Here is a 113,309-nt window from a genome sequence, read left to right on the forward strand (position 1 = left end):
GGGATTCGCTGCCCGGCGCGCTGACCATCATCGGCCTGCTGGCGCTGGTCAGCGTGTTCGTGCTGGTCCGCGAGCGGGGTGCGCACCGGATGGTCGCCTCGGTGGAGGCATGCGGGTTCGAGGGTGCGGTGGTGAAGGTCGCGCTGCGGGTGCGCAACGTCGGCCGCGAGGCGGGTCCGGCCCAGATCGAGTGGGCCTACCAGGACCTGGCGGGCAACCGGGTCGAGGCCGACCCGACGACTGTGGCCCACCTCTCGCCCGGCGAGTCCGTCCGCCATGAGGCGACCGCGCCGCTCGACATCCCGTCGGCGACGGTCACCTGCGAGGTCACCGCCGTCCGCTGACAAAGGTGAACGGGAGATGTCCTGGCGCCGAATTTCCGGTTCTTTGGTGGGCAAACGCAGGACGCCCCGGTTGCCCGGGGCGTCCTTGCGATTGTGGTGCTGTGATCAGGCGGAGTGAGCGCGCAGGACCCGCAGGCCGCCGCGGCGCTTGACCGCGCGCCGCTCTTCCTCGCTCATCCCACCCCATACGCCGGCGTCCTGACCGGACTCCAGTGCCCACTGCAGGCACTGGTCGGTCGCGGAGCACCGCCGGCAGACGGCCTTGGCCTGCTCGACCTGCAACAGAGCCGGACCAGACGTCCCGATCGGGAAGAACAGCTCCGGGTCTTCGTCGCGGCAGGCAGCTACGTGGCGCCAGTCCATGGCGGCAACACTCCTCGTTCTGCGATGGCAAACAATGCGGGTTTTCCTATATGCGCGCGCGTTGCACTCCGTGACGGTGAGCATCCGACACGTCGGCAGCACGTGGGCAGGCGATTAGCCTCTAGGAACGTCGCCGAAGGGTGCTCGCAATGTGCTCGCAGGCAACGTTCCCGTAACTCGTTTTCGCTTGTGAATACTTTCACGAACTGTCGCGATGTCAAGGGGGACGCCGCGAAAAAGTCTGAGCGGGTGAGCAAGCTCACGACCCCTTTGTCCGGTTTTCGAGCATGTGCCCTGCACCCGGATTTCGCCAGCCGCAATCAATGTAGTACGGTCCGCGCCACATTACTGGCATTTCCGGCACGTGTCACCCCTGCGGCTGCGAAAATCCGCGCCTGGACACCCCGTACCCACTCCTCAACAGATTACTCTCAGCGCTTGCGCCACGGAGGTAAATCTGACTTTTTCCCGCTCGCCGAGATAGTCACCGTCCAGTTGGAACGGTTCCGGACGGCGTGCGAGCAGGGTGAATTCGTGAACGTCATGGAGTTGAACGACTTGGCGGCCATGTGGATTCGTTCGCGGCGACAGGATTTGGGTGACTGTGCGTGTCGTGCTGGCCACCGCTAGCTGACGGACGCCCAGTACGTCAAGTCCGAGGTCGAACGACGCGTCCGGATTGGGGCTTACGGCCCGATCGCCGAGATAGGTCCACGGGGTCGTGTTCTGGATGATCACTGTTGCGAGTTCATCGACCGCCGTCTCCGCCGGACGTTCCAGTGAGATTGCCGGATGGCGTCGGTCAGTCGCGAGATATTCACCGAACGTCGACCGGAGATAAAGCGCCGTCGTCGATACGCGTCCGCGAGATCGGGCCCGTTCGACCCGCCGGATCACACCCGCGTCGAGACCGAACCCTGCACAGAAAGTGAAGTAGCGGTCGTCCGCCCGGCCGAGCCCGATGGTGCGGAAGCGGCCGGCGCGCAGACCCTCCAGGATCACGCCCGTGCCCTCTATCCAGTCCTTCGGAAGGCCGACGGCGCGCGCGAACACGTTCGTCGACCCGCCGGGCACCACCGCGAGCGCCGGCAGCCGCTCGGCCGGTGTGGTCCCGTCCATCGGCGGCAGGTAGGGAAGCGCGCCCATCAGACCGTTGACGGCCTCGTTGACCGTTCCGTCCCCACCGAGGGTGACCACGACGTCAACACCGTGCTGGGCGGCGTCGCGGACGAGTGTGACCGCGTGGCCGCGCCGCCGGGTGAACTCGACTCGCAGGTCGACAGCGCTACGCAGCGCGCGGATCAGGACATCGCGGCTGCGTTCGGATGTTGTGGTGGCCTTCGGGTTGACCACCAGCAAGGCCCGCATGTGGCGGACTGTACCCGCGAGCGGTCACCCTCTGTGCGCCTTCCAGACGCCCACAGGCTGTGTCGCTCGGCACGGCGGTATCGTGGCCGCGTGTCCGAGACCCCCGCCGAGCCCGCGCCGGCGACCCTGCGCGCCGCCGTGTGGCTGCTGTTCGCGGAAGCCGTCGGCATGGTCGGGCTCACCCTCTACCTGGCGTACGAGCTGCTGACCGCCGACGCGGTCGACCTCACCTCGGCGCTGCTGCTCACCTTGTTCGCCGCGTTCGGCGCGGTGGCGCTGTTCCTGCTCGGGCGCACGCTCGGCCAGGGCCGGGCCGGCGCGCGCGGCCCCGCGATCGTGTTGCAGCTCATGCTCTGTGCGGTCGGCTACTACGTGATCCAGGGCGGCACGGCGTGGGTGGGCGTCCTGCTGATCGCCCTCGGCCTGGCGGTGTGCGGCCTGATGCTGGCACCGGCCAGCACCCGCGCGCTCGGCGTCGGCTAACGCGTGTGATCTAGGACAAGCTTGCCGAAGACGCCGCCCTCGTGCAGGCGCTCGAAGGCGCGCTCGACCTCGGAGAAACCGATCACCTCGTCGACCACCGGGCGGATCGCCTTGTCGGCGCAGAAGGCGAGCAGCGCGGCGAGCTCGCCCGGCGTGCCCATCGAGCTGCCGAGGATCTCGAGCTGCATCGCATACACCCGGCGCAGGTCGAACTTCGGCAGGTGGCCGGAGGTGGCACCGGACACGACGATCCGGGCACCCGGCGCGCTGGCCTTCAGCGAGTGCTCGAACGTCGCCTCGCCCACCGTCTCGATGACCACGCCGACCCGCTCGGGCAGCCGGGCACCCGGCTCGAGCGCGGTCGCACCGAGGGCGCTGATCCGTTCGCGCTTCTTCGCGTCGCGACTCGTGACGTAGACCCGCTTGTCCATCGCGACCGCGATCAGCGCCGCGGCCGTGGCCACCCCGCCACCGGCGCCCTGGATGAGCACGGCGTCGGTCTCGTCGACGCGTCCCTTGGTGGTCAGCATCCGGTAGGCGGTCAGCCACGCGGTCGGCAGGCACGCCGCGTCTTCCCAGGACAGGTCGGCGGGCTTCGGAACCAGGTTCTCGACGGGTACGGCGACCCGCTCCGCCAGGGTGCCGGGGAAGTGCTCGGACAGGAGCGAGTAGCCACGCGGGTCGCTGGGCGTCGTCACCACCGGGTAGACGACGACCTCCTCGCCACCGGGAGCGACACCGGCGGCGTCGCAGCCGAGGATCATCGGCAGTTGCTGCTCACGCAGGCCGACCCCGCGCAGCGACCAGAGATCGTGGTGGTTGAGCGAACTGCTCCGCACCTCGACGGTGGTCCAGCCGTCCCGTTGCTCAGGCTCGGGTTGCTCGCCGACAACGAGCGCGGACAGCGGGTTGGCGTCATCGAACCGGGTGGCAAAGGCAGCACGCATGCCTAGGAATCTAGACGCTGAACCAGCGCCCCGCCCCTGTCGACCGTCGCCGAAGGACGCATGTCCGAGGGCTCCGAGCGGTTCGGGCACTGACAGCCGGTTGCGGGCCTGCGACGATCGTTCCCATGAGCGAGCGTGTGGATCCTCGACGCCAGTTGCTCGGCCTGATCAACGGGTTCCGGATCTCGCAGGCCCTGCACGTCGCAGCGGTGCTACGCCTGTCCGACCATCTCGCCGAGGGTCCGCGTACCGCAGCCGACCTTGCCGCGGTTACCGGTTGCGATCCGCGCTCCCTGCATCGGCTGCTGCGCGCCCTCGCCACGGCCGGCGTCTACCTGGAGGTACCCGGCGAGGGCTTCGCCTCCACCCCGCTCGGCGACGAGTTGCGGTCCGGCGCCGAGGGCCTCGGCGACTGGGCCGTGTTTGCCGGCGCCTCGTCGATGTGGCGCGCTTGGGGCGCGCTCGAGCACAGCGTCCGCACCGGTGAGAATGCCTTCGCGTCCGTGCACGGCCAGACCGTGTGGGAGCACCGCGCCCGCACCCCGGCCGACGGCGTCGCCTTCGACGCGGCCATGGCGGCCGTGTCCCGCCACGTCGCCGAGGCCGCCCTCGAGGCCTACGACTTCGCCGCGCTGCGCACCGTCGCAGACGTTGGCGGCGGCAACGGGGCCCTGCTCGCGACGGTGCTGCGGCGCCACCCCCACCTGCACGGCCAGCTACTCGACCAGCCACACGTCGTCGCGGCCGCCCCGGCCCTGCTGGCCGCCGCAGGCGTGGCTGACCGCTGCGAGATCCACCCCGGCGACCTCTTCGCGGAGGTCCCGCCAGGCGCTGATGCTTACGTGCTGAAGTCGATCCTGCACGACTGGCCGGACGAGGCCGCCCTGGCCATCGCCCGCACCTGCCGGCGCGCGATGCGGTCCGGCTCGGTGATGCTGGTGCTGGAGCGGGTGCTCACCGGGCCGCCCTATCCGCCCACGGACCTGCCGGCGGCCTTCTCGGACCTCAACATGCTCGTCGGGCCTGGTGGCCAGGAACGCACCCGCGACGAGTACGACACCCTGCTGCGCGCGGCCGGACTGCGGGTGACCCGCGTCTTACCCACCACGACAGACGTCTCCATCATCGAGGCGGTGCCGTCCACCGGCTGAGACACCGGCAGCAGGTCTTGCCAGCGCGGACCTGGCAGCGGAGCGAAGCGGAGCGGTCCCCGGCGGGAGCGACGGTCGCGCCCCAGGCGGACCCGGGACACCGTCTTTCGAAAATGGCCTGGGGCCGGTCGGAAGAGATCCTTCCGGCCGGCCCCAGGAAATGCTGACTTCGCTAGGCGCGGGCGACGCCGTCACGCCGCGCGGCTTCGGCGACCGCGGTGGCGACGGCCGGGGCCACGCGCGGGTCGAGCGGTGACGGGACGAACGCGTCCGCGTGGAGGTTGTCGGCCACCACGTTGGCGATGGCGTCCGCCGCGGCCACCTTCATGCCCTCGGTGATGCGGGTCGCGCGGGCCTCCAGTGCGCCCCGGAAGATGCCCGGGAAGGCCAGCACGTTGTTGATCTGGTTGGGGAAGTCGCTGCGGCCCGTGGCGACCAGGGCGGCGTGCCGGGACGCGATCTCCGGGTGCACCTCGGGGGTCGGGTTGGCCAGGGCGAACACGATCGCGCCCGAGGCCATCGTGGCCACCGCGGACTCCGGGATCTCGCCGCCCGAGACCCCGATCAGGACGTCGGCGCCGGCCAGTGCGTCGGCGATGCCGCCGGAGCGGCGGTGCGGGTTGGTCTGGGCGGCCAGTTCCGCCTTGGCCACCGCGGCCGGTGCGGACAGGTCGGCGCGGTCCGAGTGCAGGATGCCCTTGGAGTCGACGACCAGCACCTCGGCCGGGTTGACGCCGCCGGCGATCAGCATCTTGGTCACCGCGATGCCGGCCGCACCCGCGCCGCTGACCACCACGCGCAGGTCGGTGAGCTTGCGCTCGAGCAGGGTCGCCGCGTTGCGCAACGCGGCCAGTACGACGATCGCGGTGCCGTGCTGGTCGTCGTGGAACACCGGGATCGACAGCGCCTCGTCGAGCCGGCGCTCGATCTCGAAGCAGCGCGGTGCGCTGATGTCTTCGAGGTTGATGCCGCCGAACGACGGCGCGAGCGCCTTCACCGTCTCGATGATGGCTTCGACGTCCTGCGTGTCGAGGCAGATCGGCACCGCGTCGACGCCGCCGAACTGCTTGAAGAGCACCGCTTTGCCCTCCATCACCGGCATCGCTGCGCGCGGGCCGATGTTGCCGAGGCCGAGCACGGCGGAGCCGTCGGTCACCACGGCGACCGTGTGTGAAACCCAGGTGTAGTCGTCGACCAGGGCCGGATTGGCGGCGATCGCCTCGCAAACCCGGGCGACGCCGGGCGTGTACGCCAGCGACAGGTCCTCGCGGCTGGTCAGCGGGACGGTCGAGGTGACGGCCATCTTGCCGCCACGATGCAGTTGAAAAACGGGATCGTCTGTGGACTCTGCGTCCATTGCAGTACTCCAAATCGCGTCGAAAGGACAGCCGGCAGAGAGGTGCCGGCTGGACGCGAGGTCAGCGGTGACCGGCGAAGCACGCGGGGGTTGCCCGCTAACTGTCGAGCATAATCGTTGACCGCAGCCGGGAGGGCTTGGGCCAATACCGCAACAGCACGCGGCCTTGTACGTCGGCGACGCCGTAAGCCCGGGAGTCGTCGGTGACGAACTCGTTGTCGCCGCGCAGCCACCAGCCGCCGTCCTGTGCGCGCGTGGCGCGCTTCACGACGAGCAGGTCCGGCCGGGAGCGGAAGGTGGCGACGACGACGTCACCGGGACGGACCGGGCGGCCACCGCGCAACACCAACAGTGCGTCACCGTCACGCAAGGTGGGTGCCATCGACGGACCCCGCACCAGAACGGCGAAAAGTGACGCCACGAACGCACCTCCGCGACGTTTCGACACAGCACCGGGGGTAATGTCCTCAGCTGAGGATCATCGTAAGTCTTCCCTTGGAGGAGTCCTGATGCGACTTCCTAGTTTCCTTGCGCCGCGAACAGTCGTCAGCGCTCACTGCGATCTGCCTTGTGGCGTCTACGACCCGGCGCAGGCCCGGATCGAGGCCGAGTCGATCAAGGCGATCATGGAGAAGTACCAGGCCAACGAGGACCCGGTCTACCGCACGCGCGCCTTGATCATCAAGGAGCAGCGGTCGGAGCTCGTCAAGCACCACCTGTGGGTGCTCTGGACCGACTACTTCAAGCCGCCGCACTTCGAGAAGTACCCCCAGCTCCACCAGCTCTTCAACGAGGCGACCAAGCTCGCCGGTGGAGCTGGCACCAAGGAGTCGGTCGACCCCGCCACCGGCGACAAGCTGTTGGCGAAGATCGAGGAGATCTCCAAGATCTTCTGGGAGACCAAGAAGGCCTGAAGTTCGATGCCCCGGCCGGCGCCCCACGCGGGGTGCCGGCCGGCGTCGTCCGCACGACTCGCCGCGAGCCGGTAGAGTCCGCAACCGGTGAACCAGATGACGATGCAGCCAGATGCCCTCGACGACGACGTCGTGCTCCTCAGCGTGCCGGCCGACGGCGGATACCTTGGCGTGCTCCGCACGGCCACGGCCACCCTCGCCGCCCGGTTGCAGTTCGCCCTCGACGAGATCGAGGACCTACGGATCGCCGTCGACGAGGCCTGCGCGATGCTCCTGGTCGTCGCGACCCCGGGAGCCGAGTTGGAGTGCCGGTTCGCGGTGACCGACGACGCCCTGCTGGTCGAGGTGACGGTGCCGACGGCGCGCGGTGCGCGACTGCCGGCGGAGAGCTCGTTCGCGTGGAAGGTGCTGACAGCACTGACCAGCTCGGCAACCGCGGAGGCGGTTGACGGCCGCGCCACCATCCGCCTGATCACCCAACGCACCGGGCGATAAAGGCCGAGGGCCTTCTGGCCCGGGTCCGCCGGGGGCGCGACCGTCGCTCCCGCCGCGGACCGCTCGCTGCGCTTCGCCGCCAGGTCCGCCCGGGGTTTCCTTTCTGCGGTGCGCTGTCTGTTGCACAGCATGTGCTGTTGCCTGCGGGTGGTTGATACCTAGCGCTGCTTCGTCGGGAAGTAGCTGGCGAAGTGTTTCAGCGAGTCGGCCAGGTCGGCGCCCGAAGTGTGCGATCGGCGACGAAGGCGGCTATGTCGGCGCGGGTCCACCAGAGCCGGTAGAGGGCCAGGGCGGCGGGGGAGACCGGGCTCCCAGCGGCGGCGGTGTAGCGCGCCAGGAGTTCGTGGTCGGACCCCGTCAGCGGGTCAGAGGTGAGCATCCACAGGTCGAGAGCTCGATCGTGACGAACCAGCGCCGTCCGTCGGCGATCGCCGACCAGTGGTAACTGCCCGCGCCCAGCGATAGGTAGGCGACCGTGCTGACGTCGAGGCCCCAGCCCTAGCTCAACCCCTCGACCAGCTTTGACCCAGTCAGCCCCGCCGGCCAGTCACGCACGAGTCAAATTATGGCTCAATCTCGGTTGGCGAGAAACCGGACTATTGGGAGTGTTCAAATCGGACAAATGCTGGTTTTGAGTAAAGCGTGCGATCGCATATAAGAGTTCCCACAGCGGCTCTTAAGGATCACTAAAGGATAGATCCACAGCGGATTTTCTGTCCGACTGCGCGTTCTTGTGAGGCCGGTAAAGTCTGCTCCGTTCCGCGGTGGCATCCACGGAAAGCTCTGCAAAGGAGTCAGATCTCGATGTTTTCGGCAGCGCGCAAAGGCACCCGACGAGCACCGCACACCACCGGAAGGCGATTCGGCTTTCGGCGGCCAGGGCGGGCTCTGGTGGTGGCGCTGACCACGCTCGCTCTCGGCGCCGCGGGTGTCGGGGTGGCGGTCGCGAAGTCCGGCTCGGTCACGGTGACCAAGGCAGGCACGGTGATCGATGGGCAGACGATCAACGGATACGTGTACGTAAAGGCTGACAACGTCACCATCCGGAATACCACCATTCGCTACGGTGGTTATCACTCGCTCCGTGTGTACGAAGGCTTCAACGGCACGCGCATTGAAGACACGAAGATCTTCTGTGAATCGAGCAAGACGAACGGGATCGTATTCGGCAACTACACCGCCACGCGGGTCACGTTGACGGGTTGCCGCAACGGGTTCATGTTCTCCGACGCCGCGCCCGCGACGATCGTCGACTCCACCTGGAACGGGCAGAAGGTCAACGTCGAGGCGGGGGAGGCGCTCCCGAGCGCGCCGATCAACCCCGCGCCGACCGCGACGCCGACGCCGACCGCGGTGCCCACGCCGACCGCCACACCCACCGTCAAGCCGTCCCCGAAGCCGACCAAGCCGGCCGACCCGCCGCCGGCCGCGGGCGGTGGCCAGGGCCCGGGCATTCCGAGCTCGTTCCCCGGCCCGGACAACACCGGTGTGCCGGACGGCACCACGCTCAAGGCCTCGGGTGGGCTCAACCTCGCCAAGGCCGGCCAGGTCGTCAGCGGCCTCGACATCAAGGGTTGCGTGACGGTCACCGCCAAGAACGTGACGATCCGCAACTCGAAGATCAGCTGCGGCAGCAACTACTCGATCAAGGTGAGTGACGCCAGCGCCAACCTGCTCGTCGAGAACGTGACCATCGACGGCCAGGGCAAGAACTCGGCGACGGTGTGCTGCGGCGGCTACACGCTCAAGAAGGTGGAGATCTTCAACACCATCGACGGGCCGCGGCTGAGCGACAACAGCCAGGTCATCGACTCCTGGATCCACCACCTGACCCGCGCGTCGGGTTCGCACAACGACGCGATGCAGACCACGGCCGGCAAGAACATCGTGGTCCGGCACAACACCATCGAGGCGTACAACCCGAACACGAAGGATCCGTTCAACGCCTGCCTGATGATCGGTTCGACCACCGGCCCGAGCGTCACCAACCTGGTGTTCGAGCAGAACTTCTGCAACGGCGGCAACTACTCGATCGGTGTGCGGGAAGACCTCAACGGGTCGGGCATCGTGTTCCGCGACAACCTGTTCGGCCGCGACTTCCGCTACGGCGTGATCGCGCGGCCCACCCAGACCGGCATCAGTTGGCAGAACAGCACCAACCTGTTCGCCGACAACCGCAAGCCGGTCAAGTAACCGCTGCGACGGCGGGGTCCACTTCGGACCCCGCCGTTCACAGGTGGTCGTCCAGCGTCGCGACGTCGTCGCGGGTGGCTGCCCGGTCGATCCGCGGCTTGGCCGCCGGGTCGCCGTAGAGGGCGAAGCGCAGGAACTCCGTCGTCGTGTCGGCCAGCACCTCGAACGACGCGCCGCCGTCGCGCAGCAGGGTCGCGCCGTGGTCACCCTTGGGAAAGGTCAACAGCGCCTTCGGCCACGGTACGGCGTCGTAGGCGGCCTTACCTGACGCGTACGACACGGTCTCGTCCCGCTCGCCGTGCACGAACAGCATCGGTGCCGCCGCGCCGCGGAAACCGGTGCCGGTGCCCAGCGAGCTGCCGGACAGCACGATCCCGGCGTCCAGCCGTGCGTCGCGGGCCAGCGTGAAGAGCCCGACCGTGGTGATGCCGCCCGCGGAGTGCCCGGCCGCCGCCACCCGATCCGTGGCCAGCCGATGAAACAACCCGTCACCGCGCCGGCCGTCGAGGGCGAGCACCTTCCCGATCACGTACGAGGCGTCGGCCGGCTGGTTGACCACGTCGAACACGTCGTAGTCCGCCGCACCGCCACTGGTGTGGGGATAGGCCGGCGCCGCCACCACGAAGCCGGCCGCGGCCCACTGCCGCAACAACGGCGCGTAGTCCGCCGGCCGCCCACCCAGCCCATGACTGAACAGCACCACCGGGAACCGCCCGGCACCCGACGGGTAGAAGACGGTGGTCGTCAACCTCCGCCCACCCCGCGACAGCGCGAGCTCCCGCTCCTCGACCGAGAACGACCGCGCCGGAGCCGTCCCCCGCACCGGCGGGGGCGCGGACGTCACACTGGGCGATGCGGCCACCGGCGTGCGAAATGCCGGCGTCGACGGCGGCGCGACCACGCCGCACCCCGCCAACAACGCCCCGCCCAGCGCGACCATGGCGACCCGAGGGATCGCCGGCTTCATCCGCAGAGCTGCTTGTCGGGGCCGAAGGTGGTGCGCAACGGTCCGGGGGAGCATCTGGCGTGCTTGTCGCCGTCGAGGCGCCAGCGCAGGAAGTCCGTGGTCGACGTCATGACCTCATTGAACCCGCGCTGGCCCGGACTCAGGTAGGAACCGTGGTTGAGGCCATGCAGCGTCAGGAAGCCCTTGTCCCACGGGACGCGGGCGTAGACGGCACGGCCGGTGGCGTACGGGACCGTCGGGTCGGCGTCGCCGTGGATGAAGAGCATGGTGGCCGGCGGGCCGCCGAACTCGAACCGGGGGCGGGCGCCGGCGATCACGATCGCGCCCTTCAGCCGGGCGGAGTGGCCACGCTGCAACATCGCGGCCGCCGTGTACGCGCCGCCCGAGTGGCCGGCCGCGACCACGTCGGCGGTGTCGAGGTGGCCGGCGAACGGGTCGCCGGGCGTGGAGTCGAGGCGGCTCACCCCGAGCACCACCGCCCACGCGTCAGCGGGCTGGTTGACCAGGTCGTCGCGGGTGTAGCCGGGCGCGCCCTTCTTCGTGTGCGGGTAGGCCGGCGCGATCACGACGAACCCGGCGGCGGCCCATCGGGTGGTGAGCTGCACGTGGTCTTCCGGGCGGCTCTGCAGGCCGTGGCTGAAGACGACCAGTGGGAACCGGCCCGCCGCGACCCGGGCGTCCCGGCTGGCCGTGCCCGGGCCGGTGTGGCCGGCGTCCGGGCCGGCGGGATACCAGACCATGGTCGGCAGTGGGCGGTCGGCGCCTCGAGAGAACGCCACGACGCGCACGCCGACCGGGTAGGCGCCGGTCGTGTTGACGGCCGCGCCGCCAGGGGAGCTCGCCACCGGGACGAATGCGGATATTGCGAATATGAGCAGCAAAGCGAGCAGTGCGAGTACCGACCGCCTTCCCCCCATGACCACACGGTAAGTGCTAGGAACCGGACAGACGTCAGCCTTTTCGGTGTTTGGGGTGGTCGAAGCGGTTCGCTAAGGTCGTTCGCATGTCTGACGACTACCGGGATCCGAGCGGCAACACGGAGGCGTTCCGCGCCTTCCAGGCCCGCGAGGAAGCCGCTGCCCCCAGCACCCCAGCCCCCGCCGCCGCCAACCGCACGCCGCTGATCATCGGCGGTGCCGTCCTGGCCGCCGTGGTGATCATCGTGTTGGTCTTCGCGCTGACCTAGGCCGCTACTACCCCGAGCGTCTGGGTGGCGATCTCCCACTCCTCATCGGTCGGCACCACACACACCGCCACCGGAGCATCCGGTGGCGAGATCACGCGTGCCCCGCGTTCGGGTGCCTCGTTGCGGGCCGGGTCCACCACGATGCCGAGCCGATCCAGGCCCGCCAGCGCCGCCGCGCGTACGGCCGGCGCGTTCTCACCCACGCCCGCGGTGAACGTGATCGCGTCCAGGCGGCCCAGGTCGGCGTAGTAGGCGCCGACGTACGAGCGGATCCGTCGGCAGTAGACCTCGAACGCCAGCGCCGCCGCGCGGTCGCCGGTCGCGCGCTTGGCCAGCAGGACGCGCATGTCGTTGACGCCGGCCAGGCCGACCAGCCCACTGCGCCGGTTGAGCAGCTCGTCGATCTCGCTGAGCGGCATCCCAGCGACCCGGTGCAGATGGAAGATGATCGCCGGGTCCAGGTCGCCACTGCGGGTGCCCATGACCAGCCCCTCCAGCGGCGAGAGCCCCATGGACGTGCCGACGCTGCGCCCACCCTCAACCGCGCAGGCGCTCGCGCCGTTGCCGAGGTGCAGGGTGATCGTATTGACCTCCTCGACCGGCCGGCCGAGTAGCGCCGCCGTGCGCCGCGAGACGATCGCGTGCGAGGTGCCGTGGAAGCCGTAGCGGTGGATGCCGTACCGCTCGGCCGTCTCGGCGTCGATCGCGTACGTGCTCGCCGCGGGGGAGAGCGTCCGGTGGAAGGCGGTGTCGAAGACGGCCACCTGGGGCACGCCCGGCAGCAGCGACCGGGCGACCTGGATGCCCGCCAGGTTGGCCGGGTTGTGCAGCGGTGCCAACGGGACCAGGTCGGCGATCGCGGCGAGCACCGCGTCGTCGACCAGCGCCGGCGCGGTGAAGGTCAGTCCACCGTGTACGACCCGGTGGCCGACCGCGGTCAGGCCGTCGAGCGAGATCTCCGCCATGGCCGCGGCCAGCGCCTCGGCGTGGTTCTGGGGCGCGCCGGGCTCGCTCTCGCCGATCCGCTCGACGACGCCGCTCGCGACCACAACCGGCTCCACCTCCGCGGCGGCCGGGGCTTCGTCGTCGCGTGCCGGGTCGCTGTCGGCCGCGCCGCGCGCGACCACCCCGCCGGCCGCGTTCCACCCGTGGCCGGCGGGCACGTCGAAGAGGCGATATTTCAGCGACGACGAGCCGCAGTTGAGGACCAGGACGCGGCTCATCGGGCCGCCGCCTGGATGGCGGTGATGGCGACCGTGTTGACGATGTCCTTGACCGTCGCGCCGCGGGACAGGTCGTTGACCGGTCGGCGCAGGCCCTGCATGACCGGGCCGACCGCGACCGCGCCGGCCGAGCGCTGCACGGCCTTGTAGGTGTTGTTGCCCGTGTTGAGGTCCGGGAAGATGAAGACCGTCGCCCGGCCGGCGACCAGGCTGCCCGGCAGCTTCGCGGCGGCCACCTCGGCGTCGATCGCCGCGTCGTACTGGATCGGCCCCTCCACCGGCAGGTCCGGCCGGCGTTCGCGGACCAGGGCGGTCGCCTGGGCCACCTTGTCGACGTCGGCGCCCGCGCCGGAGGTCCCGGTGGAATACGACAGCATCGCGACCCGCGGCTCGATGCCGAACGCGGCGGCGGTGTCCGCGCTGGACAGGGCGATGTCGGCGAGCTGGGCGGCGTCCGGGTCGGGGTTGACCGCGCAGTCGCCGTAGACCAGCACCCGGTCGGCCAGCAGCATGAAGAAGACGCTCGACGCGACCGACACCCCGGGCACCGTCTTGATCACCTCGAAGGCCGGCCGGATCGTCGCCGCCGTCGTGTGGGTCGCGCCGGAGACCATGCCGTCGGCCTGGCCGGCCAGCACCATCAGCGTGCCGAAGTAGTTGGGGTCGGCGACCACGTCGTGCGCCAGGTCGAGGGTGACGCCCTTGTGCGAGCGCAGGCCCGCGTACGTGACCGCGAAGTCGTCCCGCCACGCGCTGGTGGCCGGGTCGACCACGGTGGCGCCGGAGATGTCGACGCCGATCTCGCGTACCCGGCGGGCGATCTCGTCCTCGGCACCCAGCAGGGTGAGGTCGGCGACGCCCCGGCGCAGCAGGATCTCCGCCGCCCGCAGGATCCGCTCCTCGGTGCCCTCGGGCAGCACGAGCCGGCGCCGGGCCGAGCGGGCGCGGTCGATCAGGTCGTACTCGAACATCAGCGGGGTGACCCGCGAGGACCGGGCCACCTGCAACCGGTCGGCCAGGGTGGCGGTGTCGACATGCGACTCGAAGGCGCCCAGGGCGGCCTCCACCTTGCGCGGGCTGGTCGCGCTGGGCCGGCCCTCGATCCGGGACGCCGCGGCGACGGTGTGGTAGCTGTCGGAGTCGACCGAGAGCACCGCGAGCCCGCTGTCGAGCCGGTCGATCAGCCGCATGACCCGCTCGTCGGGGCGCTCGCCGAGAGTGAGCATCAGCCCGGCCACCGCGACCAGCCCGCTGGCGTGCGCGCTGGACGCGGCGACCAGCAGGTCGGCCCGGTCGCCTGGGGTGATCACCAGGCAGCCGTCGGTCAGGTGGTCGAGGAACGCGGGCACGTGCGCGCCGCCGACGACCAGGTCGAGCACGTCACGGTCGAGGGCGCCGGCGTCGCCGGTCAGGACGGTCGCGCCCAGCGCCGTCGCGACCTCGCCCACCGTCGGGGCGGAGACCGTGGGGATCTCGGGGATGACGTACGCGGGGACCGGCAGGGCCGGCGGTACGAGGCCGTCCGGCGCCCGGTTCGCGATCACCGTGAGCACGGTGGCGCCCAGGTCGGTCAGGCTGTGGTACGCGGCGCTCATCGCCGAGGCCGGGTCGTCGGTCTGCCCGTCGACCACGGCGACGGCCACGCTGCCGAACTCGGTGGCCAGCCGGGCGTTGAAGCCGAGCTGGCGGGGGTCGTCGTTGTCCTCGAGGTCGCTGCCGATCACCACCATGGCCGGGACCTGTCGCTCGACCGCCCGGTACCGCTCGACGATCTGGGAGATCAGCTCTTCCCGGCGCCCGGCGGCGACCATGGCGGTCGCCTCGGCGTACGTGGCGCCGTGCAGGTCGGCGGCCGGCAAGGAGATCGCATAGCGGCGTCTGAGCAGGTCGAGGATCGGGTCCTGCCCCGGCACCGTCACCAGCGGCCGGAACGCGCCGATCCGCCCGACCTGCCGCGAGAGCAGCTCGGCCAGGCCGAGCGCCACCGTCGACTTGCCGCCACCTTCACCGAAACTCGCGATATAGACACTGCGCCCCACCAAACCAACCTACCCAGGTTGGTTGGTGGGGCGCAGTGATCGGGCTCTAGTCCTAGTCCTCGTCGTCGTCGAGCCGGGCCAGGAACGTGGCGAAGCGCTCCATCGGCGTCTCGAAATCCGGGTTGTCGTCGACGAAGTCGCGGAGCCGGTCAGCGACCCACTCCAACGACACCGTCTCCTCACCCCGGCGTGACACCAGTTCCTCGATGCCCCGGTCCGTGAAGTACACGCTCAGCTCTCCGATGCGGGCCGGGGCAGGGCCGCCTCGACCAGCGCGGTCTGCTCGGCGTCGTGCAGCTTCGTGGAGCCCACCGACGGTGCGGCGGCGGCCGGACGGGAGATCCGCCGCAGCCGGACGCCCTCGAGGTGCTCCAGCAGGTTCAGCGCCACGAACGACCAGGCACCCTGGTTGGCCGGCTCTTCCTGGACCCAGGCGAAGTCGACCGCGTTCGGGAAGGCGCTCAGAGCTTGCTTTACCTCGTCGACCGGGAGCGGGTAGAGCTGCTCCATCCGTACCAGCGCGGTGTCGGTGATCTTGCGGTCGGCGCGGGCCTGCACCAGGTCGTAGTAGACCTTGCCGGAGCAGAGCAGCACCCGCCGCACGCCCTGCGGGTCGAGCCCGCTGGTGTCGGGGATGACCGTCTGGAACGTACCCGTGGTGAAGTCCTCCACCGACGAGACAACCAGCTTGTGCCGCAGCAGCGACTTGGGCGTGAACACGATCAGCGGCTTGCGCTTGGGCGAGAGGGCCTGGCGGCGCAGCAGGTGGAAGTAGTTGGCCGGGGTCGTCGGGATGACCACCCGGATGTTGTCCTCGGCGGCCATCTGGAGCCAGCGCTCCGGCCGGCCCGAGGTGTGGTCGGGGCCCTGGCCCTCGTGGCCGTGCGGGAGCAGCAGCGTCAGTGCCGACTGCTGGCCCCACTTGACCTCGCCCGAGGTGATGAACTCGTCGGCCACCGACTGCGCGCCGTTGGCGAAGTCGCCGAACTGCGCCTCCCAGAGCACCAGCGCCTCGGGGTTCTCGACCGAGTAGCCGTACTCGAAGCCCATCGCCGCGTACTCGGAGAGCAGTGAGTCGTGGACGAAGAACCGCGCCCGGTCCTTGGTCAGCGTCGCCAGCGGCAGGAAGTCCTTGCCGGTGTCGGCGTCGACGACCGAGGCGTGCCGCTGCACGAACGTGCCGCGGCGCGAGTCCTGGCCGGCCAGCCGGACGGTGACCCCGTCGGCCAGCAGTGTGCCTAGGGCGATGATCTCGCCGAAGCCCCAGTCGATGTGCCCTTCGACGGACATCTTGTGCCGCCGGTCGAGCAGTTGCTGGAGCCGCTTGTGCGGGGTGAAGCCCTCCGGCAGGTTGACGTGCGCCTCGCCGACCGCGCGTACGGCCTCGATCGGGACGGCGGTCTCGACCGCGGGCTCCGGCTCGGGCTGGCGGCTGCGGACCGGACGGGTGCCGGTGGTCGCCGCGTCGCGGGTCGCCTTGAACACCTGCTCGAGCTGCGACTGGTAGTCGCGCAGCAGCTCTTCGGCGTCGTCGACGGTGATGTCGCCGCGACCGATGAGCTCCTCGGTGTAGAGCTTCCGGACCGAGCGCTTCTGGTCGATGATCGAGTACATCAGCGGGTTGGTCATCGAGGGGTCGTCGCCCTCGTTGTGCCCGCGCCGGCGGTAGCAGACCAGGTCGATCACGACGTCCTTGTTGAACGACTGGCGGTATTCGAAGGCCAGTCGCGCGACCCGGACGACGGCCTCGGGGTCGTCGCCGTTGACGTGGAAGATCGGCGCCTGGATCATCCGGGCGACGTCGGTCGAGTAGAGCGACGAGCGCGAGTATTCCGGGGCGGTGGTGAAGCCGACCTGGTTGTTGACCACGACGTGCACGGTGCCGCCGGTGCGGTAGCCGCGAAGCTGCGAGAGGTTGAGCGTCTCCGCGACCACGCCCTGGCCGGCGAACGCGGCGTCGCCGTGGATGGCCAGCGGCAGGACGGTGTAGCCCTCCAGCTTGAGGTCGATCCGGTCCTGCTTGGCCCGGACGATGCCCTCCATCACCGGGTCGACCGCTTCGAGGTGCGACGGGTTGGCGGTCACCGAGACGCTGATCGCGTGCTCGCCGTCGGGCGTCGTGAACTTGCCGTTCTGGCCCAGGTGGTATTTCACGTCGCCGGAGCCGTGCGCCGACTTCGGGTCGATGAAACCCTCGAACTCCGAGAAGATCTTCTCGTACGGCTTGCCGACGATGTTGGCGAGCACGTTGAGCCGGCCGCGGTGGGCCATGCCGATGACAACCTCGTCGAGGTCGCCCTCGGCGGCGGTCTGGAGCACCTCGTCGAGCAGCGGGATCAGCGACTCGCCACCCTCCAGCGAGAAGCGCTTCTGGCCGACGTATTTCGTCTGCAGGAAGGTCTCGAAGGACTCGGCGGCGTTGAGCCGGTTGAGGATGTGCTTCTGCTCCTCGGCCGACGGCTTCTCGTACTTCCGCTCGATCCGCTCCTGGATCCAGAGGCGCTCCTCCGGGTCCTGGATGTGCATGTACTCGATGCCGACCCGGCGGCAGTAGCTGTCGCGCAGCACGCCGAGGATGTCGCGCAGCTTCATCGTCTGCTTGCCTGCGAAGCCGCCGACCGGGAAGCTGCGGTCGAGGTCCCACAGGGTCAGGTCGTGCTCGAGCACGTCGAGGTCCGGGTGCTTGCGCATCTTGAACTCGAGCGGGTCGGTGTCGGCCATCAGGTGGCCGCGCACGCGGTACGCGTGGATCAGCTCGATCACCCGCGCGGTCTTGTCGATCGCGCCCTCGGAGCTGACCGCGACGTCGCGCATCCAGCGCACCGGCTCGTACGGGATCCGGAGCGAGGTGAAGATCTGGTCGTAGAAGCCGTGCTCGCCGAGGACCAGCTCGTGGATCAGCTTGAGGAACTCGCCGGACTGGGCGCCCTGGATGATCCGGTGGTCGTACGTGCTGCTCAGCGTGATGACCTTGCTGACGGCCAGCTCGGCCAGCCGCTCCTCGGACATGCCGGCGTACGGGGCCGGGTACTCCATGGCACCGACGCCGATGATCGTGCCCTGGCCGACCATGAGGCGCGGCTGGGAGTGCACCGTGCCGATGCCGCCCGGGTTGGTCAGCGAGATCGTCGTGCCGGCGTAGTCGTCCATGGTGAGCTCGTTGCGCCGGGCACGCCGCACGATGTCCTCGTAGGCCTGCCAGAACTGCCGGAAGTCCATCGCCTCGGCGCCCTTGATCGACGGCACGACCAGGGTGCGGGTGCCGTCGGGACGCTTGAGGTCGATCGCGATGCCGAGGTTGATGTGCGCGGGCTGCACCAGGGCCGGCTTGCCGCCGACCTCGGTGAACGAGTTGTTCATCGCCGGGATCTCGCGCAGCGCCCGGACCATCGCCCAACCCACCAGATGGGTGAAGCTGACCTTGCCACCGCGGCCACGGGCCAAGTGGTTGTTGATCACGATCCGGTTGTCGACGAGGAGCTTCGCGGGCACGGCCCGGACGCTGGTCGCGGTCGGCACGGCCAGGGAGGCGTCCATGTTCTGGACGATCTTGGCGGCGACGCCCCGGAGGGTAGTGGTCTCGGCCGACTTGGCGGCCTCAGGCTCCTTGGCCTTAGCGGCCGGCGCGGCGGTGGGCTTGGCCGGGGCGGGTGCCGTCGCGCGGGGCTGCGCGGGCGCCTTCGTGACTGTGTCCACCTTGCCGTCACTCTTCGTAGTCGCGGAGGGCTTGGGGGCGGCCTTCGCGGCGGTCGCCCGGGGCTCCGGGGACGTGGCGGCCGCAGGTGCGTCGGTGCCGGCCTTGGCGGCGGTCTGGGTAGCTGTCGCCGCGGCCGCCTGAGTCGGCGACGCACCGTCGTTGTCCGGGCGATAATCGGCGAAGAAGTCGTGCCACGCCGGGTCTACGCTCGTGGGGTCCGCGAGATAGCGCTGGTACATCTCGTCGACGATCCACTCATTGGGGCCGAAACCCGCGAGTGGGTTATCAGATGTCTGCTGGCTCGACACGGCCGGTAATCGCCTCTTCCGCGCGCTGTGTGTGGGTGTGAGAAGACGGAGCCAAGGCTACGCCGCGCGACATGGACAGCCGTCGGCGACGTCCGTCCGTGTCACGTCTCACAGGTTAAATCGCGCGCAGGTGTTAGGAGATGTCGCGCTTGCGTGTGATGAGGGTGCCGATGAGGCCTGCGACTAGGGCATAGGCGATCAAGACGGCCGCGCCGGACCAGCGTGGTGGGCTGCCTGGCAGGTCAGTGCCGGTGACCAGCAGGCCCGAGGCCAGCGGCGGGATGACCAACTGGAGGTTGTTCCACCAGTCGCCGAAACGGTCGGCGAACACGCCCAGCAGGATCGCCCCGGCGAAGAAGCCGCCGATGTAGAGCGCGCTGGTGGTGATCGTGCTGGCGAGCTGGCTCGGGATGAGCACCCCGAAGCCGACGCCGATCACCGCCCAGAGCAGGTAGGCCAGGCCGTTGAGCAGGATGGCCTGCCAGAGGGCGCTCTCACCGAGCTGTGACGGGACGTCGTAGGCGGCGAGGATCAGCGGTGCCACGAGGAAGTTGAGCACCGTGGTGACGAGCCAGAACAGCAGACCGACGATGCTGGCGGCGGCCAGCTTGGCGAGGATGACCGCGGTGCGGCGCGGGTTGGTCAGGAACGTCGTGGTCGCGGTCTGGTGCGCGAACTCGTTGGTCACGACGATGACGCCGATCAACATCACGATCATCAGGCCGAGGAACTGGCCGCTGGTGTAGAGGTTGGCGGCGATGTTGGGGGCCTCGCGCACGGCGTTGAACTGCGCGTCGTCGGTCGGCGTGCCCTCCGGGGGGTTGGCCAGCACCGAGGTCTGCAGCCAGTTGACGCCCGTCGTGAGCGCCCACAGCGCCAGCGCGATCAGCCCGAACACCCACCACGTGTTGACCGTGCGGACCTTGAGTAGCTCGCTGCGCACCAGCCTCATCGGATGCCCGCCTTTCCGGCCGTGAGCTCCAGGAAGACGCCCTCGAGGTCGGGGCGTTCGGGGGTCAGCTCGTGCAGCTCGACCCCGGCGGCCAGGGCCGCCTTGCCGATCGCGGGTGCCTCGACGCCGGTGACCAGCAGCGTGTTGTCACTGCTGGGGGTCACGGTGGCGCCCGGCAGGCCGCTCAGCGCGGCGGTCAGCCCGTCGGCCTGCGGCGTGCGGACCCGCACGTGGGCGGTGGTGGTCATCGAGGTGACGACCTCACCCATCGGGCCCTGCCGGAGCAGCTTGCCGTTCGCGATGATCACGACATCGTCGGCCAGCAACTCCATCTCGGAGAGCAGGTGGCTGGAGACCAGGACGGTGCGGCCCTCGCGGGCTAGCCCCTGGAGCAGGCTGCGCATCCAGCGGATGCCCTCGGGGTCGAGGCCGTTGGCCGGCTCGTCGAGGATCAGCACCCGCGGGTCGCCCAGCATGGCGGCGGCGATGCCGAGCCGCTGGCGCATGCCGAGCGAGTAGCCCTTGAACTTGCGCTTCGCGGCCGGGGTCAGGCCGACCAGCTCGAGCGCCTCGTCGGCCCGCTTCTTCGGCAGGCCGGCGGCCGCGCAGATCACCCGCAGGTGGTTGATGCCGGTGCGGCCCTTGTGCGCGCTGGACGCTTCGAGCACCGCGCCCACCGTGCGCAGCGGGTCGCGCAGGTCGGCGTAGCGGCTGCCGCCGATCGTGGCCGTGCCGGAGGTCGGCGTCACGAGGTTGAGCAACATGCGCAACGTGGTGGTCTTGCCGGCGCCGTTGGGACCGAGGAAGCCGGTCACCCGGCCCGGCCGGACGCTGAACGAGAGCCCGTCGACAGCCAGCAAAGTCTTGTAGCGCTTGGTGAGACCGGAGACCACTATCTCGCCGTCGGACATCTCGCTCCTTCCCCCGGGTGACGTCGCCGCACACCATACCGGCGGGGTAGGTCGAACGGTGTCCTTAAATCGCCAGCCAGGTGGCCCGGGCATGGGCCAGCAACCTGCCGTCGCTGTCGTAGAGGGCCGAGTGCACCGCGGCCTTGCGGCCCTCGGTGGCTGACAACATGCCGACCACGACCGACTCGCTGCCCGGCGCCGGCGGCTCGGCGATCATCGTGGCCATCCGGCCCAACACGTACGCCCGGCCGGGCGCGAGCACCGACCAGCCGCCGGGGCAGTCCAGCGCCGACCAGACCGTCTCGGTGGACACCTGCGCCGGTGCGGTGAACGGCGCCGCGACCACGCCGTCGACCGGCCCGGGAAAGATCCGCAGCCCGTCGGCGCGTTCCGGTCCACAGACGTAGCACGTCGGGAACGGGTGATCCGTGAACCCCGCGTAACGGGCGGCGGCTTCGGTCGCGGCCTCGATCGTGATGCGCGGCGCGACGACGTCGAACTCCGGCACCGCGCGCGCGGTCGCGACCACCTGGCCGGCCGGGTCGAGCACGGCGCCGCCGTCGGCGGTCAGGGGCACGTCCAGCGGCGGCGGCTTGAGCAGCGTGACCTCGGGGACGCCGGCTTCGTCGACCAGCGCGGCGAAGGTGCCGGCGGAGTAGCCGCCGTTGCCGGTGCCCGGCGGACCGTTGAACCGGCTGGCGATGACCATCGAACGGCTGTTCACCAGCACACCTTCCCACAAGCATCGAGGTCCGGCGTTCACTCAATCGACATCCCCGCACCCGTTCTCCGACACGCGTGTGGTAGCCGGCGCACTTACACAGAACGCATGGACCTCCTGACCAGGACCGGCGGCTACACCCTGCTGATCGCGGACGACGCGCAGCAGGTCGCCGCCGCACAACGGCTGCGCTACCAGGTGTTCGCCGAGGAGCTCGGTGCGACCCTGCACACCACGGTCCCCGGCCACGACGTCGACGAGTTCGACGAGGCCTGCGACCATCTGATCGTCCGCGACGACAAGTCGGGTGCGATCGTCGGCACCTACCGGATGCTGTTGCCCGGGCGGACGACCAGCCGCTACGGCGACACCGAGTTCGATCTGTCCGCTCTCGACCCGCTGCGCGACGCCCTGGTCGAGACCGGCCGGTCGTGCGTCGCTCCGGAGCATCGCTCCGGCGCGGTGATCAACCTGATGTGGGCCGGCATCGCCCGGTACCTCCACCTGCACAACAAGCGGTGGCTGGGCGGCTGCGCCTCGATCCCGCTCGAAGACGGCGGCGCGTTGGCCGCCGGGGTCTGGGAGCGGGTCCGCACCAAGCACATCTCCCCGCCGCGGATGCGCGTCACCCCGCGTCACCCGTGGGAGATGCAGCCGTCCGAGGCGATCTCGAGCGCGGCCATGCCGCCGCTGCTGCGCGGCTACCTGCGGCTGGGCGCGTGGGTCTGCGGCGAGCCGGCCTACGACCCGGACTTCGACTGCGCCGACCTCTACATCCTGCTGTCCCTGGACCGGATCGACCCGCGCTACATGCGGCACTTCCTCGGAGAGGAACGATGACTCAGTCTAGGGGTCGACCAATGAGCCTGTGGCGGCCGCGGAACGACTGCGGCACACCCTGCCTCGACACCAACGACGAGAAGACGGAAGCGCCGACGGCGATCCAGGTGCTGCGGTTCGTCCGGCTGTTGGGCGCGCTGGTCTTCGGCGCCCTGCTGGTGCCGGTGCTGCCGTTGCTCACCGAGGGCGGGCGGAACCGGGCTGCGAAGGCCTGGGGCCGGCTCACGCTGGCCGCGCTCGGTGTGCGGCTGAGGCTGCGCGGTCGCCTCCCGCGCGGCCGGGCGCTGGTCGTCGCCAACCACGTGTCCTGGTTGGACATCGTCGCGTTGCTCGCGGTTGCTCCCGGCCGGATGCTGGCCAAGGTCGAGGTGCGGCAATGGCCGCTGTTCGGCGCGCTGGCGGCGTCCGGCGGCACGATCTTCATCGACCGGGACCGGCCGAAGACGCTGCCCGACACCGTCGCGGACGTGGCCGCCGCACTGCGCGCGGGTGCCGTGGTCACGGTCTTCCCGGAGGGCACCACCGGTTGTGGCGAGTCGGTCGGGTCGTTCCGCCCGGCGATGTTCCAGGCCGCCATCGACGCCGGTGCGACGATCGTTCCGGTGACCCTGCGGTACGGCGGCCCGGCCGCCTCGTTCATCGGCGACGAGACCCTGTGGTCCTCGGTCCGCCGGGTGCTCGCGATGCCCATGCCGGTCGCGTCGGTCTCCGTGGCCCCAGCGCTGCACCCGGAGCCCGCGGCGTCCCGCCGGGCACTGGCCCGGGTGGCCCAGGCCGCCGTCGGCACGCCGGTCTTCGTCCCTGTCCCGATCCCCGTCGAGGAGATCCCGCTGCCGATCCCGGTGGCACTCGCCGCGTAACCCCCTTCCCCCGGAGCCGCTGGCATAACGCGATACATCGCGATATGCTCAAGCGGCTTTCGGGAGGTGAGCCCGTGTCCAACGTCTGGACCGTGGAGGAGCCACAGCGGCTCAGCATCGACGCGGCCGTCGACCGGGTCGACGTCAACCTGGTCTCCGGCCGGGTCAACCTGGTGGGCGGCGAGGACGGTCCGGCGCGGGTCGATGTCACCCGGGCCGGGCGCACCCCGGTGATCGTCGAGGTGGTCGACCGTACCCTCGTGATCCGGCATCACCGGATGCCCCGTTTTCCCGGCGTGTTGTGGTGGATCGGGCAACTCCGCCGCCGCTTCCGGGTCGAGGTCTCGATCGGCGTGCCCCGCGCGACCGGCGCCTACGTGCGGCTCGTCGACGGCGCGGTGGTGGCCGCCGGCCTGCGCACGGACACCGACGTCGAGCTGACCTCGGGCCGGATCACGCTGATGGGCCTGGGCGGGCGGACCCGTGCCAAGGTCGTCGCCGGGCCGGTCGAGGCGCTGGGCGTCGACGGCGACCTGAGCCTCAAGACCGTCTCCGGCGAGCTCGTGCTCGCCGACAGCGCGGCGGACCGGGTCGAGATGTCGACCGTCTCCGGCTCGGTCACCTGTGATCTGGACAACCCGCACCACCGCGAGCTCCGGCTGCACGCCACCTCCGGCAGCGTCACGGTCCGGGTCCGGGAAGACGCCGACCTGGCCGTCGACCTGCACACCCAGTCCGGCCAGATCACCAGCGCGTTCCCGCAACTGGCCACCGAACGACACGGCTCGTCGCAGCACCGGCGCGGCCAACTCGGCGGCGGAACCGGCAAACTCTGGGCGACGACCGTTTCCGGCAGCATCGCGTTGCTGGCGCGCCCGGTCGACGACGGAGGGGAGACGCCGGCATGACGGCCGTGTTCAGCCATGGGCGGTTGCGTCTCTACCTGCTCAAGCTGCTCGACGACGGCCCGAAGCACGGCTACGAGCTGATCCGGCTGCTGGCCGACCGGTTCCACGGCACCTATGCGCCCAGCGCCGGCACGATCTATCCGCGGCTGGCCCGGATGGAGAGCGAGGGGCTGGTCACCCACGCCGCGGCGGGTGGTCGCAAGACTTACTCGATCACCGACGACGGCCGCTCCGAGCTGCGTCAGCGGGCCGGCGAGCTGGACGCGCTGGAGAAGGACATCAACGCGTCCGTCGCCGACCTGGCCGCCGAGATCCAGGCCGAGGTGCACGGCTCGGCCCGCGACCTCAAGCGCGAGCTGAAGGAGGCGGCCCGGCAGACCCGGCGGGGGACCTGGGTGGTCGACGTCCAGCTCGGTGGCCGGCCGCCCGGCACCGACCCGCAGGCCGACTTCGACCGGCGGTTGGTGGCGTTCTCCGACGAGGTGCGTGCGCTCGTCCGGCGTGGTCGGTTCAGCGACGACCAGCTCCGCACGGCGTCCAGGCTGCTCGATGGGGTGCTCGACGGGCTGCGCCGGATGCAACGGTAGAAACCACCCATCGCGCACAGCGGACTTTCAGGTTCAATCCAGCGGCGACACAGCGTACGGGTTAATGATGGGTGTCATGGCCGCTCCACAGACCGAGGCGAGACTGCTTGTCGTCGAAGACGACCCGAACATTCTCGAGCTGCTCTCCGCCAGCTTGAAGTTCGCGGGCTTCGAGGTGAGCACCGCGACCAGCGGCAGCTCCGCCGTCAGCGCCGCCAAGGATCGCCGGCCGGATCTGGTCGTCCTCGACGTGATGCTGCCCGACCTCGACGGCTTCGAGGTGATAAGGCTGATGCGCGAGGGCGGCACCCGTACCCCCGTAGTGTTCCTGACCGCTCGCGACGCCACCGACGACAAGATCCGCGGCCTGACCCTCGGTGGCGACGACTACGTCACCAAGCCGTTCAGCCTCGAAGAGCTGACCGCCCGCATCCGGGCGGTCCTGCGCCGCACCACCTCCGGTGACCAGAGCACCTCCCGGCTCACGTTCGCCGACCTGGAGCTCGACGAGGAGACCCACGAGGTCTACCGCGCCGGAGCGCGGGTCCAGCTCTCCCCGACCGAGTTCAAGCTGCTGCGCTACCTGATGCTCAACGCCAACCGGGTGCTGTCCAAGGCGCAGATCCTCGACCACGTCTGGAACTACGACTTCCGCGGCGACGACAACATCGTGGAGAGCTACATCTCCTACCTGCGTCGCAAGATCGACAATGGCCAGCCGCGGCTGATCCACACCCTGCGTGGCGTCGGATACGTCCTGCGCAAACCGACGGCCTGACCGGAGTGCCGATGCTGGCCCCCCTGCGTGGCACCCCGCTGCGCGTCAAGCTCGTCGCCGCGGTGCTGGCGCTCGTCACGGCCGCGCTGCTGGTGATCGGTGCGGCCAGCACCTTCTTCCTGCGCAACTACCTGCTCGACCAGGTCGACGGCAACCTGCGCAGCCTCAACAACAACGTGCAGGCGCTGCTCCGCGACAACATCCAGTTCGCGGTCGGCGACAACGCGTTCGCCGTCGCGTCCACCCCGGCGCAGCCGACCCTCAACGACCTGAGCAGCAAGCCCAGCCAGTTGTTCACCCCGGACGGGCCCGACCTGCCGCAGAACTACCAGGGGCTTCAGCAGTCGCTGCGCCAGCACCACAACGACCCGTTCACGGTCAAGGCGATCGGCAGCCAGACCCGCTGGCGCGTGCTGATGGTGCAGCCGCAGGACAGCAGCGCGATCGTCGCGGTCGGCTTCAACCTCTCCGACGTCGACCACACCGTCAAACAGTTGCTCTGGATCGACGGCCTGGCCGGGGGCACGGTACTGATCGTGCTCGCGACCGTCGGCGCCGCGATAGTCCGCAGCAACCTCAAACCGCTGCGGCAGATCGAGCGCACCACGGTGGCGATCGCGGCCGGTGACCTCAGCCAGCGCGTCCCCGACACCGAACCCGGCGTCGAGGAACCCAAGACCGAGCTCGGCCGACTGTCCCGGGCACTCAACTCGATGCTCACCCAGATCGAGACCGCGTTCGCGGCCCGGGCCGACTCCGAGGCCGCCGCCCGCGACGCGGCCTTCGCCGCACAGGCGTCCGAGGCGCGGGCGTTGCGGTCCGAGGAACGGATGCGGCAGTTCGTCGCGGACGCCTCGCACGAGTTGCGTACGCCGCTGACCACGATCCGCGGCTTCGCCGAGCTCTACCGGCAGGGCGCCGCCGCCGGTTCGCTGGAAGACACCGCACGGTTGGTCCGCCGGATCGAGGACGAGGCCGCCAGGATGGGTCTTCTCGTGGAAGACCTGCTGTTGCTCGCCCGCCTCGACCGGGAACGACCGCTCTCGCTGTCGCCCGTCGAGCTGCGTGTGCTGGCCAGCGAGGCGGTGCAGGCGGCGCAGGCGATGGCGCCGGACCGCGACATCTCGATCGAGATCGCGCCACGGGCCGGGCTGCTGGTGGTCCAGGCCGACGACGCCCGGCTCCGCCAGGTGCTGGGCAATCTGCTGACGAACGCGATCATCCATACGCCGCAGCCGGCCAAGATCACTGTGCGGCTGCGCTCCGACAGCGGCTCGGCGATCGTCGAGGTGGTCGACACCGGCCAGGGTCTGCCGCCGGAGCAGGCCGAACGCGTCTTCGAGCGGTTCTACCGGGCGGACGCCGCGCGCCGGCGCGACCGCGAGGCCAACAGCACCGGCCTGGGGCTCGCGATCGTCGCCGCCCTGGTCCGCGCGCACGGCGGCAGCGTGGAGGTCGACAGCGTGCCCGGCAAGGGTTCGACGTTCCGGGTCCGGCTGCCGCTGGCCACCGGCGAGGACGACCACGACGACGCGGACGGCCCGGGTCCCGACCCGGCCAGCGGCGGCAGCAACGGCGCGGGTCCGAACGGCCACTCTCAGACAACGCTCAGCCCGGCCCCAGGCCCGTCGCAGAGCGGTGGGGAAAGGTAAATGTCATGACCGAGCACGAAAGCGACCCCCGGCACGATCTCGAGCGGCGCACCGAACCGGAGTCCGGAGCCGCGCCGGAGCCGCGTCCGTTCGGAGCGGAGCAGCCGACCGAGCAGTACGCGCGCCCGTCGGAGGCAGAGCAGCCCGCCGCGCAGCTTGCGCGTCCCGGGGAGGCCGAGCCGCCGACCGCCCCCGTCCACCCCCAGCCGGTCAGCGGCACACCCGTCCAGGGTCAGCACCCGGACCCGGCGCCCAGCCCGTGGCAGCAGCCGGCGCCGCACTACCCGCAGCCGGGCTATCCGCAGGCCGGCTCGGGCTACCCGCAGGCCAGTTCGGGCTACCCGCAGTACAGCTACCCGGCGACCGCCGGCTACGGCCAGGCGGGTTACCCCGGAGCGCCGGCCGACCCCGCCCAGGCCGGCCACCAGCCACATCAGCAGCACGGCACCCCAATCCCGTGGGTCGGCGGCGGCGGACCGGGCGGCCCCCCGCCCGGCCAGCCCTGGCCGCACGCGGGACAGCCGGGACAGCCGGGCCGGCCCAACCGCGTCGGCCGGTGGATCGCCGCGGCCGCGGTCGCGCTCGTGCTGCTCCTCGGCGCCGGGTTGGTCGGCGGCGTGATCGGTGCCGCCCTCAACGGCAACGACGCCGACAACGCGCGGGCCCGCGCGGCCGCCGCACCCGTGGTCAACCGGTCGTCGCTCGCCGAGATCGCGCAGAAGGTGGAGCCGAGCATCGTCTCGATCACCACCGGCAGCGGCGAGGGCTCCGGCGTGGTGCTCACCGAAGACGGCTACGTCCTGAGCAACAACCACGTCGTGGCCAGCGCCAGCGGCGGCACCGTCACGGTGGTCTTCGACAACGGCAAGCGCGCCACCGCCAAGGTCGTCGGCACCGACCCGAAGAGCGACCTCGCGGTGGTCAAGGCCGACAACGTGTCGGGCCTCAGCCCGGCGAAGTTCGGCGACAGCGCCGCGGTGCAGGTCGGCGACACCGTCCTGGCCCTGGGCAGCCCGCTGGGCCTGCAGGGCTCGGTCACCGCCGGCATCATCAGCGCCAAGGACCGCACCATCCGGACCCAGTCCGAGCAGGACCAGCAGCAGCAGCCGGACCCGTTCGGTGGCGGCGCCAACCAGCAGCCGACCGCGACCTCGCTGTCCGGCCTGCTCCAGACCGACGCGCCGATCAACCCCGGCAACTCGGGTGGCGCGCTGGTCAACACCAACGGTGAGGTGATCGGCATCAACACCGCGATCGCCACCTCGGGCCAGGGCAACGGCAGCATCGGCGTGGGCTTCGCGATCCCGAGTGCCAAGGCCGAGCAGGTCGCCAACGCGCTGCGCAACGGTGAGAAGGTCTCGCACGCCGCGCTCGGCGTCTCGGTCACCGAGACCGAGCAGGGCAACGGCGCGCTGGTCAGCGCCGTCAGCGCGAACAGCGCGGCCGCCAAGGCCGGGCTCCAGCAGGGCGACATCGTGACCAACTTCGGCGGCGAGGCGATCAACACCTCGGACGAACTGGTGGCCGCGGTCCAGTCGCACAAGGTGGGTGACCAGGTGCAACTGACCTACACCCGAAACGGATCGCAAAGCACCGCAACCGTGACGCTCACCGAAGCGTCATAAGAGCTAGATACGCGCACACCTGGGACCCGAAGGCCGCGTGACCCGCGGTGACGGTCCTCCTCCCAAAAGGTGGCGGGTGACACGGCCCTCGGGGGTTGGTCGTGTCACCCGCTACCGCCTTTTGTGCACACGGTGAGCGCCTGGTGACGGCCGGCCGACGATAGCTGTGCGTGGCTGTCGGGTAGCGGACGCGAAGTCGATTCCGATCTATGAGCGGCCTACTCTCCAACCCCGGTGGGGTAACGGAGGGTGGGCACCGTGACGGTCGTCGAGACCCGGGTGAGTGTGTGGGAGGCGCTGGCCGGGCGGGCGCCGGGGCAGCCGGTCGGCCCGCACGACCCCGGCATGTGGGCGGCCGTCGTCGAGCGGCTCAATCCGGCCCGGGCCAAGCCGGTGCTGCGCGCCGGCATCGAGCAGGTCGACCTCGTCTCCGTGCGTGACGTCCCGTACGTGATGCTCCGCTCGCCCGACGATCGTGGCGCCGCCTGCTACCTGCGGCTCACGCCCGAGGAGTGGCAGCTCGCGACCTTGATGGACGGCACGCGTACGGTCGCCCGTCTGGTCGCCGAGTTCGCCCGGATCGGTGGCCGGCTCGCACCGGACCAGGTCACCCGGGTGGTCGCCGACCTGGCCGCCAACCGGATGCTGGCCGAGTTGCCGGTCGACGCGTTCCGTCCGCTGGCCAAGGTGCACCGCCGTCCCTGGCCGATGCGGCTGGGCCGCACGCTGCTGGCCTTCGCGCAGGGCCGGCGCACCGTGATCGCCGACATCGACCCGCTGGTCAGCTTTCTCTATCGGGCCGGCGGCCGGTTGCTCTTCCACAAGGCCGCCGCCGTGCTGCTCGGCGTCGTCGCGGTGGCCGGCCTGCTCGCGTTCGGCTGGACGTGGTGGCACGGCGAGGAGTCAATCTTCCTGACCGGCGGCTCGTACGCGACCGGCGCGGCCGTCCTGCTCGGCCTCAACGTGCTCGCACTGGCCTGTCACGAGCTCGGTCACGCGCTCGCCACCAAGCACGCCGGCCGGCGGGTGCCGGCCGCGGGCTTCCTCGTCTACTTCGGCATCCCGTCCGTCTTCGTCGACACCACCGACGTGTGGATGGCCGGTCGCCGGGCGCGGATGACCACCACCGCCGCCGGCCCGGCCGCCGGGCTGGTGCTGGCCGGCATCGCGGGGCTGGTCGGTGTCCTCGTGCCGGAAGCCGCGCCGTGGACCTTCAAGCTGGCCTTCGCCTGGTACCTGAACGCGCTGTTCAACCTCAACCCGTTCCTCGCGCTCGACGGCTACTACCTGCTGATGGACTGGCTGGAGATCCCCAACCTGCGCGCTCGGGGTCTCACCTTCGTCGTCAGCCGGCTCCGCCGCCGCCCGCCGCGCTGGTCGGAGCTCGACCGCGAGGGGCGGTTGGTCGCGCTCTACGGCACGGTCGCCGTGCTCTGGGTGGCCATCGCCGTCAACCTTGGCTGGCGGATCTGGACCGACCGGGTCGCCGGGTTGACCATCGGGCTGTGGCGGTCCGGCTGGCCCGCCCGGATCCTGCTCGCCGCGGTGATCTGCGGCCTGGCCGCGCCCCTGGTCTACCTTCTGTTCGGTTGGCTCGCCGGGCGGGTCCGCGCGCTGCGCCGCCGGCTCGCCCAGCGCCGCCGCGACCTCGACGCCCCGCAACGGCTCGACGCGCTCCGGGCCTCCGCGCTCGGCCGGCTGCCCGGCGCCGCGCTCGCCGACCTCGCCGCGGCCGCCACCTGGGTCCGCCCGCGCACCGGCCAACAGCTCGTCTTCGCCGGGTCCGCGCAGCGTGCCGTCTACGTCGTGGTCGACGGCGCGGTCGAGGCACGCCGCCCGGACGACCCCTCCGGCCTGGTCCGGCAACGACTCGGCGCCGGTGGCGTGGTCGGGCTGGCCAGCGCGCTGAGCGGGGCGCCGGCCGCGCTGGCCTGGCACACCGCCGGCACTACGCTGCTGTCCCTCCCGCCGTCCGCGGTGTCCCGCGCGATCGGCCCGGTGCCCGGACCGCCGCCGGCCGAGTGGGACCAGGCCGACCGGCTGTTCGCCGAGGCACCCGCGCTCCAGTCGCTCAGCGCCGAGGACCGGATGGGTCTGGTCTCCGCCGCCCGGCCGATCCTGCTCGCGCCGGGCGACCCGGTCTCGCTGCAGGGCGCCACCGACGCGGTGGTCGTCGAGTCCGGCACGGTGGTCCTGCCGGACGGCACCGACCTGCGCCGGGGCACGCTGATCGGCCCGATCGGCGACGGACCCGGTGGTGTCGTGGCGACCGCGCGCACGCCCACCCGGCTGTGGTCCGTGCCCGCGCTGCCGGGCGTACCGCTGCTGCTCGGTGCCGATCCCGCCGTCGTCGCGTCGGTCGCCGGCGCCGGCCCGCAGATCGGCGTGCACCCATCTTTCGGCTACCCGCCGTTGGCCGCGCCGCCCGGGCCGCCGCCCGTGATCGACGAGACGGTCGACGGTCGCTTCGAGCGCCGGCTGTGGTGGCTGACCGCCCTGCTCCTGCTGCTCGCGCTGTTCCTTACCGGCACCAACTTCCTGCCCGGTCCCGCCTGGGCCGAGATGCCTGCCGATCGCGCGCTGCTGGCGACCACCCGCGGCACCGCCGACGTCCAGGTCAACGGTCGGCAGGTCAAGCTGACCTCCGGCGCCAAGGTGTACGTCACCGAGGGCGACCAGGTGCACCTGCGCGACCGCTCCTCGGCGACGCTGACCTTCCGCGGCGGGTCCGTGACCGTCCTCTGTGCCGGCAGCGGGGTCGCGGTCGGTGAGCTGTGGAGCGAGGGCGACCGCCGCACGGTGCCGCACGGGTCGTTGCGGCTGTCCGACGGGCGGGTGCTGGTCGACACCGCGAGCACCGGCAGCACGTTCCGGCCGCTGGACCTGTCGCTGGACGCCTCGGGCACGCGGCTGACCAACGACGGCGCCGCCTGGTACAGGGTCAGCTCCGGCGGCGGCAGCGTCGTCTCCACGGGGTCTGTGCGGGTCGACGGCGAGCTCCAGCCGGCTACCGACGCGGCGCTCGACTGCGGCGACGGCCGCGAGGTGCCTCGTCCGGCCGGGCCGACCGAGGAGCCGTCGCCCAGCGACGAGCCGTCACCGACCGACCTGCCGTCGCCGACGGCTACGCCGAGCGTGACGCCGACACCGCCCGCCGGCACCGACGACGATGACGACGACAACGACGCTGGCGACGACGACAACCCGCCGCCGGGCCAGCCGGGCGACAACCCCGTGCCACCGGTCACCCAGCCGACCACGGCCCCACCGACGTCAGACCCGCCGACCGAGCCGACGAATGATCCACCCGTGATCACAGGGCTGTCTGCGGATCCTGAGTCGATCAGTCGGACATGCCGATCTGACGGCAGCACCAACATCAGCTTCCAGGTGCAGGACGATGATCTCGCCTCTGTATCAGCGTCGTGGTCCATGGCGAACGGCGAAGGCGGCGGCATCGGCCTCGGGAACGAAGGCTCCTTCTACGGCGGCACGCTGACCGTGCCGTACACGGGGGAGAACGCCCAAGGCGGGACTGTCCAGGTTGTCGTGACTGCGGTCGACCAAGCCAAACAGTCTGCGGAGCCAGCGAGAATCTCAGTCCCGCTGAATCCTTGTACACCGATCATCGGCTAAGGAGAGTTCGTGCTCTGTTGGTTTTGTCCTAAGTCGGCGCGGGGGTCGTGCCGGTTCTGTGGGCGCGGGGTGTGCGAGGACCACGCCCGGTTCGGCCCGTTCCTGCTGGAGGTGCACCGGTCGGAGACCCGCAACCGCGCCGAGGGGCTGGTCGTCGAGGACGCCGTGCAATGTGGCACGTGCCGGCCGCGTCCCCAGCCGGTGCCGATGCCGGAGCTCGACTGACGGCGCTACCGTAGGAGCGCCGTCGATGGGGAGGGGCCAGCGATGAGTGACTTCGACGAGGTACTGGAGCGTTTGGTGGTTGACCCGGCATTCGCCAGTGCCCTCGCGTCCGACCCGGGGCTGGCCCTGGCCAGCTACTCGTTGAGCGACGACGAGATCGCGCTCTTGCACACCCAGGTCGGCGGCGATTCGACGACCGAGCACGCGGTGGAGACCCGGGCCAACCAGTCGAGCACGTTCGGCCTGCTCGGTTCGCTGGGCGGGCTGTTCGCCGACGGCGGCCCGATCTCCGGCACGTCCGGCCTCGGGCACGCGGCGACGAGCGGCCTGGGTTCGCCCGCCGGCCAGTCGGGCCTGGGTCCGGCGGGCTACGACGGGGCGAGCTTCGGCCCGTACGCGCAGGCCGAAGGCACCCACGGCGGCATGGGCGGGCTCTCCGGCTTCGGCGACGAGATCAGCCAGGGGCTCGCGGAGACCGCACCGGCGGGCACCGACGCGATGGGTTCGGCGCCGGACGCGGCGTCGGGCACCGCCGGCCTCGGTCCGGCAGTGACCGGCGGCCACGCCGGCCTCGGCCCGGCCGCGCCGGAGACGCCGAGCTCTGTGATCCCGGATGGCTACCACACCCGGGTCGACGTCGACGGTGACGGCGACTGGGACAAGCACGTCCTGCTCGGCCGGGGCGACGGCGGCGTCGACATCATGGTCGACAACGACCGCGACGGCCGGGTCGACTTCGTCGGTCACGACACTGACGGCGACGGCCTGGTCAACTCCGCCGACTACGACAAGGACGGCGACGGCGTCTTCGAGAAGACGATGTACGACGACAACGGCGACGGCTGGATGGACCGCACCGTCCATCACTGACCGGCGCGCAGATAGGTCAGCACCGCGACGACCCGGCGGTTGCGGTCGTCGTCGGGCGGCAGGTCGAGCTTGGCCAGGATGTTGCCGACGTGCTTGCCCACCGCCGCCTCGGAGACCACCAAGAGCCGGGCGATGGCCGCGTTGGAGTGTCCCTCGGCCAGGAGCTGGAGCACTTCCCGCTCCCGGTTGGACAGTTGGGCCAGGGGGTCGCGCCGCCGGCGCACCAGTTGCGAGACGACCTGCGGGTCGACCACCGTGCCGCCGGCGGCGACCTGGCGCAGCGCGGCGATGAACTCCGCGATGTCGACCACCCGGTCCTTGAGCAGGTAGCCCACGCCCCGGCCGGACCCCGAGTCGAGCAGATCGGCGGCGTAGCTCTCCTGCACGTACTGGCTGAGCGCGACCACCGGCAGCCCGGGATGGCGGCGGCGCAGCTCGACCGCGGCCCGCAGCCCTTCGTCGGTGAAGCCTGGGGGCATCCGGATGTCGGTGACCACCAGGTCCGGCACGCTCGCGTCGACGGCGGCCACCAGCGCGGCGGCGTCGCCGACGGCGGTGACCGTGAAGCCGAAACGGTCGAGGATGCCGGTCAGTCCTTCGCGCAGCAGGGTGCCGTCCTCGGCCAGCACCGTCCGGATCACCGCCACGGCAGTTCCGCCCGCAGCAGCGTCGGCCCGCCGGCCGGGCTGGACAGCCGGGTCGTGCCGCCGACTGCGGCCACCCGGTCGGCGAGGCCGGTCAGCCCGCTGCCCTGGCCGGGCTCGGCGCCGCCGTGGCCGTTGTCGCCGACCTCGACGACCAGCGTCCGGCCGTCGCGGGCGGCGGACACCAGGACCTGGGTGGCGCCGCTGTGCTTGGCGACGTTGGCCAGCGCCTCGGCGACGACGAAGTACGCGGTCGACTCCACGTGCTCCGGTGGCCGCTCCGGCAGGTCGACCGCCACGGTCACCGGGACCGTCGACCGGTCGGCGAGCTCGCGTACCGCCGCGTCCAGGCCGCTGTCGGTGAGCACCTGCGGGTGGATGCCGCGGATCAGCTCGCGTAGCTCGGCCATGAGCTGCTTGGCCTGGTCGTGCGCGACGCCGACGCTGCGCGCGGCCGGGCTGTCGGGCGGCAGGTCGAGCTGGGCCACGCCGAGTTGCAGGGTCAGGCTGACCAGCCGCTGCTGCGCCCCGTCGTGCAGGTCGCGTTCGATCCGCCGGCGCTCGGCGCTGAAGCCGTCGACCAGCCGGGCGCGGGAGCTGACCACCTCGGCCAGCCGGCTGCGGGCCTGTTCGTCGGCGCCGCCGAGCAGCACGCGGGCCAGTGCGCCGTGTGCGCCCGCCACCACGCCGAACAGGTACGGCACGGCCGGCAGGAGGACCAGCCCGAGCAGCGCGTACGGCAGCGCCTCCGAGGGCGTGTCGACCGCGGCCGCGCCCAGCGTGATCGGGTCGCCGGCGCTGACCACGAACGGGCTGGAGATCAGCGCGACGACCATCAGCAGCCCGATGCCGGCGACGAAGTAGACGAGGGGCACCACGGAGCTCAGCGCGAAGCCGTAGACCACGGCCCGCCAGGTGGCGGCGTCGACGTAGCGGTCCGCCAGCCAGCGGAACCACTGCCCGGGCGCGGGTGGCGGGAGCCCGGGCAGGGGCCGGTCGTCGACCAGGCGGAGCCGGAACCGTTCGACGGCGGCCAGGAGGACGGCGCTGACCGGCGCGACCGTGCCGAGCAGCACGGTGCCGACGCAGACCAGCAGCACGAGCTGCGAGCCGGACAGGTTGGTCTTGCCGCGGATCAGCCGGTCCGCCGCGACCACCCAGGGCAGCGCGACCGTGCCGAACACCAGCATCGCCGCGAACCCGATCGGGGCCGTGCTGATCAGGTAGCCGAGCGAACGCCAGGGCCAGGCGGTCCGCAGGAAGGTCGGTTTGGCTAGCGCACGCAACGCGGTCATGCCAAGGACGCTAACGGCGGGACCAGCGGGTACGCCCTACGCCTGCCGCTAGTCCTTGGGTAGCGGTAGCTATACGCGTCCGAGATTGCCCTGGCGTTGTGCGTCATCGAAGACCACCATTGCGGACAGGGAGGTGTTCGCGGTGGTGGCCATCGCCACGGATCAGTTGACCAAGGTCTTCGACGACGGCACGGTCGCGGTCGACCAGGTCAGCCTGCTCGCCGCGCCCGGCGAGTTCCTGGTGCTGCTCGGGCCGACCGGCTGCGGCAAGTCGACGATCCTCCGGCTGGTCGCCGGGCTGGAGACGCCGACCGCCGGGCGGGTGCTGATCGACGGCCAGGTGGTCGACCATCTGCCGTCCCGGGACCGCCGACTGGCGATGGTCTTCCAGGACTACGCGCTCTATCCGCACCTGACCGTCGCGCAGAACATCGGCTTCCCGCTGCGTGTCCGCCACGATTCGGCGGCCGACGTGGCAGCCCGGGTCAACGAGGTCGCCGACCAGCTCGCCATCACCGGTCTGCTGCGCAAGCTGCCCGGCGCGCTCTCGGGCGGCGAGCGGCAGCGGGTGGCGATGGCCCGGGCGATCATCCGCCGGCCACAGGGCTTCCTGCTCGACGAGCCACTGTCCAACCTGGACGCCGGTTTGCGCGCCGAGCTGCGCTCCGACGTGGCCGCCCTGGCCCGCCGGCTCGGGGTGACCACCCTCTACGTCACACACGACCAGGCCGAGGCGATGACCATGGCCGACCGGGTGGCGGTGCTGCGTCGCGGGGTGCTGCAGCAGGTCGGCCCGCCCGAGCAGGTCTACAACGACCCCGCGACGCTGTTCGTCGCCGCGTTCCTCGGCACGCCCCGCACCAGCCTGCTCGAAGGAGCGGTCTACGCCGACGGCGACCGGGTGGTGATCGACCTCGGCTCGCAGGTGATCGAGCTGCCCGCCGGCCACCCGGTGCGGGCCCGGCACACCGACCGCGTCACGGTCGCGCTGCGCGCCGACGCGCTCGCGCCGGCACCCGACGGGCACACCGGCCCGGTGCTGTCCGGCACCGTCCGCCAGGTCGAACACCTCGGGCACGAGGCGCTGGTGCACGTCGACACCGGTGCGCTGCCCACGTCGACCGAGCGGTCCCGGCTGGAGCTGCCCGGGCCGCAGGCCGCCGCCCTGATGCGCGAGGCGCCCCGACCGGCCGCGGCGCGCACCGAATACGGCTTCTACCCGGCGTACGACCCGGAGCTGCCCGGGGAGCCGCCGCCGGTGGGCGAGGTGGTGCTGCGGGTGCCCGCCGTCGGGCTGCCGCGCCGGGACGAGACCATCCGGATCGCCGTCGACCTCGACCGGCTGCTGCTGTTCGACCGGGCGGGCGCGCGGATCCGGCTAGCCGCCGGGAAAGCCGGCCAGCGCGACGTCTAGGCGCTCGGCGTACGGCCGGCTGATCGCGCCCTCGCCGGCCCGGACGGCGACCTTCGCCCGGAGCTGGTTGACCCGGTCCGTGCGGGTCTCCGCCGCGTCCAGCTCCCGCAACAGGTTGCGCAGGTCGGTCGCGATGTCGTGGCGGATGCCTCCGACCGCCTGGCCCTCGGCGATCAGGCCGTCGACCCGGCTCAGCGCCTCGCCGATCGAGACGGTCGCGGCGGGCGTCGGTGCCGGCTGTCTCGTGGACGGTGACGGTGACGGGGTGGTCGGCTGGGCCGCGATGCCGTCGCCGGGTGGCGCCGCGCCGTCGTGGAGCAGCGGCACCAGCACGGCGGTGGCGAGCAGCAGCACCGCCGCGATTCCGGCCGCGACCAGGACCCACCCCCGGCGCGGCGCCGCCCGGTCCGGTGCCGGTGCCGGGGCGGGGGCAGGTGCCGGCGGTGGTGCTGCCGCGATCGCCGCACGTAGCTCGGCCGCGGCGGCGTGCGCCGTCGGTCGGGACAGCGGGTCGCGGGCCAGGCACCGCATGCAGAGTGCGGCAACGGAGGGCGGCAGCCCAGGCACCTCCGGCGGCGGCGGAACGTGCCCGGCGGACCAGGCCCGGGTCAGGTCTTCCCAGGTGTCGGCGGGCACCGGGACGTGCCCGGTCAGCGTCTCGTAGAGCAGCACGCCGAGCGCGTAGCTGTCGGTCGCGGGCTGGGCCGGGGTGCCGTCGAGGCGTTCCGGTGCGACGTAGGCGGGCGTGCCGAAAGTCTCGCCTTCGGCGTCGTCGTCCGGCGCGCCGACCCGGGTGGCGATCCCGAAGTCGAGCACCTTCGCGCCGGTCGGCGTCATCATCACGTTGGCCGGCGTGACGTCACGATGGACGATCCCGAGCCGGTGTGCGGCGGCCAGTGCCTCGGCCACCTCGGCGCACACCCGCACCGCGTCCGGCCAGGGCAACGGACCCTCGGTCAGCCGCGCCTCCAGTTCGTCGCCGGTCAGCAGCTCGAACACCACGAACGCGGTGACCGTGCCGTCCGGCGCGACCGTCTCGGCGTAGTCGTGGACGGTCGCGACGTTCGGATGGACAAGCTGCGCGGCGGCGCGGGCCTCGTCGCGGACCAGGTCGCGGAACCGGGCGTCGGCCGCGAGCGCGGCGGAGAGCACCTTGACCGCGACCGTCCGGTCGAGCACCTCGTCTCTGGCCCGCCAGATCACCGACATGCCGCCGGCGCCGACCCGGTCGATCAGCCGATAACGGCGGGCGAGGAGGGCACCCGGGGTGAGCGTGGACATGCGGTCGACACCTCACGGCGGTCAGGGGAGTGGATTCAATCTCGGCGATGCCCGGTGGCTTGTCAACCGGAAGGGTCGCCGCCCTCGTGCCAGGATGGACCCGTGGATGGGGGTCGAGTGGCGTTCGTGCTGGGTGGCGGCGGAGTGCTGGGCGCCGTCGAGGTCGGCATGCTCCGGGCGCTGTTCCGCGCCGACATCAAACCCGACATCGTGATCGGCACCTCGATCGGCGCGGTCAACGGCGCGATGGTGGCGGCGGACCCGACCGAGGCGGTGACCGACCGGCTGGTGCGGCTGTGGGCCAGCCCGGAAGCCAGCGAGGTGTACGGCGACTCCGTGGCCCGGCAGTTGCGTCGCTTCGCCGCGCGTACCCACCTGCACTCGCCCCGCCCGTTGCGTCGCCTGCTGGAGCGCGAGCTCGGCGAGAACGCCACGTTCGAGGAGCTCAAGGTCCCCTTCCGGTGCTGTGCGGCGAGCATCGAGCGGGCCGCCGAGCACTGGTTCTCCACCGGTCCGCTGGTCGACGCGGTGCTGGCCAGCGCGTCCGTGCCGGGTCTGCTGCCGCCGGCCCAGATCGGGGAGGAGCACTACGTCGACGGCGGGATCGTGAACTCGATCCCCATCGGCGAGGCGGTCAGCAGTGGGGCGCGGCACATCTTCGTGCTCCAGGTCGGGCGGATCGAACGCCCGCTGACACCTCCGCGCCGCCCGTGGGAGGTGGCCCAGGTGGCATTCGAGATCGCCCGTCGGCACCGTTTCGCACGCGAGGTGGCGGCCTTGCCCGACGATGTACATGTGCACGTGCTTCCCACGGGGGGCCTGGAGCCCCGAGACGACACACCCTGGGCCTACCGCGACATGGCCGCGGTCGGTCGGCGGATCAGTCGCGCCTACACCGCGTCCCGGCGCTATCTGGCCCAGCATCCGTTGGCCGGACGGGACGACGACTGATGCCGCCCCCGCCCCGCTGGTTGCGGCGGATCGTGCTGGCGCCGCTGGTCATCCTGTTCGCGCTGGTGCTGCTCACCACGCTGCCGGTCTGGCTGCTGCTGGCCGCCGCGGCGTCGCCGCTCGTGCCCGGCCGGCTGCGTCCGCTGCGGGTGATCTGGCTCGGCACTGTTTACGTCGTCTGGGACGCGGTCGCCCTGATCACCATGTTCGCGTTGTGGGTCGGGTCCGGCTTCGGGTGGAAGGTGCGCTCGCCGGGCTTCCAGCGCGCGCACTACGTACTCACCGGTGCGTTCCTGCGGTTCCTCTTCGCTCAGGCCCGGTGGACGCTCAAGCTGCGGCTCGACATCGCCGGCAGCGACCCGGACACCGCGCAGCCCGGCCGGCCCGAGCTCGTCGTCTGCCGGCACGCCGGCCCCGGTGACTCGTTCGTGCTGGTGCACGCACTGGTCAACTGGTTCGACCGGGAGCCGCGGATCGTCCTCAAGGACAGCCTCCAGTGGGACCCGGCGGTCGACGTGATGCTCAACCGGCTCCCCAACCGGTTCATCGCGCCGCAGCGCGACCCCGAGGGGCTGGAGAAGCTGGTCGGCAACCTCGCGGTCGGGCTCGACGAGAACGACGCCTTCGTGATCTTCCCGGAAGGCGGCAACTTCACGCCGCGCCGCCGGATCCGGGCGATCGAGCTGCTGCGTTCGCGCGGGCTCTACCGGATGGCGGCGAAGGCCGAGAAGATGCGCAACGTGCTCGCGCCGCGGCCCGGTGGGCTGCTGGCCGCGATGGACGCCGCACCCGACGCGGGCGTGATCTTCGTGGCGCACACCGGCCTCGACCGGATGCTCACCGTCAGCGACGTCTGGCGTGAGCTGCCGATGGACAAACAGATCACCATGCGGTTCTGGTCGGTCCCGCCGGAAGAGGTGCCGAGCGGGCGCGAACAGCGGATCGAATGGCTGTACGACTGGTGGGCGAAGATCGACGCGTGGATCGAGGAGAACCGCCCGGTCGTCGCGGCGCCACCTGAGCCCCACCTGACCACGACCTGAGTACGCGCACTCTCCTGTTCCGGCGCTGAACCGGACAGGATGCTGTGCGTGAGCTATCCCTGCCCGTCCTGCCGGACGCCCGCTTCGTTGGAGACCGGCTGCCCCGGCTGCGGCCGAGGCCCCGATCTCGACGCGGCGGAAGTGGTGCGCCTCAACCACGAGATCGCGACCCTGACCGTGGCGGTCGAGCAGGCCCGCCAGGCCCATGCCGACCTCGCGGCCCAGCTCTCGGCCGCGCATCGGCAGCGGGAGGAGGCGGCGGCGCGGGTCCGGCTGGCGGCCTTCGTGGCAGCGGCCCCAGTCGTGGCGGTGCCACCTTCGGCGGCCCGGCCGGAGACGAGCCCGCGTACGGCGCAGAACGTCCTGTTCACTCTCGGCGCTCTCTTGTTCGGCGCGGCCGCCATCATCTTCACCGGCGTGGCGTGGACCTACGGCGCGACGGGCCGCGCGGTGAGCCTTGCCGTGGTCACCGCGCTCGTGCTCGCGGTGCCGCCGCTGACCGTCCGGCGCGGGCTGCGCTCGACTGCGGAGACCTTCGCCGCGCTCGGCATGCTGATGATCGTGCTCGACGGCTACGCCGCCTGGTACTCGGACCTGCTCGGTGTCGGCTCGCTGGAGGGCGCCCCGTACGCGGCCCTGGTCTGCGTGGTGACCGCTGCGGCCGGGGTCGGCTACGGGCGGCTGACCGGCCTGCACGCACCCCGGCTGGCCGCGCTGGCCGCCGTGCAGCCGCTGCTGCCGCTGCTGGCCGAGTGGCTGGACGCCCCGGTGGGCGGCTGGGCGCTGGCGTTTGGCGGCACTGCGGCGATCAACCTGCTGCTCGTCCGGGCCGACGGCCTGGCGACGCGGGTGTTGGGTTGGGTCGGCTACGGGTGCGCGCAAATCGCATCGGGGGTGTGCGCACTCGTAGTCCTCTTCGTCGGCGGTGACACGCCGGCCCTGCTGACCGGTCTCCCGGTGCTGCTGGTGTCGGTGCTGCTGGTGGCAGCGGGGATCGTCGGCCGGGCGCGCTGGCTCGCGGTCGGCGGTGCGGTCACCGTGCCGCCGGCGGTCGCGATCGCGATCCTGCGGCCGGTCGCGGAGCTGAACGCGTCCTACCTGCTGGTGGTGGCGGCCGCGACCGTGCTGGTGATCGCGCTGGCCGCGGTCCGGCTGCCGGTCGCCCGGCCGGGTGCCCTGGTCACCGTCGGCACGTTCATGCTGATCACCGCAGCGGTGGCGCTGACCGTCGCGGTGGCCACGATGGCTGCTTCGATGCCGCCGTTCACCGCCGAGGGCACGCTCGACCGGACGTGGCTGCCGGACTGGCAGCTTCCGGCAGCGCTGGCGCTCGGCACCGCTGCCCTGGCACTGCTGGTGCCGGCGGACTGGCGCCGCGCGGTCGTGACCGGCGGCGGCGTGCTCGTCGTGCTGGCGCTGCCGACCTGGCTCGCCCTGCCCTGGTGGGCGATCTCCGCGCTGGGCCTGGGAGTGGCGGCGGTGCTGCTGCTGACGTTCCGCCCGGCCTGGGAGCTGAGCGTGGCAGCGGCGCTGCTGACCGGCCATGCCGTGGTGGTGGGCCTGGCCCGGCCGTGGTCGACCGCCGCGGTGTTCGGTGCGCTGGCGTTGCTGGGGTTGGCCGCCGCCGTCCGGACCAGGCGCGCCGCGGTGTGGTGGTGCGGTGCCGGCCTGGCGGCGGTGCCGGCGGCAGTCGCCGCGACCGTGTACGCGGCCGGTGCCGGTGGTGCCTGGTCGGCCCGCGCGGGCCTGGCCGCCCTCGCGGTCCCGCTGGCCGCGACGCTGCTGTTCGCCCGGCAGCCGCGGTTGGTCCATTTCGCACCGGCGGCGGCCGGCGCGCTGTCCGTCGGTGCCGTGGTGGTCGGCATCTGGCCGCCGCTGTCCGAGCTGACCGAGCCGGCCGGCGTCTACCCGGCGGTGGCGCTGCTGGCGCTCGCCGTCGCCACCATCGGCCTACGAGGGACGCCTCGCTTCCTGGTCGGCCTGGCGGCCGTTCCCCTGGTGCTGCTGGCGAGCGTGCTGGCGGCGCTCGCCGTGATCGTGCCGCTGTTCGCGCCCTACGCGTGGTGGGAGGAGGCCTGGACGGGCGCGCCCGAGGGTGTCGGCCTCCCGGGCGGCACCATCGACGTCACCGCCGGCCCGGCGGCGACCCTGCTGATCCTCGCGGCCGTCTGCCTGGCCACGCTGGTCCGCGCGCCCGCGCCTACCGCCCTACCAGCGGAAACAACGCCCGAGCGGGCCGAGCCCGGCCCCGAGCTGGCCGAGCCTGGCCCCGAGCTGGCCGAGCCCGGCTCTGAGCTGGCCGCGCCCGGCCGCGAGCCGGCCGAGTCCGGCTCGGAGCCCGCCGCGTCGGCGGTCGGCGCACCCGCGCCCGAATCGGTGCGGCCCGCGGAGCCGGGCGCGGAGCGGACGGAACCAGGCGTGCTGGTCGGCGGTGGTGCGTGGGTCTGGCGGCCCAGCGGCGTCGCAGGTGGGCTGGTCGCGGTGCTGGCGGCGTTCCTCGCGGCCTGTGGCGTGATCGCCGTCCTCGTGGTGGCCGGTGCGCCGTGGCCGGTCGTGCCGGCGATCACGCTCGCCGCCGGCCTGGCCTTCGGCATCGCCGCCGCAGTCCGCCCCGCGGCCGCTGCCGCCGCGATGCCGGCACTGCTGCTGGTCGGGTCCGGGCTGTCCGGCCTGCTGCCGACCCCCGCCGCGACCCTGGTCGGGCTGGGCGCCGTGATCGCGGCCGGCGCCTTCGCCGGTGCCGCCGGCGGCCAGCCGGCCGCGCGGGTCACCGGCTGGCTGGCCGCGATCGCGGCGGGCGCCGGGTTCGCCGTCGCCGCGGTGCGGGCCGCCGAACTCCCGCTGCGCCACGCGTCCTTCCCGGTCCTCGCGGTCGGCGCCGTCGCGCTCGGCCTCGGTTACCTGTTGCGCCGCCGCCGGCCGGGCGTCGAAGGGCCGGCCGTCGACGCGGTGGGCCATGTCGCGGTGCTGCCGGCGCTGCTGCTCGCCTGGGGCGACGTGCCGATGGCGGCCGGCGTCGCGACCGCCTGGGGAGCGGTGCTCGCCGTCCGGGCCGTCCTGCCCGAGGAGCGGGCCCGGCTGCCGCTGGCCTTCGCCGCCGGTGGGAGCGAACTCCTCGCCTGGTGGTTCCTGCTGGTCACCTGGGAGGTCGCGCTGCGCGAGGCGTACACGCTGCCGGCGGCGGCCCTGGCGCTCGGCGCCGGCTACCTGGGCCTGCGCCACAACCCCCGGCTCGGCAGTTGGCTAGCTCTCGGTCCGGGCCTGGCCGCCGCCCTGCTGCCGAGCCTGGCGGCGGTGCTGGTGGCCGGCGGCCAGCTCGAGCGGCGGCTGCTGCTCGGCGTCGGCGCGGTGGCGATCGTGCTGATCGGTGCGCACCGGCAGTGGCGGGCGCCGGTCGTCGCGGGCGGGCTCACCCTGGTCGCGCTGACCCTCCACGAATTGGCGGTATGGGATCTGGTACCCCGCTGGGCGTACCTCGCCGGTGGGGGATTGATCTTGATCGCAGTGGCGATGACCTATGAGCGCCGGCTCCGTGACCTGCGCAAAGTCCGTGGTGCGCTGGGCCGGATGACCTGAGCGTGACGACGCCATGGTGGGGTTGACACCACCATGGGTTCGGGGGGTCGCGGGCTCGTTCCGGAGGTCGCCGACGGGGAGGCTGTCCCCATGACTGTGATCGCCCAGGAACGCCGCGGGGCTCAGGAACAACGCGGAAGTGACTTCGCCCGCCTCTCCCGCGAAATCGCCGCGGCCGGCCTGATGCGGCGCCGGCCTGGCCGGTACGCGGTGACGATAGGCCTGACCGCCCTGCTCTTCGCCGGCTCCTGGGTCGCCTTCGTCTTCGTCGGCAACTCGTGGTGGACGCTGGCCATCGGCGCGCTGTGCGCGATCGCCACCACCCAGGTCGCCTTCCTCGGCCACGACGCCGGGCACAAGCAGATGTTCCGCAGCCGGCGGGCCGCCGAGGTCGCCGGGCTGACCGTCGGCAACCTGGCGACCGGGCTCAGCTTCGGCTGGTGGGTCGACAAGCACAACCGGCACCACGCGAACCCGAACCACGAGGACCACGACCCGGACGTCGGCGAGGGCGTGATCGTCTGGACCGAGAAGCAGGCCGCGAAGCGCACCGGCTGGGGCCGGTGGTTCGCCCGCAACCAGGCCAGGCTGTTCTTCCCGCTGCTCACCCTCGAGGGCCTCAACCTCCACGTGTCGAGCATCAAGGCGCTGTTCAACGTGCCGATGCGGCACCGCCGCACCGAGGCGCTGTTGCTGGTGATGCACACCATCGGCTACTTCGCGTTGGTGTTCTCCGTGCTGCCCCCCGGCAAGGCGCTCGCCTTCATGGCCGTGCACCAGGGCCTCTGGGGCGTTTACATGGGCATGTCGTTCGCGCCGAACCACAAGGGCATGCCGGTGCTGACCGCGGCCGACGAGCTCGACTTCCTGCGCAAGCAGGTGCTCACCTCACGCAACGTGCTCGGCGGCAAGTGGGTCGACGTGGTTCTCGGCGGGCTCAACTACCAGGTCGAGCACCACCTGTTCCCGAGCATGCCGCGGGCCAACCTGCGCCGGGCGGCGCCGATCGTCCGGGCGTACTGCGCCGAGCACAACATCCCCTACCACTGGGCCGGGATGGTCGAGTCGTACCGGCAGGCGCTGACCTACATGCACAACGTCGCCCGATGAACAGCCCGTACCCCCACCGGAGCGGGGGCGCCGGCGGGGGTACGGGAGGGGGAGAGCAAGGCCTACTTGGCGCCGAGTGCCTGGAGCAGCGACTCCGGTGCCTCGACCACGTCAGCGGCCGGCGGCTCGGTGACCGCGACTGACGCGCCGAAGTCCGAGTAGGTGGTGGTCATCTTGCCGAGCTGGGGGTCGATCGTGGTCAGGTCGATGGTCAGCTCGCTCAGCCGGCCCGAGTCGTCGACCTTGGCGGTGAACGGCACGGAGTTGCCCTTGCCGCCCAGCACGTCGACGGAGACGCCGCTGCCGGCAACCTTCGTCAGGTCGATGGTGCCCTGGTAGGCGCCGTCGGCCGACTTGGTCACGTCGGCCATCCGCTCGACGAACTTGCCGGCGCCGGCCGCGTCACCGTCGGGCAGCGCGTCGAAGGTCGTGCCGGCCAGCCGCGCGCCGTCGATGTGCAGCCACTTGCCCGGCTCGACGCCCGGCACGCCGGTCGCCTGGAGCCAGGCGTCCTGGCCGATCGACCGCAGGTCGATGTTCGAGCTGTTGCCGACCTTCACGCTCATCGTGGCCTTGTCGGCCTTCGGGTCGAGGTTGCCGGTGCTGGTGACCGCCGCCGACTCCAGGGTGACCTTGACGGTGTCGTCGTTGAGCTTCTGGGCGGCCGCGGTGAGCTCCGCGGTCGCGGCGCTCGCCGGCGACGCGTCGGAGGAACCGGCCGAAGGGGTGGCCGTAACGCCCGGTGCGGCGGTGCTGCCGCAACCGGCGAGTCCGATACAGAGCGCGGCGAACACGCCGAGCCCGGTGGTCGCAAGTCGTATCCGCATGCGGGCAAACGTGCCCGATCCACCCCAGCGGCAAACGTCGATCAAGCGCCGACCGGTCGGCCGCCGGGCCATGATGAGCGCATGGGACCGCGCTGGCACCGGCTGCGGCACGCGCTGCGTCCGCACTCGCACGACACCGCCGACCAGGTCGACCGCGAGTTGGAGACCAGTCGGGCGGGTATCCGTGCGGTCTGGGTCTCGCTCGCCGTGCTCAGCGTGACCGCCGGCCTGCAAGCCGTCGTGGTCGTCTGGTCCGGCTCGGTCGCACTGCTCGGCGACACCCTGCACAACGTCGCCGACGCGCTGACCGCCGTGCCGCTGTTCATCGCGTTCCTGGTCGGGCGGCGGCCGCCGAACCGGCGCTACACCTACGGCTACGGGCGGGCCGAAGACCTGGCCGGGATCGTGATCGTGCTGTTCATCGCGGCGTCCGCGGTGCTCGCCGCGGCGGAGGCGATCCGCCGGCTGCTGCACCCGGCCGACGTCGACCACCTGCCCGCGGTGGCGGTGGCCGGCGTGCTCGGCTTTCTCGGCAACGAGGTGGTCGCCCAGTACCGGATCCGGGTCGGCCGGCGGATCGGCTCGGCCGCGCTGGTCGCCGACGGACTGCACGCGCGTACCGACGGCTTCACCTCGCTCGGCGTGCTGCTCGGGGCCGGTGGCCTGGCGCTCGGCTGGCGCTGGGCGGACCCGGTCGTCGGCCTGCTGATCACCGCCGCGATCCTGCTGGTGCTGGCCGGCGCGGCCCGGCAGGTGTACCGGCGGTTGATGGACGCGGTCGACCCCCACCTGGTCGACACCGTCGAGCGGACCCTGCGCGAGACCGCCGGTGTGCTCGACATCGGCGCCGCGCGGCTGCGCTGGATCGGCCACCGGCTGCGGGCCGAGTGCGAGATCGTCGTCGACGAGCGGCTGGACGTGGTGGCCGCCCACGGCATCGCGGTGGTCGCCGAACATCGGCTGCTGCACGCCGTACCCCGGCTGGCGTGGGCTCTGGTGCACGCGGACCCGCGGGCACGCGACGGCGCCGACCACCACGCGGTGGTGGCGCATCACCACCGCCCGTAAGCCGCTCGTAACGGGCATTGCGCCCGTGCGCGGGCCAGGTAGGGTCTGTCCCGTGGCAGAGGTGTTGGGCGCCGACGAACTCCGGACGGCGCTGGCCGAGCTCGACGGTTGGGCTGGTGACCCCACGGGGATCAGCCGCGACGCGGAGCTGGCCAGCTTTCCCGGTGCGATCGCGGTCGTCGACCGCGTCGCCGAGGTGGCGGAGGGGCTGGACCACCACCCCGACATCGACATCCGCTGGCGGCGCCTGCGGTTCACGCTGAGCACCCACTCGGCCGGCGGCGTCACGGCCAAGGACCTCGACCTGGCCCGCCGCATCGACGCGATCGTCCGGGACGCGGCATGAGGTTCGAGATCTCTCGCGTTCTTGACGCGATCGAGAGCCGGCTCTGCCTCGACCCGGCCCTGGCCCGCGCGGTGGTCGACCTCGGCGAGGTCAGCCGTTTCGTCGACCTGGACGGCGGGCGCCCGGCGACCCTGCTGCGCCTCGGCATCGCGGTCGACGCACTGGGTCGTCAGGTCGAAGAGGAGAACGTCCCGGTGTACGTGATCGCGCCGCGCGCGCTGATCTCCGACGCCGACCTGACCTCCAACGAGCGCATGGTGGTCCGCCGCTGGGCTGACGACGGCCGCATCGAGGTGCTCCGCGACCCGGCCGACCGGCTGCTCGAGGTCGCCGAGCTGCTCGGCCTGCCCGTGCTCAGCCGCAACCGGTTCGACGGCGCGCGGCAGCGCTACGGCTGGCTGGCCCAGCCCGGCCGGCTGCTCGCCCCGGTGACCGGCCCCGGCGGTCCGACGCTGATCGCCCGCGTCGGCGGCGGTGCCCAGCCCGGCAGCGCCGACCCGTCACCCGTCGGCATGAAACTGCTCTCCCGCCTGTGGCGGTGCCCGGAGCCGGGGTGTTCCTCCTACGGCGCCAAGCCGGCGGGCCGCCCCGGTGGCCAGCCGCCACCGACCCTGCGCACCGGCGCGCCCACCTGCCCGCGGCACGAGGCGCGGCTCGGCGACGGCGGCCCGCGCCCCCGCGTCGAGGTCATGTCCGCCCGGGTCGGCGGCGTGGTCCGGCAGCGCTTCGTGGTCGCCGCCGACCAGCCGGTGGTCGTGGGCCGCGCCCCCGAGCGTGGTGTGATGCTCGGCCAGTGGCTGACCGACGAGGCCCGCCGCTGGATCAGCCGCAACCACGTCCGCTTCGAGCTGCACGGCTCCGACCTGGTGGCGCAGGACGTCAGCACCAACGGCACGGGCGTGCGCCCCGGCGGCTCGATCGACGACGACAACCGGGTGACCCTCAAGTCGCAAAGCCGCGCGATCGCCCTCGGCGACGTGATCGAGCTCTTCCCGGGCGTCCAGGTGGCCCGCTCCCGCACCTGGACCACGGGCGGCGTCACCAACCCGCTCTCGGTCATGTCCGAGGCCCCGACCACGACGATGCGCGCCCTGGATCGGTAAGAGCGCTACGGCGTCAGCACGATCCGTCCGAACACTTCGCCCGCAGCCATTTTCTGGTGCGCCCGCACCGCCTGTTCCAGGGGCAGCACGTCGTGCACCACGGGTTGGAGCTCGCCCCGAGCGGCGGCGGCGAACTGCTCCATCCGCACGGCCCGCCGGGCCGGCTGCGCGATCGTCGCGGCGCTGAACGTGGCGAAGGACAGCGACCGCTGGAAAGCGCTCATCAGCTTCGTGCCGAAGTCGGCCGGCGGTTGGCCACCGACCGCCCCGACCACGACGAGCCGGCCGTTTGGGTTGAGCCGGTCGATGAACAAGGGCAGGTTCTCCCCAGCCACGACGTCGACGATGACGTCGTAACCCGCCGGCCCTCCCGCTCCCGAGCGATCCAGCACGTGGGTCGCACCGAGGTCACGGAGCCGACGGCCGCGCGTGGCTGAGGAGGTGGTGACCGCGACGGCGCGCGCTCCACCACGAGCCGCGAGCTGGACGGTCATGATCCCGATGCTGCCGGCCGCACCGCGCACGAGCACGGCCTCGCCCGGCGAGAAGTGCGCGTGGGCGAGGCCGAAATGGGCCACGACCCCGGCGCTTCCGAGCGTGACGGCGTCGACGGCGGACAGGTCCGCCGGCAGGGGCACGACCTCGTCGGCCGGCGCGATCGCCTGCTCCACGTAGCCGCCGCCGGTGCCGGTGAACGCCCACACCCGCTGCCCGACCAGTGCGGGGTCGACGCCGTCGCCTACCGCGGTCACCGTGCCTGCCACTTCGCCGCCGGGAACGTGACCTTCGCGGAAGCCGTACGCGGCGAGCGCTCCGCTTCGGATCATGACGTCGACGCCGCCGATGCCGATCGCCTCGGTGGCGACGAGAACCTGCCCCGGGGCGGGGACCGGGTCCGGGACATCGATCGTGACCAGCCCTGACGGGCCGCCGAATTCCTTGATCGCGACTGCCTTCATCGTGCCGACGCTAACGGACGCCGGCGTCCGTTTAGCTAAAGTGAGAGAGTGGCCAGTTCTTTGACTCAGACCCCGCGTTCGGACGCCCGCGACAACCGTGAGCGCATCCTCGTGGCCGCTCGGGCCGTGTTCGCCGCGAAGGGCCTGGACGTGCCGATGCGCGAGGTCGCCCGGCGCGCCGGAGTCGGCCCCGCCACCCTCTACCGCCACTTCCCGACCAAGCAGGCGCTGGCCACCGAGGCCTTCACCGAGCAGATGCAGGCCTGCCTGAACATCGTCGAGGAAGGCGCCGCGAACCCGGATCCGTGGCGGGGACTGCGTTTCGTCATCGAGGAGCTCTGCGAGCTGCACGCCCGATGCCGAGGCTTCGCCGCCGCGTTCGCCGCGGCCTTCCCGGGCGCCCTGGACCTCGCCGCCCGGCGTGCACAAGCGCTCACCTCGCTCGCCGAGCTCGCCCGCCGCGCCAAGGCGACCGGCCAGCTCTCGCCGGACTTCACCCTCGACGATCTCGTCCTCGTGCTGAGGGCCAACGGTGGCCTGGACGCTATGTCGATCAATGCGCGAGTCGCCGCCTCCCGACGGTTCGCCGCTCTGGCGATTCGCGCGTTCCAGGCCTGAGGCCAAACGAAAACGCCCCCGGGGCTACCAGGGGCGTTTTCGCGGATCGGGCTATTTCAGGATCGCTCGCAGGGCTGCCACCGCTACGTCGATGTCGTCCTTGTCGATGATCAGCGGCGGGGCCAGGCGCAGGGTCGAGCCGTGGGTGTCCTTGGCCAGTATTCCGCGCTCGGCCAGCCGCTCGCAGGCCTCGCGGCCGGTCATCAGCTCCGGGTCGACGTCGATGCCGGCCCACAGGCCGCGACCCCGGACGGCCAGCAGGCCGTTGCCGATCAGGGTCCGCAGCTCGGCGAGCAGGTAGGCGCCGTTCTCCTTCGCCCTGGCCTGGTAGGTGCCGCTCTCCAGGAGCTTCACCACCTCGATCGCGACCGCGCAGGCCAGCGGGTTGCCGCCGAACGTCGAGCCGTGCTGGCCCGGCTTGATCACGCCGAGCACGTCGCTGTTCGCGGCGATCGCGGACACCGGGACGATGCCGCCGCCAAGGGCCTTGCCCAGGATGTAGACGTCAGGCACGACCGACTCGTGGTCGCAGGCGAAGGTGTCGCCGGTGCGGCCGAGGCCGGACTGGATCTCGTCGGCGACGAACAGCACGTTCTGGTCGGTGCACAGCGCGCGCACGCCGGGCAGGTAGCCGTCCGGCGGCACCACGACACCCTGCTCGCCCTGGATGGGCTCGATCAGCACCGCGACGGTGGTCTCGTCGATCGCTTCCGCCATCGCGGCCAGGTCGCCGTAGGGGACGATCCGGAAGCCCGGCGTGTACGGACCAAAGTCGTCGTGCGCGTCCGGGTCATCGGAGAACGAGATGATCGTCGTCGTGCGCCCGTGGAAGTTGCCGGCCGCGACCACGATCGTGGCCTGGTCCGCCGGCACGCCCTTGACGCGGTAGCCCCACTTGCGCGAGATCTTGATGGCGGTCTCGACCGCCTCGGCGCCGGTGTTCATCGGCAGGACCTGGTCCTTGCCGCACAGGGCGGCCAGGCGCGAGCAGAACTCGGCGAACTGGTCGTGCACGAACGCCCGGCTGGTCAGCGTCACCCGGTCGAGCTGGGCGTGCGCCGCCGCGGTCAGCACCGGGTTGCGGTGCCCGAAGTTGAGGGCCGAGTAGCCGGCCAGGAAGTCCAGGTAGCGCCGGCCGTCGATGTCGGTCACCCAGGAGCCCTCGGCCGTCGCGATCACGACCGGCAGCGGGTGGTAGTTGTGTGCCGTGTGGCGCTCCGCGTCGCGGATGGCCGCGGGCGTCCGCAGCACGTCGTCGAGAATCATGAGGTTCCTCCGCCCGGACGCAGTTCGAGCGTGCAGCACTTGGCGCCGCCGCCCGCTTTGCGTAGTTCAGACATGTCTACACCGATTGTGCGGTATCCCCGCTCGCGCAGCGCGGCTGCCAGCTCGACCGCCTGGGAGGCCAGCACCACGGTCGTCCCGTCGCTGACCGCGTTGAGGCCGAGCACCTCGGCGTCGGCGACCGAGGCGATGACCGCGTCCGGGAACAGCAGGCGGAGCACCGCCTGCGACCCGGGCGAGAACGCCTCGGGCAGGTAGGCGATCTTCGCGGGCCCGGTCCCGTCGGAACCCGACAGCACGCACAGCGCCGTGTCGAGGTGGTAGAAGCGTGGGTCGACGAGCTGCAGCGTGATCACGGGGCGGCCGAGGACCTCCTGGGCCCGGGCATGTGCCGCGTGGGTGGTGCGGAACCCGGTGCCGGCGAGCACGACGTCGCCGGCCAGCATCAGGTCGCCTTCGCCCTCGTTGACGAACTTCGCCTCGTGTACGGCGTAGCCGGCGCGCTCGAACCACGACCGGTAGGCCGGACCCTCGTCGGCGCGCTCCGGGTCGCGGAACTGGACGGCGAGGACGGTGCCGTCGACAACGGTCGCGCCGTTCGCGGCGAACACCATGTCGGGCAGACCGGGCAACGGGTCGATTTCCTCGACCGTGTGGCCGAGCTCCAGGAAGGTCTCCCGGAGCCGTGTCCACTGCTCGATCGCGAGCGCCGTGTCATAGGGCGCGGTGGGGTCCATCCATGGGTTGATCTTGTAGCTCACGGCGAAGTACGTCGGCCGGCACATGAGGTACCGCCGTCCGCCGACCGAGTCCATCGTCATGCCGGCAACGCTATGTGCGCAGGTCACACGCGGGCCATGGGAAACGATTGCGTCCTGCGGAAGATCGTTGCGTCATTCCGGGGCGCCACCCGTGATTCGTTGCGCGGCGCTAAGAGGCCCTAGAGAGCGTTTTGGGGGGCAGCGTCTGAACGCTGCCCCCCAAGCAACCACGGGGTCGGTGAACCACGTCACCCAGGTCGTGCCGGAGCGGTTGTCCGTGCCGCTCCAGGATGACTAGTTCCCGCTAGATCCGGTCGACAAACTGTGAGTCGAGCCACCCGCGTAGGCGCTCGACCCAGTCGGCGTCCGTGGTCGGCCAGGCGAAGGCGCCGGTGAAGGCCAGGATGCCGATCACCACGGCCGCGCCACCGATCAGCAGGCCGAGCATCGCGTCGAGCTTGCCGGCCACGTGCCGCTTGCGGGTCGCGGCGAACGCGGACACCGCCATCAGGAAGCCGATCGCACCGACGGCGATGCCCCAACCGGCCAGGGCGCCGCTGAGCACGAGGAACGCGCCGCTGATCGCGAAGACCAGGCTGAGCGTGGCGAGCACGCTGGTGCGCGGCTTCGGGCCGGCCGGCACCTCGGCGGTCGGCTCGGGGCGGGTCTCGGTGACCGGCTCGGTCGGGCGGGTGTCGTCATGCAGGTCGGTGCCGGCGAGCCGGCGCTCCGCGGCGGTGGGTGCGTTGGGCCCAGCCGGTGACGTCGGCACGACGGCGGGCGTTGGCGGGGCAGGGGGAGTGGCGCGGCCGGTCGCGGGGTCGCTCACCCGACCGCGGTCGCGGTCCGACCACCGGCCCCAGAGCGTCGGGCGCTCGGCCCGGTCAGTGCGCCCGGCGCGGTCCACGCGCTCGGCCCGCTCGGCCCGGTCCACACGCTCGGCGCCTACAGTGCTGTCGGTGGTCCGGTCCCGGACCACGGTCTCATCGGTCGCGGCGCGGTTCTCATCCACGACGGCGTTCTCCTCGCGCCGCGTGAACGACGGAATCTTGACCACTGGACACCTCCATCAAGGGTTACCCGGCAGGGATTACCCACAGTGGCCGATATCCATGCCTACCGATCGGGGATGCCGAGCGCCTCGACCGCCTTGCGGGCCGCGATCAGCACCGGGTCCCAGACGGGGGCGTACGGCGGGGCGTATCCGAGGTCGAGCCCGACCATGTCCTCGACGGTCATCTTGTTCCACAGTGCCACCGCCAGCGGGTCGATCCGCTTCGCCGCCTCGGAGCGCCCGACGATCTGGGCGCCGAGCAGCCGGCCGGTGCCCCGCTCCGCGAGCAGCTTGATCGTCATCGGGTCGGCGCCGGGGAAGTAGCCGGCGCGGTTGGTGGACTCGACGGACGCGGTGACGAACGAGAAGCCGGCGGCCTCGGCCTCCTTGGAGAGCAGCCCGGTGCGGGCGACCTCGAGGTCGCAGACCCGGGTCACCGCGGTGCCGATCACGCCGGGGAAGGTCGCGTACCCGCCGCCGATGTTGATGCCCGCGACCCGGCCCTGCTTGTTGGCGTGCGTGCCGAGCGGGATGTGCACCGGCCGGCCGGTGACCCGGTGCACCGACTCGACGCAGTCGCCGACCGCCCAGACGCCGGGCGCGTCGATGACCCGCATCCGCAGGTCGACCCGGACGCCGCCGGTCGGGCCCAGCGACAGGCCGGCCGTGCGGGCGAGGGTGGTGTTGGGTTTGATGCCCAGGCCCAGCACGACGATGTCGGCCGGGATCGAGCCCTCGTCGGTGTGCACCGCGGACACGACGCCGCCGCGGTGGTCGAGCCCGGTGACCGCGCGGCCGGAGAGCACCTCGATGCCGAGCGAGCGGAGCTTGTCGGCGACCAGCGCGCCCATGTCCGGGTCCACCGTCGACATCGGCTGTTCCCCGCGCTCCACCAGCGTCACCGCGAGCCCACGATTGATCATCGCCTCGGCCATCTCGACGCCGATGTAGCCGCCGCCGACCACCACGGCGTGCTTCGGCTTGGGGTCGCGGAGCAGCCAGGCGTGCAGCGCGTCGCCGTCGTCGAGGGTCTGCACGCCGAACACGCCGGCGATGCCCTCCTCGGCCCACTGCGGGTGCACGGGCACGGCGCCGGTGGCGTACACGAGCTGGTCGAACGGCTGGCGCACCTCGCGCCGGCCCTCGTCGAGGGCCACGGCGACCACCTCGCGCCGCTCGAGGTCGATGTCGACCACCTCGTGGCGGGTGCGCACGTCGATGTCGTAGTCGCTGTGGAACACGCCGGGCGTACGGGCGATCAGCTCGTCGCGCTCCTCGACCAGGCCGCCGACCCAGTACGGGATGCCGCAGGCCGAGTAGGACGTGAACCGGCCGCGCTCGAAGGCCACGATGGACAGGTCGTCGGCGGAACGGCGGCGCCGGGCCTGGGACGCGGCGGACATGCCGGCCGCGTCGCCGCCGATCACGACGAGACGCTCAACCACGGGTCTGTACCGCGAGGTAGTCGATCACTTGACTCATCTCCCCGGTGCGGTTGAAGACCGAGCGCTGCCGGGCGGCGCCGGTGCCGTGCGTGTGCAGGCGGCCCAGCAGGTAGCTCACCGTCTCCAGGTCGCCGTGCCGTTCCAGGTGCGGGCCGATCCGTTCGAAGAGCCGGCGGACGAGCTGCCACGCCGGGTGGGTGCCGCCGTCGAACAGGTCGCAGGCGAGCCCTTCGAGCCCGTCGTGCGCGGCCCGCCAGTGCGCCGCGACCAGCATGTGGTGGTCGATCGGCAGGGCCGGGCGGCCCGCCTCGATGTCCTCGAGGGCCGCCGAGACCAGGCCGCGGATCAACGCGGCGATCAGGACCGCGTCGTCAATGGTCAGGCAGACGTCGCCGATCCGGATCTCGACGGTGGGCAGGTGCGAGGAGAGCCGGGCGTACCAGTAGAGCATTCCCGAATCGAGCAGCATGCCGGAGTCGATCAGCTCGTCGACCAGGGTGAGGTAGTGGGCGTGCGACTCCAGCCACGGCGTCGGACCGACCGGGGGCCAGCGGTTCCAGAGCACCGAGCGCCAACTCGCGTAGCCGGTGTCTCGCCCGTTGTAGAACGGCGAGTTGGTGGTGGCCGCGTGCAGGACGGGCAGCCACGGGCGCAGGTGGTTGAGCACCTCGACGCCGATGTCCGGGCCCGGGATGCCGACGTGCACGTGCATGCCGTTGTAGCCCGGGCCGGGGGAGACGTTGCCGTAGCGCTCGATCATCCGGTGGAACCGCGGGTTGTCGACGATCCGTGGGCTGTGGTCGTCGTCCGGCCCGGCCGGGCCGGTGCCGACGGCGAGCATCCGGTAGCCGGCCCGCTCGGCCGCCCCGGACAGCCCCGAACGGAGGATCCCGAGCGAGTGGGAGAGCGCCTCGAGTTGCAGGCCGGGCGGGCTGCCGATCTCGATCTGGCTGGTCTGGAACTCGTGCTGGACCTGCCCGCGCAGTTCGGGCGGGACCTCGGCGAGCACCGCCTCGACCGCCTCGGCGGCCGCGCCGGTCGCCGGGTCGACCAGGAGGAACTCCTCCTCGACTCCGACGGTCAACAACGCGCTGTCGACCTCCCGCTCGCCCGCCGAGCCGGCGGCGTCCCGCACCACGTGTGACATGCAACCATCGTTACCCAGCCTTCCGGTTCGTGAAGCCTTACCGCGGCGATCATGAGGACGGCTCGTCGGGCGTCCGCACGTCCGTGTCTTCGGCGGTCCGCACGTCCGCACCCTCGGCAGCCGGCGCGTCCGGGCTTCCGGCGATCGTGTTCTGCAACCAGTCCTTGCCGGCGATCATCGGCGCGCGCAGGCGGCGCTCCCGCTGCACCGCGCGGGCCATCTTGCGCTGGGCGCGGGGCTTGTCGCGCTGATAGCGCCAGCGGGCCCAGGGTGAGTGCGGCCGGGCCAGCCGGATCGCGCCCACCAGGATCAGGATCGGCAGGAACAGCCCGATCAGGCCGGTCCAGATCTTGCCCTTCATCAGGGTGATGCCGGCGAGCGAGAAGTTGAGCACCAGGGCGATCGTGCCGACGAGCCACGCGGTGAGTGTCGACTCGCCGGCGCCGCGGGCCTCGGTGATGTTGTCGACGCCGATCGGTCGCAGGCCGACCAGCAGCAGTCCGGTGAAGGCGACCGCGATGAAGACCGCGTCGATCGAGGTGCGCCCCTTCTCCGACCAGTAGACGTCGTCGAGGTGCAGGATCAGCGAGAACTCGTCGAGCACCAGCGCCGAGCCCAGGCCGAATATGCCGGCGAAGACCGCGTTGGCGGCGGTGTTGTCGGTGTTGAGGGCGAAGCCGGTGACGCCCGCGATGAGCATGAAGATCACGCCGAACACCACGTGGTGGATGTGCGTCCCGCCCGGGCTGACATTGCCCGGCCACCACTTCACGTTCGCCCGGATCATCCGGACCGAGAACCGGATGAACGCGAACGTGACGATGAAGCCCACGAAGAAGCAGAACAGCGGCAGGCGTCCGGTATCGACGATCGTGCGAGAGAACCAGCCACCCATCGGCGTACCCACCCCCTGCCGTCTTTTAAGTCCGTTTTATGAGAATCATTCTAGGTAGCTGCCTATGGTCGAAGTTGGGATCCGCCGCTATCCCGCGGCTCGGTCGAGAACACGGGAGGGGCGCCGTGACCACGACAGTCGACGAGGTCTCCGAGACCGCCGCGGCGATGCCGATAGCCCGCCCAAGGGCGCTGCGCTGGGGCCGCTACGTGCCGCGCATCTTCGGCCTGGTCATGTGGTTCGTCGCGATCATCTCCGGCATCGCGGCGATCGGCCACATCTTCAACACCGGCGTGCAGCCCGTGCGCGAGACCATCGACGCGCTGATCATCCCGGCGCCGGCCAACATCGCGTACGCCGTCTTCCTGGCCGTGCTGGCCACCGCGACGCTGCGCCGCAAACGGGTCGCCTGGTGGATCCTGACCGTCTACTTCAGTCTGAGCGTGCTGGTCACCGCGGTCCTCGCCATCGTGCTGTCCACCGTCTCGGACGCCGAGCTCCTCGACGACTCCGGCAACCGGCTCTTCGACTCCACCGGCGAGCTGGCCCTGCTCTGGGGCGGTCTGGCGCTCGCGATCATCGCGCTGACCGCGTTGATCATGTTTCGCGGCGAGTTCTACGCCCACGTGGCCAAGGGCAGCGTCCGCCGCGCGCTCGCGGTGTTCATCGGCACGCTGATCGTCGGGGTCGGGCTGGGGCTCAGCCTGGTCACCGCGTTCCCCGGCAGCTTGCAGGGCACCGGCAACCAGCTCGCGTACGCGACGGAGCGGGTGCTCGGGGGTGGTTTCAGCTTCGACATCACCCGGGTCGGCCAGGCGCCGGGCTGGGTCAGCTTCGTGCTCGGCCTGTTCGGCGCCGCCGCGGTGTTCGCCGCGCTGGCCACCCTGCTGCGCTCGCAGCGCCGCAACGCCGAGCTCCACGCCGGCGACGAGCGGCAGATCCGCACCCTGCTGGCCAAGTACGGCGACCGCGACTCGCTCGGCTACTTCGCCACCCGGCGCGACAAGTCGGCGATCTTCTCGCCGACCGGCAAGTCGGCGGTCACCTACCGGGTGGTCAACGGCGTGAGCCTGGCCAGCGGCGACCCGGTCGGCGACCCGGAGGCGTGGGGTCCCGCGATCGACGCCTGGTTGGCGCAGGCCCGCTACTACGCCTGGACGCCGGCGGTGATGGGAGCCAGCGAGGAGGGCGCGATCGCGTACGCCCGGACCGGTCTGAAGGTGATCCACCTCGGCGACGAGGCGATCCTGCTGACCCGGGAGTTCACGCTGGACGGCCGCGAGATGCGCCCGGTGCGCCAGGCCGTGAACCGGGTCGAGCGGGCCGGTTACACCTCGACCGTGCGCCGGCACTCCGACATCCCCGACGAGGAGATGAAGGAGCTGACCCGGCTGTCCACCGTGTGGCGCGACACCGAGAGCGAGCGCGGTTTCTCGATGGCCCTGGGCCGGCTCGGCGATCCGTCGGACGGGCGCTGCGTGCTGGTCGAGGCGATCGACAAGAACAACCAGGTCAAGGCCCTGATCTCGTTCAGCCCATGGGGTACGCACGGCGTCTCGCTGGACCTGATGCGCCGGGCGCCCGACGCCGAGAACGGCGCCATGGAGTTCATGGTGTCCGAGCTGATGGAGAACGCGCCCCGGCTGGGCGTGGACCGGGTGTCGCTCAACTTCGCCGTGTTCCGCGCGGTCTTCGAGGAAGGCGCCCGCATCGGTGCCGGCCCGATCCTGCGGCTCTGGCGAAAGCTGCTGCTGTTCTTCTCCCGCTGGTGGCAGCTCGAGTCGCTGTACCGGTCGAACGCCAAATACCACCCGGTCTGGGCGCCGCGCTTCCTGTGCTTCGGCGAGCGCCGGGAACTGGTCCGGGTCGGCCTCTCGTCGGCGATCGCCGAGGGCTTCCTCGCGCTCCCGGGCACCACCGGCGAACAGCTCGACGTGCTCCCGCCGGACGCGGACGAGCGGGCCCGGGTGGCCGAGGAGATCGACGCCGCCGAGGCACCGCCACCGCCCGGCGCGATCGACCACAAGGCGCCCGAGCAGATGCGGGTCCGGCTGGCCAAGCGGCAGCGGCTGATCGACTCCGGCATCGACCCGTACCCGGTGAACTACCCGCGCACCGACACCTGTGCCGAGGTCGCCGCCGCCCACCGCGACCTGGCCAAGGACCGGCGCAGCGGCGACCAGGTCGGCGTCGCCGGCCGGGTGATGCTGATGCGCGACCACGGCGGCATCCTGTTCGCGACCATCCGCGACTGGAGTGGCGACCTGCAGGTCATGCTCAGCGGCGCGACCGCCGTCGATAGCTGGGACAACGCCATCGACATCGGTGACCACGTCGGCGTGCACGGCGAGGTGATCACCACCCGCACCGGCGAGCTGACCGTCGAGGCGACCTCCTGGCAGCTCAACGCCAAGTGCCTGCGGCCGTTGCCGGACAAGCACCGCGGCCTGGCCGACCCGGAGGCCCGGGTCCGGCAGCGCTACCTCGACCTGGTGACCAACAAGCGCTCGCGGGACATCCTGAAGGCGCGCGCCAACGCCATCTTCGCGCTGCGCGAGTCGCTGGTCGGGCGCCGCTACCTGGAGGTGGAGACGCCGATCCTCCAACGGATCCACGGCGGTGCCAACGCCAAGCCGTTCACCACTCACATCAACGCGTACGACCTCAAGCTCTATCTGCGGATCGCGCCGGAGCTGTATCTCAAGCGGCTGGCCGTCGGCGGGGTCGAGCGGGTCTTCGAGCTCGGCCGGACGTTCCGCAACGAGGGCGCCGACTACAGCCACAACCCGGAGTTCACGGTGCTCGAGGCGTACCAGGCGTACGCGGACTACGACACCATGCTGCGGCTGACCCGGGAGCTGATCCAGGAGGCGGCGATCGCGGCGTACGGGCAGGCCGTGGCCCGCCGGCCCGGCACCGACGAGGAGGTCGACATCTCCGGCGACTGGCCGGTGCGGACCGTCAACGAGGCCGTGTCGACCGCGCTGGGCGAGGTGGTCGACGCCGACACCGACTTGGCGACGCTGCGCCGGTACTGCGACAAGGCGGAGATCCCGTTCGACCCGAAGTGGCACCGTGGCGCCGTGCTGCTGGAGCTCTACGAGCACCTGGTCGAGGGCAAGACCGACCTGCCGACGTTCTACAAGGACTTCCCGACGGAGGTGTCGCCGCTGACCCGGCAGCACCGGCACGACGCGCGGCTGGCCGAGCGGTGGGACCTGGTCGGGTTCGGCTTCGAGCTGGGCACCGCGTACTCGGAGCTGATCGACCCCGTCGAGCAGCGGCGCCGGCTGACCGAGCAGTCGCTGCTGGCCGCCGGTGGCGACCCGGAGGCGATGGAGCTCGACGAGGACTTCCTGCAGGCGCTCGAGTACGCCATGCCGCCGACCGGCGGCCTCGGCATCGGGGTCGACCGCGTGATCATGCTGCTGACCGGCCGCTCGATCCGCGAGACGCTGCCGTTCCCACTTGTCCGCGCGGCGTCGTGAGCCCGGCCCGCTGGCCGGCGGTCGCGTTCGGCGCCGCGTCGGCGCTCTACAGCTCGTGGCTGCTCGGACCGTGGCTGAACCCGCGGCTCGGGCTGACCACCGGTCTGGCCAGCGACCTGGCGGCGGCCGACCAGCCGTGGCACGAGCTCTTTCGCTACTGCGACGTGGCGGCGGGCTCGCTGTCCCTGCTCGGCTCGGCCCGCATGCTGATTGGCGGCCGCGGCATCCTTCTTTGGCCCCGGCTGAGCCGGGCGGAGCGGGCGGCCTGGCTGTTCGTCGCGGTGTTCGCGATCTCGACCATCTTCGACGGCTACCTGACCGCGTTGCCCTGCGCGCCGTCGATCGACGCGGGGTGCCCGAGCAACCTCGACGGCGGGCTTTCCGCGGCGTTCGACCCGCACACGCTGACCTCCGCGTTCGCGGTGATCGGCGGGGTCGGCTCGATCGTCTCGTTCTGGCTCGCGTCCCGGCCCGGCAGCGCCGACCGCACCTGGTCGGGCGGGCTCGCCGTCGGCAGTGTGGTGGTGAACCTGGGTCTGCTGGTCGAACTGGCTCGCGACGGTGGGCACGAGGGGATCTGGCAGCGGATCGAGCTGCTCAACCTGGCGGCGTGGTTGATCTACGCCGCGGTGCGCAGCCAGCAATCGCCGCGAACGCGTTCCGAGCCTCCGGACGATATGCGTAGAATATTCGGGTTCGGAGGTGCGCGCGATGACTATTCACGCGACGACCGTCGAAGGCGGTCTGGCGACCCTGTCCGACGAGATGATCGCTGAGCTGCGGGAGCGGGTGTCGTGCCCCGTGCTGGCTCCCGAGGACCCTGGGTTCGGCGAGGTCCGTGCGGTGTTCAACGCCATGCATCCGGGAGACCCGTCGCTGGTGGTGAGCTGTTTCGGCACCGCCGACGTGGTCGACGCGGTCACCTTCGCCCGGGACAACGGCCTGGCCATGTCGGTGCGCGGTGGCGGGCACTCGATCGCCGGACTGTCCGCATCGGACAGTTGCATGCTGATCGACCTGGCGCCGATGCACGCGGTGCAGGTCGACGCCGCCGCGCGATTGGCTCGTGTGCAGGGCGGGGCCGTGTGGGCCGACGTCGACCGCGAGACCCAGGCGTTCGGCCTGGCCACCCCCGGTGGGGTCGTGTCCGACACCGGCGTCGCCGGGCTCACCCTCGGCGGGGGCTACGGCTGGCTCCGCCGCAAGTACGGGCTAGCGGCTGATCATCTCTTGGCGGCCGAGGTGGTCGGCCCCGACGGTCAGGTCCGGATCGCGTCGGAGAACGAGAACACCGACCTGCTGTGGGCGCTGCGCGGCGGCGGTGGCAACTTCGGGGTGGTCACCTGGTTCACGTTCGCGCTCGAAGAGGTCGGCCCGACCGTCGCGTTCGGCGGCACCTTCTATCCGATCGAGGAGGCCGCGCAGGTCATCCGTGGCTGGCGTGACTACGTCGCGATCGCGCCCGACGAGGTCACCGCCACGTGCCTGACCATCACCATGCCGGCCGACCCGGAGTTGCCGGAAGCCGTGCACAACCGGGCGTGCGTGGTGATCGGCGCCGTCTACTCAGGAGGCGCCGATGCGGGCATGGACATCCTGCGGCCGTTGCGCGAGCTGGGCACGCCGCTGATGGACATGTCGCAGCCGATGCCGTTCACCGCCGTGCAGCAGGGTTTCGACGCGTTCTTCCCGCGCAACACGCTTCAGGCGTACTGGAAGTCGCGGTATCTCTCGTCGCTGAGTGACGAGGCGATCGACTTCGTGGCCGCGCGGGCGCTCGACCGGCCCAGCCCGTTCACGCTGGTCAACCTCTTCCACATGGGCGGGGCGATCGCCGCCGTGGCGCCGGACGCGACCGCGTTCGCCCAGCGCTCGTCGCCGTTCCTGCTCTCCATCGACGGCAACTGGACCGAACCGGCCGACAACGACGCCAACATCGCCTGGGTCCGGCGGACGTTCCAGGAGTCGGCCAACTACGGCGACGACGGGGTCTACCTCAACTTCACCGGGCGGTCCGAGGAGCCGCCGGACGTGGCGATGGACAGCGCGTTCGGGGCCAACCTGCGGCGGCTCGCCGAGATCAAGGCGAAGTACGACCCGACCAACATGTTCCGCTCGAACAACAACATCACCCCGGCGCCCAACTGAACTTCAGCATGTTTTCAGGTTGGTCGGGTAGTAATGCCGGATCCCCCGACGACCTGAGGAGCTACGGCACATGGCGCTGGCCGCGGAAGGCGACCCCCGCGATCTTGGTGGACTGACCGGGTGGGTGGCCGGGGTGATCGACTCCCTGGGCACCGTCGGTGTCGGCCTGCTGGTCGCGCTGGAGAACCTGGTGCCGCCGATCCCCAGCGAGATCGTGCTGACGCTCGGCGGGTTCCTGGCCAACCAGGGCCGGATGAACCTGGCCTGGGTGATCATCGCCGCGACGGTGGGTTCGGTGGTCGGCGCGTTGATCCTCTACTGGCTCGGCCGTGGCCTCGGCGAGGATCGGCTCAAGCGGTGGCTCGACCGCATCCCGCTCGTCGACACCGACGACCTGGACAAGGCCGACAAGTGGTTCGAGCGCCACGAGAACGTGGCGGTGCTGTTCGGCCGGTGCGTGCCGGTGGTACGCAGCCTGGTCTCCATTCCGGCGGGCGCCAACGAGATGCCGATCGGCCGGTTCGTCGCCTTCACCACCGTGGGCAGCGGGGTGTGGAACTCGCTCTTCGTCGGCGCCGGCTACGCGCTCGGCTCCAACTGGCAGCGGGTCGACCAGTACGCGCAGTACTTCGACTACGCGATCTACGCCCTGGTCGTGGTTATGGTCGTGCTCTGGGCGCGCAAGAAGATCCGCAAGCGCAACCGGGCCAAGGCCTTGCATTTCTGACCTAGCATCCTCGGCATGATCTTGAGTGACGCGGAAGTGGCGGTCGCGGCGGCCGAGGCGGGTGCCGCGGTGGTCCGGCGCTACTACGGCGGGCCGGTCGAGCACCACGCGAAGTCGCACCGGGACTTCGCCACCACCGCCGACCTCGAGGCCGAGCGGGCGATCCTCGCGGTGATCCGGGCGCACCGGCCCGACGACGGGTTCCTGGGCGAGGAGGGCGGGCACAGCGGCCCGGACGGCGACCGCCTCTGGCTGGTCGACCCCCTCTGCGGCACCCTCAACTTCGCCGTCACCACGCCGCTGGTCGCGGTCAACGTCGCGCTGCGCACGGCGGCCGCCGAGGTGACGGCGGCGGCGTCGGCGGACCCGCTGGCCGGCGAGCTGTTCTGGACCGACGGCACCGGCGCCTGGCTGCGCCGCAACGGTCTCGACAGCCCGCTGCGGCCATCGGGTGAGTCCCTGCTGGTCGACGTCAACCTCGACCCACCGTTTCCCAACAGCGCGCTGTTCCGGGCCACCACGCTGCTGGCCGACCCGGAGTTCATCGAGGGCTTCGGGCCGCGGGTGCTGTCGACGACGTTGGCGGTGGCCTGGGTGGCGGCCGGGCGGCGGGCCGCGTACGTGACCGACGGGCACTTCGCCGACAGCGTGCACTTCGCCGCGGGCCTGGCGATCTGCCGGGCGGCGGGCGCCGTGGTGACCGGGATACACGGGCAGCCGCTGCACACCGGGATCGGCGGACTGCTGATCGCCGCCGACGCCGCCACCCACGCCGAACTGCTGCGGCTGGTGCGGAAACAGGGTTAGCGAACGCCGCGCCGCCGCCACGCCCTGCGGGCAGTGACGGCGGCGGGTCGTTTCCGGGGCTAGCCGAACTGGGCGGTGATCCGGGTGAACTCCCAGTCGGGTTGCGCGATGCTGGAGCAGTCGGAGCTGAGCGGGCCGCCGGCGCAACCGCGGTCGCGGTTGACCGACCAGAACGCCAGCCGGGCCAGGCCGCGGGCCTCGGCCCAGTCGCGGATCGAGGTCCACTGCGCGGTCGTGGTGATCTCGTTCTGGTCCGAGCGGCCGTTCATACCGGAGATGCCCATGTGCGCGTACGCGGTGGCGTCCGACCAGCCGAACGCGGTCTTCAGCGCGTTCTTCAGGCCCTCGGAGGAGCTGACCGTGCTCGCGTACATGTCGGCACCGCCGCCGAAGTTGAACGGCATGATGGTCCAGACGTCCACATTGGCCTGAAGGGCGGCGCCCTGGTTGATCAACCGGGTGCCCCACCACGAAGGCCCGGACGTGGCCGTCGGGATCGTCACTATGGTCTTCAGGTTCGGGTTGTTCTGCTTGAGGATCTTCAGCGCGCCGAGGATCCGGTCCTGCACGACCTCGCTCTCGAACTCGTCCGTGTTCTCCACGTCGAGGTCGATGGCCTTGAGGCTGTACGTGCTGATCACCGATTGCAGCGCGCCGGCCAGCGCTGCGGCCGACGAGCAGTTCGGGCCGAGCTTGTTGCCGCTCCAGCCGCCGACCGACGGGATGATGTCGCCGCCGGCGGCCCGGATGGCCGCGATCTGCTGCGCGTCGCCGGCGCTGTTGATCGGCCGGTTGCCGTCCCAGGACGCCACACAACCGCCGCCGGAGAGCACGAACGCCTTGGTGAACCACTTGATGCCGGTCGCCGACATCACCGTGGTCATGTTCGGCACGTTGCCCCAGGAGTAGATGTACGGCGCCGCGATCTGCGTGCCGGCCGGGGGGTTGGTGCAGCCGGTGGTCGTGCCGGAGACCGCGCCGGACTTGGCCGACTCACCCTGGGCGTTGTACGCGGCCACCGTGTAGGACCGCGACGTGCAGGCCGGCAGGCTGCCGATCGTCGCGCTGGTGCCGGTGACCGTGGCGCGCACGGTCGTACCCTCGTAGACCCGGTAGCCGGTGACCGTGCCGCTGCTGGCGTTCCAGGCCACCGAGATGGAGTTGGCGGTGGTGCCGGTGACCCGCACGTTGCCCGGTGTCGGCGGTGCGCCCGGGTTGGTCGGCGGGCCGCCGGCACAGGACGAGCCGTTGACCGTGCAACTGGTCGGATCGCCGGTGCCGGCCGCGACGAAGCCGAAGCTGGCCGTCGCGTTCGGGCCGAGGGTGCCGTTCCAGCCCTTGTTGGTGAAGGTGAACCGCTGACCGCTGCGGGTCAGGTCGGCGTCCCAGAAGCTGCCGATCGAGGTGCCGCTCGGCAGGTCGAACGCCACGTTCCAGGAGGTGATGGTCGACGAAGTGTTGTTGGTGACGGTGAACCGCGCCTCGTAGCCGGAACCCCAGCTCGACGTGCGGACGAAGGCGGCGGTGGCCGCGGACGCGGCCGGCGCGACGGCCACCCCGACCGCCATGGCCGCGAGGGCCAGGGCGGCGGTGACCGCGAGCTGTCTGGTGAGTCTCACGATGCGCTCCTCAGGGGAGGGTGGCGAGGTGGGGGTCGACGGTGTTGGCGAACTGGTTGCCGTTGCTGACGTCCCAGTTGATCGACCAGGTCATCGCGCCACGGATGCCCGGATAGGTGCGCGGCGGGCGGAAGCTGCCGCAGTTGGTGCCCTTGGCCAGGCAGTCCAGGGCCTGGTTGACCAGGCTCGGCGAGACGACACCGCCACCGGCGGCGCCGGGTCCGGCGGGCAGGCCGAGCGCGACCTGGTCGGGCCGCAGCCCGGCTTCGAGCTGGATGCAGGCCAGCGCGGTCATGAAGTTGACCGTGCCCTGGCCGTACGCGAACGACTGGTCGCAGCCGAGCATCGAGCCGGAGTTGTAGAACTGCGTGTGTACGACGGTGAGGATGTCGCGGATGTCCAAGGCCAGCTTGAAGTAGGACACCGTCGGGTTTTGCATGTCGATCGTCTGCGGCGCCATCGTGATGATCAGGTTGGCGCCGACCCGGTTGCGCAGGTTGCGCAGCGCCTGGCCCATGAAGGTCGGGTTGAGGCCGTTCTCCAGGTCGATGTCGACCCCGTCGAAGCCGTACGACTGGATCAGGTTGAACATCGAGTTGCTGAAGTTGGTGGCGCTGGTGGCGTCGTTGACGGCCACCCGGCCGGCCTCGCCGCCGACCGAGAGGATCACCTTCTTGCCGCGGGAGTGCATGGTGGCGATGTCGGCCCGGAAGTCGGCGTCGGAGTAGCCGCCGAGCGCCGCGGACAGTCCGGAGTCGACGGCGAAGGTGACCGCACCGGGAGTCGTGGTCGCCTCGGCGAACGCCACTGCGATCAGGTCGTACGCCGCCGGGGTGTCCCGCAGCCGGAGCTCGACGGCCGGGTTGACGAAGTTGTGCCAGTAGCCGGTCAGGAAGTGCGCCGGCAGTGGGCCGGTCGAGCACCCGGTGGTGGTGCCGCTGACGGCCGCGCTGCGGGCCGACTCGCCGACGGTGTTGTACGCCGCGACCGTGTAGGTGCGGGACGCGCAGGCCGGCAGGCCGCTGATCGTGGCCGTCGTGCCGGTAACGGTCGCCCGGACGGTGCTGCCCTCGTAGACGCGGTAGCCGGTGACGGTGCCGGTGCTGGCGTTCCAGGCGAGTGCGATCGCGCTGCCGGTGGTGCCGGTGACCCGGAAGTTGCCGGGCGAGCCGGGCACCTGTGGCCCGGTGCCGCCGCTGGTGGTGCCGGTGACGGCGGCACTGCGGGCGGACTCACCCGCGGAGTTGTAGGCGGCCACGGTGTACGTGTGCGTGGTGTTGGCGACCAGCCCGCTGATCGTGGCGGACGTGCCGGTGACGGTCGCGCGGAGCGTGCTGCCTTCGTAGACCCGGTAGCCGGTGACCGTGCCGCTGCTGGCGCCCCAGGCGAGCGAGATGCTGGTCTGGGTGACTCCGGTGACGCTGGGCGCGCCCGGTGTGCCCGGCACCTGCGTGCCCGGGTCGGTGGTGCCGCCGCAGGACGCGCCGTTGAGCGTGCAGTTGGCCGGTGAGCCGGCGCCGGCGCCGATGAGCCCGAACGACGCGGTGCCGCCGGGTGCGAGGGTGCCGTTCCAGGACTTGTTGGTGAAGGTGAACCGCTGCCCGGAGCGCGTCATGTCCGCGTCCCAGAAGCTGCCCACGGAGCTGCCCGACGGCAGGTCGAAGGCGACCGCCCACCCGTTGACGGTGGTCGTGCCGCCGTTGGTGATCGTGTACTTGCCCTCCCAGCCGGTGCCCCAGTCGGAGGTCTTGACGAAGGTCGCGGTCGGTCCGGCGGCCAAGGCAGGCGAGGCCACCACGACAGCGGCCACCCCACCGAGCAGGGTGACCGCCGCGGTGACCATCAAGTTCCGCAAGCGCATAAAAGTCCTCCCCAGGCCCGCGCTTACATCGATAGATGGCCAATTATTAAGACTGTTTACAGATACTTGTCAATACCTAGTTCCGGAACTGGAACCAGTTGACGTTGACGAAGTCGTTCGGCTGGCCGCTGGTGAAGGTCAGGAAGACCGTGTGCGTGCCCGTGGTTGGGGTGATATTGCCCGGTATCGATCGCCAGCTCTGCCAGCCGCCGGTGTTGGCCAGGGCGAAGCTGCCGATCGGGGCGTTGCTCCGGCTGTCCAGCCGCACCTCGACCAAACCGCTGACCCCGCCGCCGGCGCCCGACGCCACGCGGGCGACGAAGTCGCGCGCCGGGGTAGAGCCGAAGTTGACGTTGTTGAACTGGACCCAGTCGCCGCTGCGGACCGCGCCGATGTTCTGGCCGCCCTCGCTGCACGCCTCGACGATCACGCCGCTCTGTGCGTTGAACGACTCGGCCTGGATCTGGTTGTACGCGCTGCCGCCGCCACCGGGCGGGTTGGTCGGTGGGTTCGTCGGCGGGTTGGTCGGGTTGGTCCCGCCGCCGCTCGTGTAGACCGCGACGTAGTCGACCAGCATCGGCCGGCCGGACACGGTGGACGCGGTCGGCGTGCCGGAGCCCGCGACGCCGTTGGGGAACGCGCCGCCCATGGCGACGTTGAGCAGGATGAAGTAGCCGGCGTGGCTGGTCATGTTGCTCCAGTGCGGCTCGCCGACCTGCGACTGCGTGACGGTGTGGAAGAGCTGGCCGTCCACGTACCAGCGGAGCTGTTGTGGGCTCACGCTCGTGTCCCACTCGAACCGGTAGGTGTGGAAGGCCGACTGGCACGAGGAACCGGGGCAGGCGCGGTTCGCGCCCAGGCCGTTGTTCTCGTTGCAGGGGCCACCCGGCGCGACTCCACAGTGGAGAACGGCCCAGACGGAGTTGATCCCGTTGACGTTCTCCATGATGTCGAACTCGCCGATGGCCGGCCAGTTCCAGTAGTTGCCCCGGTACGGCGCACCGAGCGCCCAGAACGCGGGCCAGTAGCCGGCGGCCGCAGCCCCGGTCACGTTGGGCATCTGGATGCGCCCCTCGATCCGCAGGATGCCGCCGGACGGGGGCTTGAAGTTGCTGCGTTGCGTCTCGACGCGGGCCGACGTCCACTGCCCTGAACTGTTGCGGACGGGAGTGATCCGCAGGTTGCCGGAGCCGTCCAGGCTCAGGTTGGACGTGCTGTTGGTGTAGGTCTGGATCTCGCCTGTGCCCCAGTTGGCTGGTCCGCCGGGATAGCTGGTGCCGGTGTCGATGATCCAGTTGGCCGAGGAGGGCAGGCTGTTGGCCGACCCGTTGAAGTCATCGCTCCAGGCCAGCGTCCACCCGGAGGGGGTGGCGGGCACGGAGGCGTTGGCGCTGACCGCGGCGGCGACGGCCGCGACAGTGATGGTGACGGTGGCGATCGACAACAGTGCGCGACGTTTCATGGGGCCTCTCTCTTGCCGGGGACGGTGTCGTGAGAGCGCTCTCAGAGCGTTCTAGCGCTTAACAGAGATGTTTGTCAATGCTTAGGGCCGGCTTAACAAATTGGTGCTCGCATTGAGGGTTGCGGGTGCGTCCATCTATGGTCCGGCCTGGATCGGTCGGTGCGGGACTTGGGCATGTGAGGTGTGGGGGCATGGCGCAACGGCAGGGTGCGTCCCGGCACCGGGCACCTGACCCGCTCGTGCCGAAGGTCGCTCGGCTGGCCAAGGCCGGCGAGCCCACGCTGCTCAAGCTGGTGCGCAACCGCCGGCAGTTGTTGATCGGCGCCGGCGCGGCCGTGGTCGCCACCGGCGCCGTCGGGTCCGCGGCCGCCGTGATGGGTGGCGGCGGCATCTCGGCCGCCCTGGGCGACTCCGCCACCTCGACCCGATCGCCGCGGGACGCCGGTGCGTTCGCCGACCGGGACGCGAGCTACACCCAGTCGTTGGGTGACTCCATCGACCTCGGCGCGGCCGGGCTGATGGACACCGCCGGTGCGGCCGCCGCGGCGGCGGCCAAGGCGACGCCGACCAACCCGAACCTGCTCAGCCGCGACCCGATCCTGCACCTGCTGCGGCGGGCCACCTTCGGGCCGACCCGCGTGCTGGTCGACGCGGCGGGCAAGACCGGCATCGACGAGTGGCTGGAGCAGCAGCTCAACCCGGGCAAGGTCGACGACCCGGTGGCGACCAAGGCGATGACCGCGTTCCCGACGGTCTCGATGAGCACCGCGCAGATCCGGCGCACGGTCAAGGACGGCGACTTCCAGGCGCAGTTCGAGCTCGGCCAGGCGACCATCGCGCGGCAGATGTGGAGCAGCCGCCAGCTATTCGAGGTGATGGTCGACTTCTGGTCGAACCACCTCAACGTGACCAACCCGTTCGACGGCGGTTGGGACGTGCGCACCTCGTACGACAACGACGTGATCCGCAAGCACGCGCTCGGCAAGTTCTCCGACATGCTCAAGGCCAGCGCCCGGCACCCGGCGATGTTGCGCTATCTCGACAACGCGGCCTCGGACCGACGGTCGGTCAACGAGAACTACGGCCGGGAGCTGCTGGAGCTGCACACCGTCGGGATCGACGGCGGCTACAACGAGAAGGACGTGCGCAACAGCGCGTACATCATGACCGGGCGCACGGTGACCGACGACGGGCAGTTCCGCTACGCGGCCGACCGGCACTGGGTCGACTCCGTCAAGGTGCTCGGCTTCAAGGACAAGAACCCATCGCGGTCCAAGGGCCTCGACGTCGGTGAGAAGTACCTGAAATACCTGGCCACGCACCCGTCGACCGCGAAGAACATCGCGCGCAAGCTGGCGGTGCGGTTCGTCTGCGACGCGCCGCCCAATGGCCTGGTGCAACGGCTCGCCGACACCTATCTGGAGAACGGCACCGCGATCGCGCCCGTGCTGCGGGTGCTGTTCCGGTCGCAGGAGTTCTGGATCGCGACCGGCATGAAGACCCGCCGGCCGCTGGAGAACTTCGTGGCCACCGCCCGGGCGCTGGGCGTGGCACCCGGTTCCGACACCCGCGCGGGCGTCGAGGGCCTGTACTTCATGACCCAGCGCTTCGGCAACGCGCCCATGGCGTGGGTTCCGCCGAACGGCTACCCGGACGTCGCGGCCGCCTGGCGGTCCGCGCACGCCACGCTCTCGCTGTGGAACGCGCACCGGGCGCTGATCGGCGGCTACGAGCGTGGGCTGTCGTACCCCAAGGTGGAGGGTCTGGTCGGCAAGCGGCCGGGCACCACCGGGCCGTACGTCGACAGCCTGGCGGACCGGCTCGTGTTCCAGAAGGTGAGCGCGGCGCATCGCAAGGCGCTGCTCACGTTCCTGTCCGCGAAGGACGGCACCGCCGTGAAGAACAGCAGCCTGGGCGGCAAGGTCGAGCACCTGGCGCCGCTGCTGCTCGACTCCATCTACCACGCACTGCGGTGAGGCCATGACTGTCGAGAATGGACCGCGTACGAGCGACGAGCTGGCCCGCCGTGGCCCGAACCTGCCGGAAGCGGCGATCCGGGTGCAGGCCGAGGCGGTCGCCGCGGACCTGGCGGCGCAGCGTGACCGGTGGCGCAAGGGTTTCACCCGGCGCCGCGTGCTGGCCGGTGCGGGCGCGGTCGGCGTGGCCAGCCTGGCCAACCAGGTGGTCACCACCCGGGTGGCGTTCGGCGCCCCGTCGAACACCAACCGCACGCTGGTCGTGGTCTTCCTGCGCGGCGGCATGGACGGCCTCTCGGTGGTCGTGCCGCGCGGCGACCGCAACTACCTGAACGCCCGTGGCGGCATCGGCGTGCAACCGGGCGCGCTGCTCGCCGGCGACGACCGGTTCGGCCTGCACCCGGGGCTCGCCCCGCTGGTGCCGTTCTGGGAGGCCGGCAAGATGGCCGCGGTGCACGCGGTCGCCTCGCCGGACGCCAGCCGGTCGCACTTCCAGGCGCAGGACTGCCTGGAGCGGGGTGCGGCCTCGACCGCGGTGCACACCGGCTTCCTCGACCGCGTGCTCGAACAACTCGGCCCCGGCACCACGTTCCGCGCCGTCGCCGAGGGCTCGGCGCTGCCCCGGTCACTGGTCGGTGGCCAGAGCAAGCTCGTGCTCCAGGGCATCCGCGACTTCGACCTGCGGGCCGGCAGCGGCATGCGGGAGAAGACGCTGACCGCGCTGAAGGCGCTCTACACCGGTGTCGGCGACCACCCGCTGGGCGGCCAGGCGGCCGAGACGCTCAAGTCCATCTCGACCGCTCGCAAGATCTCCCAAACCGACTACCAGGGCAGCGCGCAGTGGCCCGGCGGCGGCTTCTCCGACCAGCTCAAGGACGTCGCCCGGCTGATCAAGGCCAAGGTCGGCCTGCGGGTCGCGGCCGTCGACATCGGCGGCTGGGACATGCACACCAACATCGGCGGCCCGGACGGCGGCGACATGCGCAACCGGCTCAACGAGCTCGCCGGCGCGCTCGGCGCCTTCGCCACCGACCTCGGGTCCGCATTGGACAACACCTCGATCGTGACGATGAGCGAGTTCGGGCGCCGGGTCGAGGCCAACGGCAACTCCGGCCTCGACCACGGGCACGGCGGGCTCATGCTGCTGCTGGGCGGCGGCATGAACGGCGGCAAGGTGCACGGCCGCTGGCCGGGCCTGTCCGCCGGTGCCCTCGACCAGGGTGACCTGGCCGGCGCCAACGACTATCGCGATGTCATGACCGAGCTGCTCGGCGCCCGGATGGGCGTCAAGGACTGGAAGAAGATCTTCCCCGGGTACGAGGCGAAGAAGATCGGCGTCTTCCGCTGACTCAGCTCCGCAGGAAGTCCAGCACGTCCTTCTGGAACTTGTCCTGCTCGGTCGCGAAGAGCCCGTGCGGTGCGCCCGGGTAGACCTTCAGCTCGGCGTCCTTGACCAGCTTCACGGCCTTCTTCGAGGCGTCCGCGAACGGCACGATCTGGTCGTCGTCGCCGTGGATGAACAGCGTCGGCACGTCGATCGCCTTGAGGTCCGCCGTCTGGTCGGTCTCGGAGAACGCCTCGATGCAGTCGTACGCCCCCTTGATCCCGACGGTCATCGACTGCTCCCAGAAGTCGTCGAGGATGCCCTGGGAAACGTCGGAACCCTTGCGGTTCGCGCCGAAGAACATCGGGGCGAGGTCGTGGTAGAACTGCGAGCGGTCGTCCTTGACGCCCTCCCGGAGCTGGTCGAACACCTCGATCGGCAGCCCGTCCGGGTTCTTGTCGGTCTTCAGCATCAGCGGCGGGATCGCGCCGACGAGCAGCATCTTGGACACCCGGTCGGTGCCGTGCCGGCCTACGTACCGGGCGATCTCACCGCCGCCGGTGGAGTGCCCGACCAGGACGACGTCGTTCAGGTCGTTCTGCTCGATCACCTCGGCGAGGTCGTCCGCGTAGTGGTCCAGGTCGTTGCCCTCCCAGGGCTGGCTGGACCGCCCGCCACCGCGCCTGTCGTGCGCGATGCCGCGGAAGCCGTTGTCGGCGACCATCATCATCGTGTCGTCCCACGCGTCCGCGGTCAGCGGCCAGCCGTGGCTGAAGACGACGGGCTGTCCGCTGCCCCAGTCCTTGAAGAAGATGTCGGTGTTGTCGTTGGTGGAGACGTGTCCGGTGGTCATCGATTTCCCCCATGCGCGCTTCGGTCACAACTCGTTCCGACGCTACGGGCGGTATCCACGACCTTCTGGAGTTCAGGCGAGGTTGTGAACGGTGATGTCCTAGGCGACACCTGCGGCGTCGAGCAGGGCGGCGGCCGTCGTCACGCTCAACCCTTCCAGGCCCGTGCCGTACACGACGTTGCGGGCCGCCGAACCGTCGAACACCACGGTTAGCTGCCGCCCCAGCAGGTCGGGGTCGGCGACGCCGGCGGTGCGCGCCTCGTCCGCGAACCAGTCGGTCAGGCGCTGCTTGAAGTCACGGGCCACCGCGGTCGCGGGATGGGTGTGGTCGCGCAGGTCGGACGCGGTGTTGACGAACGGGCAGCCGGCGAACTCGGGCTGCCCGGCCAGGTCTTCCAGCACCCGGAAGACGTGCAGGATCCGCTCGCGGGGCCGGGTCTCGGTGTCGTCGGGGAGGAACGACGCGTGGGTGACCGGCCCGCTCGTCGCCAGCGCCTCGGCGACCAGCGCGTCCTTGGTCGCGAAGAGCTGGTACATCGACCGCTTGGACACCCCGGCGACCGAGCAGAGCCGTTCGACGCCGGTCGCGGTCACCCCTTCGCGGTAGAAGAGGTCGGCCGCCGTCGCCAGGAGGCGGTCACGGGGTGCCGGGGTTTTGCCTGTTGCCATCGCCACAGCGTAGCTCCGAATCTTGCGGTTGGAAAACGATCGGTTTACCTTGGCTGAAACCGATCGGTTTACCCCTCCGGAGGAGCGAAGATGCAGATCAACGGCGCTACGGTGCTGGTCACGGGTGGCAACCGCGGCCTGGGCAAGGCGTTCGTCGAGGAGTTCCTCGACCGGGGCGCGAAGACGGTCTACGCGGCGGCCCGCGACCCACGCACGGTCACGAACACGCGCGCGATCCCGATCCAGCTCGACGTGACCGACCGCGCGTCGATCGAGCGGGCCGCGGCCATCGCCGGTGACGTCACGCTGTTGGTCAACAACGCCGGCACCGACACCTACAGCCGCAGCTTCGTCGACGGGGACCGCGCCGACATCCAGCGCGAGTTCGACACCAACCTGTTCGGCCCGCTCGACGTCACCCGGGCCTTCGCCCCCGTGATCATCCGCAACGGCGGTGGGCACCTGCTCAACGTCGCCTCGGTGCTGTCCTGGCTGCCCAGCGGCGCGTACGGCGCGGCCAAGGCGGCGCTCTGGTCGGCCACCAACCACCTGCGCGCGGAGCTCGCGCCGCAGGGCGTGGGTGTGACCGGGCTCTACGTCGGCTACATCGACACGGACCTCGCGGCCCACGTCACGCTCCCCAAGAGCGACCCCAGGGTGGTCGCCCGGGCCGGCATCGACGGCATCGAGGCCGGCGTCGACGAGGTGCTGGCCGACGAGTTCACCCGCGCCGTCCGGGGCGCCATCGGCGCCGACCCGACCACATTGCTTTCCTGATTCCCCCGTTACCGGGCGGTGGTTCGGTTTGACCGGACCACCGCCCGGTTACACAAAGAGGCATGGGTGACAGGTGGTACCAGAAGGCCGTCGTGTACTGCCTCGACGTCGACACGTTCCAGGACTCCGACGGTGACGGCGTCGGCGACATACGCGGGCTGATCGGCCGGCTGGACTACCTGGCCCGGCTCGGGGTGACCTGCCTCTGGCTGCACCCGATCCACCCGACACCCGGCCACGACGACGGCTACGACGCGACCGACTTCTACGGCGTCGACCCGCGCATCGGCACGCTCGGCGACTTCGCGGAACTGTTGCACGAGGCCGACGACCGGGGCATCCGGGTGATCATCGACCTGGTGGTCAACCACACCTCCGACGAGCACCCGTGGTTCAAGTCCGCCCGTTCCTCGCCCGACTCGCCGTACCGGGACTGGTATGTCTGGAGCCAGACCGAGCCCGCGGACCGCAAGCAGGGCATGGTCTTCCCAGGCGAGCAGGACGAGACGTGGAGCTACGACCGCACCGCCAAGGCCTGGTTCTACCACCGGTTCTACAAGTTCCAGCCCGACCTCAACTTCGCCAATCCGGCGGTACGCGAAGAGATCAAGCGGATCATCGCGTTCTGGCTGCGCCTGGGCGTGAGCGGGTTCCGGATCGACGCGCTGCCGTTCATCGCCGAGCTGACCGAACCGGGCAATCCGGACTCGCCGAAGGATTTTGGCCTGGTCACCGAGTTGCGCCAGCACGCGCAGTGGCGCCGGGGCGACGCGGTCCTGCTGGCCGAGGCCAACGTCGAGCCGGCCCAGTTGGTCGAGTACTTCGGCTCCGGCGGCGACGCCAACGACCGGGTGCAGATGCTCTTCGACTTCATGCTCAACGGCCGGCTCGTGCTCGCGCTGGCCCGGGAGGACCCGGAGCAGCTCATCGATGCGCTGCGGGACACACCGCAACTGCCGCCGGGCGGGCAGTGGGCGACGTTCCTGCGCAACCACGACGAGATCGACCTGTCCCGGCTCACCACCGAACAGCGTTCCGAGGTGTACGCCGCGTTCGGCCCGGACGAGGACATGCGGATCTACGACCGGGGCATCCGGCGCCGGCTCGCCCCGATGCTGGGCAACGACCGGCGGCGCCTGGAACTGGCCTACGCACTGCAGTTCTCGCTGCGCGGCACGCCGGTGTTGCGTTACGGCGAGGAGATCGGGATGGGGGAGGACCTGTCGCTACATGGCAGGTTCGCGATCCGCACGCCGATGCAGTGGTCGACGCTGCCCAACGCCGGGTTCTCTACGGCGACGCCATTTCGCCCCGTCGTCTCCGGGGGAGAGTTCGGCTACGAGACCGTCAACGTCACCGCGCAGCGGCACGACCCGACCTCGCTGCTGGCCTGGTTCGAGCGGATGATCCGCACGCTGCGCGAGGCGCCCGAGGTCGGCGCCGGCTCGTGCACCCACGTCGACGTGCCGGTGCCCACCGGCGTGCTCGCGCACCGCGCCGACGGCCCGACCGGCTGCATGCTGTTCGTGCACAACCTCGGCCGCAAGATGGCCACGGTCGACCTGGGCAAGCTGGCGGCCGAGGCGGTCCAGCCCAACGACGTGCTGGCCGACCAGGAGTACGCGGAGGTGGGCGACCTGAGTGAGATCAGGGTCGCGGGTTACGGCTACCGCTGGATTCGGCTGAACCGGGCCCCTGCCGGTTGAGCGCGACGTCGGCTACTGTGCGGTAACCGAGCTAGGGAGGTCCGGGTAATGGCGGAGCGGGTAGCGGTCGTCACGGGTGCGGCGCGCGGCATCGGCGCGGCGACGGCACAGCGGCTGGCCGCCGACGGCCTCGCGGTCGCGGTGGTCGACCTCGACGAGACCGCGACGAAGTCCACAGTGGATGCGATCACGGCGGCGGGCGGCAAGGCCGTCGGCGTCGGCGCCGACGTGGCCGACCGCGAGCAGGTCGAGTCCGCGGTCGCCCGGATCGCCTCCGAGCTCGGCCCGCCGACCGTCCTGGTCAACAACGCCGGAGTGCTGCGCGACAACCTGATCTTCAAGATGACCGACGACGACTGGGACACGGTGCTCTCGGTTCACCTGCGCGGGGCATTCCTGGTCACCCAGGCCGTCCAGGCGCACATGGTGGCCGCCAAGTGGGGCCGGATCGTCAACCTGTCGAGCACGTCGGCGCTGGGCAACCGGGGCCAGGTCAACTACTCGGCCGCGAAGGCGGGCCTGCAGGGCTTCACGAAGACGCTGGCGATCGAGCTGGGCCGCTACAACGTGACGGCCAACGCGGTCGCACCAGGCTTCATCGAGACGGCGATGACCGCGGCCACCGCGGCCCGCATGGGCGTCGACTTCGAGCTGCTCAAGAAGGGCGCCGCGGAACAGATCGCGGTCAAGCGCGTCGGCCAGCCGGAAGACGTCGCCCACACGATCTCGTTCCTGGCCAGCGAGGGCGCGGGCTTCGTCAGCGGCCAGGTCATCTACGTGGCGGGCGGCCCAAGCTCGGGGCTCTAGGGGCTTGCGGGCCGCTCCCAGGTCTTACCGGGGCTTGCGGCCCGCGTAGCGCAGCCAGAGCAGGCCGATGATCGGCAGGACCAGGGGCACGTAGCCGTAGCCTCGGCCGAAGTCCGTCCAGACCGTGTCGTCCGGGAAGGCCGCCGCGTCGAAGACGCTCAGGAGGCCCACCGCGACCACGCCGGCCAGCTCGATCGAGCAGCTAACCAGGGCCACCCGGCGCCAGGTCTCGCCGCCGCGGGCCAGGGCGACCGTGGCCACGATGTAGACGGCGGCGGCGAAGGCCGAGAGCAGGTAGGCCAGCGGGGCCTCGGAGAACTTGGAGCCGATCTGCACCGCGGCCCGGGCGCTGGCCGAGAGCGCGAAGATGCCGTACACGGCGATCAGCGCCCGGCCGGGGCCCGTGCCGAGCGTGCGGGGCGCGGTCTGCTCAGCCACTGGTCACCACCTGCCACGTCTGGTGCAGGCGCAACACCAGCACCGGAACCGTCAGACAGACCACGACGATGATCACCGAGCCCCATCGGGTCGGCTCCAATCGGGCCAGCACCCAGCCCAGGGGCGGCAGGCAGACGATGGTCACCACGTAGCCGAGGAACGTCACGGCGCTCGCCGGGCGGTCTCCGCCGCTCGCCGCGATCGCCGCTGCCACTAGGAGCACGATCAACGCTGCCTCGACGACGCCCAGCCCGATCAACTGACCGCGGCTCGGCGCTCGGTCGCGCAGCGCGTCGACCAACGCCCAGGCGCCGACCAACAGCGATAGGGCGATCACGATGCCGGACAGCGTGCCGTTCACGCGAACACCGTACTCGCAGGCAGGGCGGCATCTGCGATCGGGCAGTATGGGGCCATGCCTCTCCGGTTCGGCCTCTTCGGCACCGGCCCCTGGGCCACCGCCACCCAAGGACCCGCGATCGTCGCCCATCCCGACGCCGAGCTTGTCGGCGTGTGGGGCCGCGATCCCGACAAGGCGGCGGCCCTGGCCGAGACGACCGGCAGCCGCGCCTATTCCGACATCGACGAGCTGCTCGGCGACGTCGACGCGGTGGCCGTCGCGCTGCCGCCGGACGTGCAGCCGGAGATCGCCGAGCGGGCCGCCAAGGCCGGCCGGCACCTGCTGCTCGACAAGCCGCTCGCGTTGACCGTCCCGGCGGCCGACCGGGTCGTCGCCGCCGTCGACGCGGCCGGCGTGGCCTCGGTGGTCTTCTTCACCGCCCGGTTCCAGGACAACGTCACGGCCGCACTGCGGGAGCTCGCCGCCGCCGGTGGTTGGCAGGGCGGCCGGGTGGCGCACCTGGCCTCGATCTTCCAGCCTGGCAACCCGTACGGCGCCTCGCCGTGGCGGCGCACCTATGGCGGGCTCTGGGACGTCGGGCCGCACGCCCTCTCCCAGGTGCTGCCGGTGCTCGGCCCGGTCACGGAGGTGTCCGCCGTCGAGGGACCGCGGTCCACCACGAACCTGTTGTTGCGGCACGAGTCCGGCGCGGTCAGCACGGTGACGCTCTCGGTCGACGCGCCGCCGGCGGCGGTGTTGCGCGACATCACCTTCTTCGGCGAGCACGGTGTCCGCGAGGTGCCGCGCGGCGAGGGCGAGGTGCGGGACGCCTTCGGCAGGGCCATCGACCTGCTGATCGCCGAGGTCGCCGGGGCCAAGCACGACATCGGCGTCCACTTCGGACGCGAAGTGGTCGGGGTGCTGGCCGCCGCCGAGCGCTCCCGCGACACGGGCAGCGTCGTCCGGCTTTAGGCGGCCAGCTCCGCGCGGCGCAGCCAGCGCAGTGCGTCGGGCAGGGGCATGGGTCTCGAGAACAGGAAGCCCTGGCCGTACGGGCAGCCGATCCGGCGCAGGAGCTCGCGTTCCTCGGTCGTCTCGATGCCCTCGGCGACCACCTCGAGGCCCAGCGTGTGTGCCAGCCGGACGATGCCGTCGACCAGCGCGCGCTGTTGGGTCGAGGTGGCGACCGTGCCGGTGAACAACCGGTCGATCTTGAGTACGTCGAGCGGTACGTGCCGCAGGTAGCTCAGTGACGAGTAGCCCGTGCCGAAGTCGTCGATCGCCACCCGCACGCCGAGCCGGCGCACCTCGGCCAGGTCGTCCCAGACCTGGTCGTCGTCGCGCAGCAGCAGGCTCTCGGTGATCTCCAGCATCAGGCAGGACGGCGGCAGCTTGTTGGCGGCCAGCTCGCGCTTGACCAGCCGGACGAAGCCGGGCGTGCGGAACTGCCGGGCGGAGACGTTGACGGCCACGTACGGCGCGCCGTAGGGCTGGCCCTTGCGCCACGTCGCGGCGGCCGCGATCGCGGTCCGCAGCACCCACTCGCCGATCGGCACGATCAGTCCGGACTCCTCGGCCACGTCGATGAACGCGTCGGGCAGCAGCCGGCCGCGGGTCGGGTGGTTCCAGCGCAGCAGCGCCTCGAAGCCGACGGCGTGCCCGTCACCGAGGCGGACGATCGGCTGGTACTCCAGGGCCAGCCCGCCGTCGTGGATCGCGCGGTCGAGCTCCGTGCGCAGCTCCAGCCGCTCGACGATCGTGGTGTGCAGCTCCGGCTGGTAGCGCCGCCACTGGCTCTTGCCCGCGCCCTTGGCCACGTAGAGCGCCAGGTCCGCCTGGCGGAGCAGCTCGGAGCCGTCGCCGGCGTCCGCGGTGGTGCCGATGCCGATGCTGGCCGAGCAACTGATCAGGTTGCCGCCGATGCTGTACGGCTCGCGCAGCGCCCGGATGATCCGGTCGGCCACGTCCTCCACGTCCGCGGGCTCAGCGGCGTCGTCGATCAGCACCGAGAACTCGTCGCCGCCGAGTCGGGCCGCGGTGTCGTGCGGGCGCAGCGCGGTGCTGATCCGCCGGCCGACCGCCTTGAGCACCTGGTCTCCGCTGGCGTGGCCGAGCGTGTCGTTGACGACCTTGAAGTCGTCGAGGTCGATGAAGAGCACGCCGACGACGCCGCGCCGGGCCTCGATGGCCTTCTGCATCCGTTCGGCGAACAGCGTCCGGTTGGCCAGCCCGGTCAGCGCGTCGTGGTTGGCCCGGTGGGTCAGCTCGCGTTCCAGCCGGCGCTTGTCCGTCACGTCCCGCAGGGTGAAGACCAGCCCGCGCACCGTCGGATCGGCGCGCAGGTCGCGCACCGAGATCTCGACCTGCGCGGCGGTGCCGTCGGGGCGGCGCAACGTCCAGTCCGTGGTGCCCCAGGTGTCCGGCTCGACGCTGCCGACCGGGCGGTCCTGGATCCGGCGGAACACCCGCTCGGCCCGTTCCCGCTCGGCCGGGTCGCCGTGGTCCAGCAGATTGGTGCCGGCCAGATCGACTTCGCCGAACATCGCCCGGGCGGACGGGCTGGCGTACGCGATGCGGTCTTCCGAGTCGATGATCAGGATGACGTCGGCGGCGTTGTGCACGAGCGCGCGGAAGTACTCCTCGCTGGTCCGCTTGCGCAGTTGCTCGCTCAGCGCCACCCGGTCGATGGCCAACGCGGCCTGCGAGGCGAGCACCGCCAGCCGGTCCTGCGCGGCCGCCAGCGGACGTTCGTCGGCCGCGACGAGCATCACGCCGACGGTGGTGTCCTCCTTGTCGCTCTGCCCGACGATCAGGGGCAGGGCCAGGGTGACCTTGCCGGATCCGGCGGCGTGATGATCGTCGTCGGACCGGCGGGCACCCAGCGCCGCCGCGATCGGGCGCGGCAACTCGCCGCCCGACAGGAGGGTGGGCTCGCCTAGGCGGCGGACCGCCTCCAGCGACGACTTGGGCAGCACGCCTATGTGGCGGCCGAGCGGCTTGGCGTCGGCCCCCTGGGTCATCAGCAGGAAGTGGTAACTCGCCCCTGGGGCCAGCACGCCGCGGATCCCGACGTCCAGGGCGTCGGCGATGCCCTCGTCGTCGGCGGCGGCGACCAGCGCGGTCGTCACGGTGCGCAGGCCGCGCTCGCGGCCGATCTGCTCGCGCAGGCGTTGGGCCAGGTTCACCAGTCGCGCCATCACCAGGAGGAACATCACCAGCGAGGAGATCGCGATCACCACGCCGTGCCGCACCGTGCCGAGCCCGATCGTCTCGTACAACAGGATGGCCGGTGGGATCAACGCGGAGATCCCCAGGATCACCAGGCGCAACACGGTCGCCTCGCGTGGCCGGGCCAGCCGGCGTTCGCCGATTCCGTGCATCGACGGTGCCAGCGCGGCGGCGCCCCATAGCGCGTACAGGGCGATGTAGCCGAGGTCCAACGGTTTGCGGACGAGCCATTGGTCGTCGATGCGGCCGATCCGGAACAGCGCGTCGGCGACGACGTAGCCGACGATGCCGAGGGCCAGCAGAATCACCGCCGGGGTCAGCCGCACGGCGGTGACCAGGCGGGCGACCAGGCCGAGCACGATGATGTCGGCGACGGGGTACGCGATCAGCAGGATGCCGGTGATCACCCCGACGTGTGGCTGCGCGAAGCGCGCCTCGACGGTGAGCACCCAGGCCAGCAGGCCCGTGCCGAGCACCAGCACGAGGGCGTCGATCAGCGCGGGCCGGTCGGTTCTCGGCTCCGCGGCGCGCGTGAACTTGACCAGCGCGATGGCCACCAGGATCACGCCGATCAGCAGGAGTATGTCGTCGGAGAGGGTGAGCGGCGGTCTGGCCGGTCCGCCCGGCAGCGTCAGGTTGAACGAGAGGTCGGACGCGGCGTAGAAGACCAACCCGGCGAAGAACCACAGCCAGGCGCTGGCGAGTCGGGGGCGGTTGAGCCGGATGCCGACCAGGACCGCACCAGCGCCACTGACGCTGATCGCTGTCCAGACACCGAGGCGCCAGGACAGGGGTGCGACGTAGTAGACGGCCGTGAGGACGGCCATCCACACGGCGAACGCGGCCAGGACTAACCGCCGCGTCGCGTCCGAGACTCCGCTCAAATGCCGCCAAGGGGGCATTCACACACCGTACGACCGCATGCGTCGAGCGTCGAGGCGATGGCGCTGTGCGGTCGATCGCCCCGGTGTTCGGGCACGTGTCTGTCACTCGCGGCTATGTCTCGATTACGACAAGTAGGCATCATTGGTCCACGCGGGCTGGTACGAATCTGTGTAAAGCATCTCAAAACCGACATGAGGAGATCTCAGCATCATGCGTGTCTTCAGGACAGCGGGTCTCGCCGTCACGGTGGCCGCTCTGGCCCTGGCCATGGCGGCGTGCGGCTCGGACACCAGCCCGTCCACCGCCCTTCAGCCCACCGGTGGCTCGTCGGCCACGTCTCCCGGCGGGGGTGCCAGCGGCAGCCCGCAGCCATCCGGGACATCGACCGCGGGCGGCGGTGGGCAGGTCTTCGGCCCCGGCTGTTCCTCGCTTCCGAGCTCGGGCGCCGGGAGCCTCTCGTCGATGGCCTCGCAGCCGGTCGCCACGGCCGTGGCCAGCAACCCGCAGCTTTCGACGCTGGCCAACGCGATCAAGACCGCGGGGCTGACCGACACGCTGAACAACGCGCAGAACATCACCGTGTTCGCGCCGACCAACGACGCCTTCAACCAGGTCGGGCAGGCGCAGCTCAACTCACTGCTGGCCAACAAGACGCAGCTGACCCAGACGCTCGAGTACCACGTGGTGCCGCAGCGCCTGAGCCCGAGCCAGCTCGCCGGCACCCACAAGACGATGGAAGGCCAGACCCTGACCGTCACGGGCAGCGGTGAGGACTTCACGGTCAACAACACCGCGAGCGTTGTCTGCGGCAACATCCAGACCAAGAACGCGACCGTCTACCTGATCGACGGGGTGCTGACTCCGCCCGGGTCGACACCGTCGCCGGCGGCAACCTGATCCAAGTGACACGAAGGAAGGGCCCCTTGTTAACGCCTCAAGCGTTAACAAGGGGCCCTTCCTTCGCCTAGCCCAGCTTGGCCAGCAACTCCGGGCCGCGACGGGTCAGTCGGGTGATCGCGAGCCGGCCCAGCCCCCAGAACAACGCGACACCGAGCGCCAGGCTGACCGGCGTGGCCGCCCAGCGGAGCAACTCGTCGTCCCACATCGTGCCGGTGATCAGCAGAGCCAGCGAGGGCGCGGCCAGCACCGCCTGTGCGATCAGGGCGAACCAGACGATGCCGGAGAAGCCCGCCCCGTCGGCGCCCGGGTTGTTGCCGCGCTTGTGCGGATCGGCGACCCGCACCGGCATGAACACCGAGACGAACACCAGCAGGCCGGCGCCGGCGCCGAGCACGAGGGGCAGCAGGCCGACGGCCCAGGGCAGCATGTCCGCGGCGCCGTGCCAGATCGCTCCGACCACCGTCAGGGCCACCGCCGGGGGTGCTACGAGCAGGAGCCAGGCCCGTTGCCGGCCGCGGATGTCGGCCCGCTCGGAGCCCGGCGCGAGCAGCGTCTGCCACAGCGCGGTGCCGTCGGAGCTGTGCAGGTGGCCGCAGCTACCGACCGCGAACGTCACGAAGAAGACGCCGGCCATCGGCAGGAAGTCCGTCACGTTGATGAGCAGGGGCAGCAGGACGTAGGTGAGCACGTACACCAGCGAGAAGACCAGGAAGTGGATCCGGATCAGGTCGCGGCTCCAGGTGCGGAGCTCCTTGCCGCGGACGGCGGCCACCGCGGTGGCCGGGCGCCAACCCCGCCAGCGCGTGCCCCGGATCACCGTCGGGTTGACCGGTCGGTGCAGGAGCAGCGCCCAGGCGGCGAGGGCGAGCGCGATGCAGCCGACCAGACCGGCGACGACCGCCGCCACCAGTGCCCAGTCGCCGCGGGCGGCCGCCTCGATCGCCACCACGGGCCAGCCCGAGGGTGCCAGCCGCAGCTTGTCGGCGATGAAGGCCGGCAGCGCCGTCTCCGGACCACCGGTGATGGCCGCGATGATCACCCAGCCCTGCGCGCCGAGGCAGACCAGCACACCCCACGGCACCGCCATCAACGCCGCGCTCAGCCGGCTGTTCAGCACCCGACCGACGGACGCGACGACCACATTGGAGAGTGCGATCAGCAGAAGTACGAACAGCGGCAGCACCAGCAGCGCCACCGGCACGGCGGCCAGGTCGAGGCGCAGCGCGTACCAGATCAGCGACGTGCCGGCGATCAGGGTGACCGCCGGACCGACCCCGACGAGCGCGGCGCCGAGCAGGCCGACCGCGAGCTGCCGGTCGGTCAGCGGCACGTGCCGCAGGTGCTCGCGGCGCAGGCCGGGGTCGCTGCCGCCCATCATCGGTCCGACGATCCAGCCGAGCAGCCACGAGGCCATCGTCAGCAGCAGCGCGCCGCCGGCCCGGTCGGGCCCGGCCGAGATGGTCAGCCACAGGGTGCAACCGGCGCCGGCGAGCCCGGCGACCACACCGGAGGTCGTCGTCGCCGCCCTGGTGCCGGTGAGCGAGTTCCGCAGGATGTGCCACTTCATGGGGATCAGGACGCCAACCATGACAGCTCCTTCTCGTCCGCGGCGCCGGCGCCGACCAGTTCGATGAACACCTCGTCGAGCGAGCGGCCGCCGCGAACCTCGTCGATCGGGCCGGCCGCGACCACGTGGCCCTCGTGCATCACCGCGACCGTGTCGCAAAGCTGCTCGACCAGCGGCATCACATGGCTGGAGAGCACCACCGACCCGCCGCCGACGACGAACCGGCGCAGGATCGACCGGATGGTCAGCGCCGACACCGGGTCGACGGCCTCGAACGGCTCGTCGAGGACCAGCAGCCGCGGGCCGCCCAGCAGTGCGCTGGCCAGGGCGATCTTCTTCCGCATGCCGGCCGAGTAGCCCAGGATCAGCGTCCGCTCCGCGTGGTCCAGGTCGAGCACCGTGAGCAGCTCGTCGACCCGGCTCGCGACGGTGTCGGCGGGCAGACCGTGCAGGCGGCCGAGGTACGTCAGCATCTCCCGGCCGGTCAGTCGCTCGGTCATCGCCAAGGCGTCCGGCAGCACCCCGACCAGCCGCTTGGCCTGCGTCGGCTGTTGCCAGACGTCGGTGCCGAAGATCTGCGCCGTGCCAGCGTCCGGCCGCAACAGGCCGACCGCCATCGACAGCGCCGTGGTCTTGCCGGCGCCGTTGGGACCCACCAGACCGAAGAACGAGCCGGCCGGGACCGTCAGGTCGATCGCGTCGACCGCGACCTTCTCTCCAAAGTGCTTGGTCAGTCCGGCCAGCCGGAGTGCGTTCGTCGTCATGCCAGAAACGCTAGAAACTCAGGCCGGCGGCCGGAATGCGTCCAGCACCCGACCGGGGTGGGGCCAGCTACACCCCGTTGGACGGCGGCTGGCACCACTGCCGGCGGCGGCGCGGTTCGGCGAGACTGTGGCCATGACACGCGGACTGCACGCCCTGGCCGGCGGCCTGCTGCGCGGCTGTCTCGCGATCGCGTCCGCCGTGTTGCTCGTCGTGCACCTCGTTCTCTTCGTACCCGGCCTCGGACTGGGTCTGATCGTCCTGCTGCCGTGGCCGATGGCGATGCTGCGCAAGGTGACCGACGCGGTGCGCCAGGCCTGCGGCGACATACCGAGGCCGTACCGCGATCGGCCGGGACCGCCGGAAGCCGAGCCCGACGGGCGCTTCCGCTACGACCGGGTGCTCTACCGTTCGCCGTTCTGGCCCCGGCAGCTTGCCTACCTCAACTGGGTCCTGGGTGACCCGGCCACCTGGCGGGACGTCGGCTGGATGCTGGTCAACCCGGCGGTCGGCGGCGTGCTCGGGTTCGGCCCGGCCGCGCTGGTGGTCGGTGGGCTGGCGGTGGCCACCGGAGCCGGGCCGTGGTGGATCCCGGTCGGGCTCGCGATGATCGTGCTCGGCGTGCTGGTCGCACCGGCCGCCGTGCGTGCGCACGACACCTGGGCCCGGCGGCTGCTCGGGCCGCCACAGGAGACGTTCCGCTCGGTCAAGGTCTGGTTGGGCGAGCGGCTCGTGACGCTGACCAAGTTGCTCGCCCTCGGCGGACTGACCCTGGTCAGCGTGGCCCTGGCCGGGCTCTCGGTGCTCGCCCTCGCGCTGTTCTGCGTGGGCATCGTGGGCGCGCTGCCGGAGTTCGCGTCGGTGACCCGTCAGTTCACCGCCATCCGGCGCCGGTTCGCCGAGCAGTGGTCGGGCGTGCCGATCCAGACGCCGTACCGGCCGGAGCCGCCGCTGCCCCAGCGCCGCCCCGACGGCCTGTACGAGGTCGGCGACCACCTCTACAAGTCGAAGGGCTGGACCCGGTTCTTCCAGCGCCTGGACTGGGTCTGGCACGACCCGGCGACCTGGCGCGATCTGTTGTGGACGGTCACGGACCCGATCGTCGGCGGTGCCCTGGTGGCCGCGTCGGCCGGCGCGGTCGCCTACGGCTTCGTCGAGCTCATGGTGCCGGCGCTGGTCCGCCTCGCCCGCCTCGAGAACCCGCCGCCGCTCGCCTTCCTCGCTGACCGGCCGGTCCTCGCGCTGCTCGCCGGCCTCACGATGGTGGTCGCCGGTGCGCTGTTCGCGCCGGCCGCGCTGCGCCTGCACGGCCGGTGGACCGCCGTGCTGCTGGCACCGACCGCCAAGGCCCGGCTGGCCCTGCGGGTCGAGCAGCTCACCGTGAGCCGGGACGACGCGACCTCGGCGCAGGCGGCCGAACTGCGCCGGATCGAGCGCGACCTGCACGACGGCGCGCAGGGCCGGCTGGTCGCGGTCGGGCTCGCGCTAGGCGCGGTCGAGGCACTGATCGACACCGACCCCGCGGCCGCCCGGCGGTTGGTCGCCGACGCGCGGGAGAGCACCGTCCGAGCGCTGGCCGAGCTGCGGGACCTGGTCCGGGGCGTACGCCCGCCGGTGCTCGCGGAACGCGGCCTGGTCGAGGCGATCCGCGCGCTGGCGCTGGACAGCCCAGCGCCGGTCACCGTCTCGGCCGACCTCGCGGGCCGGGCGGCCGAACCGATCGAAGCCGCGGTCTACTTCGCGGTCAGCGAGGCGTTGGTCAACACGGCCAAGCACGCGGCAGCGTCGCATGTCTCGATCGTCTTCGGGTATGTCGACGGCGTCCTGCGCGCGGAGGTCGCCGACGACGGCCGGGGCGGCGCCGACCCGGCGCTCGGCAGCGGGCTGCGGGGCATGCGTCACCGGCTGGCGGCGTTCGACGGTACTGTCCGGTTGGTCAGCCCCGTCGGCGGGCCGACCACCGTGACGCTGGAGGTGCCGTGCGCGTTGTCCTCGCCGAGGACCTCTACCTCCTCCGGGAAGGGCTCAAGCAACTGCTGACCGCGCACGGGTTCGAGATCGTCGCTGCCGTCGACAATGGACCCGACCTGCTGCGGGCGCTGCTGGCCGAGCGGCCCGACGTCGCGGTGGTCGACGTGCGGCTGCCGCCGACCCAGACCGACGAGGGACTGCAGGCCGCCCTGGCCGCCCGCCGCGAGGTCCCGGGCCTGCCGGTGCTGGTGCTCTCCCAGCATGTCGAGCGGCTGTACGCCCGGGAGTTGCTGGCCGACGGCACCGGCGGGGTGGGCTACCTGCTCAAGGACCGGGTGTTCAACGCCGACCAGTTCGTCGACGCGGTGCGCCGGGTGGCCGTCGGCGGCACCGCGATGGACCCGGACGTGATCGCGAAGCTGTTCGCCCGCGTCGACGATAACGTCGGCCGGCTCACCCCGCGCGAACGCGAGGTGCTCGAGCTGATGGCCGAAGGCCGCTCCAACGCGGCGATCGGCCAGCGGCTGTTCCTGAGCGAGAGCGCGGTGGGCAAGCACACCGCGAACATCTTCGGCAAGCTCGGCCTGACGGCGTCGGACGACGACAACCGCCGCGTGCTGGCCGTCCTGGCCTATCTGGACGGAGCGCGCTAGAAAAGGTTGATCGTGAAGACCTCGAAGGGGGCGGCGTAGCGGGTGCCCAGGCGGGTGCCGGCACCGCGGCCGATGCCCTCCAGGAACTCCTCGGGGTCGAAGGCGCCCTCGCCGAGCCCGCGCAGGTAGGCCTCGTGCGCCTCCAGCGACTCCAGGCCGCGGTCGAACGTGCCGGTGATGTCGACCGCGTGCCGGCCGTTCGGCGAGCCGGCCGCCCAGACCTGCCGGACCTTGTTCCACGGTTCGAGGCCCTGCTCCGGGAAGATCCAGCGGTTGCCGGCGTCGCGCACCGCGTCCAGCGTCGCCCGTCCGGTCGCGATGTGGTCGGCCTGGTTGAGCGCGTCGGCACCGTCCCAGGTGTCCCGGAAGTTGTTGGTGATCACGATGTCCGGGCGGTGCCGGCGGACCACCGCGGTGATCTCCCGGCGCAGCGCCACCCCGTACTCCAGGATGCCGTCGGGGAGGCCGAGGAACTCGACCTCGGACACGCCGACGACGCCGGCCGAGGCCCGCTGCTCCGCCTCGCGGAGCACCTTGGTCTCGTCGGGTGCGAGGCCGTCGATGCCGGCCTCGCCGCTGGTCACCAGGCAGTAGACGACGTGCTTGCCCTGCGCGGTCCAGCGGGCCACCGCCGCCGCCGAGCCGAACTCGAGGTCGTCGGGGTGGGCGACCACGGCCAGCGCCCGCTGCCAGTCTTCGGACAGCGACTCGTACGGCTCGATGTCGGACACGAACGGCTCCTATCGGTCAGGGATGCTTGGGCCTACGTAGGTGGCCAGCCATTGGTTGAGCGGAGCCGAGGCCCGCAGGAAGTCCACCACCCGGCGCTTGGCCGCGGCGGTGCCCAGCCAGGGTGCGACCGGCCACTCCTTCCACGCGACGACGCCCTTGTACTGCAAGAGCTCGGCCCGCGGGTGGTCGGCGGCGTAGCCGCGCGGGATGCGCTTGAGCCGGTCGTGCCCCGTTATCCGGACACTGTCGGCCGCCGCCTCCGCGACGAGCTCCGCCAACCGTGGACCCGTGGCGTCGTCGTCCACCGCGGCGCGGTAGCGGGCGAGCTGGTCGCGTTCCATGTGGTACATCCCGCTGCCGGAGGCGAGGCCCGCCGCCGAGAGGTGGATGTAGCCGCCGCGCTCCAGCGTCGCCGCGACCGCGGTCTTGTAGGGCGACTTGTCGGCGCTGAACCGCACGTCACGGTAGGGCCGGAAGATCCGGCCGGGACCGAACTCGGGCTCGAGCTCGTCGAGCAGCGCCTGCATGGGAGCGCGGACCTGCTCGTCGTAGACGGGCTTGTGCTCCGTCCAGTAGGTCTTCGAGTTGTCGGCCTCGAGCCCCTCGTAGAACTCGAGTGCCTCACTCGGCCAGCCACGGAACGCCACGCTGCGACCCTATCCGCTGAGGTTCCAGCCCTGGCCGGCCTGGGCCATGTCGACCGGTCCGGCGTACGCCGAGCGGGCCGCACCGAGCGCGGCGGCGTCGGTGAGACCCGGCCAGAGGTGCGTGAGCAGCAATCGGCCCACCCCGGCCGAGTTCGCCGCCGCCCCGGCGTCGAGCGCGCTGCTCAGCCGCCCGGCGCTGTGGCCCGGCACGGCCTCCGGATACGTCGCCTCGGCGAGCAGCAGGTCGGCTTCGCCGGCGAGCGCGGCCAGGTCGGGAGTCGGGCCGCTGTCACCCTGGTAGGCGAGCACCACGCCGCCGGCGGCGACCCGCACGCCGTTGTTCGGCACGAAGTGCGGCAGCGTGCGGACGTCCACAGTGAACGGTCCGATGCCAACGCGGTCGCCGTCCCCGACCGGGGTCAACGCGTAGTCCAGCATCCCCGGCCGGTCGAGAGCGAGCACCGCGTCGAGCGCACCCGGCGGCGCGTAGACCGGCAGCGGGGGACGCGGGTCGTCGGCCAGCGAGCGGGCGCGCAACAGGGGGTTGAGGTCGACGCAGTGGTCCGGGTGGCCGTGTGTGACGAACACGGCGTCGACGTCGGCGGCGGTGCAGACGGCGAGGAGGCGCGGAAAGGTCGCATAACCGGCGTCGAGGAGCAACCGGAACCCGTCGTGTTCGAGCAGGAAGCCGCTGCACGCGTCGTCCGCCTCGGGGAAGGCGCCGCGGGCGCCGAGCACGGTGAGCCGCACCCGCAGGAGGCTACCCTCGGATGGGTGAGCACTGACGGCGCTGTGACGCTGGCCGGACTTCCCGCCAGCGTGTTGTTGCCCGGGCACGACGTGCCGCTCGGGCGTTACACGACCGTGCGGCGGCTGTTGCCGCAACGACCCCGCCGGATGATCGGCGCATGGTGCTTCGTCGACCAGTTCGGCCCCGACGACGTGCTCGGTCGCCCCGGCATGCAGGTGCCGCCGCACCCGCACACCGGCCTGCAGACCGTCACCTGGCTGGTGGCCGGCGAGGTGCTCCACCGCGACAGCCTGGGCAGCCTCCAGACCATCCGGCCCGCCCAGCTCAACCTGATGACCTCCGGCCACGGCATCTCGCACTCGGAGGAGTCGCCGATCGAGCACCCGCCGGTCATGCACGGCATCCAGCTCTGGGTCGCGCTCCCGGACGATGCGCGGCACCAGCCGGCCCGGTTCGAGCACCACGCGGACCTCCCGTCGGCGAGCACGGCGGGGGTGACCACCACGGTGGTCGTCGGTGAGCTGGCCGCGTTGCGCTCGCCGGCCCGCGTGCACACCCCGCTGCTCGGCGCCGAGCTGCTGTTCGACGCGGGCGCGAGCCTCGAACTGTCGTTGCGCCGCGACTTCGAGTACGGGCTGCTCGCGCTCGACGGCGCGGCCGAGGTCGACGGCGCCGAGCTCACCCCGGGCGGGCTGCTCTACCTGGGTGAGGAGCGCACCACGACGAACATTCGCAGCGCCGACGGGGCGCGGCTGTTCCTGCTCGGCGGCGAGCCGTTCAACGAGCCCTTGGTGATGTGGTGGAACTTCGTCGCCCGCAGCGACGCGGAGATCCGCCAGGCCCGGGAGGAGTGGGCGACCGGAGACCGCTTCGGCGTGGTCCGCGGCTACGCCGGCGAGCGCCTTCCCGCCCCGGCGCTGCCGACCACAAAACTGAAGATCCGGGACCGGGCGGGCAACACCCTCAGCGAAGAATGATGCCGCGCACGTAGGCGGCCTGTCCGACGTGCTGCACGTCGTCGTTGAGCACGCTGACCAGCCGCACACCCATGGTCACCGGAGGGTTCCAGGACTTGTCGACGATCCGGTCGAGATCCTCCGGGGACACCGCCCGGATCAGTGCGGCGGTGCGTTCGTGGACGGCCATGTAGTAGTCGACCAGGACCTTGCCGCTGGCCGGACGGACGCCGAGCACCTCGTCGGGGCCGTGCGCGTACCCCGTGTCGGCGGGGTCGGGGTTCAGCTCGAAGCGCGGTGCCCACGGCCCGGTCACCCAGATCTGGTCGTCGCCGATCAGGTCGGCGACATGGTCGTCCTGAATCCGGGTCAGGTGCCAGACCAGCCAGCCGACGGTGTTGGCACCCGGCGCCGGCGGGCGGCGCAACTGCTCGGCGTCGAGCCCGGCGACCGCGCCGCGGACCAGCCCGGGCAGCCGGCCGAAGGCGTCGGCCAGCAGGTCGTTGATGTCCACCCGCACCATCATGCCCGCGTTGGTTAGCGTCGGCGCGTGAAAGACGAAGGCACGGTCGAGCTCACCGTCACCGGACACACCGCGACCATCACCATCGGCAACCCCCGCCGGCGCAACGCGTTGACCCCCGCGATGTGGCACCGCCTGCCCGAACTGCTGGAGCGGGCCGCCGCCGAGCCCGCGGTGCGCGCGCTGGTGCTCACCGGCGCCGGCGACACGTTCAGCGCCGGAGCGGACCTCACGGGTGTCGGCGATCTCGTGGGCGCGGACAGCCCGCCGACCCGCGCGGAGGAGCGGCTCGCGGCGTTTCCGATGCCGACCATCGCCCGGGTACGCGGCCACTGTGTCGGTGGCGGCTGCCAGCTCGCGGTCGCCTGCGACCTGCGTATCGCCGCGGAGGACGCCCGGTTCGCGGTGCCGCCGGCCCGGCTCGGCATCGCCTACCCCGGCCCGACCACCCGCCGGCTGCTCGGTCTCGTCGGCCCGGCACGGGCGAAATGGCTGCTGTTCACGGCGGACCAGATCGACGCTTTCCGGGCCGCTGCGATCGGTCTCGTCGACGAGGTGGTGGCGGCCGACGACCTGGACGCCCACGTTTCCCGGCTGGTCGACACGATCGCCGAGCGGTCCCGGCTGTCGATCGCGGCGGCCAAGGAGACGATCGACCTCGCGGTGGCCGGTCGCCCGTCGGCCGAGCGCGACGCCTACTGGCAGGCCGAGATGCTCCGCGCCGGTGACGTCGTGGAGGGCGCGGCCGCCTTCCTCGAGCGCCGCAGGGCTAATTTTTCCTGGCATCCCTGATCTGGAGCGCATTTATTCTCGCCAATGACGAGTTCCATTATTCCGGTGATATGACGTCGACCTAATGGTCAGGAACGGTCGTCCGCTAAGCGTTGACGACCGTCTATTCGACTGGAAACATATCGACAGATCGACGCCTCCGGATCGACCAACCGGCCGGTCCACATCCCCCGGGAGGATCAGTGAGCATCACCCGACGCGTCATGCTGTCCGCCACAGCCACAACCCTGGTGGCGGGAGCATTCCTCGGCGTTTCACCGGCTCAAGCGGCGCAGACCCCGCTGGCCCTGGACGCCGCCGTCACCCTGGCCGAGTCACTCGGCTCCGACAGTTCCGCTGGCACGTACGTCGACTCGTCCGGCGCCACCATCGTCACGGTCACCAACGCCGCGGCCGCGGCCAAGGTCAAGGCCGCCGGCGGCCAGGCCCGCATCGTCGCGCGCAGCGCGGCCGAACTGAGCGGCCTCAGCACTCGCCTGAACACGGGTGTGGTCGGCACGACCTACTCCGTCGACCCGGTGACCAACCAGGTCGTGGTCGAGGTCGACAGCACTGTCACCGGCACCAAACTGGCGGCACTGCGCAGCGCGGTCATCGCCAGCAAGGGCGGGGCCCGGATCGAGACCATGGCCGGCAAGCTGAGCCTGAACATCTCCGGCGGCGACGCCATCTACACCGGCGGCTCCCGCTGCTCGCTCGGCTTCAACGTGCGGTCCGGCTCGACCAACTACTTCCTGACGGCCGGCCACTGCACCAACGCCGGTTCGACGTGGACGAACGGCAGCCAGACCCTCGGCACCCGCGCGGGCACCAGCTTCCCGGGCAACGACTACGGCATCGTCCGCTACACCACCACGTCGGTCACGATCTCCGGCACGGTCGGCAGCCAGGACATCACCGGCGCCCGCACCCCCTCCGTGGGTGAGACGGTGAACCGTCGTGGCAGCACCACCGGCACACGCAGCGGCCAGGTGCTCGGTCTCAACTCGACCGTCAACTACCCGCAGGGTTCGGTCTCCGGCATGATCCGCACCAGCGTCTGCGCCCAGCCGGGCGACAGCGGCGGCCCGCTCTACCGCGGCACCTCCGCCCTGGGCCTGACCTCCGGCGGCAGCGGCAACTGCACCAGCGGCGGCACGACCTACTTCCAGCCGGTCGTCGAGGCCCTGAACGCCTACGGCGTCTCGGTCTGGTAACCACCTAACCCTCTCTGAGTCCGCACCTCTCGCGGACCCCGACGGCCCCCGGACCCCGAGCCGGGGGCCGTCGCGCGACCATGGTCCGGTGCGTATCGAGGTGAACGGCCGTCCGGCGGCCCCCGCGGAGCTCGTCACGACCTATGGCCACTTCACCGCGATGCAGGTACGCGGCGCCGGCGTGCAGGGCCTGCCCAACCATCTTGAGCGGCTCGACGCCGCCAACCAGGAGCTGTTCGGCGAGCGGCTCGACCCGGATCGCGTCCGTGACCTGCTGCGGCACGCGCTGGCCGGCGACGCGGACGCCGCCGTCCGGGTCATCGTCCGCGAGCCCGGCAAGGTGGCGGTGTCGGTCGCGCCGCCCACCCCACCGATGTCCGGCCCGCTGCGCCTGCGGTCGGTGCCGTACCTGCGCCCGTTCGCCCACCTCAAGCACCTCGGCGGTTTCGCGCAGGCGGAGTGGGCCCGTCGGGTCCGTGTCGACGACTACGACGACGCGCTGCTCACCGCCGGCGACGGGGAGATCTCCGAGACGTCGGTGGCCAACATCGGGTTCTTCGCCGCCGACGGTGCGGTGGTCTGGCCGACCCCGCCCTGGCTGCACGGCACCGCGATGCGGTTGATCGAGCAGCACCGCCCGACCACCCGGCAGCGGATCACGCTGGCCGACGTCGACGGTTTCCGCGGCGCGTTCCTGGCCAACTCGATCGGCCACACCGCAGTGGCATCGATCGACGACATTCCCTGCCAGCCCGACCCGACCCTGATGGCCGGCCTCGACGCGCTCTTCACCTCCGTACCCTGGGATCTGATCTAAACGGGTTGCCCGTCTCTGGCATCATTGAGACATGCGCGTAGGTGTGCGGCGAGCTAGCCGCGTCGAGCCGATCGTCGAGGTCTTCGTCCTCGCCTGATCCTCGGTGCCGGCTCGACGTGTCCGCTCGACCGACCCACGCGTTCGCGACGTTTCGCGGTGAGGAGCCCGTTCTGGGCTCGTGAGCGCGCCGGCCTGTCACCGAAACGGCGAAACCATGCGCTCCGAGCAGATTCGATCCACGTTCCTCGACTACTTCCGCGGCCTCGACCATGTCGAGCTGTCGCCAGGCCCGCTCGTGCCCGACGAGCGCGACCTGCTGTTCACCAACGCGGGCATGGTCCAGTTCAAGCCCTACTTCCTCGGCCTGCGCCGGCCACCCCAGCCACGGGCGACGACGGCGCAGCCGTGCGTACGCACCGTCGACATCGACCGGATCGGCCTGACCGACCGGCACGCGACCACGTTCGAGATGCTCGGCAACTTCGCGTTCGGCGACTATTTCAAGCAAGAGGCGATGGCGTACGCGCTGGACCTGCTCACGTCCGGCTTCGGGTTGGAGCGCGACCGCCTCTGGTGCACCGTGCTGCGAGGCGACGAGGAGAGTGTCGACCTCTGGCGCGGCCTCGGCGTGCCCGCGGAGCGCATCCAACCGCTCGGGCCCGACGACAACTTCTGGAGCATGGGTGTGCCCGGGCCGAGCGGCCCGACGTCGGAGATCTTCTACGACCGTGGGCCGTCGGTCGGTCGCGACGGCGGACCGGCGGTCGACAGCGAGCGCTTCGTCGAGCTCTGGAACCTGGTGTTCATGCAGTACCAGCGCGGCGAGTCGGACGACGAGATTCTCGGCGACCTGCCCGGCCGGCACATCGACACCGGGTTGGGCCGCGACCGGCTGGCGATGGTCCTCCAGGGCGTCGGCAACATCCAGGAGACCGACCTGGTCCGTCCAACGCTGCTCGCGGTGCGCGAGGCGACCGGCCGCGACGACGAGCCGGGCGCGCATCGCCTGGTCACCGACCACGTGCGCACCGCGGTGCGGCTGATCGCGACCGGAGTGCGGCCCGGCAACGAGGGCCGGGGCTACGTCGTGCGGCGGCTGCTGCGCCGGGCGGTGCGTCGACTCGTGCTGCTCGGCGTCGACGACCCGGTGCTCGGCCAGGTCGCGGACAGCGTGACCGAGGTGCCAAGCGGGTCGCGCGAGGTCGTCGAGCGCGAGGAGCGGTCGTTCCGGCGCACCCTGCGGGCGGGGAGCCGGCTGCTCGACACGGAGCTCGCGCGCGGCCCGTTGCGCGGGGAGACGGTGTTCAAGCTGCACGACACCTACGGCTTCCCCGTCGATCTCACCGTTGAGATCGCGCGGGAGTCCGGAGTGTCCGTCGACACCGACGGGTTCGATGCTCTGATGCGCGAGCACCGCGAGCGCAGCCGCGCGTCGGGCCGCTAGTAGATGTTCTTGGCGTAGTCCGGGCCGTAGTGCCGGTCGAGCTCCGCGAGGGTCTCGGCCGGCCGCTCGACCTCCTTGATCAGCACGGCGCGGCGGGGGAGCACGTCGGGCTGCCAGGTCTCCGGCTTCCACAGCTCGGAGCGCAGGAACGCCTTCGCGCAGTGGTAGAAGATCTGTTCGATCTCGACCCGCAGGGCGAACACCGGCCGGTGTCCCTTGACGACCATGTCGTCGAACCAGGGCGCGTCGGACAGGATGGTCGCCCGCCCGTTGATCCGCAGCGTGTCGTCGCGGCCCGGGATCAGGAAGATCAGCCCCACGTGCGGGTTGTCGATGATGTTGTGGAACCCGTCGGCGCGCTTGTTGCCCGGCCGCTCCGGTATCGCGATGGTCGTGTCGTCGAGCACCAGCGCGAAGCCGGCCGGGTCGCCCTTCGGCGAGACGTCGCAGGTGCCGTCCGCACCGGACGTCGCCAGCAGGACGAACGGCGACGCGGCGAGCCAGTCGCGGTCACGCTGGTGCAGTTCCTTGCGGTCCTTCTCGAGCACGCGCTTGCCCGGTTGGCCGAGCAGCGCCCGGAGTTGTTCGTGCGACGTAACCGCGGTCATTCGCCCTCCCCATGGGTCGACTCCGCTGCCGACCCTATGCGATTGCGGCAAAGCTCCCCCCGACCGGTTTCGGAACTGTTTCATATGAGAAGAGGTTTTCATCCGGTTTGGGGGCAGCGGTGCAAGACGCGGCGTACATCCTGATCACGATCGCCCTCTTCGTGGCGCTGGCCATCATCGTGCGCCAGGTCGAGCGCCTGTGAACGCGATCAACCTGGCGGGCTTGATCATCGGCTTTCTGGTGATCGTCTTCCTGGTCCTGGCGCTGATCTTCCCGGAGCGCTTCTGATGTCGACGACGATCGCCGGCGTCTTCTTCGTGCTGTCGCTCGTGCTGTTCGTCGCGCTCGCCTACCGCTACTTCGGCGACTACGTCTACCGGGTGGTGACCGGCACCCGGCACTCGGCGGTGGAGCGGCTGCTCTACCGGCTGGTCGGGGTCAACCCCGCCGGCGAGCAGAGCTGGCCGGTGTACGCCCGCAGCGTGTTCGCCTTCTCCCTGCTCTCACTGCTGTTCCTCTACGGCTTCACCCGCTTGCAGAGCAAGCTGCCACTCTCCCTGGGCTTCCCGGGGATGTCGCCGCACCAGGGCTGGAACACCGCGGCCAGCTTCGTGACCAACACCAACTGGCAGTCGTACGCGGGTGAGTCGACGCTCGGCCACCTGGTGCAGATGTCTGGGCTCGCCGTGCAGAACTTCGTCTCGGCCGCGGTCGGCATCGCCGTCTCCGTGGCGCTGGTGCGCGGTTTCGCCCGCAGCCGTACCCAGGCGCTCGGCAACTTCTGGGTGGACCTGACCCGGATCACCCTGCGGGTGCTGCTGCCGGTGGCGATCGTCGGGGCGATCGTGCTGATCGCCGGTGGCGTGGTGCAGAACCTCTCCGGCGGCACCGACGTCAACACGCTGGCCGGCGCCACCCAGCACATCCCCGGCGGGCCGGTGGCCAGCCAAGAGGCGATCAAGGAGCTCGGCACCAACGGCGGCGGGTTCTACAACGCCAACAGCGCGCACCCGTTCGAGAACCCGACGCCGTGGACCAACTGGATCGAGATCTTCCTGATCCTGCTGATCCCGTTCGCGATGCCCCGGGTGTTCGGCCGGATGGTCGGCGACAAGCGCCAGGGCCACGCGATCCTCGCGGTCATGGCCATCCTCGCGGTGGCCAGCGTGATCCTCGTGAACACGTTCGAGCTGCTGGCCAACGGCACGGTGCCGCACGCGGTGAACGCGGCCTTCGAGGGCAAGGAGGTGCGCTTCGGCATCTCGGACTCGGCGACGTTCGGCGCGGCCACGACGCTCACCTCGACCGGTGCGGTCAACTCGTTCTTCGACTCGTACACGGCCCTGGGCGGCATGGTCCCGATGGTCAACATGATGCTCGGCGAGGTCGCGCCCGGCGGTGTCGGCTCCGGGCTCTACGGCCTGCTGATGCTCGCCATCATCACCGTTTTCGTCGCCGGGCTGATGGTCGGTCGTACGCCGGAGTATCTCGGCAAGAAGATCTCCGCTCGCGAGATCAAGTTCGCCTCGCTCTACTTCCTGATCACCCCGGCGGTCGTGCTGATCGGCATGGCCACCGCGATGGCCACCAAGAACAAGGACACGATGCTCAACGTCGGCCCGCACGGCTTCTCCGAGGTGTTGTACGCGTTCACCTCGGCCGCCAACAACAACGGCTCGGCGTTCGCGGGCATCACCGTCAACGACCAGTGGTGGGACACCGCGACCGGCCTGTGCATGGTGGTCGGCCGTTTCCTGCCGATGGTGTTCGTGCTCGCGCTGGCCGGCTCCCTGGCCCGGCAACGCCCGGTGCCCGCGTCGGCCGGCACGCTGCCCACCCACCGGCCGCTGTTCATCGGCCTGGTGGTCGGCGTGGTGATCATCCTGATCGCGCTGACCTTCCTGCCCGTCCTCGCACTCGGCCCGCTGGCCGAGGGGTTGTGAGGCAACGATGACCGAGCTGAAGATGACGCCGGCGTACGGGGCCTCGTGTGGGAGGCGGCCATGACGGCGGCGGCTCCGGCGGTGCCGGCGCCTCCGGCGTCGGAGCCTGGGCGGATCGGTGGTGGGCTGCTCGACCCGCGGCAGCTCTGGAAGTCGCTGCCGGACGCGCTGCGCAAGCTCAACCCGACGACGCTCTGGCGCAACCCCGTGATGTTCATCGTGGAGCTCGGGGCGCTCTTCACCACCGCGTTGGCCATTCAGGACTCCTCGACCTTCGCCTGGCTGATCACCGTCTGGCTCTGGTTGACAGTGATCTTCGCGAACCTGGCCGAGGCGGTGGCCGAGGGCCGAGGCAAGGCGCAGGCGGCCACGCTGCGCCGGGCCCGGCAGGAGACGGTCGCCCGGCGGCTGGTCGACTGGGCGCCCGGCCAGGCGTCGCCGCGCGAGGAGACGGTCGACGCCGTCGAGCTGCGCCAGAACGACGTCGTGGTCGTCGAGGCCGGCCAGGTGATCCCCGGCGACGGTGACGTGGTCGAGGGTGTGGCCAGCGTCGACGAGTCGGCGATCACCGGCGAGTCGGCCCCGGTCATCCGGGAGTCCGGCGGCGACCGCAGCGCGGTCACCGGCGGCACGCGGGTGCTCTCGGACCGGATCGTCGTCAAGATCACGCAGAAGCCCGGTGAGAGCTTCATCGACCGGATGATCAGCCTGGTCGAGGGCGCGTCGCGCCAGAAGACGCCCAACGAGATCGCGCTCAACATCCTGCTGGCCGCGCTGAGCATCATCTTCCTGCTCGCCGTGATCACACTCCAGCCGGTAGCGATCTTCTCGAAGGCGTTCCAGGGCGCGGCGCCCAACACGTTGGTCATCAACGAGCACGGCGTGACCGGGATCGTGCTGGTCTCGCTGCTCATCGCGCTGATACCGACCACGATCGGTGCGCTGCTCTCGGCCATCGGCATCGCCGGCATGGACCGCCTCGTCCAGCGCAACGTGCTGGCGACGTCGGGCCGCGCGGTCGAGGCGGCCGGCGACGTCAACACGCTGCTGCTCGACAAGACCGGCACCATCACCCTCGGCAACCGCCAGGCGACCGAGTTCCTGCCGATCGGTGGCGTCGCGGCGGGTGAGCTCGCGGACGCGGCCCAGTTGTCCAGCCTGGCCGACCAGACGCCGGAGGGCCGGTCGATCGTGGTGCTGGCCAAGAACGAGCACGGGCTGCGCGCGCGGGACGAGGGCGTCATCCGGTCCGCCGAGTTCGTGCCGTTCACCGCCGAGACCCGGATGTCCGGTGTGGACCTGGCCGGCGAGGGCGGCGCACCGGCCCGGCGGATCCGCAAGGGCGCGGCGGCGGCGGTGATGCGCTGGGTGCGGGAGAACGGCGGGCACCCGACCGAGGAGGTCGGCGGGGTGGTCGACGGCATCTCGGCGACCGGCGGCACCCCGCTGGTGGTCGCCGAACACACGGACGGCCAACCGGCCCGCGCACTCGGCGTCGTGCACCTCAAGGACGTGGTCAAGTCCGGGATGCGCGAGCGGTTCGACGCGATGCGCCGGATGGGCATCCGCACCATCATGATCACCGGCGACAACCCGCTGACGGCGCGGGCGATCGCCGAGGAAGCGGGGGTCGACGACTTCCTCGCCGAGGCGAAGCCCGAGGACAAGCTGGCACTGATCCGGCGCGAGCAGGAGGGTGGCCGGCTGGTCGCCATGACTGGCGACGGCACCAACGACGCGCCAGCGCTGGCCCAGGCCGACGTCGGTGTCTCGATGAACACGGGGACGTCTGCCGCCAAGGAGGCCGGCAACATGGTCGACCTGGACTCGGACCCGACGAAGCTCATCGAGATCGTCGAGATCGGCAAGCAGTTGCTGATCACCCGGGGTGCGCTGACCACGTTCTCGATCGCCAACGACATCGCGAAGTACTTCGCGATCATCCCGGCCATGTTCGCGGCGGTCTACCCGAGCCTCGACGGCCTCAACATCATGCGGCTCAGCTCCCCGGCGTCCGCCATCACCTCGGCGATCATCTTCAACGCACTGATCATCGTCGTGCTGATCCCGCTGGCACTGCGCGGCGTGCGGTACCGGCCGAGCAGCGCGTCGTCCCTGCTGGGCCGCAACCTGCTGATCTACGGGCTGGGCGGGATCGTCGCACCGTTCGCCGGCATCAAGGTTCTCGACATCGCCATCGTCCAGTTCATCCCGGGGATCTCCTGATGCGCCTACCCAACTGGCTCGGCCAGCACATCGCGGCGTTCCGGGCGGTGCTCGTCTTCACCGTCGTGCTCGGCATCGCGTACCCCTTGCTGCTCGTCGGGATCGGTCTGTTGCCCGGGCTCCACTCCCGCGCCGAGGGTTCGTTCGTCACGTCCGGATCGCAGCGGGTCGGCAGCAAGCTCATCGGGCAGAGCTTTGTCGACGACGACGGCAACGGGATACCGCGCTACTTCCAGAGCCGCCCGTCCGCCGCCGGTGACGGCTACGACCCGACCGCCAGTTCGGCCAGCAACCTCGGGCCCGAGAGCATCGAAGACGTGCTGCCGGTCGGAGGCGACGAGGGCACGCAGTCGCTGCTCACGCAGGTCTGCGCGCGCAGCCTGTCGGTCGGCGCGCTCAACGGCGTCTCCGGCGCGCGCCCGTTCTGCACCTCGGACGGGGTCGGCGCGGTGCTTCGGGTGTTCCGGCGCGACGGGCTGACCGGGCCGGCGACGCGGGTGGTCAGCGTCAACGAGGCCCAACCGGCGCAGCCCTTCCTCGCTTCTTTCGAAGGCGTGCGGGTGGAGAGCGCGGTGCCGGGTGAGGACTACAGCGGGGGAGTGCTGACGCCGGTGCGGGGCTCCGCGCCGCGAACCCCGGCTGTGCCGTCCGACGCGGTGACGGCCAGCGGGTCGGGGCTGGACCCGCACATCACCCCGGCGTACGCGCAGCTCCAACTGCCCCGGGTGGCGCGCGAACGGGGCGCGACCGAGGCGGCGATCCAGCGCCTGGTCGACGACAACACGGCGGGACGGTCGCTGGGCTTCATGGGCGCGAAGCGGGTCAACGTGGTCCGCCTGAACCTGGCTCTCGACCAAGACTTCCCGGTGCGTTGATGGACCGGTCAGGGCGCGAGCAGGAGCTCCAGCGTGTGCTGGAGGTGAGCGGTGACCAGCTTCGCGCAGGTGTCGCCGTCGTGTCCGGCCAGGGCGTCGACCAGGGCGCGGTGCTCCACGGTGGCCTCGGCGAGCCGGTCGGGGTGGGTTTTCATCGATTCGCCGACGTACCGGGCGGTGCTGCCCTGTGCGCTCGTGACCAGGGAGAAGAGGCGCGGTGAGCGAGACGCCCGACCGAGCAGAGCGTGGAACGCCCAGTTCAACTCCAACCAAGCGGCCGGGTCCGTCTCCCGGGCCATCCGGTCCAGCAGGTCGCCGGCCGCAGCCAGCTCGTCGGCCGTGATGTGCCGGGCCGCCCGCCGGATCGCCAGCGGTTCGAGGGCCGAGCGGATCTCGTAGATCTCGCGCAGGTCGTCGTGGTCCAGGTCGTGCACGACGGCGCCGCGGTGCGGGTCGATCCGGATCAGCCCGTCGGCGGCGAGGTCGCGCAGTGCCTCGCGGACCGGGGTCGTGCTGACCGCGAGCTGGGTGGCGATCTCGGCCTGCCCCAGGTGAGTGCCGCCGGTCAGCACCCCGCTGAAGATCGCGCGGCGTAGAGTGTCGCGGACCAGTTCGTGCGCGGTCCTCCGGTGTGGCGCGGGCGCCAGTTTGGCGAGGTCGAGCCCGTCAAGCACACCGAAGACCCTACAACCCTGCACATTGCAGGGTCGGTTGTGTACTACCGCAGGCTTGTGACGGCCCGCTCGACCGTGGTCAGCGTCTGCTGGAGGTGCTCGACCACCAGCTTCGCCGCCCGCTCGCCGTCGCGGTCCCGGCAGGCTTCGAGCAGCCGCTGGTGGTGCTCGTTGCCGCTGTCGAGATGGTCGGCATCGGTGGCCCGCAGAGCCATGTTGACGTACACGGCGGCGTTGTCGTCGAGGTGGTTGAGGATCTCGGCGAGCCGGTCCAGCCCGGACGCGCTGTTGAGCACGCGGTGGAACTCGCGGTTGAGGGCGACCCAGCGCCCCGGCTCGCGCGCGTCGTCCAGTTCGGCCTGCAGCCGCTCCAACCTGGCAAGCAGGTCGGGACCCATCTCCTGGACGGCTCCCTTGACCGCCTCGGGTTCGAGCAGACGGCGGATCAGGTAGATCTCGCGTACCTCGTCGAGGCTGGTCTCGCGCACCACCGCGCCCCGGTGCGCGTCGAGCCGGATGAGCCCTTCGGACGCGAGGTCACGCAGCGCCTCGCGGACGGGCGTGGTGCTGACCCGCAACCGCGCCGCGATGTCGGCCTGGACCAGACGGGAGCCCGCGGGAAGGGTGCCGTCGAGGATCGCCCTGCGCAGCGAGTCGCGGACCATCTGGTGAGCGGTGCGCCGTTCACCGGGGATGAGCTGCGCCTCCACGACCTGCTCCTTCGGGGTGAGGCATCAGGCACAATACATTGTGCAGTATCTGCGGGTCGGTGGCCGACCTGCGCCCGCTGCCGTGCGTCCTCGTCACCCAACACCGCGCCGATGCGGGGTTGTGGTGACCATCGATTTGCCAAGCAGGTTATACCAATAGGCCACTTTCCGTTCGTTGGTGTATGGCTGCGCACAATGTCGGTAACCGGCTTGCGTGGGCTGGTCCGCTGTGGAGCCTTTGCTCTGCACCCACCTACGCACCACCTCCGCGCGGGGTGTTGCGTATATGGGTGCAGAGCAAAGCGTCGTCGGGCCGAGCCCTCGTCCGCTGGCTAGCGGAGGGCGCCCGCGAGGCCTGTGGGGAGTTTGGTCAGCAGGTCCCAGAGGTCGGGCTGGGCGCTCGCCGCGGCCGCTACCACCGGGTCCGTGACCGTGAGGAGGGCCAGATGGCGGGCGGCGTGCGCGGCAACGGCGTCCGTGTCGACGTCGGGCGGCGATGGTGCCAGGGCGGCGCGGCCGGTGACCATGCGGTCGGGCGACAGCGGCGCGGTGGTCGTCGGGGTCGGGTCGGGCAGCGCCGCGTACGTCAGGACCACCGACTCCGAGGCGAAGCGCCAGCTAGTCGAGTGGAGGGTCGCGCCGGGGGTGCACAGGGTCAGGCCAGACAGGTGCAGGGCCAGATCATCCGGGTGTACGCCGGCCGGCAGCCGGTCCGACACCGTGCGAAAGCGCAGCGCTCCGTCAGCGGCCGACAGCAGGACCACCTCGACGATCGTCACGTGTTGCATCCTGGCGGTTGTTGCCAGAGATATGCAACAACGCGCCCGATAGGTTTAGCGCGTGCCGTCCGAGAGTGAGGTCCGTCGTACGGTCGAGGCCGTCTGGCGGATCGAGTCGCCGCGCCTGGTCGCCGGGCTTGCCGGGATGATGCGCGATGTCGGCGTGGCCGAGGAGCTAGCGCAGGACGCCCTGGTCGCCGCCCTCGAGCAGTGGCCCGCGGATGGGATCCCGAGCAACCCCGGCGCCTGGTTGATGGCCGTGTCCAAGCGTCGCGCGATCGACCTGGTCCGGCGCAACGAGCGTTACGCCCGCAAGCTCCAGGAGCTCGGCCGGGTGCACGACGACACGTTCGAGGTCGACGTCGACCCCGACCGGATCGAGGACGACCTGCTGCGGTTGGTGTTCGTCTCCTGCCATCCGGTGCTCGCGCCCGAGGCCCGGGTCGCGCTCACTCTGCGGCTGCTCGGCGGGCTGACCACGCCGGAGATCGCGCGGGCGTTTCTCGTCTCCGAGTCGACCGTGGCGCAGCGGATCGTGCGGGCGAAGCGGGCTCTGGCCGACGCGGGCGTGCCGTTCGAGGTGCCCGAGCCGCACGAGCGGCCGGCGCGGCTGGCCTCCGTACTCGAGGTGACCTATCTGATCTTCAACGAGGGCTACGCGGCGACCGCGGGCGACGATTGGGTACGTCCCGCCCTGTGCGACGACGCCCTCCGGCTCGGCCGGATACTCGCCGGCCTGATGCCGGGCGAGTCCGAGGTGCACGGGCTCGTGGCGCTCATGGAGATCCAGGCGTCCCGGCTGCGGGCCAGGGTCGGGGAGGGCGGCGCGGCGGTGCGGTTGCTCGACCAGGACCGGGCGCGCTGGGACCACCTGCTCATCGGGCGCGGGCTGGCCGCCCTCGCCCAGGTCGACAAGATCGGCGGCACCCCCGGGCCGTACGCGTTGCAGGCCGCGATCGCCGCCTGCCACGCCCGGGCCCGCACCGCCGACGAGACCGACTGGAAGCTGATCGCCGCGCTGTACGACGCGCTCGCCCCGCTGGCCCGCTCGGCGGTGGTCGAGCTGAACCGGGCCGTCGCGGTCGGCATGGCCGACGGGCCCGCCGCGGGTCTCGCGCTGGTGGACGCGATCGTCGCGGCCGGCCTGCTGCCGACCTATCACCTGCTGCCCGCCGTGCGCGGTGACCTGCTGGTCAAGCTCGGCCGGGACGCCGAGGCCAGGGCGGAGTTCACCCGGGCCGCGGCGCTGACCGGCAACGCCGCCGAGCGGGCCCTGCTGGAGGGGCGAGCTAAGACCGGCCCAACCTGAACTGCTCGGCGTGGGCGGCCTGCTCCTCGGTAATCGTGGTGATCTCGGTCGGCTCGGCGACTTTGCGGACTTCGATCACCGCCTCCCAGTCGGAGCCGGGCGGGATCGCGGCGTCGATCGGGCAGCGCCGCGCCCACTCGATCGCCTCCTCCGGCGACTTGACGTCGATCAGGTAGAAGCCGGCGACCAGCTCCTTGGCCTCGGTGAACGGCCCGTCGACGACGGTCCGCTCGCCCTTGGCGTAGATCACCCGGGCGCCCTGCGAGCTGTCCCAGAGCCCCTCGGCCGCGAGCAGCACGCCGGCCTTGGCGAGCTCACTGTCGTAGTCGTGCATCGCCTGGACCAGGTGGGCCGGCGGCATCGCACCGGGCGGCGGGTCACCCTTGAGCAGCAGCATGAAGCGCATCGCATGTCTCCCATCCGTCGCGGCCATTCTGACCGACACCAACGCGTCGAACAGGCCGCCCGCGTTTCGACAGGCAGGGCTAACTGATCCGTCTTTCGCTGCGCGGGGTCGCCGGGAGGTCGGCGGAGATGCGGGCGGCGGCGGCGAGCAGCGGCGGCACCAGGTCGCGGCGGATCGCCTCCAGGGTCGTGCGGCTGGCGGCGGTGGAGACGTTGACGGCCGCGACCGTGCGGCCGGCGCGGTCGCGGATCGGTGCCGCCACCGCGCGCAGGCCCTCCTCCAGCTCCTGGTCGACCAGCGCCCAGCCCTGGGCGCGTACCCGGGCCAGCTCTGTCCGCAGTGCACCGACCCCGCCGATCGTGCGGGCGGTGAGCCGGTCGATGGACACGGCGTCGAGGTAGGACGCCAGCTCGTCGTCGGGCAGCCCGGCGAGCAGGACCCGGCCCATCGAGGTGGCGTACGCCGGGAACCGGGTGCCCACGTTGATGGTCACCGTCATGATCCGTGAGGTGGGCACCCGGGCCACGTAGACCACGTCGGGGCCGTCCAGGACCGACACCGACGACGACTCGTTGACCTCGGCGACCAGCGCCTCCAGGTGCACCTCGGCGACCTCGGGCAGGGACAGGCTCGACAGGTACGCGTAACCGAGCTCGAGCACCCGCGGGGTCAGCGAGAAGAGCCGGCCGTCGGTGCGCACGTAGCCGAGGTCCATCAGGGTGAGCAGGAAGCGGCGGGCGGCGGCCCGGGTGACCCCGGTGGTCGCCGCGACCTCGCTGAGGGTGAGCTCGGAGTGCGTGCGGTCGAAGGCCCGGATCACCGCCAGCCCGCGTTCGAGCGACTGCACGAAATCGGTCGAGCGCACCGCGGTCACGACGCCTCCTCGATGCCGAGTTCGATGCCTAGCTCGTCGAGCACCCGCTGGGCGGTCGCGAACGCGGTGTTCGCCGCCGGCGCACCAGCGTAAACCGCGGTGTGCAGCAACACCTCTCGGATCTCCGTAGGAGTGACACCCTGGCCGATCGCCGCGCGGACGTGCATGGCCAGCTCGGCGGTGGCGTGCTGACTGGCCAGCAGCGCGATGGTGACCAGGCAACGAGTGCGCCGGTCCAGCCCGGGCCGGGTCCACACGGCGCCCCAGGCGTGCGCGGTCACGTGCTCCTGCCAGGGCGCGTTGAACGCGGTGGCGGCCGCGGCCGCCCGGTCGACGTGGGCGTCGCCGAGCACGGCCCGACGCACCTCGGCACCGTCGTCAACCATCTGTCCTCCGGGAGGAATGTCTGGCCAGCGCGAGATCGACAAAGTGGCCGGCACTGCCGACAGGGTCGGTGGCACCGCGTTCGGTCGGCCAACCGGCCCGGTCGAGGTTGGCGCGCATCACATCCGGGTGCACGACCAGACCCGACAGGCAGGTACGCAGCCAGGCGGCCGCCGACCCGACGGTGACCAGCAGCTCGCGCAGCGGCCGCCACTCGGCCTGCCAGCCGCCGGCGCCGCGTTGGTGCTCCTGCACCGCGCTGGCCAGCAGCGTGGCGACCAGGCCGGGCGCCTGCGCGGTGGCGGCCAGCGTGCTGATCGCGGCCACCGGGTTGTGCTTGTGCGCCATCGCGCTGGAGCCGCCGGGCGCGTCCTCCGCGACCTCGCCGACCTCGCCCTGCGCGAGCAGCGTGACGTCGCGGGCGGGCTTGCCGAGCGCGCCGGCCGCGACACCGAGGGAGCCGGCCAGCCGGCCGATCCGGCCGCGTTCGGTGTGCCACGGCAGGTCCGGGGCGGCCAGGTCCAGCCGGCGCGCGAAGTCGGCGAGCACCGCCGGGCCGGCCGGCCCGAGACCGGCGAGCGTGCCGGCCGCGCCGCCGAGTTGTGCCGTCGGCGTGAAACCTCGTAGGTCGAGAGCGGCGGCGTCGAGTCCGGTCAGCCAACCGGCCGCGGTGAGACCGAAGGTGGTCGGCACCGCCTGTTGCAGCAGGGTCCGGCCGATCAGCACGGTGTCCCGGTGTGCGGCGGCCAGCACTGCGGCGGCGTCGGCGGCCGCGTCCAGGTCGGACAACAGGGCCGCCAGCGCCCGGCGGGTGACCAGCATGGCCGCCGTGTCGAGCACGTCCTGGCTGGTCGCGCCGGCGTGCACGTGCTCGCGCACCTCGGGAGGCACCGCCGCTCGGATCGCGGTGACCAGCGGCACGACCGGGGTCGCGTGCGCCGCCGCGGCGGCGCCCAGTGCGGCCGGGTCGGGTGCGAGGTCGGCGCAGGCCGCGACGATCGCCTCGCCCGCCGCCACCGGGATCACGCCGGCTCCGGCGTTCGCGGCGGCCAGCGCGGATTCCACCGACAGCATCGCCCGCACCCAGGCCTCGTCGGCGACGGCGGCCGGCACCGCGCCGCGCTCGAGGATGCCCGCGAACAGGCCCTCAGAAGGTGAAGAAGACGGTCTCATGGTCGCCCTGCATGGTGATGTCGAAGGAGTACCCGTCGTCGGTCTCCTTCGCGACCAGCGTCGACCGCCGGACCGGGTCGACCCGGCCGAGCACCAGGTCGTCGGCGTTGGCCGCCTCGTCGGGGAAGTAGACCCGGGTGACCAGCCGGTCGAGCAGCCCGCGGGCCAGCACGCTGACGTCGATGTGTGGCGCCTGGAGGGTGCCGTCCGGCCCGGGGACGGGACCTGGCCGTACCGTCCGGATCGCGTAGCGCCCGTCGGTGTCGGTCGGGCACCGGGCGAACCCGCGAAAGCCGGCGGTGGCGACCGGGCCGCGCGGGTCGTCGGGGTGGTCGAAGCGGCCGGCCGGATCGGCCTGCCAGATCTCGATCAGCGCGTCCGGCACGGGCTCACCGGCACCGTCGAGGACCACGCCGCGCAGCCAGAACGCGCCCGGCAGGTCCTCGGCCACCGCGTACGGCCCGTCCGGCCAGGGCAGCCCGAGCCCGAAGAACGGCCCGACCGTCTGCGAAGGAGTTGTCATGCGTCCTCCATCGGGGTGGCTTCGCGGCCGCGCAGCACGATGTCGAAGCGGTAGGCGAGCGACCATTCGGGCGTCGTGGCGTCGAGGTCGAACGCGGCGACGAGGCGCTGCCGGGCGGCGGGGTCCCGGACCGAGTTGAAGATCGGGTCCTGGACGAAGAGCGGATCGTTCGGGAAGTACATCTGGGTGACCAGGCGCTGGGTGAACGCGTGGCCGAACAGCGAGAAGTGGATGTGCGCCGGGCGCCAGGCGTTGTGGTGGTTGCGCCACGGGTACGCGCCGGGCTTGATCGTGACGAACCGGTAGCGGCCCTCGCCGTCGGTCATGGCCCGCCCCGCGCCGGTGAAGTTGGGGTCGAGCGGGGCCGGGTGCCGGTCTCCCGCGTGCAGGTAGCGCCCTGCGGCGTTGGTCTGCCAGACCTCGACGAGCGTGTCCCGGACCGGTCGGCCGTCGCCGTCGAGCACCCGGCCGAACACCTCGATCCGCTCGCCCTGCGGCTCGCCGTCGTGCTGGCGGGTCAGGTCGTGGTCGAGCGGGCCGACCCGATCGGTGCCGAGCACGGGGCCGGTGAGCTCGGTCAGCCCTTGCGGCAGCGCCACCAACGGCTGGCGTGGGCTGCGCAGCCGGGTCGAGCCGTATTCCGGCGACGTGAGCGGGGGTTGCTCGTCCGGCGCGTAGCTCCGATAGGGCGCAGGTGGCTTCCAGTCAGGCAACGCCGCCTCCTCTCGTCGACGACCTCGTCGTCAGTGATCGCAGCGCGGTGAGCTCCGCGGCGGTGGGTTCTTCCGTGACCCGCAGGTCGGCGCGGACCGTGAGTGGCCAGCCGGTGGCCGCGCGGACCGCGTCGACAGCCACGCCGGGGTGGATGCTGGTCAGGGTCAGCTCGCAGGTCTCCGGGTCGGGTTCGAGCACGCCGAGGTCGGTGATCAGCCGGATCGGGCCGCGCCCGCGCAGGCCGAGCGCCGCCCGGTGGCCGGGACCGTCGCCGAAGCCGAGTGAGGTGACGAACTCCAGGCGGTCGACGAGGGTACGCGGGCGGTGCCGGACGACCACGACGGTCTCGCGGCAGGAGGCGGCGATCTCGGGAGCACCGCCCGCACCCGGCAACCGGACGGCCGGGGAGCGGTAGTCGCCGATCACCGTGGTGTTGATGTTGCCGCGCCGGTCGACCTGCGCGGCACCCAGGAACCCGACGTCGACCCGGCCGGGCTGGAGCCAGTAGTTGAAGATCTCCGGGACACTGACCACGGCGTCCGCGGTCTCGCCAAGCTCACCATCCCCGATGGACAGTGGCAGCGTGGTCGGCTTGGCGCCGATCGCACCCGACTCGTAGATCAGTGCCAGGTCGGGGGAGCACGTGCGGCGGGCCAGGTTCGCCGCGGTGCTGGGCAGCCCGATGCCGACGAAGCACGAGGCGCGGCCGGCCAGCGAGCGCGCGGCGGTGACGGTCATCATCTCGTCGGCGGTCCACGCGCTCATGCGGCGGTCACCTCGTCGAGCCAGCGTCCGAACGTCTCGCGGTCCCGGCTGATCGGATCCCAGGACTGGTAGTAGTCGTTGTCGCGGTCGTAGTAGCCCTGTGCGTAGGACGGGTGCGCGCCGCGCGGCACGTGTGCCACCGCGGTGACCACCCAGCCCGGCAGGACCACCGCGCCCGGCTGCGGCTCGAGCTCGTCGACGAGCTCCTCGACGGTGACCAGCGACCGGGAGGCGGCCAGGACCGCTTCCTTCTGCACGCCGGTGATCCCCCATAGCTGCACGTTGCCACGCCGGTCGGCGCGCTGTGCGTGGATCACGGCGACGTCCGGGTTGAGTGCGGCGACCGCGGTCAGCGCCTCACCCGTGAACGGGCAGGTGATCGTCGCGATCGTCTTGGTGTGCTTGGCGATGTCGGTGCCGACGTAACCGCGCAGCACCGCGAACGGCAGCCCGGACGCGCCGGCGACGTAGCGGTTGGCCATGCCGGCGTGGCTGTGTTCCTCGATCTCGATCGGCCGGGGCCAGGCGTTCTCGACCGCGTCGCGAAACCGGTGCAGCGAGCCGACACCGGGGTTGCCGCCCCACGAGAACACCAGGCGTGCCGCGCAACCCGCGCCGATGAGTTGGTCGTAGACGATGTCGGGAGTCATCCGGATGAGCGTCAGGTCGCGGCGCCCCTGCCTGATGATCTCCTGGCCGGCCGCCACGGGGATGAGGTGTGTGAAGCCCTCCAACGCGACCGCGTCCCCGTCGTGGACCAGCTCCGCCACACCCTCGGCGAGGCTGACGAGTTCGGCCATGCGGCTCCCAGTCTGTGCGCTATACGAACAATAGTTCAGCAGCCAGCCTAGGAACCACACGCCATGAGCGTCAATAATGACAAGCATTGACTTCTAGTACGGCACGGTTCTAGGTTTCCCGTTGTACATCTGTGCGCTATCCGAACACTTGCCCTCTCCGCTCACCCCTGACGTGGATGGAGTTCCGATGCGACGCCCCTTGCTCGCTCTCGTCACCGCCGTGGCGCTGCTCGCCACAGCCGCCTGCGGTGACTCGTCCGACGACACACCGGCGGCCGGTGGCTCCGCCGCGCCCGACAAGGTCAACGCCGGCGTCATCGCGATCCTCGATGTCGCGCCCATCTACCTCGGCAAGGAGAAGGGCTTCTTCAGCAAGCGCGACATCGATCTGACGCTGACCACCGCACAGGGCGGCGCCGCGATCGTGCCCGCCGTGCTCTCCGGCGAATACCAGTTCGGCTTCAGCAACGCCGTCTCCCTGTTGCTGGGCAAGTCGAAGAACGCACCGCTCAAGGTGGTCTGCAACGGCAACAACTCGACCGGCGTGGCCGACGACTTCGCCGGCCTGTACGTCAAGCCGGACAGCGGCATCGCGTCGCCGAAGGACCTGGTCGGCAAGACCGTCGCGGCCAACACGCTGAAGAACATCGTGGACACCAGCGTGCGTGCCTCGGTGAAGAAGGACGGCGGCGACCCGAGCCAGGTCAAGTTCACCGAGCTTCCGTTCCCGGAGCAGGTCGGCGCCTTGCAGGCGGGCCGGGTCGACGCCATCTTCGTCGTCGAGCCGTTCCAGCAGGCCGCGATCGCCGCCGGGATGAAGAAGATCGCCTCCAGCTACGTCGACGCGGCGCCGAACCTGACCGTCGCGATGTACTTCACCTCGACCAAGCTGATCGGTGAGAACCCCGACCTGGTCAAGCGGTTCACCGAGGCGATGAAGGAGTCGCTGGCCTACGCCGACGCACACGGCGACGAGGTGCGCGACATCATCGGCACGTACACCAAGATCGAGGAGCCCGTGCGGGCGAAGATGACGCTGCCCAAGTGGCCCTCGGACATCAACACCGCGTCGATCGACGCGCTGGCCCAGGCCGCGGTCACCGACGGGCTGCTCACTGAGAAGCCGGACGTCGCGGGGCTGCTTCCCTGATGGTCGCTGTCGCGGCGCGCACGTCCCGAGTGACCGGCCGGCGGTTCCGGTCGGTCACTCTGGGCGTGCTGGGCCTGTTCGGGTTCGCGGTGGCGCTCGAGGTGGCGCCGCGGATCGGCGTCGTGCCGATCGACTTCGCGCCGCCGACCAGCCAGATCCTGGTCGCCCTGGGCGAGCAGTTCGGCGAGTCCTCGTTCTGGACGGCGCTGCTGCAGACCCTGCGCACCTGGGCCATCGGGCTGGCCATCGCGATGGTGGCCGGCATCGTCATCGGCGTGCTGCTCGGCTCGCTGCCGATCGTGCGCGCGGCGACCGCGACGACCATCGAGTTCCTCCGGCCGATTCCCTCGGTCGCCCTGATCCCGCTGGTGATCGTGCTCTACGGACCGACCGTCAAGTCGACTCTCGTGCTCGTCGTCTACGCCGCGTTCTGGCAGATGCTGATCCAGGTGGTGCACGGCGTCGCCGACGTCGACCCGGTCGCCCGCGACACCGCGCTCGCGTTCCGGCTGAGCCCCTGGGCCCGGGTGCGCTACGTGGTCTGGCCGACGGCTTTGCCCTACGTGATCACCGGCTTCCGCCTGGCGGCGTCGGTCGCGCTGATCCTGACCATCACCGGCGAGCTGGTCATCGGCTCGCCCGGGATCGGCAAGGAGATCGACAACGCGCAGCAGAGCAATGCGGTGCGCACCGTGTACGCGCTGATCGTGGTCACCGGAATCCTCGGTGTGCTGGCCAACCTGCTCACCCGCCTGGTCGAGCGCAAGGTGCTGTCCTGGCACCCGTCGACGCGGGCCGAGGAGGTGACGGTGGCATGAGATACCTCCAGCGCGCGGTCCTGCTGATCGGTCTCCCGGTCCTCCTGCTCGCCGCGTGGTGGTTCGGCTCGGCCGGCAGCGAGGACTTCTACCGACCTTCCCTGTCGTCCATCGTGGACGCGTTCGGGCAGACCTGGACCTGGGAGATGTTCCAGCAACAGGTGTTCCCGTCGCTGTGGCGGCTGGTCGTCGGCTACCTGCTCGCGGTGCTGGTCGGCGTCGCGCTCGGCGTGCTGATCGGCACCTTCCGCTCGGTGCGGTCGCTGCTGGAGCCGGTGCTCGAGTTCCTGCGCGCGTTCCCGCCGCCGGTGCTCGTGCCGGTCGCCATCCTGCTGTCCGGCATCGGCGACCGCACCAAGATCCTGGTGATCGTGTTCGGCTGCGTCTGGCCGGTGCTGCTCAACACCATCGAGGGCGTCCGCGGCCGCGACGAGGTGCTCAGCGACACCTGCCGCAGCTACGGCATCACCGGGTCGCTGCGCCTGCGCCACCTGGTGCTGCGCGCGGCCAGCCCACAGATCATGACCGGTGCCCGGCAGGCCCTTCCGCTGGCCATCATCCTGATGGTGATCAGCGAGATGATGGCCGCCAACGAGGGCCTCGGCTTCACGGTTCTGCAGTTCCAGCGGGGTTTCCAGATCCCCGAGATGTGGAGCGGCGTGCTCCTGCTCGGCGTGATCGGCATCGTGCTCTCCCTGCTGTTCAGACTGGCCGAGCGGTCGCTGCTCGGCTGGTACCACGGCCAACGAGCGGGACAACGGGAGTGGTGATGCTCGAGGTCAAGAACCTGCACAAGGTGTACGACGGCCACGGCCGGCGGGTGACCGCGGTCGGCGACCTGACGTTCTCCGTGCCGGAGGGCCAGTTCGCCTGTGTGGTCGGCCCGTCCGGCTGCGGCAAGACCACCTTGCTGCGAGTGATGGCCGGCCTCCTGCCGGCCACCTCCGGCGAGGTCCGGGTGCAGGACACGCCGGTCACCGCGCCGCCGCCGGGCCTCGCGGTCGTCTTCCAGGAGTACGGGCGCAGCCTGTTCCCCTGGCTGCGGGTGCGGGAGAACGTCGAGCTGCCGCTCAAGGCACAGGGCATGGCCCGCGCCGAGCGCCGCGAACTGGCGACGGAGGCGCTCGCGGCGGTCGGGCTGGCCGACGCGCACAGTGCCTATCCGTGGCAGCTCTCCGGTGGCATGCAGCAGCGGGTGGCCATCGCCCGGGCCATCGCGTACCAGCCGCGCGTGCTGCTGATGGACGAGCCGTTCGCGGCCGTCGACGCGCAGACCCGGGCCGACCTCGAGGACCTGGTCCGCTCGGTGTGGAAACAGTTCGGCGTCACG

106 protein-coding genes (2 of these 106 cut by a window edge) are annotated in these 113,309 nt (G+C 71.2%); 54 read left to right on the top strand and 52 right to left on the bottom strand.

What is annotated here, in order from left to right; genetic code table 11:
- A protein-coding gene (locus tag BLV39_RS16675; protein WP_143049786.1) for a hypothetical protein crosses the window boundary here: on the top strand, window positions 1-344 show its 3' portion. It extends 43 nt beyond the left edge of the window; the window shows 344 of its 387 coding nt (coding positions 44-387); its start codon lies off the left edge, out of view; the stop codon is at window positions 342-344.
- A gap of 105 nt (window positions 345-449) precedes the next feature.
- Here the strand turns inward: BLV39_RS16675 and BLV39_RS16680 are convergent, their stop codons facing one another.
- Together BLV39_RS16680 and BLV39_RS16685 are read right to left on the bottom strand one after the other, a co-directional pair.
- On the bottom strand, window positions 450-707 hold the full coding sequence (locus BLV39_RS16680; protein WP_089246868.1) for a WhiB family transcriptional regulator: 258 nt from the start codon (window positions 705-707) through the stop codon (window positions 450-452).
- A 417-nt stretch (window positions 708-1,124) separates the two neighbouring features.
- Entirely contained in the window at window positions 1,125-2,075 is a 951-nt protein-coding gene (locus BLV39_RS16685) for a diacylglycerol/lipid kinase family protein (protein ID WP_090792888.1), read from the bottom strand.
- A 90-nt stretch (window positions 2,076-2,165) separates the two neighbouring features.
- On the opposite strand from BLV39_RS16685, the gene BLV39_RS16690 reads away from it, so the two are divergent.
- The gene (locus BLV39_RS16690; RefSeq protein WP_090792891.1) at window positions 2,166-2,558 is read left to right on the top strand and encodes a hypothetical protein; all 393 of its coding nucleotides are present in this window, start codon (window positions 2,166-2,168) and stop codon (window positions 2,556-2,558) included.
- Here the strand turns inward: BLV39_RS16690 and BLV39_RS16695 are convergent.
- Window positions 2,555-3,505: a zinc-binding dehydrogenase gene (locus BLV39_RS16695; protein ID WP_090792893.1), complete on the bottom strand. Its 951-nt coding sequence runs from the start codon at window positions 3,503-3,505 to the stop codon at window positions 2,555-2,557. The two genes, BLV39_RS16690 and BLV39_RS16695, sit on opposite strands and share 4 nt — an antisense overlap.
- Before the next feature lie 125 nt (window positions 3,506-3,630).
- On the opposite strand from BLV39_RS16695, the gene BLV39_RS16700 reads away from it, so the two are divergent.
- A complete protein-coding gene (locus BLV39_RS16700; RefSeq protein WP_090792896.1) occupies window positions 3,631-4,656 on the top strand; it encodes a methyltransferase in 1,026 nt (341 codons plus the stop codon).
- A gap of 172 nt (window positions 4,657-4,828) precedes the next feature.
- On the opposite strand, the gene BLV39_RS16705 is transcribed toward BLV39_RS16700, so the two are convergent.
- Complete coding sequence (locus BLV39_RS16705; protein ID WP_090792899.1) at window positions 4,829-6,013, bottom strand: NAD(P)-dependent malic enzyme; 1,185 nt, start codon at window positions 6,011-6,013, stop codon at window positions 4,829-4,831.
- A gap of 97 nt (window positions 6,014-6,110) precedes the next feature.
- Window positions 6,111-6,434: a S24/S26 family peptidase gene (locus BLV39_RS16710; RefSeq protein WP_275414254.1), complete on the bottom strand. Its 324-nt coding sequence runs from the start codon at window positions 6,432-6,434 to the stop codon at window positions 6,111-6,113.
- Window positions 6,435-6,522: 88 nt separating this feature from the next.
- Between BLV39_RS16710 and sodN the strand changes: the two genes are divergently transcribed.
- Window positions 6,523-6,927 (top strand): superoxide dismutase, Ni, encoded by a 405-nt coding sequence (sodN, locus tag BLV39_RS16715; protein WP_089246858.1) that lies wholly within the window; start codon window positions 6,523-6,525, stop codon window positions 6,925-6,927.
- Window positions 6,928-7,023: 96 nt separating this feature from the next.
- Entirely contained in the window at window positions 7,024-7,422 is a 399-nt protein-coding gene (locus BLV39_RS16720) for an ATP-binding protein (protein ID WP_090792903.1), read from the top strand.
- Window positions 7,423-7,618: 196 nt separating this feature from the next.
- Here the strand turns inward: BLV39_RS16720 and BLV39_RS16725 are convergent, their stop codons facing one another.
- Complete coding sequence (locus tag BLV39_RS16725; RefSeq protein ID WP_090792905.1) at window positions 7,619-7,801, bottom strand: hypothetical protein; 183 nt, start codon at window positions 7,799-7,801, stop codon at window positions 7,619-7,621.
- Window positions 7,802-8,313: 512 nt separating this feature from the next.
- On the opposite strand from BLV39_RS16725, the gene BLV39_RS43025 reads away from it, so the two are divergent.
- Window positions 8,314-9,615 (top strand): hypothetical protein, encoded by a 1,302-nt coding sequence (locus tag BLV39_RS43025; protein ID WP_090792908.1) that lies wholly within the window; start codon window positions 8,314-8,316, stop codon window positions 9,613-9,615.
- 37 nt (window positions 9,616-9,652) lie between these two features.
- Here BLV39_RS43025 and BLV39_RS16735 read toward each other — a convergent pair whose 3' ends face one another.
- On the bottom strand, window positions 9,653-10,582 hold the full coding sequence (locus BLV39_RS16735) for an alpha/beta hydrolase family protein (RefSeq protein WP_239083596.1): 930 nt from the start codon (window positions 10,580-10,582) through the stop codon (window positions 9,653-9,655).
- Window positions 10,579-11,499: an alpha/beta hydrolase family protein gene (locus BLV39_RS16740; protein ID WP_143049787.1), complete on the bottom strand. Its 921-nt coding sequence runs from the start codon at window positions 11,497-11,499 to the stop codon at window positions 10,579-10,581. Before BLV39_RS16740 ends, BLV39_RS16735 begins: the two co-directional genes overlap by 4 nt.
- Window positions 11,500-11,585: 86 nt before the next feature.
- Between BLV39_RS16740 and BLV39_RS16745 the strand changes: the two genes are divergently transcribed.
- The gene (locus BLV39_RS16745) at window positions 11,586-11,768 is read left to right on the top strand and encodes a hypothetical protein (RefSeq protein ID WP_090792915.1); all 183 of its coding nucleotides are present in this window, start codon (window positions 11,586-11,588) and stop codon (window positions 11,766-11,768) included.
- On the opposite strand, the gene BLV39_RS16750 is transcribed toward BLV39_RS16745, so the two are convergent.
- From BLV39_RS16750 to BLV39_RS16780, 7 genes are all read right to left on the bottom strand, one after another.
- On the bottom strand, window positions 11,765-12,991 hold the full coding sequence (locus tag BLV39_RS16750) for an acetate kinase (RefSeq protein WP_090792931.1): 1,227 nt from the start codon (window positions 12,989-12,991) through the stop codon (window positions 11,765-11,767). The two genes, BLV39_RS16745 and BLV39_RS16750, sit on opposite strands and share 4 nt — an antisense overlap.
- Complete coding sequence (pta, locus tag BLV39_RS16755) at window positions 12,988-15,030, bottom strand: phosphate acetyltransferase (protein ID WP_090792934.1); 2,043 nt, start codon at window positions 15,028-15,030, stop codon at window positions 12,988-12,990. Before pta ends, BLV39_RS16750 begins: the two co-directional genes overlap by 4 nt.
- A gap of 52 nt (window positions 15,031-15,082) precedes the next feature.
- Window positions 15,083-15,259, bottom strand: coding sequence for a DUF6104 family protein (locus tag BLV39_RS43030; protein WP_090792937.1), 177 nt, complete (start codon window positions 15,257-15,259; stop codon window positions 15,083-15,085).
- A 2-nt stretch (window positions 15,260-15,261) separates the two neighbouring features.
- On the bottom strand, window positions 15,262-19,035 hold the full coding sequence (locus tag BLV39_RS16765) for a multifunctional oxoglutarate decarboxylase/oxoglutarate dehydrogenase thiamine pyrophosphate-binding subunit/dihydrolipoyllysine-residue succinyltransferase subunit (protein ID WP_090792938.1): 3,774 nt from the start codon (window positions 19,033-19,035) through the stop codon (window positions 15,262-15,264).
- 133 nt (window positions 19,036-19,168) lie between these two features.
- Complete coding sequence (locus BLV39_RS16770; RefSeq protein WP_090792941.1) at window positions 19,169-19,987, bottom strand: ABC transporter permease; 819 nt, start codon at window positions 19,985-19,987, stop codon at window positions 19,169-19,171.
- Entirely contained in the window at window positions 19,984-20,898 is a 915-nt protein-coding gene (locus tag BLV39_RS16775; RefSeq protein ID WP_090792943.1) for an ABC transporter ATP-binding protein, read from the bottom strand. Before BLV39_RS16775 ends, BLV39_RS16770 begins: the two co-directional genes overlap by 4 nt.
- A 64-nt stretch (window positions 20,899-20,962) precedes the next feature.
- Entirely contained in the window at window positions 20,963-21,607 is a 645-nt protein-coding gene (locus BLV39_RS16780) for a hypothetical protein (RefSeq protein ID WP_090797428.1), read from the bottom strand.
- Window positions 21,608-21,727: 120 nt separating this feature from the next.
- On the opposite strand from BLV39_RS16780, the gene BLV39_RS16785 reads away from it, so the two are divergent.
- The 10 genes from BLV39_RS16785 to BLV39_RS16830 all read left to right on the top strand — a co-directional run bounded on the left by BLV39_RS16785 (window position 21,728) and on the right by BLV39_RS16830 (window position 33,600).
- Window positions 21,728-22,459 (top strand): GNAT family N-acetyltransferase, encoded by a 732-nt coding sequence (locus BLV39_RS16785; protein ID WP_090792946.1) that lies wholly within the window; start codon window positions 21,728-21,730, stop codon window positions 22,457-22,459.
- 20 nt (window positions 22,460-22,479) lie between these two features.
- Window positions 22,480-23,319, top strand: a complete 840-nt coding sequence (locus tag BLV39_RS16790; RefSeq protein ID WP_090792948.1) for a lysophospholipid acyltransferase family protein — start codon at window positions 22,480-22,482, stop codon at window positions 23,317-23,319.
- A 74-nt stretch (window positions 23,320-23,393) separates the two neighbouring features.
- A complete protein-coding gene (locus BLV39_RS16795) occupies window positions 23,394-24,227 on the top strand; it encodes a DUF4097 family beta strand repeat-containing protein (RefSeq protein ID WP_239083595.1) in 834 nt (277 codons plus the stop codon).
- Entirely contained in the window at window positions 24,224-24,814 is a 591-nt protein-coding gene (locus tag BLV39_RS16800) for a PadR family transcriptional regulator (RefSeq protein WP_090792954.1), read from the top strand. The genes BLV39_RS16795 and BLV39_RS16800 overlap by 4 nt, the downstream gene beginning before the upstream one ends.
- Before the next feature lie 76 nt (window positions 24,815-24,890).
- The gene (locus BLV39_RS16805; RefSeq protein ID WP_089247491.1) at window positions 24,891-25,592 is read left to right on the top strand and encodes a response regulator transcription factor; all 702 of its coding nucleotides are present in this window, start codon (window positions 24,891-24,893) and stop codon (window positions 25,590-25,592) included.
- An 11-nt stretch (window positions 25,593-25,603) separates the two neighbouring features.
- Window positions 25,604-27,244: a sensor histidine kinase gene (locus BLV39_RS16810; RefSeq protein WP_090797430.1), complete on the top strand. Its 1,641-nt coding sequence runs from the start codon at window positions 25,604-25,606 to the stop codon at window positions 27,242-27,244.
- Between the two features lie 5 nt (window positions 27,245-27,249).
- The gene (locus tag BLV39_RS16815) at window positions 27,250-28,869 is read left to right on the top strand and encodes a S1C family serine protease (protein ID WP_090792957.1); all 1,620 of its coding nucleotides are present in this window, start codon (window positions 27,250-27,252) and stop codon (window positions 28,867-28,869) included.
- 258 nt (window positions 28,870-29,127) lie between these two features.
- The gene (locus tag BLV39_RS16820; protein WP_176984947.1) at window positions 29,128-32,505 is read left to right on the top strand and encodes a cyclic nucleotide-binding protein; all 3,378 of its coding nucleotides are present in this window, start codon (window positions 29,128-29,130) and stop codon (window positions 32,503-32,505) included.
- Between the two features lie 69 nt (window positions 32,506-32,574).
- The gene (locus BLV39_RS16825) at window positions 32,575-32,730 is read left to right on the top strand and encodes a hypothetical protein (protein ID WP_239083594.1); all 156 of its coding nucleotides are present in this window, start codon (window positions 32,575-32,577) and stop codon (window positions 32,728-32,730) included.
- A gap of 42 nt (window positions 32,731-32,772) precedes the next feature.
- Window positions 32,773-33,600 carry a hypothetical protein gene (locus BLV39_RS16830; protein ID WP_090792959.1) on the top strand — a complete coding sequence of 276 codons (828 nt, stop codon included), beginning with the start codon at window positions 32,773-32,775 and terminating at the stop codon, window positions 33,598-33,600.
- On the opposite strand, the gene BLV39_RS16835 is transcribed toward BLV39_RS16830, so the two are convergent.
- Both BLV39_RS16835 and BLV39_RS16840 read right to left on the bottom strand, forming a co-directional pair.
- Window positions 33,594-34,241: a response regulator transcription factor gene (locus BLV39_RS16835; RefSeq protein ID WP_204082767.1), complete on the bottom strand. Its 648-nt coding sequence runs from the start codon at window positions 34,239-34,241 to the stop codon at window positions 33,594-33,596. The two genes, BLV39_RS16830 and BLV39_RS16835, sit on opposite strands and share 7 nt — an antisense overlap.
- Complete coding sequence (locus BLV39_RS16840) at window positions 34,238-35,539, bottom strand: sensor histidine kinase (RefSeq protein WP_090792965.1); 1,302 nt, start codon at window positions 35,537-35,539, stop codon at window positions 34,238-34,240. Before BLV39_RS16840 ends, BLV39_RS16835 begins: the two co-directional genes overlap by 4 nt.
- Window positions 35,540-35,681: 142 nt before the next feature.
- Between BLV39_RS16840 and BLV39_RS16845 the strand changes: the two genes are divergently transcribed.
- Entirely contained in the window at window positions 35,682-36,953 is a 1,272-nt protein-coding gene (locus BLV39_RS16845; RefSeq protein WP_090797432.1) for an ABC transporter ATP-binding protein, read from the top strand.
- Here BLV39_RS16845 and BLV39_RS16850 read toward each other — a convergent pair.
- The gene (locus tag BLV39_RS16850; RefSeq protein WP_090792966.1) at window positions 36,918-38,234 is read right to left on the bottom strand and encodes a serine/threonine-protein kinase; all 1,317 of its coding nucleotides are present in this window, start codon (window positions 38,232-38,234) and stop codon (window positions 36,918-36,920) included. The two genes, BLV39_RS16845 and BLV39_RS16850, sit on opposite strands and share 36 nt — an antisense overlap.
- 102 nt (window positions 38,235-38,336) lie before the next feature.
- Between BLV39_RS16850 and BLV39_RS16855 the strand changes: the two genes are divergently transcribed.
- The 4 genes from BLV39_RS16855 (at window position 38,337) to BLV39_RS16870 (ending at window position 44,914) form a co-directional block, all read left to right on the top strand.
- Entirely contained in the window at window positions 38,337-39,185 is an 849-nt protein-coding gene (locus BLV39_RS16855) for a patatin-like phospholipase family protein (RefSeq protein WP_090792969.1), read from the top strand.
- Window positions 39,185-40,228, top strand: a complete 1,044-nt coding sequence (locus tag BLV39_RS16860) for a lysophospholipid acyltransferase family protein (protein ID WP_090792971.1) — start codon at window positions 39,185-39,187, stop codon at window positions 40,226-40,228. The genes BLV39_RS16855 and BLV39_RS16860 overlap by 1 nt, the downstream gene beginning before the upstream one ends.
- 48 nt (window positions 40,229-40,276) lie before the next feature.
- Complete coding sequence (locus tag BLV39_RS44805; RefSeq protein ID WP_143049788.1) at window positions 40,277-43,804, top strand: SCO7613 C-terminal domain-containing membrane protein; 3,528 nt, start codon at window positions 40,277-40,279, stop codon at window positions 43,802-43,804.
- Between the two features lie 90 nt (window positions 43,805-43,894).
- Complete coding sequence (locus BLV39_RS16870) at window positions 43,895-44,914, top strand: fatty acid desaturase family protein (RefSeq protein WP_090792976.1); 1,020 nt, start codon at window positions 43,895-43,897, stop codon at window positions 44,912-44,914.
- Between the two features lie 62 nt (window positions 44,915-44,976).
- Here BLV39_RS16870 and BLV39_RS16875 read toward each other — a convergent pair whose 3' ends face one another.
- Window positions 44,977-45,741: a hypothetical protein gene (locus BLV39_RS16875; protein WP_090792979.1), complete on the bottom strand. Its 765-nt coding sequence runs from the start codon at window positions 45,739-45,741 to the stop codon at window positions 44,977-44,979.
- 81 nt (window positions 45,742-45,822) lie between these two features.
- Here BLV39_RS16875 and BLV39_RS16880 point away from each other — a divergent pair, with 81 nt between their 5' ends.
- Genes BLV39_RS16880 through BLV39_RS16890 form a run of 3 tightly spaced genes read left to right on the top strand, consistent with a single transcriptional unit; the run spans window position 45,823 to window position 48,258 of the window.
- Window positions 45,823-46,809, top strand: a complete 987-nt coding sequence (locus tag BLV39_RS16880) for a cation diffusion facilitator family transporter (RefSeq protein WP_090792982.1) — start codon at window positions 45,823-45,825, stop codon at window positions 46,807-46,809.
- Between the two features lie 52 nt (window positions 46,810-46,861).
- Window positions 46,862-47,155 (top strand): 4a-hydroxytetrahydrobiopterin dehydratase, encoded by a 294-nt coding sequence (locus tag BLV39_RS16885; RefSeq protein WP_090792984.1) that lies wholly within the window; start codon window positions 46,862-46,864, stop codon window positions 47,153-47,155.
- Window positions 47,152-48,258 (top strand): FHA domain-containing protein, encoded by a 1,107-nt coding sequence (locus BLV39_RS16890; protein WP_090792987.1) that lies wholly within the window; start codon window positions 47,152-47,154, stop codon window positions 48,256-48,258. Before BLV39_RS16885 ends, BLV39_RS16890 begins: the two co-directional genes overlap by 4 nt.
- A 5-nt stretch (window positions 48,259-48,263) precedes the next feature.
- On the opposite strand, the gene BLV39_RS16895 is transcribed toward BLV39_RS16890, so the two are convergent.
- Window positions 48,264-49,217, bottom strand: a complete 954-nt coding sequence (locus tag BLV39_RS16895; RefSeq protein WP_090792990.1) for a zinc-dependent alcohol dehydrogenase family protein — start codon at window positions 49,215-49,217, stop codon at window positions 48,264-48,266.
- Between the two features lie 48 nt (window positions 49,218-49,265).
- On the opposite strand from BLV39_RS16895, the gene BLV39_RS16900 reads away from it, so the two are divergent.
- Complete coding sequence (locus tag BLV39_RS16900; protein ID WP_176984948.1) at window positions 49,266-49,835, top strand: TetR/AcrR family transcriptional regulator; 570 nt, start codon at window positions 49,266-49,268, stop codon at window positions 49,833-49,835.
- A gap of 51 nt (window positions 49,836-49,886) precedes the next feature.
- Here BLV39_RS16900 and rocD read toward each other — a convergent pair whose 3' ends face one another.
- The 6 genes from rocD to BLV39_RS16930 form a co-directional block, all read right to left on the bottom strand.
- Window positions 49,887-51,101: an ornithine--oxo-acid transaminase gene (gene rocD / locus BLV39_RS16905; RefSeq protein WP_090792996.1), complete on the bottom strand. Its 1,215-nt coding sequence runs from the start codon at window positions 51,099-51,101 to the stop codon at window positions 49,887-49,889.
- Window positions 51,098-51,940, bottom strand: coding sequence for a dimethylargininase (gene ddaH, locus BLV39_RS16910; RefSeq protein WP_090792998.1), 843 nt, complete (start codon window positions 51,938-51,940; stop codon window positions 51,098-51,100). Before ddaH ends, rocD begins: the two co-directional genes overlap by 4 nt.
- Window positions 51,941-52,184: 244 nt before the next feature.
- Window positions 52,185-52,937, bottom strand: coding sequence for an ABC transporter permease (locus BLV39_RS16915; protein WP_090793001.1), 753 nt, complete (start codon window positions 52,935-52,937; stop codon window positions 52,185-52,187).
- Between the two features lie 59 nt (window positions 52,938-52,996).
- Window positions 52,997-54,379 (bottom strand): FAD-dependent oxidoreductase, encoded by a 1,383-nt coding sequence (locus BLV39_RS16920; protein WP_090793002.1) that lies wholly within the window; start codon window positions 54,377-54,379, stop codon window positions 52,997-52,999.
- Window positions 54,372-55,526 carry a carboxylate-amine ligase gene (locus BLV39_RS16925; RefSeq protein WP_090793005.1) on the bottom strand — a complete coding sequence of 385 codons (1,155 nt, stop codon included), beginning with the start codon at window positions 55,524-55,526 and terminating at the stop codon, window positions 54,372-54,374. The genes BLV39_RS16920 and BLV39_RS16925 overlap by 8 nt, the downstream gene beginning before the upstream one ends.
- A 49-nt stretch (window positions 55,527-55,575) precedes the next feature.
- Entirely contained in the window at window positions 55,576-56,421 is an 846-nt protein-coding gene (locus BLV39_RS16930) for a hypothetical protein (RefSeq protein WP_176984949.1), read from the bottom strand.
- Window positions 56,422-56,546: 125 nt separating this feature from the next.
- Here BLV39_RS16930 and lysX point away from each other — a divergent pair, with 125 nt between their 5' ends.
- The 5 genes from lysX (at window position 56,547) to BLV39_RS16955 (ending at window position 63,591) form a co-directional block, all read left to right on the top strand.
- On the top strand, window positions 56,547-59,909 hold the full coding sequence (lysX, locus tag BLV39_RS16935; protein WP_239083593.1) for a bifunctional lysylphosphatidylglycerol synthetase/lysine--tRNA ligase LysX: 3,363 nt from the start codon (window positions 56,547-56,549) through the stop codon (window positions 59,907-59,909).
- Window positions 59,906-60,685, top strand: coding sequence for a DUF998 domain-containing protein (locus BLV39_RS16940; RefSeq protein ID WP_090793008.1), 780 nt, complete (start codon window positions 59,906-59,908; stop codon window positions 60,683-60,685). Before lysX ends, BLV39_RS16940 begins: the two co-directional genes overlap by 4 nt.
- Window positions 60,621-62,057 (top strand): FAD-binding oxidoreductase, encoded by a 1,437-nt coding sequence (locus BLV39_RS16945; RefSeq protein ID WP_090797436.1) that lies wholly within the window; start codon window positions 60,621-60,623, stop codon window positions 62,055-62,057. Before BLV39_RS16940 ends, BLV39_RS16945 begins: the two co-directional genes overlap by 65 nt.
- A 70-nt stretch (window positions 62,058-62,127) precedes the next feature.
- The gene (locus tag BLV39_RS16950) at window positions 62,128-62,784 is read left to right on the top strand and encodes a DedA family protein (RefSeq protein WP_090793011.1); all 657 of its coding nucleotides are present in this window, start codon (window positions 62,128-62,130) and stop codon (window positions 62,782-62,784) included.
- A 15-nt stretch (window positions 62,785-62,799) separates the two neighbouring features.
- Window positions 62,800-63,591 carry an inositol monophosphatase family protein gene (locus BLV39_RS16955; protein ID WP_090793012.1) on the top strand — a complete coding sequence of 264 codons (792 nt, stop codon included), beginning with the start codon at window positions 62,800-62,802 and terminating at the stop codon, window positions 63,589-63,591.
- A 59-nt stretch (window positions 63,592-63,650) separates the two neighbouring features.
- On the opposite strand, the gene BLV39_RS16960 is transcribed toward BLV39_RS16955, so the two are convergent.
- The 3 genes from BLV39_RS16960 to BLV39_RS16970 all read right to left on the bottom strand — a co-directional run bounded on the left by BLV39_RS16960 (window position 63,651) and on the right by BLV39_RS16970 (window position 68,533).
- The gene (locus BLV39_RS16960; protein ID WP_090793015.1) at window positions 63,651-65,210 is read right to left on the bottom strand and encodes a cellulose binding domain-containing protein; all 1,560 of its coding nucleotides are present in this window, start codon (window positions 65,208-65,210) and stop codon (window positions 63,651-63,653) included.
- A 10-nt stretch (window positions 65,211-65,220) separates the two neighbouring features.
- Window positions 65,221-67,071 carry a cellulose binding domain-containing protein gene (locus tag BLV39_RS16965; RefSeq protein WP_239083592.1) on the bottom strand — a complete coding sequence of 617 codons (1,851 nt, stop codon included), beginning with the start codon at window positions 67,069-67,071 and terminating at the stop codon, window positions 65,221-65,223.
- 76 nt (window positions 67,072-67,147) lie between these two features.
- Window positions 67,148-68,533, bottom strand: coding sequence for a carbohydrate-binding protein (locus BLV39_RS16970; RefSeq protein ID WP_090793018.1), 1,386 nt, complete (start codon window positions 68,531-68,533; stop codon window positions 67,148-67,150).
- Between the two features lie 191 nt (window positions 68,534-68,724).
- Between BLV39_RS16970 and BLV39_RS16975 the strand changes: the two genes are divergently transcribed.
- Together BLV39_RS16975 and BLV39_RS16980 are read left to right on the top strand one after the other, a co-directional pair.
- Entirely contained in the window at window positions 68,725-70,509 is a 1,785-nt protein-coding gene (locus tag BLV39_RS16975) for a DUF1800 domain-containing protein (protein ID WP_143049789.1), read from the top strand.
- 4 nt (window positions 70,510-70,513) lie between these two features.
- On the top strand, window positions 70,514-71,857 hold the full coding sequence (locus BLV39_RS16980; protein ID WP_090793023.1) for a DUF1501 domain-containing protein: 1,344 nt from the start codon (window positions 70,514-70,516) through the stop codon (window positions 71,855-71,857).
- Window position 71,858: 1 nt separating this feature from the next.
- Here BLV39_RS16980 and BLV39_RS16985 read toward each other — a convergent pair whose 3' ends face one another.
- On the bottom strand, window positions 71,859-72,686 hold the full coding sequence (locus tag BLV39_RS16985; RefSeq protein ID WP_090793026.1) for an alpha/beta fold hydrolase: 828 nt from the start codon (window positions 72,684-72,686) through the stop codon (window positions 71,859-71,861).
- Between the two features lie 99 nt (window positions 72,687-72,785).
- Window positions 72,786-73,355 (bottom strand): TetR/AcrR family transcriptional regulator, encoded by a 570-nt coding sequence (locus tag BLV39_RS16990; RefSeq protein WP_090797440.1) that lies wholly within the window; start codon window positions 73,353-73,355, stop codon window positions 72,786-72,788.
- 90 nt (window positions 73,356-73,445) lie between these two features.
- Here BLV39_RS16990 and BLV39_RS16995 point away from each other — a divergent pair, with 90 nt between their 5' ends.
- From BLV39_RS16995 to fabG, 3 genes are all read left to right on the top strand, one after another.
- A complete protein-coding gene (locus BLV39_RS16995; RefSeq protein ID WP_090793028.1) occupies window positions 73,446-74,132 on the top strand; it encodes an SDR family oxidoreductase in 687 nt (228 codons plus the stop codon).
- A 62-nt stretch (window positions 74,133-74,194) separates the two neighbouring features.
- Window positions 74,195-75,838, top strand: a complete 1,644-nt coding sequence (locus BLV39_RS17000; RefSeq protein WP_090793032.1) for an alpha-amylase family protein — start codon at window positions 74,195-74,197, stop codon at window positions 75,836-75,838.
- A 48-nt stretch (window positions 75,839-75,886) separates the two neighbouring features.
- Window positions 75,887-76,645 (top strand): 3-oxoacyl-ACP reductase FabG, encoded by a 759-nt coding sequence (gene fabG / locus BLV39_RS17005; protein ID WP_090793035.1) that lies wholly within the window; start codon window positions 75,887-75,889, stop codon window positions 76,643-76,645.
- A gap of 24 nt (window positions 76,646-76,669) precedes the next feature.
- Here fabG and BLV39_RS17010 read toward each other — a convergent pair whose 3' ends face one another.
- Both BLV39_RS17010 and BLV39_RS17015 read right to left on the bottom strand, forming a co-directional pair.
- Window positions 76,670-77,083 carry a hypothetical protein gene (locus BLV39_RS17010; protein ID WP_090793038.1) on the bottom strand — a complete coding sequence of 138 codons (414 nt, stop codon included), beginning with the start codon at window positions 77,081-77,083 and terminating at the stop codon, window positions 76,670-76,672.
- Entirely contained in the window at window positions 77,076-77,444 is a 369-nt protein-coding gene (locus BLV39_RS17015) for a hypothetical protein (RefSeq protein ID WP_373315268.1), read from the bottom strand. Before BLV39_RS17015 ends, BLV39_RS17010 begins: the two co-directional genes overlap by 8 nt.
- A 54-nt stretch (window positions 77,445-77,498) precedes the next feature.
- Here BLV39_RS17015 and BLV39_RS17020 point away from each other — a divergent pair, with 54 nt between their 5' ends.
- Window positions 77,499-78,395: a Gfo/Idh/MocA family protein gene (locus BLV39_RS17020; RefSeq protein WP_090793041.1), complete on the top strand. Its 897-nt coding sequence runs from the start codon at window positions 77,499-77,501 to the stop codon at window positions 78,393-78,395.
- Here the strand turns inward: BLV39_RS17020 and BLV39_RS17025 are convergent.
- Window positions 78,392-81,553: a putative bifunctional diguanylate cyclase/phosphodiesterase gene (locus BLV39_RS17025; RefSeq protein WP_090793044.1), complete on the bottom strand. Its 3,162-nt coding sequence runs from the start codon at window positions 81,551-81,553 to the stop codon at window positions 78,392-78,394. The two genes, BLV39_RS17020 and BLV39_RS17025, sit on opposite strands and share 4 nt — an antisense overlap.
- A gap of 193 nt (window positions 81,554-81,746) precedes the next feature.
- Between BLV39_RS17025 and BLV39_RS17030 the strand changes: the two genes are divergently transcribed.
- On the top strand, window positions 81,747-82,433 hold the full coding sequence (locus BLV39_RS17030) for a fasciclin domain-containing protein (protein WP_090793047.1): 687 nt from the start codon (window positions 81,747-81,749) through the stop codon (window positions 82,431-82,433).
- Between the two features lie 67 nt (window positions 82,434-82,500).
- Here BLV39_RS17030 and BLV39_RS17035 read toward each other — a convergent pair whose 3' ends face one another.
- Window positions 82,501-84,024, bottom strand: a complete 1,524-nt coding sequence (locus BLV39_RS17035) for a hypothetical protein (protein ID WP_143049790.1) — start codon at window positions 84,022-84,024, stop codon at window positions 82,501-82,503.
- Window positions 84,009-84,767 (bottom strand): ABC transporter ATP-binding protein, encoded by a 759-nt coding sequence (locus BLV39_RS17040; protein WP_090793054.1) that lies wholly within the window; start codon window positions 84,765-84,767, stop codon window positions 84,009-84,011. The genes BLV39_RS17035 and BLV39_RS17040 overlap by 16 nt, the downstream gene beginning before the upstream one ends.
- 133 nt (window positions 84,768-84,900) lie before the next feature.
- On the opposite strand from BLV39_RS17040, the gene BLV39_RS17045 reads away from it, so the two are divergent.
- Both BLV39_RS17045 and BLV39_RS17050 read left to right on the top strand, forming a co-directional pair.
- The gene (locus BLV39_RS17045; protein WP_176984950.1) at window positions 84,901-86,805 is read left to right on the top strand and encodes a sensor histidine kinase; all 1,905 of its coding nucleotides are present in this window, start codon (window positions 84,901-84,903) and stop codon (window positions 86,803-86,805) included.
- The gene (locus BLV39_RS17050) at window positions 86,745-87,389 is read left to right on the top strand and encodes a response regulator (protein WP_090793060.1); all 645 of its coding nucleotides are present in this window, start codon (window positions 86,745-86,747) and stop codon (window positions 87,387-87,389) included. The genes BLV39_RS17045 and BLV39_RS17050 overlap by 61 nt, the downstream gene beginning before the upstream one ends.
- Here BLV39_RS17050 and BLV39_RS17055 read toward each other — a convergent pair.
- The 3 genes from BLV39_RS17055 to BLV39_RS17065 are packed head-to-tail and all read right to left on the bottom strand — an operon-like array spanning window position 87,386 to window position 89,518.
- Window positions 87,386-88,120 (bottom strand): PIG-L deacetylase family protein, encoded by a 735-nt coding sequence (locus BLV39_RS17055; RefSeq protein ID WP_090793063.1) that lies wholly within the window; start codon window positions 88,118-88,120, stop codon window positions 87,386-87,388. The genes BLV39_RS17050 and BLV39_RS17055 overlap by 4 nt on opposite strands.
- A gap of 9 nt (window positions 88,121-88,129) precedes the next feature.
- The gene (locus tag BLV39_RS17060) at window positions 88,130-88,768 is read right to left on the bottom strand and encodes a DUF2461 domain-containing protein (RefSeq protein ID WP_090793066.1); all 639 of its coding nucleotides are present in this window, start codon (window positions 88,766-88,768) and stop codon (window positions 88,130-88,132) included.
- 9 nt (window positions 88,769-88,777) lie between these two features.
- Entirely contained in the window at window positions 88,778-89,518 is a 741-nt protein-coding gene (locus BLV39_RS17065) for an MBL fold metallo-hydrolase (protein WP_090793069.1), read from the bottom strand.
- A gap of 24 nt (window positions 89,519-89,542) precedes the next feature.
- Between BLV39_RS17065 and BLV39_RS17070 the strand changes: the two genes are divergently transcribed.
- Complete coding sequence (locus BLV39_RS17070) at window positions 89,543-90,496, top strand: pirin family protein (RefSeq protein WP_239083591.1); 954 nt, start codon at window positions 89,543-89,545, stop codon at window positions 90,494-90,496.
- Here the strand turns inward: BLV39_RS17070 and BLV39_RS17075 are convergent.
- Window positions 90,483-90,998 (bottom strand): mycothiol transferase, encoded by a 516-nt coding sequence (locus tag BLV39_RS17075; protein WP_308442675.1) that lies wholly within the window; start codon window positions 90,996-90,998, stop codon window positions 90,483-90,485. The genes BLV39_RS17070 and BLV39_RS17075 overlap by 14 nt on opposite strands.
- 27 nt (window positions 90,999-91,025) lie before the next feature.
- Here BLV39_RS17075 and BLV39_RS17080 point away from each other — a divergent pair, with 27 nt between their 5' ends.
- The 4 genes from BLV39_RS17080 to BLV39_RS17095 all read left to right on the top strand — a co-directional run bounded on the left by BLV39_RS17080 (window position 91,026) and on the right by BLV39_RS17095 (window position 95,247).
- Entirely contained in the window at window positions 91,026-91,790 is a 765-nt protein-coding gene (locus BLV39_RS17080; protein WP_090793076.1) for an enoyl-CoA hydratase/isomerase family protein, read from the top strand.
- 203 nt (window positions 91,791-91,993) lie between these two features.
- Entirely contained in the window at window positions 91,994-92,986 is a 993-nt protein-coding gene (locus BLV39_RS17085; protein WP_090797446.1) for a S1 family peptidase, read from the top strand.
- Window positions 92,987-93,074: 88 nt separating this feature from the next.
- Window positions 93,075-93,803 carry an aminotransferase class IV gene (locus tag BLV39_RS17090; protein WP_090793079.1) on the top strand — a complete coding sequence of 243 codons (729 nt, stop codon included), beginning with the start codon at window positions 93,075-93,077 and terminating at the stop codon, window positions 93,801-93,803.
- Between the two features lie 214 nt (window positions 93,804-94,017).
- A complete protein-coding gene (locus BLV39_RS17095) occupies window positions 94,018-95,247 on the top strand; it encodes an alanine--tRNA ligase-related protein (RefSeq protein ID WP_090793081.1) in 1,230 nt (409 codons plus the stop codon).
- Here the strand turns inward: BLV39_RS17095 and BLV39_RS17100 are convergent.
- Window positions 95,244-95,855, bottom strand: a complete 612-nt coding sequence (locus tag BLV39_RS17100) for a pyridoxamine 5'-phosphate oxidase family protein (protein WP_090793084.1) — start codon at window positions 95,853-95,855, stop codon at window positions 95,244-95,246. The two genes, BLV39_RS17095 and BLV39_RS17100, sit on opposite strands and share 4 nt — an antisense overlap.
- A 199-nt stretch (window positions 95,856-96,054) precedes the next feature.
- Here BLV39_RS17100 and BLV39_RS17105 point away from each other — a divergent pair, with 199 nt between their 5' ends.
- From BLV39_RS17105 to BLV39_RS17120, 4 genes are read left to right on the top strand one after another with little or no spacing between them, the layout of a single operon-like run.
- A complete protein-coding gene (locus BLV39_RS17105) occupies window positions 96,055-96,144 on the top strand; it encodes a potassium-transporting ATPase subunit F (RefSeq protein ID WP_090793088.1) in 90 nt (29 codons plus the stop codon).
- Complete coding sequence (gene kdpA, locus BLV39_RS17110; protein WP_176984951.1) at window positions 96,144-97,799, top strand: potassium-transporting ATPase subunit KdpA; 1,656 nt, start codon at window positions 96,144-96,146, stop codon at window positions 97,797-97,799. Before BLV39_RS17105 ends, kdpA begins: the two co-directional genes overlap by 1 nt.
- Before the next feature lie 60 nt (window positions 97,800-97,859).
- Window positions 97,860-100,025 carry a potassium-transporting ATPase subunit KdpB gene (gene kdpB, locus BLV39_RS17115; protein ID WP_090797451.1) on the top strand — a complete coding sequence of 722 codons (2,166 nt, stop codon included), beginning with the start codon at window positions 97,860-97,862 and terminating at the stop codon, window positions 100,023-100,025.
- Entirely contained in the window at window positions 100,025-100,900 is an 876-nt protein-coding gene (locus BLV39_RS17120; protein WP_090793091.1) for a potassium-transporting ATPase subunit C, read from the top strand. The genes kdpB and BLV39_RS17120 overlap by 1 nt, the downstream gene beginning before the upstream one ends.
- 8 nt (window positions 100,901-100,908) lie before the next feature.
- On the opposite strand, the gene BLV39_RS17125 is transcribed toward BLV39_RS17120, so the two are convergent.
- From BLV39_RS17125 to BLV39_RS17135, 3 genes are all read right to left on the bottom strand, one after another.
- On the bottom strand, window positions 100,909-101,574 hold the full coding sequence (locus BLV39_RS17125) for a GntR family transcriptional regulator (protein WP_176984952.1): 666 nt from the start codon (window positions 101,572-101,574) through the stop codon (window positions 100,909-100,911).
- 44 nt (window positions 101,575-101,618) lie between these two features.
- Window positions 101,619-102,284 carry a GntR family transcriptional regulator gene (locus tag BLV39_RS17130; RefSeq protein WP_090793096.1) on the bottom strand — a complete coding sequence of 222 codons (666 nt, stop codon included), beginning with the start codon at window positions 102,282-102,284 and terminating at the stop codon, window positions 101,619-101,621.
- 332 nt (window positions 102,285-102,616) lie between these two features.
- Complete coding sequence (locus BLV39_RS17135) at window positions 102,617-103,063, bottom strand: hypothetical protein (RefSeq protein WP_143049793.1); 447 nt, start codon at window positions 103,061-103,063, stop codon at window positions 102,617-102,619.
- 61 nt (window positions 103,064-103,124) lie between these two features.
- Between BLV39_RS17135 and BLV39_RS17140 the strand changes: the two genes are divergently transcribed.
- A complete protein-coding gene (locus BLV39_RS17140; RefSeq protein WP_090793103.1) occupies window positions 103,125-104,372 on the top strand; it encodes an RNA polymerase sigma factor in 1,248 nt (415 codons plus the stop codon).
- Here BLV39_RS17140 and BLV39_RS17145 read toward each other — a convergent pair.
- From BLV39_RS17145 to BLV39_RS17180, 8 genes are all read right to left on the bottom strand, one after another.
- Window positions 104,353-104,778, bottom strand: coding sequence for a YciI family protein (locus tag BLV39_RS17145; protein ID WP_090793106.1), 426 nt, complete (start codon window positions 104,776-104,778; stop codon window positions 104,353-104,355). The two genes, BLV39_RS17140 and BLV39_RS17145, sit on opposite strands and share 20 nt — an antisense overlap.
- A gap of 79 nt (window positions 104,779-104,857) precedes the next feature.
- Window positions 104,858-105,652 carry an IclR family transcriptional regulator domain-containing protein gene (locus BLV39_RS17150; RefSeq protein WP_090793109.1) on the bottom strand — a complete coding sequence of 265 codons (795 nt, stop codon included), beginning with the start codon at window positions 105,650-105,652 and terminating at the stop codon, window positions 104,858-104,860.
- Entirely contained in the window at window positions 105,649-106,038 is a 390-nt protein-coding gene (locus BLV39_RS17155) for a carboxymuconolactone decarboxylase family protein (RefSeq protein WP_090793112.1), read from the bottom strand. The genes BLV39_RS17150 and BLV39_RS17155 overlap by 4 nt, the downstream gene beginning before the upstream one ends.
- Window positions 106,031-107,209 (bottom strand): lyase family protein, encoded by a 1,179-nt coding sequence (locus tag BLV39_RS17160; protein ID WP_090793115.1) that lies wholly within the window; start codon window positions 107,207-107,209, stop codon window positions 106,031-106,033. The genes BLV39_RS17155 and BLV39_RS17160 overlap by 8 nt, the downstream gene beginning before the upstream one ends.
- Window positions 107,184-107,732, bottom strand: a complete 549-nt coding sequence (pcaG, locus tag BLV39_RS17165; RefSeq protein WP_090793119.1) for a protocatechuate 3,4-dioxygenase subunit alpha — start codon at window positions 107,730-107,732, stop codon at window positions 107,184-107,186. Before pcaG ends, BLV39_RS17160 begins: the two co-directional genes overlap by 26 nt.
- Window positions 107,729-108,445, bottom strand: a complete 717-nt coding sequence (pcaH, locus tag BLV39_RS17170) for a protocatechuate 3,4-dioxygenase subunit beta (protein WP_090793123.1) — start codon at window positions 108,443-108,445, stop codon at window positions 107,729-107,731. Before pcaH ends, pcaG begins: the two co-directional genes overlap by 4 nt.
- Window positions 108,438-109,211: a CoA-transferase subunit beta gene (locus BLV39_RS17175; RefSeq protein WP_090793126.1), complete on the bottom strand. Its 774-nt coding sequence runs from the start codon at window positions 109,209-109,211 to the stop codon at window positions 108,438-108,440. Before BLV39_RS17175 ends, pcaH begins: the two co-directional genes overlap by 8 nt.
- Entirely contained in the window at window positions 109,208-110,011 is an 804-nt protein-coding gene (locus BLV39_RS17180; protein WP_090793130.1) for a CoA transferase subunit A, read from the bottom strand. Before BLV39_RS17180 ends, BLV39_RS17175 begins: the two co-directional genes overlap by 4 nt.
- 187 nt (window positions 110,012-110,198) lie before the next feature.
- On the opposite strand from BLV39_RS17180, the gene BLV39_RS17185 reads away from it, so the two are divergent.
- The 4 genes in view from BLV39_RS17185 to BLV39_RS17200 are tightly spaced (each overlapping or abutting the next) and all read left to right on the top strand, a layout consistent with a single transcriptional unit that may run on beyond the window.
- Window positions 110,199-111,161 (top strand): ABC transporter substrate-binding protein, encoded by a 963-nt coding sequence (locus tag BLV39_RS17185; protein ID WP_090793133.1) that lies wholly within the window; start codon window positions 110,199-110,201, stop codon window positions 111,159-111,161.
- Complete coding sequence (locus BLV39_RS17190) at window positions 111,161-111,979, top strand: ABC transporter permease (RefSeq protein WP_090793136.1); 819 nt, start codon at window positions 111,161-111,163, stop codon at window positions 111,977-111,979. Before BLV39_RS17185 ends, BLV39_RS17190 begins: the two co-directional genes overlap by 1 nt.
- Window positions 111,976-112,749 (top strand): ABC transporter permease, encoded by a 774-nt coding sequence (locus tag BLV39_RS17195; RefSeq protein WP_090793139.1) that lies wholly within the window; start codon window positions 111,976-111,978, stop codon window positions 112,747-112,749. Before BLV39_RS17190 ends, BLV39_RS17195 begins: the two co-directional genes overlap by 4 nt.
- Window positions 112,749-113,309, top strand: the 5' portion of a protein-coding gene (locus tag BLV39_RS17200) for an ABC transporter ATP-binding protein (RefSeq protein ID WP_090797453.1). Its footprint extends 228 nt past the window's final position; 561 of the gene's 789 nt are visible here — the first part of the coding sequence; the start codon lies at window positions 112,749-112,751; its stop codon lies beyond the right edge, outside the window. Before BLV39_RS17195 ends, BLV39_RS17200 begins: the two co-directional genes overlap by 1 nt.

This window comes from Asanoa ishikariensis (genome assembly GCF_900107455.1).
In the GTDB taxonomy this organism is placed as follows: Bacteria; Actinomycetota; Actinomycetes; order Mycobacteriales; family Micromonosporaceae; genus Asanoa; species Asanoa ishikariensis.

Coding starts and splice junctions, on each gene's coding strand:
- BLV39_RS17030 (WP_090793047.1), top strand. CDS start 81,747: ATGCGTGTCTTCAGGACAGCGGGTCTCGCCGTCACGGTGGCCGCTCTG.
- BLV39_RS16830 (WP_090792959.1), top strand. CDS start 32,773: ATGAGTGACTTCGACGAGGTACTGGAGCGTTTGGTGGTTGACCCGGCA.
- BLV39_RS16685 (WP_090792888.1), bottom strand. CDS start 2,075: ATGCGGGCCTTGCTGGTGGTCAACCCGAAGGCCACCACAACATCCGAA.
- BLV39_RS16770 (WP_090792941.1), bottom strand. CDS start 19,987: ATGAGGCTGGTGCGCAGCGAGCTACTCAAGGTCCGCACGGTCAACACG.
- BLV39_RS16800 (WP_090792954.1), top strand. CDS start 24,224: ATGACGGCCGTGTTCAGCCATGGGCGGTTGCGTCTCTACCTGCTCAAG.
- sodN (WP_089246858.1), top strand. CDS start 6,523: ATGCGACTTCCTAGTTTCCTTGCGCCGCGAACAGTCGTCAGCGCTCAC.
- BLV39_RS17180 (WP_090793130.1), bottom strand. CDS start 110,011: ATGGCCGAACTCGTCAGCCTCGCCGAGGGTGTGGCGGAGCTGGTCCAC.
- BLV39_RS17145 (WP_090793106.1), bottom strand. CDS start 104,778: ATGCGCTTCATGCTGCTGCTCAAGGGTGACCCGCCGCCCGGTGCGATG.
- BLV39_RS16725 (WP_090792905.1), bottom strand. CDS start 7,801: ATGCTCACCTCTGACCCGCTGACGGGGTCCGACCACGAACTCCTGGCG.
- kdpB (WP_090797451.1), top strand. CDS start 97,860: ATGACGGCGGCGGCTCCGGCGGTGCCGGCGCCTCCGGCGTCGGAGCCT.
- BLV39_RS16970 (WP_090793018.1), bottom strand. CDS start 68,533: ATGAAACGTCGCGCACTGTTGTCGATCGCCACCGTCACCATCACTGTC.
- BLV39_RS16985 (WP_090793026.1), bottom strand. CDS start 72,686: ATGACCACCGGACACGTCTCCACCAACGACAACACCGACATCTTCTTC.
- BLV39_RS17175 (WP_090793126.1), bottom strand. CDS start 109,211: ATGAGCGCGTGGACCGCCGACGAGATGATGACCGTCACCGCCGCGCGC.
- BLV39_RS16805 (WP_089247491.1), top strand. CDS start 24,891: ATGGCCGCTCCACAGACCGAGGCGAGACTGCTTGTCGTCGAAGACGAC.
- BLV39_RS16870 (WP_090792976.1), top strand. CDS start 43,895: ATGACTGTGATCGCCCAGGAACGCCGCGGGGCTCAGGAACAACGCGGA.
- BLV39_RS17120 (WP_090793091.1), top strand. CDS start 100,025: ATGCGCCTACCCAACTGGCTCGGCCAGCACATCGCGGCGTTCCGGGCG.
- BLV39_RS17000 (WP_090793032.1), top strand. CDS start 74,195: ATGGGTGACAGGTGGTACCAGAAGGCCGTCGTGTACTGCCTCGACGTC.
- BLV39_RS16700 (WP_090792896.1), top strand. CDS start 3,631: ATGAGCGAGCGTGTGGATCCTCGACGCCAGTTGCTCGGCCTGATCAAC.
- BLV39_RS16990 (WP_090797440.1), bottom strand. CDS start 73,355: ATGGCAACAGGCAAAACCCCGGCACCCCGTGACCGCCTCCTGGCGACG.
- BLV39_RS16880 (WP_090792982.1), top strand. CDS start 45,823: ATGGGACCGCGCTGGCACCGGCTGCGGCACGCGCTGCGTCCGCACTCG.
- BLV39_RS16720 (WP_090792903.1), top strand. CDS start 7,024: ATGACGATGCAGCCAGATGCCCTCGACGACGACGTCGTGCTCCTCAGC.
- fabG (WP_090793035.1), top strand. CDS start 75,887: ATGGCGGAGCGGGTAGCGGTCGTCACGGGTGCGGCGCGCGGCATCGGC.
- BLV39_RS16890 (WP_090792987.1), top strand. CDS start 47,152: ATGAGGTTCGAGATCTCTCGCGTTCTTGACGCGATCGAGAGCCGGCTC.
- BLV39_RS17035 (WP_143049790.1), bottom strand. CDS start 84,024: ATGGTTGGCGTCCTGATCCCCATGAAGTGGCACATCCTGCGGAACTCG.
- BLV39_RS16780 (WP_090797428.1), bottom strand. CDS start 21,607: ATGGTCATCGCCAGCCGGTTCAACGGTCCGCCGGGCACCGGCAACGGC.
- BLV39_RS16945 (WP_090797436.1), top strand. CDS start 60,621: ATGACTATTCACGCGACGACCGTCGAAGGCGGTCTGGCGACCCTGTCC.
- BLV39_RS16735 (WP_239083596.1), bottom strand. CDS start 10,582: ATGAAGCCGGCGATCCCTCGGGTCGCCATGGTCGCGCTGGGCGGGGCG.
- BLV39_RS16955 (WP_090793012.1), top strand. CDS start 62,800: ATGATCTTGAGTGACGCGGAAGTGGCGGTCGCGGCGGCCGAGGCGGGT.
- kdpA (WP_176984951.1), top strand. CDS start 96,144: ATGTCGACGACGATCGCCGGCGTCTTCTTCGTGCTGTCGCTCGTGCTG.
- BLV39_RS17185 (WP_090793133.1), top strand. CDS start 110,199: ATGCGACGCCCCTTGCTCGCTCTCGTCACCGCCGTGGCGCTGCTCGCC.
- BLV39_RS16925 (WP_090793005.1), bottom strand. CDS start 55,526: ATGTCACACGTGGTGCGGGACGCCGCCGGCTCGGCGGGCGAGCGGGAG.
- pcaG (WP_090793119.1), bottom strand. CDS start 107,732: ATGACAACTCCTTCGCAGACGGTCGGGCCGTTCTTCGGGCTCGGGCTG.
- BLV39_RS16930 (WP_176984949.1), bottom strand. CDS start 56,421: ATGGGTGGCTGGTTCTCTCGCACGATCGTCGATACCGGACGCCTGCCG.
- BLV39_RS16860 (WP_090792971.1), top strand. CDS start 39,185: ATGCCGCCCCCGCCCCGCTGGTTGCGGCGGATCGTGCTGGCGCCGCTG.
- BLV39_RS16980 (WP_090793023.1), top strand. CDS start 70,514: ATGACTGTCGAGAATGGACCGCGTACGAGCGACGAGCTGGCCCGCCGT.
- BLV39_RS16740 (WP_143049787.1), bottom strand. CDS start 11,499: ATGGGGGGAAGGCGGTCGGTACTCGCACTGCTCGCTTTGCTGCTCATA.
- BLV39_RS17195 (WP_090793139.1), top strand. CDS start 111,976: ATGAGATACCTCCAGCGCGCGGTCCTGCTGATCGGTCTCCCGGTCCTC.
- BLV39_RS17155 (WP_090793112.1), bottom strand. CDS start 106,038: ATGGTTGACGACGGTGCCGAGGTGCGTCGGGCCGTGCTCGGCGACGCC.
- BLV39_RS16840 (WP_090792965.1), bottom strand. CDS start 35,539: ATGACCGCGTTGCGTGCGCTAGCCAAACCGACCTTCCTGCGGACCGCC.
- BLV39_RS16790 (WP_090792948.1), top strand. CDS start 22,480: ATGAGCCTGTGGCGGCCGCGGAACGACTGCGGCACACCCTGCCTCGAC.
- BLV39_RS16810 (WP_090797430.1), top strand. CDS start 25,604: ATGCTGGCCCCCCTGCGTGGCACCCCGCTGCGCGTCAAGCTCGTCGCC.
- BLV39_RS16745 (WP_090792915.1), top strand. CDS start 11,586: ATGTCTGACGACTACCGGGATCCGAGCGGCAACACGGAGGCGTTCCGC.
- BLV39_RS16895 (WP_090792990.1), bottom strand. CDS start 49,217: ATGAAGGCAGTCGCGATCAAGGAATTCGGCGGCCCGTCAGGGCTGGTC.
- BLV39_RS17190 (WP_090793136.1), top strand. CDS start 111,161: ATGGTCGCTGTCGCGGCGCGCACGTCCCGAGTGACCGGCCGGCGGTTC.
- BLV39_RS16995 (WP_090793028.1), top strand. CDS start 73,446: ATGCAGATCAACGGCGCTACGGTGCTGGTCACGGGTGGCAACCGCGGC.
- BLV39_RS17040 (WP_090793054.1), bottom strand. CDS start 84,767: ATGACGACGAACGCACTCCGGCTGGCCGGACTGACCAAGCACTTTGGA.
- BLV39_RS16875 (WP_090792979.1), bottom strand. CDS start 45,741: ATGCGGATACGACTTGCGACCACCGGGCTCGGCGTGTTCGCCGCGCTC.
- BLV39_RS17085 (WP_090797446.1), top strand. CDS start 91,994: ATGCTGTCCGCCACAGCCACAACCCTGGTGGCGGGAGCATTCCTCGGC.
- BLV39_RS17095 (WP_090793081.1), top strand. CDS start 94,018: ATGCGCTCCGAGCAGATTCGATCCACGTTCCTCGACTACTTCCGCGGC.
- ddaH (WP_090792998.1), bottom strand. CDS start 51,940: ATGACGATGGACTCGGTCGGCGGACGGCGGTACCTCATGTGCCGGCCG.
- BLV39_RS16950 (WP_090793011.1), top strand. CDS start 62,128: ATGGCGCTGGCCGCGGAAGGCGACCCCCGCGATCTTGGTGGACTGACC.
- BLV39_RS16965 (WP_239083592.1), bottom strand. CDS start 67,071: ATGCGCTTGCGGAACTTGATGGTCACCGCGGCGGTCACCCTGCTCGGT.
- BLV39_RS17045 (WP_176984950.1), top strand. CDS start 84,901: ATGACACGCGGACTGCACGCCCTGGCCGGCGGCCTGCTGCGCGGCTGT.
- BLV39_RS17025 (WP_090793044.1), bottom strand. CDS start 81,553: ATGCCCCCTTGGCGGCATTTGAGCGGAGTCTCGGACGCGACGCGGCGG.
- BLV39_RS17075 (WP_308442675.1), bottom strand. CDS start 90,998: ATGGTGCGGGTGGACATCAACGACCTGCTGGCCGACGCCTTCGGCCGG.
- BLV39_RS16695 (WP_090792893.1), bottom strand. CDS start 3,505: ATGCGTGCTGCCTTTGCCACCCGGTTCGATGACGCCAACCCGCTGTCC.
- rocD (WP_090792996.1), bottom strand. CDS start 51,101: ATGATTCTCGACGACGTGCTGCGGACGCCCGCGGCCATCCGCGACGCG.
- BLV39_RS17160 (WP_090793115.1), bottom strand. CDS start 107,209: ATGAGACCGTCTTCTTCACCTTCTGAGGGCCTGTTCGCGGGCATCCTC.
- BLV39_RS17020 (WP_090793041.1), top strand. CDS start 77,499: ATGCCTCTCCGGTTCGGCCTCTTCGGCACCGGCCCCTGGGCCACCGCC.
- BLV39_RS16775 (WP_090792943.1), bottom strand. CDS start 20,898: ATGTCCGACGGCGAGATAGTGGTCTCCGGTCTCACCAAGCGCTACAAG.
- BLV39_RS17100 (WP_090793084.1), bottom strand. CDS start 95,855: ATGACCGCGGTTACGTCGCACGAACAACTCCGGGCGCTGCTCGGCCAA.
- BLV39_RS16850 (WP_090792966.1), bottom strand. CDS start 38,234: ATGTCCACGCTCACCCCGGGTGCCCTCCTCGCCCGCCGTTATCGGCTG.
- BLV39_RS16750 (WP_090792931.1), bottom strand. CDS start 12,991: ATGAGCCGCGTCCTGGTCCTCAACTGCGGCTCGTCGTCGCTGAAATAT.
- BLV39_RS16975 (WP_143049789.1), top strand. CDS start 68,725: ATGGCGCAACGGCAGGGTGCGTCCCGGCACCGGGCACCTGACCCGCTC.
- BLV39_RS16785 (WP_090792946.1), top strand. CDS start 21,728: ATGGACCTCCTGACCAGGACCGGCGGCTACACCCTGCTGATCGCGGAC.
- BLV39_RS16705 (WP_090792899.1), bottom strand. CDS start 6,013: ATGGACGCAGAGTCCACAGACGATCCCGTTTTTCAACTGCATCGTGGC.
- BLV39_RS16815 (WP_090792957.1), top strand. CDS start 27,250: ATGACCGAGCACGAAAGCGACCCCCGGCACGATCTCGAGCGGCGCACC.
- BLV39_RS16680 (WP_089246868.1), bottom strand. CDS start 707: ATGGACTGGCGCCACGTAGCTGCCTGCCGCGACGAAGACCCGGAGCTG.